General features: G+C 63.2%; 98 protein-coding genes and 2 pseudogenes (1 of these 100 only partly in view). 30 read left to right on the top strand and 70 right to left on the bottom strand.

Going from position 1 to position 115343, the window contains the following annotated elements:
* The 10 genes from LDB05_RS01480 to LDB05_RS01435 all read right to left on the bottom strand — a co-directional run.
* Positions 1–905, bottom strand: the 5' portion of a protein-coding gene (locus LDB05_RS01480) for a glycosyltransferase family 39 protein (protein WP_226006159.1). 883 nt of this gene lie to the left of the window's left edge; the window shows 905 of its 1788 coding nt (coding positions 1–905); the start codon lies at positions 903–905; its stop codon lies off the left edge, out of view.
* A gap of 542 nt (positions 906–1447) precedes the next feature.
* Positions 1448–2431 (bottom strand): SDR family NAD(P)-dependent oxidoreductase, encoded by a 984-nt coding sequence (locus LDB05_RS01475; protein WP_226007855.1) that lies wholly within the window; start codon positions 2429–2431, stop codon positions 1448–1450.
* Between the two features lie 1523 nt (positions 2432–3954).
* Positions 3955–5196, bottom strand: coding sequence for an acyl-CoA dehydrogenase family protein (locus LDB05_RS01470; RefSeq protein WP_226006158.1), 1242 nt, complete (start codon positions 5194–5196; stop codon positions 3955–3957).
* A 129-nt stretch (positions 5197–5325) separates the two neighbouring features.
* Positions 5326–6093: an SDR family NAD(P)-dependent oxidoreductase gene (locus LDB05_RS01465; RefSeq protein WP_226006157.1), complete on the bottom strand. Its 768-nt coding sequence runs from the start codon at positions 6091–6093 to the stop codon at positions 5326–5328.
* On the bottom strand, positions 6090–7760 hold the full coding sequence (locus LDB05_RS01460) for a long-chain fatty acid--CoA ligase (protein ID WP_226006156.1): 1671 nt from the start codon (positions 7758–7760) through the stop codon (positions 6090–6092). Before LDB05_RS01460 ends, LDB05_RS01465 begins: the two co-directional genes overlap by 4 nt.
* Position 7761: 1 nt before the next feature.
* On the bottom strand, positions 7762–8478 hold the full coding sequence (locus tag LDB05_RS01455; protein WP_226006155.1) for an ABC transporter ATP-binding protein: 717 nt from the start codon (positions 8476–8478) through the stop codon (positions 7762–7764).
* The gene (locus tag LDB05_RS01450) at positions 8475–9242 is read right to left on the bottom strand and encodes an ABC transporter ATP-binding protein (RefSeq protein WP_226006154.1); all 768 of its coding nucleotides are present in this window, start codon (positions 9240–9242) and stop codon (positions 8475–8477) included. Before LDB05_RS01450 ends, LDB05_RS01455 begins: the two co-directional genes overlap by 4 nt.
* Positions 9239–10429 (bottom strand): branched-chain amino acid ABC transporter permease, encoded by a 1191-nt coding sequence (locus LDB05_RS01445; RefSeq protein WP_226006153.1) that lies wholly within the window; start codon positions 10427–10429, stop codon positions 9239–9241. The genes LDB05_RS01450 and LDB05_RS01445 overlap by 4 nt, the downstream gene beginning before the upstream one ends.
* On the bottom strand, positions 10426–11319 hold the full coding sequence (locus LDB05_RS01440) for a branched-chain amino acid ABC transporter permease (protein ID WP_226006152.1): 894 nt from the start codon (positions 11317–11319) through the stop codon (positions 10426–10428). The genes LDB05_RS01445 and LDB05_RS01440 overlap by 4 nt, the downstream gene beginning before the upstream one ends.
* Positions 11320–11342: 23 nt before the next feature.
* Entirely contained in the window at positions 11343–12668 is a 1326-nt protein-coding gene (locus LDB05_RS01435) for an ABC transporter substrate-binding protein (RefSeq protein ID WP_425498586.1), read from the bottom strand.
* A gap of 336 nt (positions 12669–13004) precedes the next feature.
* Here LDB05_RS01435 and LDB05_RS01430 point away from each other — a divergent pair, with 336 nt between their 5' ends.
* Genes LDB05_RS01430 through LDB05_RS01400 form a run of 7 tightly spaced genes read left to right on the top strand, consistent with a single transcriptional unit; the run spans position 13005 to position 21786 of the window.
* Complete coding sequence (locus LDB05_RS01430) at positions 13005–16832, top strand: ATPase, T2SS/T4P/T4SS family (protein ID WP_226006150.1); 3828 nt, start codon at positions 13005–13007, stop codon at positions 16830–16832.
* Positions 16829–18892, top strand: a complete 2064-nt coding sequence (locus LDB05_RS01425) for a type II secretion system F family protein (protein ID WP_226006149.1) — start codon at positions 16829–16831, stop codon at positions 18890–18892. The genes LDB05_RS01430 and LDB05_RS01425 overlap by 4 nt, the downstream gene beginning before the upstream one ends.
* Position 18893: 1 nt before the next feature.
* Entirely contained in the window at positions 18894–19445 is a 552-nt protein-coding gene (locus LDB05_RS01420; protein ID WP_226006148.1) for a DUF7287 family protein, read from the top strand.
* Between the two features lie 4 nt (positions 19446–19449).
* Positions 19450–20070, top strand: a complete 621-nt coding sequence (locus tag LDB05_RS01415; protein ID WP_226006147.1) for a DUF7288 family protein — start codon at positions 19450–19452, stop codon at positions 20068–20070.
* A complete protein-coding gene (locus LDB05_RS01410; protein ID WP_425498585.1) occupies positions 20064–20504 on the top strand; it encodes a hypothetical protein in 441 nt (146 codons plus the stop codon). The genes LDB05_RS01415 and LDB05_RS01410 overlap by 7 nt, the downstream gene beginning before the upstream one ends.
* A gap of 2 nt (positions 20505–20506) precedes the next feature.
* The gene (locus tag LDB05_RS01405; protein WP_226007854.1) at positions 20507–20995 is read left to right on the top strand and encodes a DUF7266 family protein; all 489 of its coding nucleotides are present in this window, start codon (positions 20507–20509) and stop codon (positions 20993–20995) included.
* The gene (locus tag LDB05_RS01400) at positions 20992–21786 is read left to right on the top strand and encodes a DUF7289 family protein (RefSeq protein WP_226006145.1); all 795 of its coding nucleotides are present in this window, start codon (positions 20992–20994) and stop codon (positions 21784–21786) included. Before LDB05_RS01405 ends, LDB05_RS01400 begins: the two co-directional genes overlap by 4 nt.
* 24 nt (positions 21787–21810) lie before the next feature.
* Here LDB05_RS01400 and LDB05_RS01395 read toward each other — a convergent pair whose 3' ends face one another.
* The 9 genes from LDB05_RS01395 to LDB05_RS01355 form a co-directional block, all read right to left on the bottom strand.
* Entirely contained in the window at positions 21811–23112 is a 1302-nt protein-coding gene (locus LDB05_RS01395) for a hypothetical protein (protein ID WP_226006144.1), read from the bottom strand.
* A gap of 141 nt (positions 23113–23253) precedes the next feature.
* Positions 23254–24168: a CheR family methyltransferase gene (locus tag LDB05_RS01390; RefSeq protein ID WP_226006143.1), complete on the bottom strand. Its 915-nt coding sequence runs from the start codon at positions 24166–24168 to the stop codon at positions 23254–23256.
* The gene (locus LDB05_RS01385) at positions 24165–24680 is read right to left on the bottom strand and encodes a chemotaxis protein CheD (protein WP_226006142.1); all 516 of its coding nucleotides are present in this window, start codon (positions 24678–24680) and stop codon (positions 24165–24167) included. The genes LDB05_RS01390 and LDB05_RS01385 overlap by 4 nt, the downstream gene beginning before the upstream one ends.
* A complete protein-coding gene (locus tag LDB05_RS01380) occupies positions 24677–25945 on the bottom strand; it encodes a chemotaxis protein CheC (protein WP_226006141.1) in 1269 nt (422 codons plus the stop codon). Before LDB05_RS01380 ends, LDB05_RS01385 begins: the two co-directional genes overlap by 4 nt.
* A complete protein-coding gene (locus tag LDB05_RS01375; RefSeq protein ID WP_226006140.1) occupies positions 25942–26547 on the bottom strand; it encodes a chemotaxis protein CheC in 606 nt (201 codons plus the stop codon). Before LDB05_RS01375 ends, LDB05_RS01380 begins: the two co-directional genes overlap by 4 nt.
* Positions 26548–26581: 34 nt before the next feature.
* Positions 26582–30355: an Hpt domain-containing protein gene (locus tag LDB05_RS01370; RefSeq protein WP_226006139.1), complete on the bottom strand. Its 3774-nt coding sequence runs from the start codon at positions 30353–30355 to the stop codon at positions 26582–26584.
* A complete protein-coding gene (gene cheB, locus LDB05_RS01365; protein ID WP_226006138.1) occupies positions 30348–31556 on the bottom strand; it encodes a chemotaxis-specific protein-glutamate methyltransferase CheB in 1209 nt (402 codons plus the stop codon). The genes LDB05_RS01370 and cheB overlap by 8 nt, the downstream gene beginning before the upstream one ends.
* Positions 31553–31915, bottom strand: a complete 363-nt coding sequence (gene cheY, locus LDB05_RS01360) for a chemotaxis protein CheY (RefSeq protein ID WP_006181855.1) — start codon at positions 31913–31915, stop codon at positions 31553–31555. Before cheY ends, cheB begins: the two co-directional genes overlap by 4 nt.
* 136 nt (positions 31916–32051) lie before the next feature.
* Positions 32052–32849, bottom strand: coding sequence for a chemotaxis protein CheW (locus tag LDB05_RS01355; protein WP_226006137.1), 798 nt, complete (start codon positions 32847–32849; stop codon positions 32052–32054).
* A gap of 349 nt (positions 32850–33198) precedes the next feature.
* Here LDB05_RS01355 and LDB05_RS01350 point away from each other — a divergent pair, with 349 nt between their 5' ends.
* Positions 33199–33657 carry a chemotaxis protein CheW gene (locus LDB05_RS01350; protein ID WP_226006136.1) on the top strand — a complete coding sequence of 153 codons (459 nt, stop codon included), beginning with the start codon at positions 33199–33201 and terminating at the stop codon, positions 33655–33657.
* Positions 33658–33703: 46 nt separating this feature from the next.
* On the opposite strand, the gene LDB05_RS01345 is transcribed toward LDB05_RS01350, so the two are convergent.
* From LDB05_RS01345 to LDB05_RS01330, 4 genes are all read right to left on the bottom strand, one after another.
* Positions 33704–34474: a DUF5803 family protein gene (locus LDB05_RS01345; protein ID WP_226006135.1), complete on the bottom strand. Its 771-nt coding sequence runs from the start codon at positions 34472–34474 to the stop codon at positions 33704–33706.
* A gap of 1 nt (position 34475) precedes the next feature.
* Positions 34476–35171 carry a DUF2110 family protein gene (locus LDB05_RS01340; RefSeq protein ID WP_226006134.1) on the bottom strand — a complete coding sequence of 232 codons (696 nt, stop codon included), beginning with the start codon at positions 35169–35171 and terminating at the stop codon, positions 34476–34478.
* Positions 35171–35695, bottom strand: coding sequence for a transcription factor E (tfe, locus tag LDB05_RS01335; protein WP_226006133.1), 525 nt, complete (start codon positions 35693–35695; stop codon positions 35171–35173). Before tfe ends, LDB05_RS01340 begins: the two co-directional genes overlap by 1 nt.
* Positions 35696–36152: 457 nt before the next feature.
* The gene (locus tag LDB05_RS01330; RefSeq protein WP_226006132.1) at positions 36153–36323 is read right to left on the bottom strand and encodes a hypothetical protein; all 171 of its coding nucleotides are present in this window, start codon (positions 36321–36323) and stop codon (positions 36153–36155) included.
* A 156-nt stretch (positions 36324–36479) separates the two neighbouring features.
* On the opposite strand from LDB05_RS01330, the gene LDB05_RS01325 reads away from it, so the two are divergent.
* The gene (locus tag LDB05_RS01325; protein WP_226006131.1) at positions 36480–37493 is read left to right on the top strand and encodes an MBL fold metallo-hydrolase; all 1014 of its coding nucleotides are present in this window, start codon (positions 36480–36482) and stop codon (positions 37491–37493) included.
* Positions 37494–38155: 662 nt separating this feature from the next.
* Here the strand turns inward: LDB05_RS01325 and LDB05_RS01320 are convergent.
* Entirely contained in the window at positions 38156–38431 is a 276-nt protein-coding gene (locus tag LDB05_RS01320) for a hypothetical protein (RefSeq protein ID WP_226006130.1), read from the bottom strand.
* Positions 38432–38630: 199 nt separating this feature from the next.
* Between LDB05_RS01320 and LDB05_RS01315 the strand changes: the two genes are divergently transcribed.
* Together LDB05_RS01315 and LDB05_RS01310 are read left to right on the top strand one after the other, a co-directional pair.
* Positions 38631–39020 (top strand): cupin domain-containing protein, encoded by a 390-nt coding sequence (locus LDB05_RS01315; protein WP_226006129.1) that lies wholly within the window; start codon positions 38631–38633, stop codon positions 39018–39020.
* A gap of 2 nt (positions 39021–39022) precedes the next feature.
* The gene (locus LDB05_RS01310; protein WP_226006128.1) at positions 39023–39205 is read left to right on the top strand and encodes a hypothetical protein; all 183 of its coding nucleotides are present in this window, start codon (positions 39023–39025) and stop codon (positions 39203–39205) included.
* 64 nt (positions 39206–39269) lie between these two features.
* Here LDB05_RS01310 and LDB05_RS01305 read toward each other — a convergent pair whose 3' ends face one another.
* A complete protein-coding gene (locus tag LDB05_RS01305) occupies positions 39270–40844 on the bottom strand; it encodes a class I adenylate-forming enzyme family protein (RefSeq protein WP_226006127.1) in 1575 nt (524 codons plus the stop codon).
* A gap of 126 nt (positions 40845–40970) precedes the next feature.
* On the opposite strand from LDB05_RS01305, the gene LDB05_RS01300 reads away from it, so the two are divergent.
* Both LDB05_RS01300 and LDB05_RS01295 read left to right on the top strand, forming a co-directional pair.
* Positions 40971–41624, top strand: a complete 654-nt coding sequence (locus tag LDB05_RS01300) for a hypothetical protein (protein WP_226006126.1) — start codon at positions 40971–40973, stop codon at positions 41622–41624.
* Positions 41625–41708: 84 nt separating this feature from the next.
* Positions 41709–42311, top strand: a complete 603-nt coding sequence (locus tag LDB05_RS01295; protein ID WP_226006125.1) for a hypothetical protein — start codon at positions 41709–41711, stop codon at positions 42309–42311.
* Between the two features lie 6 nt (positions 42312–42317).
* Here the strand turns inward: LDB05_RS01295 and LDB05_RS01290 are convergent, their stop codons facing one another.
* Complete coding sequence (locus LDB05_RS01290; RefSeq protein WP_226006124.1) at positions 42318–42887, bottom strand: tRNA (cytidine(56)-2'-O)-methyltransferase; 570 nt, start codon at positions 42885–42887, stop codon at positions 42318–42320.
* Positions 42888–43093: 206 nt separating this feature from the next.
* Here LDB05_RS01290 and LDB05_RS01285 point away from each other — a divergent pair, with 206 nt between their 5' ends.
* From LDB05_RS01285 to LDB05_RS01275, 3 genes and pseudogenes are all read left to right on the top strand, one after another.
* Positions 43094–43570 carry a cupin domain-containing protein gene (locus tag LDB05_RS01285; RefSeq protein WP_226006123.1) on the top strand — a complete coding sequence of 159 codons (477 nt, stop codon included), beginning with the start codon at positions 43094–43096 and terminating at the stop codon, positions 43568–43570.
* 204 nt (positions 43571–43774) lie between these two features.
* Positions 43775–43987, top strand: a pseudogene (locus LDB05_RS01280) (cupin domain-containing protein); the annotation flags it as partial.
* Positions 43988–44079: 92 nt separating this feature from the next.
* Positions 44080–44298 carry a DUF8119 family protein gene (locus tag LDB05_RS01275; RefSeq protein ID WP_226006121.1) on the top strand — a complete coding sequence of 73 codons (219 nt, stop codon included), beginning with the start codon at positions 44080–44082 and terminating at the stop codon, positions 44296–44298.
* 125 nt (positions 44299–44423) lie between these two features.
* On the opposite strand, the gene LDB05_RS01270 is transcribed toward LDB05_RS01275, so the two are convergent.
* The 32 genes from LDB05_RS01270 to LDB05_RS01115 form a co-directional block, all read right to left on the bottom strand.
* Positions 44424–44879 (bottom strand): universal stress protein, encoded by a 456-nt coding sequence (locus tag LDB05_RS01270; RefSeq protein ID WP_226006120.1) that lies wholly within the window; start codon positions 44877–44879, stop codon positions 44424–44426.
* A 2-nt stretch (positions 44880–44881) separates the two neighbouring features.
* The gene (locus LDB05_RS01265; RefSeq protein WP_226006119.1) at positions 44882–46567 is read right to left on the bottom strand and encodes a sodium:solute symporter family transporter; all 1686 of its coding nucleotides are present in this window, start codon (positions 46565–46567) and stop codon (positions 44882–44884) included.
* Complete coding sequence (locus LDB05_RS01260) at positions 46564–47028, bottom strand: DUF4212 domain-containing protein (RefSeq protein ID WP_226006118.1); 465 nt, start codon at positions 47026–47028, stop codon at positions 46564–46566. The genes LDB05_RS01265 and LDB05_RS01260 overlap by 4 nt, the downstream gene beginning before the upstream one ends.
* Before the next feature lie 58 nt (positions 47029–47086).
* Positions 47087–49066 carry an acetate--CoA ligase gene (gene acs / locus LDB05_RS01255; RefSeq protein WP_226006117.1) on the bottom strand — a complete coding sequence of 660 codons (1980 nt, stop codon included), beginning with the start codon at positions 49064–49066 and terminating at the stop codon, positions 47087–47089.
* A 267-nt stretch (positions 49067–49333) separates the two neighbouring features.
* A complete protein-coding gene (locus LDB05_RS01250) occupies positions 49334–51553 on the bottom strand; it encodes a bacterio-opsin activator domain-containing protein (RefSeq protein WP_226006116.1) in 2220 nt (739 codons plus the stop codon).
* A 132-nt stretch (positions 51554–51685) separates the two neighbouring features.
* Positions 51686–53686, bottom strand: a complete 2001-nt coding sequence (gene acs / locus LDB05_RS01245) for an acetate--CoA ligase (protein WP_226006115.1) — start codon at positions 53684–53686, stop codon at positions 51686–51688.
* A gap of 142 nt (positions 53687–53828) precedes the next feature.
* Positions 53829–54329, bottom strand: coding sequence for a universal stress protein (locus LDB05_RS01240; RefSeq protein ID WP_226006114.1), 501 nt, complete (start codon positions 54327–54329; stop codon positions 53829–53831).
* Between the two features lie 98 nt (positions 54330–54427).
* On the bottom strand, positions 54428–54850 hold the full coding sequence (locus LDB05_RS01235; RefSeq protein ID WP_226006113.1) for a universal stress protein: 423 nt from the start codon (positions 54848–54850) through the stop codon (positions 54428–54430).
* 342 nt (positions 54851–55192) lie between these two features.
* Positions 55193–55927 (bottom strand): TOBE domain-containing protein, encoded by a 735-nt coding sequence (locus LDB05_RS01230; protein ID WP_226006112.1) that lies wholly within the window; start codon positions 55925–55927, stop codon positions 55193–55195.
* Between the two features lie 18 nt (positions 55928–55945).
* The gene (locus tag LDB05_RS01225) at positions 55946–56749 is read right to left on the bottom strand and encodes an amino acid ABC transporter ATP-binding protein (protein WP_226006111.1); all 804 of its coding nucleotides are present in this window, start codon (positions 56747–56749) and stop codon (positions 55946–55948) included.
* A 34-nt stretch (positions 56750–56783) separates the two neighbouring features.
* Positions 56784–57455: an ABC transporter permease gene (locus LDB05_RS01220; protein WP_226006110.1), complete on the bottom strand. Its 672-nt coding sequence runs from the start codon at positions 57453–57455 to the stop codon at positions 56784–56786.
* 39 nt (positions 57456–57494) lie between these two features.
* Complete coding sequence (locus LDB05_RS01215; protein ID WP_226006109.1) at positions 57495–58418, bottom strand: ABC transporter substrate-binding protein; 924 nt, start codon at positions 58416–58418, stop codon at positions 57495–57497.
* 146 nt (positions 58419–58564) lie between these two features.
* Entirely contained in the window at positions 58565–59029 is a 465-nt protein-coding gene (locus tag LDB05_RS01210; RefSeq protein ID WP_226006108.1) for a hypothetical protein, read from the bottom strand.
* A gap of 99 nt (positions 59030–59128) precedes the next feature.
* Positions 59129–59995: a hypothetical protein gene (locus LDB05_RS01205; protein WP_226006107.1), complete on the bottom strand. Its 867-nt coding sequence runs from the start codon at positions 59993–59995 to the stop codon at positions 59129–59131.
* 78 nt (positions 59996–60073) lie between these two features.
* Positions 60074–60967, bottom strand: coding sequence for a putative sodium/potassium/calcium exchanger (locus LDB05_RS01200; RefSeq protein WP_226006106.1), 894 nt, complete (start codon positions 60965–60967; stop codon positions 60074–60076).
* A gap of 60 nt (positions 60968–61027) precedes the next feature.
* Positions 61028–61561 carry a hypothetical protein gene (locus LDB05_RS01195; RefSeq protein ID WP_226006105.1) on the bottom strand — a complete coding sequence of 178 codons (534 nt, stop codon included), beginning with the start codon at positions 61559–61561 and terminating at the stop codon, positions 61028–61030.
* Positions 61562–61563: 2 nt separating this feature from the next.
* Complete coding sequence (locus tag LDB05_RS01190) at positions 61564–62739, bottom strand: DNA primase (RefSeq protein WP_226006104.1); 1176 nt, start codon at positions 62737–62739, stop codon at positions 61564–61566.
* Positions 62740–62846: 107 nt separating this feature from the next.
* Entirely contained in the window at positions 62847–64142 is a 1296-nt protein-coding gene (locus LDB05_RS01185; RefSeq protein ID WP_226006103.1) for an outer membrane protein assembly factor BamB family protein, read from the bottom strand.
* A 2-nt stretch (positions 64143–64144) separates the two neighbouring features.
* Positions 64145–64516 (bottom strand): DUF3209 family protein, encoded by a 372-nt coding sequence (locus LDB05_RS01180; RefSeq protein ID WP_226006102.1) that lies wholly within the window; start codon positions 64514–64516, stop codon positions 64145–64147.
* Positions 64517–64604: 88 nt separating this feature from the next.
* Positions 64605–64988: a hypothetical protein gene (locus LDB05_RS01175; RefSeq protein WP_226006101.1), complete on the bottom strand. Its 384-nt coding sequence runs from the start codon at positions 64986–64988 to the stop codon at positions 64605–64607.
* 42 nt (positions 64989–65030) lie between these two features.
* Positions 65031–66263 (bottom strand): CbiX/SirB N-terminal domain-containing protein, encoded by a 1233-nt coding sequence (locus LDB05_RS01170; protein ID WP_226006100.1) that lies wholly within the window; start codon positions 66261–66263, stop codon positions 65031–65033.
* 30 nt (positions 66264–66293) lie between these two features.
* Positions 66294–66995 (bottom strand): cobalamin biosynthesis protein, encoded by a 702-nt coding sequence (locus LDB05_RS01165; RefSeq protein WP_226006099.1) that lies wholly within the window; start codon positions 66993–66995, stop codon positions 66294–66296.
* Positions 66992–67258: a ferredoxin gene (locus tag LDB05_RS01160; protein WP_207270271.1), complete on the bottom strand. Its 267-nt coding sequence runs from the start codon at positions 67256–67258 to the stop codon at positions 66992–66994. The genes LDB05_RS01165 and LDB05_RS01160 overlap by 4 nt, the downstream gene beginning before the upstream one ends.
* Positions 67259–67281: 23 nt before the next feature.
* Positions 67282–68325, bottom strand: coding sequence for a precorrin-3B C(17)-methyltransferase (cobJ, locus tag LDB05_RS01155; protein ID WP_226006098.1), 1044 nt, complete (start codon positions 68323–68325; stop codon positions 67282–67284).
* Positions 68326–68343: 18 nt separating this feature from the next.
* The gene (locus tag LDB05_RS01150) at positions 68344–69237 is read right to left on the bottom strand and encodes a precorrin-3B C(17)-methyltransferase (protein WP_226006097.1); all 894 of its coding nucleotides are present in this window, start codon (positions 69235–69237) and stop codon (positions 68344–68346) included.
* Positions 69234–70232 carry a cobalt-precorrin 5A hydrolase gene (cbiG, locus tag LDB05_RS01145; RefSeq protein WP_226006096.1) on the bottom strand — a complete coding sequence of 333 codons (999 nt, stop codon included), beginning with the start codon at positions 70230–70232 and terminating at the stop codon, positions 69234–69236. The genes LDB05_RS01150 and cbiG overlap by 4 nt, the downstream gene beginning before the upstream one ends.
* Positions 70233–70358: 126 nt before the next feature.
* Positions 70359–71258 carry a cobalt-precorrin-4/precorrin-4 C(11)-methyltransferase gene (locus LDB05_RS01140; protein WP_226006095.1) on the bottom strand — a complete coding sequence of 300 codons (900 nt, stop codon included), beginning with the start codon at positions 71256–71258 and terminating at the stop codon, positions 70359–70361.
* On the bottom strand, positions 71255–72085 hold the full coding sequence (locus LDB05_RS01135; protein ID WP_226006094.1) for a cobalt-factor II C(20)-methyltransferase: 831 nt from the start codon (positions 72083–72085) through the stop codon (positions 71255–71257). The genes LDB05_RS01140 and LDB05_RS01135 overlap by 4 nt, the downstream gene beginning before the upstream one ends.
* Positions 72082–72696: a precorrin-6Y C5,15-methyltransferase (decarboxylating) subunit CbiT gene (gene cbiT, locus LDB05_RS01130; protein ID WP_226006093.1), complete on the bottom strand. Its 615-nt coding sequence runs from the start codon at positions 72694–72696 to the stop codon at positions 72082–72084. Before cbiT ends, LDB05_RS01135 begins: the two co-directional genes overlap by 4 nt.
* A 256-nt stretch (positions 72697–72952) precedes the next feature.
* A complete protein-coding gene (locus LDB05_RS01125; RefSeq protein ID WP_226006092.1) occupies positions 72953–74329 on the bottom strand; it encodes an RDD family protein in 1377 nt (458 codons plus the stop codon).
* A 148-nt stretch (positions 74330–74477) separates the two neighbouring features.
* A complete protein-coding gene (locus tag LDB05_RS01120) occupies positions 74478–75785 on the bottom strand; it encodes a cobyrinic acid a,c-diamide synthase (RefSeq protein WP_226006091.1) in 1308 nt (435 codons plus the stop codon).
* 145 nt (positions 75786–75930) lie between these two features.
* Positions 75931–77157 (bottom strand): Zn-dependent hydrolase, encoded by a 1227-nt coding sequence (locus tag LDB05_RS01115; protein WP_226006090.1) that lies wholly within the window; start codon positions 77155–77157, stop codon positions 75931–75933.
* Between the two features lie 116 nt (positions 77158–77273).
* Between LDB05_RS01115 and LDB05_RS01110 the strand changes: the two genes are divergently transcribed.
* Both LDB05_RS01110 and LDB05_RS01105 read left to right on the top strand, forming a co-directional pair.
* Positions 77274–77828, top strand: a complete 555-nt coding sequence (locus LDB05_RS01110; protein WP_226006089.1) for a DUF1802 family protein — start codon at positions 77274–77276, stop codon at positions 77826–77828.
* 60 nt (positions 77829–77888) lie between these two features.
* Complete coding sequence (locus tag LDB05_RS01105) at positions 77889–78056, top strand: hypothetical protein (protein WP_226006088.1); 168 nt, start codon at positions 77889–77891, stop codon at positions 78054–78056.
* Positions 78057–78085: 29 nt separating this feature from the next.
* Here the strand turns inward: LDB05_RS01105 and LDB05_RS01100 are convergent, their stop codons facing one another.
* The 4 genes from LDB05_RS01100 to cobN form a co-directional block, all read right to left on the bottom strand.
* Positions 78086–78670, bottom strand: coding sequence for a methyltransferase family protein (locus tag LDB05_RS01100; protein ID WP_226006087.1), 585 nt, complete (start codon positions 78668–78670; stop codon positions 78086–78088).
* Between the two features lie 123 nt (positions 78671–78793).
* A complete protein-coding gene (locus LDB05_RS01095) occupies positions 78794–79588 on the bottom strand; it encodes a cobalt-precorrin-7 (C(5))-methyltransferase (protein WP_226006086.1) in 795 nt (264 codons plus the stop codon).
* Positions 79585–80337, bottom strand: coding sequence for a precorrin-8X methylmutase (locus LDB05_RS01090; protein WP_226006085.1), 753 nt, complete (start codon positions 80335–80337; stop codon positions 79585–79587). The genes LDB05_RS01095 and LDB05_RS01090 overlap by 4 nt, the downstream gene beginning before the upstream one ends.
* Before the next feature lie 60 nt (positions 80338–80397).
* A complete protein-coding gene (gene cobN, locus LDB05_RS01085) occupies positions 80398–84294 on the bottom strand; it encodes a cobaltochelatase subunit CobN (protein WP_226006084.1) in 3897 nt (1298 codons plus the stop codon).
* Between the two features lie 34 nt (positions 84295–84328).
* Between cobN and LDB05_RS01080 the strand changes: the two genes are divergently transcribed.
* From LDB05_RS01080 to LDB05_RS01055, 6 genes are all read left to right on the top strand, one after another.
* Positions 84329–86566 carry a VWA domain-containing protein gene (locus LDB05_RS01080; RefSeq protein ID WP_226006083.1) on the top strand — a complete coding sequence of 746 codons (2238 nt, stop codon included), beginning with the start codon at positions 84329–84331 and terminating at the stop codon, positions 86564–86566.
* Positions 86567–86702: 136 nt separating this feature from the next.
* Positions 86703–88289, top strand: a complete 1587-nt coding sequence (locus tag LDB05_RS01075; RefSeq protein ID WP_226006082.1) for a uracil-xanthine permease family protein — start codon at positions 86703–86705, stop codon at positions 88287–88289.
* 102 nt (positions 88290–88391) lie between these two features.
* On the top strand, positions 88392–89219 hold the full coding sequence (locus tag LDB05_RS01070) for an alpha/beta fold hydrolase (protein WP_226006081.1): 828 nt from the start codon (positions 88392–88394) through the stop codon (positions 89217–89219).
* A gap of 282 nt (positions 89220–89501) precedes the next feature.
* Positions 89502–90152 (top strand): MaoC family dehydratase, encoded by a 651-nt coding sequence (locus LDB05_RS01065; protein WP_226006080.1) that lies wholly within the window; start codon positions 89502–89504, stop codon positions 90150–90152.
* A gap of 133 nt (positions 90153–90285) precedes the next feature.
* The gene (locus LDB05_RS01060; protein WP_226006079.1) at positions 90286–91626 is read left to right on the top strand and encodes an outer membrane protein assembly factor BamB family protein; all 1341 of its coding nucleotides are present in this window, start codon (positions 90286–90288) and stop codon (positions 91624–91626) included.
* A gap of 276 nt (positions 91627–91902) precedes the next feature.
* Positions 91903–92232: a hypothetical protein gene (locus LDB05_RS01055; protein ID WP_226006078.1), complete on the top strand. Its 330-nt coding sequence runs from the start codon at positions 91903–91905 to the stop codon at positions 92230–92232.
* 356 nt (positions 92233–92588) lie between these two features.
* Here the strand turns inward: LDB05_RS01055 and fdhF are convergent, their stop codons facing one another.
* The 3 genes and pseudogenes from fdhF to LDB05_RS01035 form a co-directional block, all read right to left on the bottom strand.
* Positions 92589–95930, bottom strand: coding sequence for a formate dehydrogenase subunit alpha (fdhF, locus tag LDB05_RS01050; RefSeq protein ID WP_226006077.1), 3342 nt, complete (start codon positions 95928–95930; stop codon positions 92589–92591).
* Positions 95927–97439, bottom strand: a pseudogene (locus LDB05_RS01045) (NADH-ubiquinone oxidoreductase-F iron-sulfur binding region domain-containing protein). Before LDB05_RS01045 ends, fdhF begins: the two are co-directional and overlap by 4 nt.
* Positions 97440–97633: 194 nt before the next feature.
* Positions 97634–98923 carry an L-lactate MFS transporter gene (locus tag LDB05_RS01035; protein ID WP_226006075.1) on the bottom strand — a complete coding sequence of 430 codons (1290 nt, stop codon included), beginning with the start codon at positions 98921–98923 and terminating at the stop codon, positions 97634–97636.
* 206 nt (positions 98924–99129) lie between these two features.
* Between LDB05_RS01035 and LDB05_RS01030 the strand changes: the two genes are divergently transcribed.
* From LDB05_RS01030 to LDB05_RS01020, 3 genes are all read left to right on the top strand, one after another.
* The gene (locus tag LDB05_RS01030; protein ID WP_226006074.1) at positions 99130–99402 is read left to right on the top strand and encodes a DUF8113 family protein; all 273 of its coding nucleotides are present in this window, start codon (positions 99130–99132) and stop codon (positions 99400–99402) included.
* Between the two features lie 83 nt (positions 99403–99485).
* Complete coding sequence (gene yqeC, locus LDB05_RS01025) at positions 99486–100205, top strand: selenium cofactor biosynthesis protein YqeC (RefSeq protein WP_226006073.1); 720 nt, start codon at positions 99486–99488, stop codon at positions 100203–100205.
* Between the two features lie 176 nt (positions 100206–100381).
* Positions 100382–102175 (top strand): aldehyde ferredoxin oxidoreductase family protein, encoded by a 1794-nt coding sequence (locus LDB05_RS01020; protein ID WP_226006072.1) that lies wholly within the window; start codon positions 100382–100384, stop codon positions 102173–102175.
* A gap of 230 nt (positions 102176–102405) precedes the next feature.
* Here LDB05_RS01020 and LDB05_RS01015 read toward each other — a convergent pair whose 3' ends face one another.
* The 5 genes from LDB05_RS01015 to LDB05_RS00995 all read right to left on the bottom strand — a co-directional run bounded on the left by LDB05_RS01015 (position 102406) and on the right by LDB05_RS00995 (position 109290).
* A complete protein-coding gene (locus tag LDB05_RS01015; protein ID WP_226006071.1) occupies positions 102406–102558 on the bottom strand; it encodes a hypothetical protein in 153 nt (50 codons plus the stop codon).
* A gap of 718 nt (positions 102559–103276) precedes the next feature.
* A complete protein-coding gene (locus tag LDB05_RS01010) occupies positions 103277–104371 on the bottom strand; it encodes a hypothetical protein (protein ID WP_226006070.1) in 1095 nt (364 codons plus the stop codon).
* Positions 104372–104378: 7 nt separating this feature from the next.
* The gene (locus tag LDB05_RS01005) at positions 104379–106922 is read right to left on the bottom strand and encodes an ORC-CDC6 family AAA ATPase (protein WP_226006069.1); all 2544 of its coding nucleotides are present in this window, start codon (positions 106920–106922) and stop codon (positions 104379–104381) included.
* 1 nt (position 106923) lies between these two features.
* Positions 106924–107934 (bottom strand): DNA methyltransferase, encoded by a 1011-nt coding sequence (locus tag LDB05_RS01000; RefSeq protein ID WP_226006068.1) that lies wholly within the window; start codon positions 107932–107934, stop codon positions 106924–106926.
* Positions 107935–108570: 636 nt separating this feature from the next.
* A complete protein-coding gene (locus tag LDB05_RS00995; protein WP_226006067.1) occupies positions 108571–109290 on the bottom strand; it encodes a hypothetical protein in 720 nt (239 codons plus the stop codon).
* A gap of 227 nt (positions 109291–109517) precedes the next feature.
* Here LDB05_RS00995 and LDB05_RS00990 point away from each other — a divergent pair, with 227 nt between their 5' ends.
* The 3 genes from LDB05_RS00990 to LDB05_RS00980 all read left to right on the top strand — a co-directional run bounded on the left by LDB05_RS00990 (position 109518) and on the right by LDB05_RS00980 (position 115014).
* Entirely contained in the window at positions 109518–111473 is a 1956-nt protein-coding gene (locus LDB05_RS00990; protein ID WP_226006066.1) for an ATP-binding protein, read from the top strand.
* A gap of 411 nt (positions 111474–111884) precedes the next feature.
* Positions 111885–112898: a tyrosine-type recombinase/integrase gene (locus tag LDB05_RS00985; RefSeq protein WP_226006065.1), complete on the top strand. Its 1014-nt coding sequence runs from the start codon at positions 111885–111887 to the stop codon at positions 112896–112898.
* 79 nt (positions 112899–112977) lie between these two features.
* Complete coding sequence (locus tag LDB05_RS00980; protein ID WP_226006064.1) at positions 112978–115014, top strand: ATP-binding protein; 2037 nt, start codon at positions 112978–112980, stop codon at positions 115012–115014.
* The last annotated feature ends 329 nt before the right edge of the window (positions 115015–115343 follow it).

The raw sequence follows: 115343 nt of genomic DNA, 5'->3' as shown, positions 1-115343 counted from the left end.
CTCACGAAGGCCCCGAATACGAGTTCAACCACAACGAGAAGCACGAGCGTGCCCATGAGAAAGCCACCCGCTGTACGACGCGTGAATTGCCGATCGAGGCTGCCTCTAATGGCAAGGTACACGACGGTAATCGGAGGGAGAACGTACCCAATCCGATGGGTCAGCATGGCGCCCGCACTGACACCGGCCAGTGTGACACCGGTCCTGACATCGTCGAACCACGTCCGGCCAACGTCGAGGAGCAACACGATCGAGAGCGTATAGAGGAGTTGAAACAGCTGGTACATTCTGGCCTGGCGGCTCCAGGCGAGCTCCCACGTTGCGAAGGTCAGCAGTGTGGCTGCCAGGAGTCCAACCCGCGCTCCGCCGGTCTTCTTGCCGAGCCAGTACGTTGCGGCGATGGTGATCACACCAGCGACGACCGACGGGAGCCGCGCGGCCGCCTCGCCACTGCCCAGGAGTGCCATCGACGCGGCCACCATAAGAGTGTGGGGAAGCGCTCGCCAGTAGGTGTAGCCCGACGGAAACGTCGGCTGGCCCGTCTCCAGGATCGCGATGGCGGCGTTCGCCGATATCGCCTCGTCGAACCAGAAGCTCTGGACGCCGAGCGCGTACCCCCGGAGCACACCGCCGACAAGCAACAACCCGAGCAGCCCCACCACGATCCCGGGTGACCGTGGGGGTCGCGCCGACCGCGTTATCGCCACAGAAGTAGGCTCGGCTGCGGAGCCGTAGTGGCGCATCACCGTCACGACAATGAACGCCCCACACACGGCCAGCGTCATCCAGCCCAGTGGCACAGGAGGTGTGCTGTCTCCAACGGCCGCAAACGCGAGTCCCCCTACTGTCACGGCGAGTAAATAGTGCGCAACAGTTCTGCCCACCGATTGGTACTCCAAGCCCATCACTCCCTCTTCCACGGCGAGCCTTTAGACCTTACCCGGTACCCGTCGCTCCTGTACGTCCCGGTTGTGAGACTAGGAAGTGGGAGGGCTTATCACTGGTCGCACCATATACTGCTGACGAGCCGAACGTGGTCTGCCAAGTCGGGACAGGCCACTGCCACCAGTCATGGGACTGGCTGGCCGAGAGTGAGTAATCATGCCGATCTCGGGCGACCCATCACACCCGGCCTTGGGGCCGGTTCCTAGTACACAGGGTATATACGGCTGTCAGTAGAAGTCATGCCAAGCGACGGCGTTCCTCGCGCGAGATGGCCAGCCGCAGGGGTTAATCCGTCTCACTGAGCCGCCAGCCGACGGCTGCCATCGCGAGTGATCGCCCACTCAGGACTCACGTCGACACACGAGGATGGGTGAGCGATATCGATCGGGGCCTGGCGGCTGAGTACAGTGAGGCGGTTGTTCGCCACCAGAAACAGTGAGTGCGAGCGCGAACTCACCGCTAGCACTGCCCGCTTCGTGTCCGCGGTCGGGGTTCGACGCAATCAGGACTGCCTGACGAGGGGTTCATACCACTCGCGGTTCCGTCGATACCAGTCGACGAACGACGAGACACCCTCTCGAATCGATACCGACGGATCGTAATCGATCACCGCCCTGGCCTTCGATACGTCAGCATGGGTATGGCGGGCGTCCGCAGCCACCGGTTCGGTGTATTCGAGGGCAAATTCGCTGTCCGTCACCTTGGCGATGTGTTCGGCAAGTTCGACGATCGTAATATTGTCGCTCGAGCCGATATTCAGCACCTCACCGTCGGCCGCATCCGTCTCAAGCAGTGCGAGGTTAGCGTCAACGACGTCGTCGATGTGAGTGAAATCGCGGCTCTGTCGTCCATCACCGTATATTTCCATTGGCTCGCCCTCGAGACACTTAGCAGTGAAATTCGTAATCGCCATGTTCGGTCGCATCCGCGGGCCGTACACGGTGAAGTACCGCAAACTCACCGTCGGAACGTCGTAGATATCATGCCAGACGCGGCAGTAGTGTTCTCCTGTCAGCTTCGTGACGGCGTACGGGCTTCGGGGGCGGAGCCGTTCGTCTTCCTTGTAAGGAAGACTGGAGGCGTCGCCGTACACGGAGGACGATGAGGCATTGATGAGACGGTCAACACCATGGTCGGCTGCAGCCTGCAACACCGTCACTAGGCCGGTCGTGTTGATTCGGTGGGCCTTGTGTGGGTTTTTGACACTCGCACGGACACCAGCCTGTGCGGCCTTATGATAGATTACGTCCACATCGTGATGGGTTATGGTTTCGCGGATCGTCTGCTCGTCAGTGATTGACCCCTCGACGAAGGCGAATCGCTCACCACCTGCGTCGGAACACCGTTGTACGTTGTGTCGCTTGATCGCCGGATCGTAGTACGAATCAAGGACATCGAGCGTAACGACGTGATGTCCCTGCTCAAGCAACCGGTCGGCTATGTGCGAGCCGATAAACCCCGCCCCGCCGGTGACGAGTACGTTCATGGCTGTTTGACCCGTGGCCCGGCGGATACGTCGGCCATCATTTGGGTGCTGGTGAGTGACACCTGTGGGGAGGGCAGCGCTGGCTGTCTCCGTCGTCCGTGTTCGGATGTTCCATCTCGTCGATCGTAGTTGATCATACGCTGAATCCCACACCAACGACCCATATGATGCTTCCATACGTCCACAATACGCACTTACAGCCAGCGTGACCAGTAGTAGACGCCTTGCTTCGGTGACTACCATTTATAAACAAAACATACACGCGGAGAGGGTATCTGAGCAGGCGACAGCACAGTCCCTAGTCTGACGGGAAACACTCGCAGTTGGTGGCGTCCCACATTTGTGACCGCGCCACCTGCGATCGAGTGCACTCAGGCAATCGACGCAGTAGTCACGGCCGACGGTGGTTACGTATGTTTTGGACATCATCTGTGGGTTCGAGTTCGCTGCAGATACTCAACTAACTGGTCATCAATCTTGACACCGGCAACGCCTACAGCTACAACACCGCGATCGAGTTACTCACCGACGCGCTCGACATCAACCTGTACCCCATCATTCAGTACACCGATGCCAACATAACGGCTTCATCTCCTGAGTCGACAAGGAGAACCAAACATAATTTGTCTCACATTTTTCATCGTACTCTTGATCTCAACGGTAGGCAACACCTCACCGCCCAGTGGGCCAGCCATGGTCGTGTCGGCAGAGTGAGTTACCACACACCTGGTCTTCCCTTACGACTGAGTCCAGCGGTGTCGTTGTCTGGCCAGTCAGCAGCGGATTCAGCGTTAGCTGTGACCTCAAGTACTGGTCCAATTAGCGTTTGATGATCGACCACGTCGCAAGTGGCATGGCTTCGTTGATGATTGTCCACTTAAGGAGCACACTCACGAATGTCACGTCCAGAACCATACTCCCTCCTTACACTCTGCACCCATTCGTCACGTCCGCGATCACATAGACGGTGCCGAGTCGACCACGAATTCCACTGTCAACTTCCAGAAACCGATTATCTGATATCGCCAACTTGGATCCACTGTTGCCCCGGTAGAGGTCCAATATATGAGACATGCTATCGCGATTTACGGAAGCGGCGAGGTAGAAATCCCATCAGCGTAAAATGCTTATTCGAAGTCTAACCTACATTATCAATATATTTAAAATTATCAAATCTACTATTCCAGTATCGATTCACATAGGTGGGGGATGAGTTTATTCCGTCCCCACCAAGTGAAACCGTTCCATTGGGAACGAAAGCCCGCCACGCCCGTTCTGCGACGAACGGACGCGAGGAGCGAACGGGCACCGGGATTCGAATGAGAGAACGGCGAGCGGAGCGAGCCGTTCACGTAGTTCGAACCCCGCCGCACCCGGTATCGCGTTCCACTCGAGCAACAACCAGCGACGAGTCTCGAGGATGCCGACCCATCGCGATCTAGACGACTGACCCAAACGAATAATCGGTTCTGATCGGAGACGACACCGACTGACGAGGGAACGGAACGACCGCGGACGCCTCGTCAGTGCCCGCTACTCCGTTCTCGGTTGGGGTCGCCAAAGCGAGTCAGCGGCTCGAGTTCCTCCTCCGGGACGTCTTCGAAAGCTGCACGGGCGATGACGCGGCGGTGGACTTCGTCGGCGCCGTCGACGATGCGGAACTGCCGGACGGATTCGTAGAAGTCGGACAGCGGGAGGTCCTTTCCGATGCCGTTCGCACCGCAACACTGGACGGCGAGATCGATGGCGTCCTGAGTGACGTTCGCGGTGAACACTTTGCACATCGAGACGGGGACGCGGGCCTCGTCGCCGGCGGCGATCCGGTCGGCGGCGTCGCGGATTCCGGTCCGGGCCATGTGGAGTTTCGTCTCGGCGTCGGCGATCCGGTGGCGAAGGGACTGCTTGTCCGAGAGGGTGGAATCGAACCCGCGGCGTTCGCTCGTGTAGGCCTTCGCGATGTCGAGCGAGCGCTGGGCCATGCCGGAATAGCGCATGCAGTGGGTCAGCCGCGCCGGGCCGAGGCGTTCCTGGGCGTGGACGAACCCCTGATTCAGCTCGCCGAGCAGGTGTTCGTCGGGCACGCGAACGTTTTCGTACCGGATTTCGGCGTGGGAGACGCCGTGACCGCCGCCGCCCATGTGGGGAACGTCGCGGATGACGTCGACGCCGTCGGCGTCCGCCGGCACGAGAAAGAGCGAACACCCCTCGTAGGGGTGGGCGTCCGGATCGGTCCGCGCGAGGACGATCAGCACGTCGGCCTCGACGCCCTGCGTGGTCCACCACTTGTGGCCGTCGATGACCCACTCGTCGCCGTCTTTCTCCGCTGTGGTCTGGATCATCTTCGGATCCGAGCCGGCACCCTGCATCGGCTCGGTCATCGAGAAGCCGGACTTGATGTCGCCCGCGACGAGGGGCTCGAGGTACGTTTCCTTCTGTAAATCGTCCCCGGCCAGCTCGAGGAGGTGCATGTTGCCCTCGTCGGGGGCGTCGACGCGCATCGCGACCTGGCCGAGAAGACTGCGGCCCGCTTCCTCGAACGCGGGCAGCGAATCGCGGAAGCTCAGTCCCATGCCACCGTACTCCTCGGGGATCTGTGGTGCGTAGACGTCGTACTCGCGGGCGGCCTCGCGGAGCTCCGCGACGGTGCCGCTCGAGACGGCCATCCCGCCGGCTCGCTCGCGTTCGATCGGGAGGACGACCTCTTCCATCAAGTCGTTGGCACGCTCGGCGACCTCGCGTGCACGGTCACTGTCATTGTATCGCATACCGGAGATAGCCCCGGTCGAAGGCTAAACGTTCGGAGAACTACCAGACGGTCGCAACTACCCCCGTGATTTTTAGTCGAAAACGATATCGGCCGAACGTGATCGGTTCGAATGCGCAGGAGACGGCCCCTATCGCGCCGTCCAGCCGCCGTCGGCCGCGAGCACGGAGCCGGTCACGTAGCTCCCAGCGTCGCTCGCGAGGAAAACGACCGGGCCGGCGATCTCCTCGGGGTCGGCGAACCGATCGAGCGGGGTGCGGTCGATGATCGACTGTCGGAGCTGTTCGTTCCCCTCGAGTTCCTCGGTCAGCTCCGTCGAGACGTAGCCCGGCGCGACGGCGTTGACCCGGACCTCGGGGGCCCAGTCCAGAGACATGCTCTTCGTGAGGCCGACCAGCCCGTGTTTCGAGGCGACGTAGGGGTGCTGGCGCGGGAGCCCGACCAGTCCGCCGACGCTGGCGACGTTGATGACGGAGCCGCCATCGCTCTCGAGGAGGTGGTCCGCCGCCGCGTGCGTGACCTCGTAGGCACCGTTCAGGTTGACGTCGAGCACGCGGTCGAGGCTCTCGGTCTCGACGTTTTCCGGCCGGCCGAGCGCGTCGTCCGGATTGAAGCCGGCGTTGTTGACGACGATGTCGACGCCGCCGAACTCGTCAGCGGCTCGGTCGATGACCGTTCGGACGGCGTCGGGGTCCGTCACGTCCGCGGGGACGGCGACTGCGTCACCGCCCGCGTCTTCGATTTCCGCGGCGACGGCCTCGATTTCGTCGGTCGAGCGGGCGCTCGGGACCACCGCGGCCCCTGCGTTCGCCAGCTCGACGGCGATGGCGCGGCCGATGCCGCGGCCGCCGCCCGTTACCACTGCGACCCGCCCGCCGAGATCGAATAACTCGCTCATCGGTCCTCCGTTTCGGCGGCGTCTACGTCAAGCTTTTCGCGCAGCCCTTGCTTGTCGAACTTCCCGGTCGCCGTCTTGGGAATCCGCTCGAGGACGCGGATCTCGTCGGGGAGCCACCAGTCGGGCTGCTCGAGCGTTTCCCGCAAGTGATCCTGGAGTTCCTCCTCGTCGGGATCGGCGTCCTCGGCGGTGACGACGGTCGCGAGCGGCCGTTCCTGCCACTTCTCGTGGGGAACGCCGACCACCGCCGCCTCGACGACGTCCGGATTGGCCATCAGCGCGCTCTCGAGCGCGATCGAGGAGATCCACTCGCCGCCGCTCTTGATGACGTCCTTCGCACGGTCGACGACCTCGATGTAGCCATCCTCGTCGACAGAGACGATGTCGCCGGTCTTCAACCACTTTCCGGAGGACGAGACGTCCTCCGACGTCCCGCTCGCATCGCTCGCGGGACCGCCGTCGAAATCCTCTTCGTTCGCTTCCGGACGGTTGTAGTACTCCGTGATGACTGTGGGTCCCCGGACGAGGAGTTCTCCCGCGGACTCGCCATCCCACGGGACCTCCTCGCCGGCGTCGTTGACGACGCGCATCTCGAGGCCGGGCGAGAGCAGCCCCTGTTTCCGACGCTTCTCGTACTTCCGGCTCGGATCCCAGTCGGCCATGCGGGACTTGGGTCGGGAGACCGAGCCGATGCTCATCGTCTCGGTCATCCCCCAGGCGTGTTCGACGGTGACGTCGAACTCCTCGTCGTAGCGGCGCATCATCTCCTCGGGAGCGGCGCTGCCACCCACGACGATCCGCTCGAGGCTCGAGAGGTCGCCGCCGTGTTCGTCGACGTGCTCGAGCAGATCGATCCAGACCGTCGGGACGCCGGCGGTCATGGTGACGCCCTCGCGCTCGATCAGCTCGAGCAGGTCGGCCGCGCTCGGCGACGGGCCGGGATAGACCTGCGTCGCGCCGGCCATCGTCGCGGCGTAGGGGAACTCCCAGGAGTTGACGTGGAACATCGGGACGACGGGCATGACGACGTCGCTCTCCTCGATGCCGAGGCCGGCGGGGGTCATCACCATCATCGCGTGGGCGTAGATCATTTTGTGGGTGTACTCCACGCCCTTCGGCCGGCCGGTCGTGCCGGAGGTGTAACACATGCCGGCAGGGTACTCCTCCTCGAGCTCGGGCATCTCGTCGTCCGCGATCGGCTCGTACTCCGAGATCAGGTCCTCGTAGGCGACGGCGTCGACGTCGGTTTCCGGAACCGTCTCTCCCATCACGACGACGTGCTCGACGGAGAGCTCCGACCACAGTCGCTCGATCGTCTCGAACGGCTCGCCCGGATCGACGAACAGGACGTCGTCGTCGGCGTCTTCGACGATGTAGACGATATCGTCGTCGCCGAGCTGGACGTTGATCGTGTGCAACTGCGCGCCCGAGAGGGGTGCCGCGTAGTACGTCTCGAGGTGGCGGTGGTGGTTCCACCCGAACGTTCCGATCCGGTCGCCGGGACCGAAGCCGCGATCCGCCAGCGCGGCCAGCAGTGACCTGACGCGTTCGCCGAACTCCCCGTAGGACGTATCGACGGTCCCGTCGTGCGTCCGAGAGACGAGTCGCGTCTCCGGAAAGAGGTTCGTCGGCCGCCAAAAGAACGGGCGGATCGTCAGGTCGGTCACCTCAGGCCACCTCCTCCGGAGAGACGGCGAGGTACTTCTCGAGCAGGTCGTCACGTTCGCGGATCTCCTCGATGGAGCCCTCGTAGACGATCGACCCGGTGTCGATGACGTACCCCCGCGTCGCGAGGTCGAACGCAAAATTAACGTTCTGTTCGGAGAGCAGGACGGTCACGTCCTGCTCGACGACGTCCTGAAGCATGTTCCGCAGGTCGTCGACGATGACGGGGGCCAGCCCTTCGGTCGGCTCGTCGAGTAACAGCGTCGACGGCCGCTGAACCAGTGCTCGAGCGACGGCGAGCATCTGCTGTTCGCCGCCGCTCAGGTTCTGGCCGTTGTTCGACCGCAGGTCGTCGAGGATCGGGAACAGCTCGTACATCTCCTCGACGGGTCGGGGATCGTCCGCGAGCTTGTGCGCGAGGACGATGTTCTCGTGGACGGTCAGCGTCGGGAAGACCCGCCGATCCTCGGGAACGAGATTGATCCCGAGTTCGTTGATCTCGTCCGGCGATTTCCCCACGATCTCCTCGCCGCGGTATCTGATACTGCCGCGTCGCGGCGGGGTGGCGCCCATGATCGAGCGCATCGTCGTCGTCTTCCCGGCACCATTCCGGCCGAGCAGTGCGACGACTTCCCCCTCCGCGAGGTCCAGCGAGACGTCGTGGAGGATGTGGCTATTTCCGTAGTAGGTGTCGATGTCGTCGATTTCGAGAACGGTCATACGGTCTCACTTCCGAGGTAGGCTTCTGTCACTCGTTCGTCGCTCAGTACCGCCTCCGGCTCGCCGTCGGCCAACACTGCACCCTCGGCGAGGACGACGATCCGATCGGAGATGTCGGTGACGACGTCCATGTCGTGTTCGGTGACGATGAACGTCGCGTCGATGTCCCGATTCAGTTCCCGAATCAGCGAGACGATCTCCTCCGTCTCGGTCGGGTTCATTCCCGCGGTCGGCTCGTCCAGGAGGAACACCGACGGTTCGATGGCCAGCGCCAGCGCGATCTCGACGTTGCGCTTCTCGCCGTGACTCAGCGTATCGCACTTCGTCTCGGCGATCTCCGTCAGGTTGGTGAGCTCCATCAGCTCGTCGATCTCCTCGTTGAGCTCCTCGTCGGCGTCCGGACGCGAGCGCATGTCGAACGTCCGTCCCTCGTGGGCGATCCGTGCGACCTGCAGGTTCTCGCGGACCGTCAGCCCCTCGAAGATATTCGTGATCTGGTAGGACCTCGAGAGACCGCTGCGTGCGACCTCGTGTGGTTCCGCGTCGGTGATCTCGGTCATGTCGCCGTCCTTCCGGAGCCAGATCTCGCCGCTGGTCGGCTGCAATACCCCCGTGAGGAGGTTGTAGAACGTCGTCTTCCCGGCCCCGTTGGGACCGATGATACTGGTGACGTGCTGGTCGTCGAACTCGAGGCTGACATCGTCGGTCGCGACCAGGTCACCGAACTGCTTGCGGAGTTCCTCGGTTCGGAGGACAGTCGTCATCGGTCAGTACCCCCGTCGTCGGATTGTCCGGTGGTGGATCGTGACATCATACTTCCGAGTTTCTCGCCGATCGATTCACGAACGAACGCCGTCGCGGCGTTCGCACCGCCGCGGTCGTACGCCGCCTGCACGTCCTGGAGCCACGTACCGACCATGGCCAGTCCGCCGGCCGCCCCCTGCTTGAAGTAGAGGACGACGACGATGAGCATGATTCCGAAGAACAGCTCCCAGTAGGCCTCGAGCGCCGGGAATCGGCTGATCCCCCAGCGAACGTAGTGATAGAGGAACGCGCCGACGATCGGTCCGCCGAAGTAGCTCGCACCGCCGATGACGGTCGCGACGACGGGCGTCGCGCTCATCGACCAGTGGGCTTCGTTGGGCGTCGCGACGCTCGAGAAGCCGGCGATCAACACGCCGGCGATGCTGACGAACAGCGCCGAGACGATGAACGTCATCCAGCGGTGGACGCTGACGTTGATGCCGAGGGCCGCGGCTCGATCGGGGCTCTCTCGGAGCGCCTTACAGATCGTCCCGAACGGCGAGTTGACGATCCGCCAGATGGCGTAAATCGAGATCGTCACGACCGTCGCCGTGATGTAGTAGTAGATCCGGCGTCCGGCGAGTCTGAACTGCGTTCCGCCGAGTTCGACCCCACCGAGTGCCACGAAGATGCCGTCGGAGCCGTTGGTGAGCCCGTAGGGGTCCTGGAGGAGCAGCGAGTAGAACAACATCCCGAAGGCGAGCGTGATCAGCGCGAAGTAGATCTCCTCGAGGCGGACGCTGAGGTAGCCGACGGGGATGGCGAGCAGGAGCGCCAGAGCGACGCCGGCGATCCCGCCGACGACGAAGGTTGCAAGCGGCGCGAGTCCGGTGCCGACGATCTCGGCGATCGCCGACTGGTAGTCGCGTAGTACGATCGCGAGCCCGTACGCGCCCGCGCCGAAGAACATCGCGTGACCGAACGAGAGCAACCCGGTGTAGCCGTACAGGAGGTTAAAGGCGACGGCGAACAGCGCGATGATCAGGAACTCGGTGAAGAGGTAGATCTGGAACTGCGGGCCAACGGAGACGACGACGAGGGCGAGGAGGCCGAGCAGCGCGAAGCGCTCGGTCGTCCAGCCGTTGCCGATCGCCTGGCGTCCGACGTTCCCGATTCGGTCGACGAGACCGTCGTTTTGCGTACTCATTCACCGATCCCTCCGAACAGTCCTTCCGGTTTGAGGAGTAATACGATGACCATAGCGAGGAACGGCACTGCGATACTGCCGGCATCGAAGAACTGGGGGACGATGCTCTGCATCATGCCGACGAACATCGCGCCGACGAACGCGCCCGAGAGCGACCCGAGGCCGCCGATGACGACGATGATGAACGCGTCGATGATGACCGCCTCGCCCAGATTCGGGCCGATCGATTGCATCGGAGCGGCGAGGGCCCCACCGAGTCCCGCGAGGAAGCTTCCCGCGAAGAACACTGCGGTGTATAACCGCGGCACGTCGACGCCGAGCATCGACGCCATCTCCCGGTCAGACGAGGTTCCGCGGACCAGCGAGCCGAAGTACGTTCGTTTGATGAACAGCCAGAGGCCGACCATCACCAGCGCCGCTGCGATGATGACGAACAACCGATAGGCGGTGAACTGACTGCCCCCGATCGACATGGTGAAGTTGAGCGCGTCCGGCATCGGCGTCGAGTACGGCTGTGATCCCCAGATGAACCGAACGGCCTCGTGTGTGATGAGAACGAAACCGAACGTGACGATCAACTGATCGAGATCGCTCTCGGCGCGTTCGTACAGCGGCCGGATCGTTACAACCTCGATCGCGGCCCCGACGATTCCGACTGCGATCGCGCCGACGACGATCGCCAGCCAGAAGTTGCCCACCACGTTCGTCACGACGCTCAGTGCGAAGTACGCACCGAGCATGTATAGCGCACCGTGTGCGAAGTTGAGTACGCCGAGCACGCCGAAGATCAGGCTCAGCCCCACGGCGATCAGGAACAGCCGACTCCCGAGGCTCAGACCGATAACGACGTCTCCGACCCCGATGAGTGGAAATATGTTTACAGGATTCATGGCAATAATGATGGCGATCGGGTTTACAGGCCCGGAGGCAGATCCGATCCTTCGAGTGCGCCCCGGACATCGGCCGGTGCGGCCTCGTACCGTTCGACCGGCTCGAGTACGTTACTCTCGTATTCGTCCGAGTACGTGACCTCGCCCCAGATGGACGCGACCGACGCCTGGTTCGTCTCGGTGAATTCGTACTCGCCGACCGGACCAGTGTGCTGCATCCCGCTGAACTGATCGACGAGGTCGCCGGCGTTCGTGCTGCCACCCTCCTCGATGGCCTTCTTGTACAGATACACTGCTCGGTACGCACCTTCGGCGTTGTACGTCGGCAGAGTGTCGTACTCCTCCATGTAGGCTTCGAGGAACGTGTTGTTCTCTTCGGTGTCGGGAACGAAGGGATCGTAGCGGGTAGACGCCCACTCGCCCTCGGGAAGCGGACTCCCGTCGGAGGGGAGATCCGTCCCCATCCCGACGCTGAACAGCGTGTGGTCGATCTGTTCGAACCATCCGGAGTCTTCGGCCTGTCCGAGGAACGTCGTCAGGTCGGAGCCCCACAGGGGCGTAATGACGGCGTCCGGATCCGCGTCGAGGATGGAACTGATATACGCGGAGTAGTCGCTCGTCGCGAGGGGAGGATACTGCTCGGTCGTGAAATTGGCGTCGACGCCCATCCCTTCCGCGAACGCCTGGAAGTAGGCCCAGGTGTCGTACCCGAACGCGTAGTCGGGACCGATCGTCGCCCAGTCGGTCGCGTCGAGTTCCGACGCGACCTGCGCGGCACCGTACATGTCGTGGGCGACAGTGTTCGAACACCGGAAGACGTAGTCGTTACCCACCGAATCTTCCGACTCACCTTCCGGGGAAGTGACGTACGGCGTCGCCGCGTGCGTAATCATCAGCGGCATCTGGCTCTGCTTGATCTGCGGGGCGATATTCTGTGCGACACCGCTACTGTCGAGCCCCATCAGACCGTCGACGCCGTCCTCCTCGATCAGACTCGTCATCTGCTGGGTCGCCGTGCCGGAGTCCGCCTCCGTGTCACGTACGATTACCTCGACGTCGTTCCCGTCGATACCACCGTTATTGTTGATCTCCTCGACGGCGAGGTCGTACCCGCGCTCGGCTTCTTCGCCGTACAACGAAGCGAAGCCGGACAGGATGTTCATCGCACCCAGCGTGACGCTACCGCTTCCACCGCTGCCGCCGCCGAGACAACCGGCGATCGACGCGAGTCCCGCGCCAGCCGTTGCCGTTTTCAAAAACGTTCGCCGATCATACCCGGTCCGACTGATCGATGACTCGATACCGTCCGCCCCATCTGTAATGTTATTGTCAACCACTGTCAACCACATCAGACCGTGAGCAAGGAATATATATAAACATGATGTATATATTCCCACACTTGTAGATCTGAGTTACCCGATTTTCATGCAAATTTCTCGCCGCCGTCTTCGACTTTACAATTTTCTAATATCCTTTGACACACATATTACATATAATTGGCTCCACATGTGCTATAGAACAATTTAATAGAAGATCTACACAATAATAATATGATAATAACCTTTGGCTAATGTATTAATTCCGCCATGTGGCTCGAGAGACCCTCGAAATTCGGCGTGTTCAAGATTATCAAACCTGGTAATCGGCGGATGAGTTTTTTGAGGGGTGAAGGTTAGTTGAGCGCAATGGCTATTGACGAGGCCGACCAATCGGATGCCGGGGACTTTTCTGAGGGGGACCCATCCGACCCTGCGTCGGAGGACCAGCGGTCTTCTGCCGCTGACTCACCGTCGAGTTCGGGAGTCAGCGTCGGCGAATACACCTGGGAAGAGTTCATGACCGAATACGGGTACGGCGACGACGTATCAACACTGTATTCGGACGCGGGACAGACCGAGTCCAGGGGACTCGGATTGAGTACGAACGCTGACGTCGAGTCGACAGTCCCCAGCGGGGACGACTGGAACCGGATCGAGTTCGATCCGGAATCGTATCTCGGCCACCATCCCGACGATCTCGCGGATCACGTGCTGCCGTCGGCCGGCGACCACGCGGCGACGCTCCAAGAAATCTTCCTCGACCACGTCGATCCGGAAACGACACCGGTCGTCAAGGATACCTGGTCCTGGGAGCACTACAAGTGGGAGTACTACTACGAAGATGACGGAAGTCGACCCCGCGACAGTAACGGCGAAATCGTTCCTCACGACGAGGAGGATGCCCTCGGGTTCGATCCAGACACGTTAGAACAGCGGCTCGCAGCCGCCAACGATACCGCACTGGAGCTCGACGATACTGTCGACGAACGGACCGTCAACGTCCAGGAAGATTTCGACGAAGACGAGTTCTTTTCGACGGCCGCGGGCAACACGACCGTCGTCAACCGCTACGACCTCGAGAAGGCCGTTCCCTTCGAAAAGAAGACCCACTTCCGCGAGGTCGAGCGCTACTGGGTGAATAAACCCTACGCCTGCGTCGTGATCTTCCACTCGGAGAAGGAAAACGAAAAGAAGTACTACATGATCGAGCCCTACCGGAACGAGATCGAGCTGGAACTCCAGGAGTTCCTCTCGGGCAAACTCCGGAAGGCGATCAAGTACTCCGAGGACGGGATCAAAGAGAAAGCGACCGAAGACGGCCGCCGAGACGTCATCGAAGACGAGACTCGGCGTCTGTTGAAGCGGTACGACCTCTTCGAGGCGACCTCCGGAAAGGCGTCGAAGAGCATGCTCGAGACGCTTCGCGGCCTCCTCGACGATCCGGAGGACGTCGAGGTCGAAGACGTCGGCCCGAGCCAACTCGAGGGGATCGAAGTCCGACCCGAACCGGCCGTCCTCGCGGACGATCCGGACACGTTAAACGAGTATCAGGTCGAGAAGCTACTGTACCTGCTCAAGCGCGATTTCATCGGCTACGAGCGCATCGACGGCATCAAACACGACATCAACGTCGAGGACATCTCCGTCGACGGGTACAACTCGCCCGTGTTCGTCTACCACTCCGAGTACGAACAGATTATCACGAACATCTACCACGGCGAGGACGAGCTCGACGACTTCGTCGTCAAACTCGCCCAGCGCTCCGGGAAAGGGATCAGCAAGCGACTTCCGCAGGTCGACGCCACGCTCCCGGACGGCTCGCGTGCGCAACTAACACTCGGCAAAGAAGTGTCCGACCACGGGACCAACTACACCATCCGTCAGTTCAAAGACGTTCCGTTCACCCCAGTCGACCTCATCAACTGGAACACCTTCTCGCTGGACGAGATGGCGTTCCTCTGGCTCGCAATCGAGAATCACAAGAGCCTGATCTTCGCCGGCGGTACCGCGTCCGGGAAGACCACCTCGCTGAACGCCGTCTCGCTGTTTATCCCCTCGAGCGCGAAGATCGTCTCCATCGAGGACACCCGCGAGGTCGAACTCCCACAGCGTAACTGGATCGCCAGCGTCACCCGCCCCTCGTTCTCCGACGACGAGCAGGGAGACGTCGACGAGTTCGACCTGCTCGAGGCCGCACTGCGCCAGCGACCCGACTACATCGTGATGGGCGAGATCCGTGGCGAGGAGGGTCGGACGCTGTTCCAGGTCATGTCGACCGGGCACACCACCTACACCACGTTCCACGCCGACTCCGTCGACGAAGTGCTCAAGCGGTTCACGACGGACCCGATCAACGTCTCGAAGACGATGTTCACCGCACTCGATCTGGTCTCGATCCAGACCCAGACCCGGGTGCAGGGCCAGAAGGTCCGCCGGAACAAGTCGCTGACAGAGATCAACCACTACGAGGCCGAACACGACGAGATCAACGTTCAGGACGTCTACCAGTGGCAGGCGGAGACCGACGAGTACCTCAAGATGGGGGACTCGAACACGTTAGAGGAGATTCAGTTCGACCGCGGGTGGAGCAAAGAGAAACTCGAGGAAGAGCTGTTTAAACGCGAGGTCATCCTCGCCTACCTCATCAAAAACGAACTGAACACGTACGCGCAGGTCGCCGCGACGGTTCAGGCCTTCATCAACGATCCCGATACCATCCTCACGCTCATCGCGAACGGGCAACTCGAGGACAGTCTCGAGGACCTGCGCGAGATGGAGAGCGTTCTGATCGACGTCGATCCGGAGAAAGAGGAGCTCGTTCCCCGTCCCGAGTCGACCAGCGAGACGTACAATCTCTCGATGGACATCCTCGAACGAGCCGAAGAGTCGATGTTCGAGCAGTACCGAGGGGAGGTTCCGAGCGGACTCGCGAGCGCGCTCGGTGACGTCGAGGAAGAAACCACGATCGACGTCGACCGCGCCGATACCGACGAGTTCGAGTTCGGCGGCGATGTCGACGACACCGTCGACGAGAGCGACTGGGAGCTCGGCGACAGCTCGACGGCGTTCACCGCCGAAGGCGCTGCGGCCGACGCCGGCGGTGAGCCGGCGTGGCTCAGCGAAGACACCGGGTTCGACGTCGATAGCGGCGGTAGTGACACTGCGGGGGCCGTCGAAGCGGCGGATACTGACGCGGTCGCCGGCGAACTCGAGGCCGGCAGCGCCGGTGGCGCACCAGACTCGAGCAGCGGTCCGCAGGACGGCGCTGCAACCGAGACCGCGGAATCGACGGCGGAGCTCGATGCCGATGTTCCGGCCGGTCCGAACGACGATACCGTCGACCGCACCACGGCGGGTGGAGCGGTCGACGCTGGCGCTACTGAGTCAGGTGGACCGACGAACGAATCGACGGTACTTCCCTCCGACGACGCCGACGACGGTGACCTCGGTGGGCTGTTCAACGATATGGGAGAGACGATCGAGAAGATCGACGATGCCGACGCGGGGCAGGCAGCCGCGACCGATGACGCGGCGGCCACCAGCGACACCGACACCGATACCGCCGGGTTCGACTCGATGTTCCCGGAAGACGATCTCGATTCGATCTTCGATCCGAACGCAACGGACGACGAGCCGTCGGATAGTCTCGGTGAGCAACTCGAGACAGGGGAGGAATCCACCTCGGGAGCACGGGCGGGCGATGGGACGTCCTCGAATGACTCTTCGAGCGACGAGCGGGAGCCACCGACGATCGACATCGATACCGAAGCGGCGGAGCAAGGGTCGGACGAACACACTGGTGACTCGTCCGCGGCAGGCACCGTCGGTGATGACGACGCAGGAGACAGTGCCGGCGGCGGGGACACTACTGGTGCCGACCGCAAACCGCCGACGATCGATATCGACGATGGTACTGGTGACCCGCCGGACGGCTCGGACGCCGAAAACGAGGACGACGCCCTCGACGACTCGACATCGGCTGAGGATGGCGATGATTCGATCTTCGGCGACGAATCAGACTCGATCTTCTCCGATGACGACGGATCGGACGCGGCCGACGACGAGGGCTCGCTGTTCGACGGGAGCGAGTCGGACGAGGAATCGATCTTCAGAGACGACGATTCGGGGGAATCGACGGAGAGTGAGGGCAGTATCTTCGACGACGACGGAAGTGGTGAGGAAACCGACTCATGAGTCTCCAGACCGACGACAGTGGCGGGTCGGGAATGTCGGCCAGCTCCGACGCCCTCGGCGATCGGTTCTATCCGATGTACGACCGGTTGTTCGGTGAGGACAGCGAGTTCGTGGCCGACGTCGAGACGAAACTCGCACAGGCACGGATGACGGATACGGTCGAACTGTACCTCTCTCGAGCGCTGGGAATCGGCTTTATCAGCGGTTTCAGCCTCTGGATGATCGGGTTGATGCTCGGCTATGCGGTCTTCGCCGTCGGCCTCCTTTCGAACGAGCCCATTCTCGGCATCCCGGTCGGTACCGGGCTCCTCCTCGATATCATCGAGCTCCTCCGCGTCCCGGCCGTCGTCCTCTTTACCGGACTGGTACTCGGTTCGATCGGATTCGGGATCGGGTTCGGCTCGATGGTCGCGATCCCCTACTCGCGCGCCTCCGCCCGCAAGCGCGAGATCAATATGCTGTTGACCGACGCGGTCTCGTTCATGTACGCCCTGTCGGTCGGGGGGCTAAACCAACTCGAGATCATCGAGGCGATGGCGCAGGCCGACGACACCTACGGCGAGGTCGCAAACGAGTTCCAGAGCATCGTCAAAGAAACCGAGTACTTCGATATCGACTACCGGACGGCAATCCGGAAACAGGCCCTCGAAACTCCCAGCGACGATCTCTCGCAGTTCCTGACCGACATGCTCTCGATCGTCAACAGCGGTGGCGACATGGAGAGCTTCCTCGAGGACAAGAAGGAAAAGCACATGCGCACCGCGAAACAGGAACAGGAACTCACCCTCGAGACGCTCGAGTTGTTCGGGGAGATGTACATGACGCTGTCACTGTTCCCGCTCCTGTTGATCATCATCATGGTCATCATGCAGATGATCCCGAACGCGGACGTCTCGAACAATATGCTCTACATGACCGTCTACGGACTAATCCCGATGATCGGGATCGGCTTCATCGTCCTCGTCTCGACGGTCAAACACGACGAGCCCGGCGACGGCTACCTCTCGATGGGGAACACTGAGCAGCGAACCGAAACCGGCCAAAACGACGGACTGCTGAGTCTCGGCCTGGTCGAGCAGTTCACCGGGAATCACAGCGTTTTCGACCGGATCAAGAACCGCGAAGGGACCTACGAAACGCTCGAGGTCCTTCGCAAGCCACATCTCTTCTTCCGGGACAACCCGCTGGTCACGCTCGCGCTAACCGTCCCCCTGACGCTCGTGATCGTCGTAACCGCCATGGTGAATGGGGCAACACCGATGTCGTGGGACGACCTCCTGGACAGACCGATCTGGGGGACCTTCATTTACCTGTATCTGCCGCTGTATATCACGGCAGTGCCGCTCGCGATTTTCCGCGAGTGGAACGTGCGCCACCGAAACGCCGTCGTCAACCAGCTGTCGGAGGACCTCCGTAAGCTCTCGAGTTCCAACGACACCGGGCTGACGCTGCTCGAGTCGCTCAAGGCAGTCGCGGATACGACGAGTGGTAAGCTGGCTCGCGAATTCGAGATGATGCACACGAAGGTCAACTACGGAATGAGCCTGAAGGAGGCACTCATCGAGTTCAATAACAAGTATCACATTCCGCGACTCGCTCGGATCACGCGACTGGTCACCGAGGCACAGGAAGCGTCGAACCAGATCTCCGACGTCCTTCGGACGGCTGCGCGTGCGAGCGAGAACCACGACGACATCGAACGCGAGCGGAAATCCCGAACCCGGATGCAGATCGTGATCATCATCATGACGTTCATGACGGTGCTCGCGGTGATCGCGATCCTCAAAACGCAGTTCATCGATACGATGGCCGGTCTTGAAACCGCCGATAGCGGTGGCGGTGGCGGCGGTGGTGGAGGAGGCCCCGCCCAGGGAGCAAACCTCAGCGAGAACATTAACGTCGATATGCTGTCGGTATTGTTCTTCCACGCAGTGACGTTGCAGGCGATCATCTCCGGGTTCATCTGCGGGTACATCCGAGACGCGGACCTGATCAGCGGGTTGAAATATGCGATCGGACTGTCCGCGGTTGCGCTCATCGGTTGGACGCTGGTGGCCTAACATGAGTGGAAAACGCACGCGGGACTCCAGTCGGGCGGAAGCCAGGCGACCGCGGACGGTCTCGATTTCGCTGGGCGATCGGGGACAGACCACGCAGGACTTCGCCGTCGGTATCGGCGTCTTCCTGCTGGCGATCGCGTTCGTGTTTTCGTTTCTCCCGTCGGTCGTGACGCCGTACGACTCCTCGGTCGGCGGTGCGGAGACGGCACAGGCGGACCGAATCGCCGATCTGATCGTCCACGACGTCTCGACGGAGACGCCAAACGAGATCGACGGAAGCGAGTTCGACGGTCGATACACGGATGAGAACCTGACGGCCGAGCTCGGGCTTCGGGCGAGCGACAGCGACGACGTCGTCTTCGATCGGGTGAACGTCAGCGTAGAGACGTTCGGCGGAGCCGCCGTCGACACGTCCGAACTGTCCGGTGGAGATGTGTACGATGACCAGTCTGCGGCGAGTTCCGCACGTATCGTTACGCTCGACGGGGACGGAATTTCCGCCGGCAGCGGTGACTGTGACCCGGCCTGTCGGCTCGTCGTGAGGGTCTGGTGATAGTATGTCGGATGATATTAACCACACCGAACGCGGGCAGGCGTATACTCTCGAGGGGTTCATCGGAGCCATGGTCGTCCTGCTGGCCGTCCTCTTCGCGCTACAGTCAGTCGTGATCACGCCGACGACGGGCGGACTGGCCGATCGAACGGTCCAGGAACAGGTCCAGCAGGAGGCACGAGATATGATGGTCGTTTCGAACCAGGACGGAAACCTCTCGAACACGACCCGATACTGGGACGGGACCGGCGGATTCAACAATACAGATCAGCCGCCTGCGCCCGGCGAAACGAATCGAACCTACTCCGTCGACCGGTTCGCGAACGAATCCGACCTCGGTCGCCTGCTGAAGGATCGATTCAGCGAGACCGGGTGGAGTTACAACGTCGAACTCCACACCGAAACCAGCAATCGGACGATCGTCTATCAGGGAAACCCACCGGCCAGTGCCCTGACGGCGAGCTATACCGTTACGACATATAATGACCAGAACATTACGTGGGACGGTGATGACCGCACTCTGGAAGAAGCAGCGGCCGACGGGGACGAATCGATCCCACAACGGAATCCAGGTGACGAGACGGCCATCTACAACGTCGTGGAAGTGCGGGTGATACTATGGTGAGCCACACGCGCGATCGCGCCCAACTGATCCTCATCGGCGCGATCACGCTCGCGTTCATCATTCTGGGTATCGTCGTCGTCTTCAACGGCGCTCTCTACACAGAAACCCTGTCATCGGGGGGCACAACTCAAAGTGCAGGCAACGCTGACATGGTCGAATACGAGGTTGAACAGGGCGTCGGCTGTGTGCTTGCGGAACTCGATGACGATCTGGCTGGTAGCTTGACGACGGATCACGTGAAAGAGAACGTGTCAGATTTCGACCAAGCCTATCAGAATACGACAGCCAAGTCGACACCTGTAGCCGTGAACATCAGCGTCGATAACACGTTTTTCAGCCCATTAGAACTGGATGTGACCATCACGTACGATTCGAACAGCCTCAGTTACGAACAGGAAAAGACCATCGAGCCGGACGATTGCCCGACTGAATGACCATGATCGAACGATACACAGACCGAGACCGTGCCGTTTCGATTACGGTCACGCACGTCCTGACGATCGGGATCACGACGATCCTCATCGCCGGCCTCCTGACGAGTGCCGGAACCATGCTCGAGACGGAAACGGAACGCAGTACCGAGGCTTCGCTCGAGACGATCGGCGAACAGATGGCCAACGAAATCGGAAACGTCGATCGGATCGCCGCAACGAGCGGCGACGACGTGACCATCACGGCCGACCATCCGCGGACGGTCGCGAACTCTCGATACACCGTCGAGTTGGGCGAAGACTGCGAGGCCCCGTTGCTCGATGGGTCTACCGATTGTCTGATACTGTCGGCATCGAACACCAACGTCGTCGTCCACGTCCCGATCAAGACCGAGGAAAATATCGATTACGGGAGTTCGGCACGCGGCGGGACGATCGAAATCGTCTACGACGGGTCAGCCGATGAGATCTCGATCAGGAGTTGGTCACAATGAAGCCGAAAGGCACGATAACGATTGGACGAGACCCGGCGGATACCCGTGCGGTTTCCGACGTGCTCGCGTTCATTCTCGTCTTCGGGATTATCCTCAGCTCCGTCGCGCTGTTGTCCACGATGGGAATGCAGACCATGACGGATTATCAGGAGAACGAACAGCTTCGGAACGCCGAACGCGGAATGGAGGCGCTGACGGTCAACTTTAACGACGTCCTGCGCTACGGCGGAATCGAGAAACGGTACGGCGAACTGTCGCTTCGAGAGGGGAGGGCCAGTACCGGTGCTAGCGGAACGAAACTCAACATCTCGATCGACGACAACGATCCGATTCACGACTCCGATTCGCGGTTTGACGACTACGGAAGCGGGGAAACCGCTGATCTGGGCGAATTCGCGTACACGTCGGACGGAACGCGGATCGTATACGAAGGCGGCGGCCTCGTCCGCCAGGAGGAGTCGGGAACCTGGAGTCACGTCCTCAAACGACCACAGCTTCGCTGTGGAAGCGACACCGCAGTCGTCTCTCTGGTGACCGTTTCGGCAGATGAAGGGTCGATACAGACCAGCGGTGGACTCGGATTCACCATGTCCGTGGAAAATCGGAGCAGCAAGGTCTACACCGAGAGAGATCGTGTGAACGTTTCCGTCGTGGACACGGAATATGACGCCGCCTGGAATTCGACGCTCGAGGGCGGCGACTGGGAGCGAACCGGGACCACGGGCACGTGCGAGTTCGACGACTCCGGCCGAATAGTCGTTACCATCGTCGACGTCGACGTCGAGTATTGATCCGGTCGCCGATTTTCGACTCGTTCATTCGGCTTCCCAGTCCCCGGACAGCATCGCTCGCAGTCCCGCGCGAGCGGCCAGGGCCTCGATGCGGGCAGCGTGGTCGTCGACATCGCCTGCAGTGGCGAGATAGAGTCCGTTCGAGAGCTGCGTCGACGCACTCATCGGCGTCCCGTCGGCGTGGGTCGGGTCTGCGTTCAGGACCGTGTCGTCGGCATCGTCCGGACTCCAGGGGACTGTGACACCCGAAAGCCCGCGGTCGAAGAGATATTCGGCTGTACCAACGAGTGCCCCCTCCGGCGTCGAGTGGCCGATCGCTCCGATCGAGCCGCGTTCGTTGAAAAAGCGGACGACGTATTCGCCGTCCCCTGTTCCGTCTGTCCCTCCGTCTTCGGTACCCGCTTGCGCGTCCGTCTCGGCGTCAGTGTCTCGAGCAGTGGCTCCCGCTCGGTCGTCCGACTCGGGTCCAGCGGTGTCGTCGGTGTCCCACTCGAAGCCGGCGTCCTCGCTCGAGTCGGGAGTGCGTTCCCAACTGGGCTGGGTCGTGTTCGGCCCGGCTTCGGCAGTGCCGTCGCCGGTCGGTTCGTCAGCGGTCGTTTCGGACGCTGCGTCGGGATCGGTATTCGTCGTCTCGTCGTCGGTGATCGCCGACTCACTGAATCGAATCGAGACGTCCGTTGTCGTCTCCTGATCGTCCGGGCCGTCGTCGGCAAACGCGACGACGAGTTGGTCGAGAAATCGCCCGGTAGCGGACTCGAGCTCGCCGGCGTACACGTCTCCCTGACGGGTGGCCGCCAGCAGCTGATCGACGATCGCATCGACGAGCCGCGGTCGTTCGATGGCGAGCTGTCTGGCGACGTGGGTCCGGGAGTGGTGCTCGAGGCGCTGCCCGACGGTGGCTCTCGAGTACTCCCCGACTGCGGAGTCGTTGTCCGCGAGTTCGGAGAGTGTGAAAGCGTGGGAGTCGGCGTCGGTCGATCCGGATAGCAAGAGGTACTCCCGGCCGTTCGTGTAGATCGCGCGATCGACGCCCGTCCAGGCCATGACCGTCTGTAGCGCGTTCGCCCGGGACTTCTCGAGTGACTCGTCGTACGCCTCGATGGCGACCACCAGCGCGGGAACGCCGTCGACCGTCGGGACGTACGCGAGTCGCGTCTCGTCGACGGTCCGGTCCGTCACGCACGAGTCGGCACGGAGGTCCCAGCCGAGCGTCTCGAGGAACGGCTCGACGAGCCAGGTCCGGGTTTCCTGACGGGATTGCGGCGGGGACGAATCGACCAGCGCCGCGCTGCGAGCGACGAACGAACGGAGGCCGAGCGAAGGCATTCGTCGGATATACTCGGCGAACCGCCATGTAATAACTGGTTGTCTTCCAGCGGCCGAACCCGGCGTAGCGAGATCGAGGACACAGCTCTCCGCGATGGTCGTTTCAGAAGCGATCCGGCGTCCCTATCCGCGCGGGCTGCGTTACGAGTCCGAACGGCGATCGGTCGTCTCGCCGTCCGTTCCAGGCGGTTCACGCTGGTAGATTCGGAGGCGGGCTTCGCGGACGGCGAACGTCGACTGGAGGGTCGGCGGAATCGTTTCGGCCTTGCCGATGACGAGGTAGCCGTCCGTCCGGAGCGACCGGGCGATCGTCGCGAGCATCGGCTCCTTGTACTCGTTGTCGATATAAATGAACAGGTTCCGACAGGTGACGAGATCGAACCCGGACTTCGGCTCGTCGTTGATCAGGTCGTGGCGCTGGAAGCGGACGTTTCGCTTGATTTCGTCATTGATTCGATAGGTCCGACCGTCCACGGCGACGTACTCTCGGTAGTCGTCGAGAAAGGAGAGTTGATCGTCGAGATCGATCGTTCGCGATTCCTCGTACACGCCCGCTCGAGCGGTTTCGAGCGCGGGGGAACTGATGTCGGTTCCGAGGACGTAGACCTTGGACTCGTCGATCTGAGGGTCGGCGTGGGCGAGCATCGCGAGGGAGTACGGCTCCCGACCGTCGGCACAGGCAGCGCTCCAGACGCGGACGGTGGTGTTGTTCGCGGACAGCGTGCGGAGGATCGTCCGGATCCCCTCCCAGACGTCGGGATTTCGAAAGAAGCCCGTGACGTTGATGCTCAGCGCCTCGAGCAGCGCTTCCTGTTCCGCCGGATCCGTGCGCAGCTTCTCGAAATAGGCGTCGTAGGTCTCGCTCTGTGTGCGCCGCATCCGCGAGGAGACGCGTCGGTCGAGGTAGCTGTCGTTGTAGTGACTGGTCGCGAAGGCCAGTTCGTCCTCGACGAACGCGAGTAGGTCGGAGAAGGCATCGTTACCGTCGGTCGCACCGTCACTGTCGGTACCGGTATCGGGATCAGTGCCGGCGGCGCCAGCACCGTCGCCGCTCACAACTCCGTCACTCCGTTGTCGCCGTCGGCTGTTTTCACGGTGAGCATCCCCGTCCCGGGGGTGAACTCCACGGTTCGGCCGTGTTCGCCACCGACGTCTTCCCCTTCGAGCGGGACGCCGAGTTTCTCCAGCTCCGTCTTCGCAGCGGCGATGTTTCGCTGCCCGACGCCGTCGCCGAAGCTCTCGAATTCGAACATGTCGCTGCCGCCGGCGATCTTCGCTTCGACGGCGGTGTAGTTGGCTCCCTGCTCGACCATTCGCCGGAGCAGTGCGCGGATCGCCGTGTCCGCGTACTTTCCGGGTTTGCGGTCGCTGTTGTCCGCAGCGTCACCGTCGGGCAACATGACGTGTGCCAGCCCCCCGATTTCGGAGTTCGGATCGTACAGCGCGATGGCGAGACACGAACCGAGTCCGTAGGACTTGAGCGTATCGTCGCCGTCGCTGACGACCAGTTCCGAGATGCCGACCTGGACCGGCGTCGGTGCGCCTGGTTCGGTGCCGTACGTTTTCATGTGTTATCGACTTCCTGAAACTCCGCCGTCGTCGGCGCCTCTTCGATCCGATCGACGTCGAGGTTGTTCAGCGCCCGCTCGAGATCCGACTCGTCGGGGATCGCGTAGACTTCGCAGTCGAACTCACGACCGTCGGCCACGACGACCGTGTCGAAGACGAACGCGTAGTCCTGATTCTCCCCGAGCTGGATGATTACCGGATCGACCGCCGCAGCGCCGATGTCGTGGATGAACTCCGGCGTCGAGTGATCGATCGTCGTATCGAGGACGTTCGCCCACCCGTCGAGGAACCCGCTGGCCATGATGTTGCCGAGTTCCTTGATCGCGCTGGTTCCCATCTCGCCGAAGCCCTCCTCGTCGACCTCCATGGGAACCATCGCATCGACGATCTCGTGGGCCGACTCCTCGTCGAACAGGAAGAGGAGGTACCCGCTCGGCATTCCGTCGAACTCGAAGGCGACCCCGACGAGTTTCTCGTCGGCCACCTGTTCCGGAATCGCCTCGAGCGAAACGAAGTTCAGCCGCCGAATGTCGACGCTGGTGTCGATTCCGGTCAGGGTCGTCGCCGTCTTGGCGACTTCCTCGGCGCCGCGTTCGGCCATCCGGTCGAAGCCGTCGAGTTTGTCGTACTCGATGCCCTCGCTGGTGCGCAGTCGCTCCAAGAGCTTCGACATCGACTCGCGTTTCGGGAAGAGGTAATGGTTGAACCCGACCTCCGTGCCGACGGTTTCGATCCGGCTCTGGAAGAGCAAGGCGAGGTCGTCTTCGACCGGCGCCTCGTCGATGTCGCCGAAGAACGGCTCGGCGGTTTTGCCCTCCACGAACTCGGGCGTCGAGACGTCGATGACCGTCTCGAGAACGTCGGCCCAGCCGTCGATGAACCCGCTGTTCATGATGTGACCGACCTCGGTGGCTGCGCTCTCGGTCATCTCGTCGAACCCGTCGAGGTCGCTGACGCCGGTGTCGACGTCCGCGTCGGGGCCGGCTTCGGCGAGCAAGGTTTCGACGATGCGGAGCGCGTTCTCGCGCTCGAAGACGACCACCGAGTAGCCCTCGATGCCGCCGGTCAGCTTGACCCGCACGCCGACCTTCTCCGTCGAATCCTCGAATTCGCGGCGGATTTCCTGCCCACGCATGAAGTTGAGCTTGGTCACGCCGACTTTCGTTTCGACGTCCAGCATGTGGGTCAGTCGGCCCGCCGCTATTCCGGCTCCCTCTCGCGCCATCCGGTAGAACGTGCCGAGCGCGTTGACGTCGAGTTTCATGCGGGTTGGACTTCGATGCCGTTGACCATTTCGACGAACTCTTCTAAGTCCGGGAAGGCGTAGATCTCGGCCTCGATCTGGTAACTGGGTACCGACAGGTCCGAATCGAAGAACAGCGCGAGGTCGTCGCCACCCAGACTCGCCGTCCGGGTCACGATGTCTTCCGTCGGTGCGTAGACGAGCTGCGGCGCGGCGATGTCGATCGCCCGGCCGAGCACGTCGGCCCAGCCGTCGATGAACCCGCTCGCCATCATGTTGCCCATCTCCTCGACTGCGCTTCGGGCCATCTTGCCGGAGACGTCTCCCATGTCATCGACGACGTCGCGAAGCATGATCGCCGTGATCTTCTTCGCGCTCGCCTCGGGGAAGAGGATGAGGATGTGCCCGTGTGGGGGATCCAACAGTCGGACGCGGACGCCGACCCGCTTTCCGCCGTCGAGCTGTGACTCGATGTCCTCGACGTCGATGAAGTTGGTCTTGGTCACCTCCATGTGGGCGTCCTCGCCGGTCAGTTTACTCATGTTGTCGGCGACGCCGTTCGTCCCGACTTTCGCCATCTCGTTTATGAAGCTCAGCTTGCGTATATCGACCATCATCGTCATGGATTCCTCCGTTGGTGTGGGTGTTCGCGTTTATTCATAGTGTTGACACATCTAGGATGTTGACTACTTCCCCTCGGCCCCGCACCGTCGCACCACTGAGCCCCGGAATGCCGCCCATAACGCCCTCGAACGGCTTGACGACGACCTCCTGTTGGCCCTCTACGTGATCGCAGTGCAGCGCTACCTCGCGGACGTCGTCGCGGATGCGGACGACCATCCCGTTGCCGTTTCCACCTGGCGCCGGCGTCTCGAGGACGTCGGCCAGTTGGATGACGGGATACTCGCCGTCTTCGCCGGCGAGGACGGACTCGTTTCCGATCGTCTCGATCGCGGTAGCGGGTTCGATATCCTGGACGGCCTTGGTCGGGATGCCGAACTCCTCGCCGCCGCTCTCGATGAACAGGATCTCGTCGATTGCGACCGTCACCGGGAGCGTCATCGTGACCGTGGTCCCCTCGTTCTCGTCGCTGTCGACCGAGACGGTGCCGTCCAGATCCTCGATCGTCCGTTTGACGACGTCCATCCCGACGCCGCGGCCGCTGACGTCCGTTACTTCGTCGGCCGTCGAGAGGCCGGGATGGAAGATCAACTCGTAGGCGTCCCCGTCGGGCATGGACTCCGCTTCCGCCGCGTCGAGAACCCCGGCCTCGATGGCTTCGGACCGCAACCGGCTGGGATCGAGTCCGCTACCGTCGTCCTCGACCGTGATCGTGACCTGGTCGCGCGCCCGTTCCGCACGGACTTCGACCACACCTTCGCGGGGTTTGCCGGCCTCCTCGCGCTGTGCGGGCGGTTCGATCCCGTGATCGACGGCGTTGCGAACCAGGTGAATCAGCGGATCGCCGATCCGGTCGAGAATACTCCGGTCGAGTTCGACGTCTTCGCCGGTCATCTCGAAGGCGACTTCCTTGTCCTGATCGCGGGCGATGTCACGGACGACCCGCGGCAGCCGGTTGGTCACCGTCTGCAACGGGACGAGTCGGATGTCCATCACCGTCTCCTGGAGATCCGTCGTCAGATCCGACAGCGCGTCGAGTTCTTTGTCGAGTGCCGTCCCCCCGTCGCTTTCGTCCGCCGCGTGCCGGAGTCGGACCCGGCTCGTCACCAGTCCCTCGACGAGCGTGAGCAGGGAGTCGATCTGCTCGACGTCGACCCGGACCGATTGGATCTCGCCGGCCTCGGACTCGGTGTCCGGTCGATCGGACGTCTCCGGAAGGGAGATATCGGGGATCTCCATCTCCGGCTCCTCGACGGTTCGCACTACGTCTTCGTCGTCGTCCGAATCGGCCGCATCGTCGCCGAACGACGAGGTGGTTTCCAGACTCGTGTCGACGGCCGTTTCGGGATCCGCCGACGGCGAATCGAAGCCGGAGTCAGCGGTGTCGAACTCCTCGGTTCCGGTGAACGCCTCGTCGTCGGGCTGCTCCTCGAGCGGGTCGTCGAATGCGCCGTCATCGGGGTCCGAGAAGCCGACATCCTCGAAGTCGTCATCCGAGTCCGAGAAACCGGCGTCCTCGAACGGATCCGAGTCGTCCTCGGCCGACTCGAGGTCGTCGTCGAACGTCGCCGTCGGTTCGAATTCGCTTTCGACAGCGTCGCCGAACGATTCGCTTGTCGACTCATCGACGGTCTCGGCTTCCACGGCGTCGTCCGGCTCGTCGGACGTCGCAGTCTCGTCGGTTTCGAGGTCGGCCGTTGCAGTCTCGTCGGTTTCGTGGTCGGCCGTTGCAGTCTCGTCGGTTTCGAGGTCGGCCGTTGCAGTCTCGTCGGTTTCGTGGTCGGCCGTCGCGGGTTCGTCACCGGGTTCGGTGCTCTCCTCGGCCGACGGAGACGTGGCCATCTCGTCCGAATCGAACGCGGTCGCGTCGTCTGTATCCTCGTTCTCATCGTCCGTATCGGTACCCGACGGCATCTCCTCCGCGGGATTCTCGTCAGCAGGAGGCGACGCTATCGGGTCTTCGATACCAACCGTATCGGATGGATCTTCGTCAGCACCTGCATCGTCCGAGTCATCGTCAGCGATGTCCGCGTCCACGACAGCGCCACTGTCGGCCTCGTCGGCCACCGTGTCGTCAGCCACCGTACCGTCAGCGACCGGTTCGTCTGTCGTCGTCTCCGCACCACCCTCTTCGTCACTCCTCGCGTCAACAACGGCGTCCTCCTCGGTTGGTACGTCGTCGGACGTCTCCGATTCGAAACCAGTCCCGTCAGTCGGCCCGTCGCTTGGCACGGCGGCTTCCGAATCGGCTGGCTGGGAGTTGTCGTCCTCGGCTGACGGTGACGCCTCCAGACCGTCGGCGGTCGATGCGTCCGCCTCGCCCGTCGTCGCCGTCACGTCGTCTTCGGTATCCGTCGCCGCGACGCCATCGTCGTCATCGAACTCGATCGCGTCGGTCGCGTCGGACCCGTTCCCGTTCGCTGGCGACGCCACGTCGGCGTCCGTCGTCACAGTCGTCTCCTCGGTGCCGGCGGCCTCGTCGGACGCGCTCTCACCGTCATCGGCGGGATCCGCATCGACGAGAATGTCGTCGACTTCGTCTTCGGACGGTTCTACGTCCTCGAGGAACGAATCGTCGTCCGCCTCGTCGCCGAGGAGTTCGTCCATATCGACCTCCTCTTCGTCGTCGAACTCGTCGAACTCGAGCTCCTCGAGTTCGTCCTGGAGCTCGTCGAAGCCGACCATCTCGACTTCGTCTTTGAGTTCGTTGAACACCGCGCCGGCGTCCTCGACTTCTTCGTCTTCGGCGTCGTCCGTCGACTCCCCACCGGAGCCAGCCGCGTCGGCTGATGCCGGTTCGGAAGATTTCGCGTCGTCCTCGCGGGAATCGGCCGGCGGTTCGCCCGGTTCGGCGTCGAGTTCGTCGACGTCCGCGTCGTCGAGCAGGTCGTCGAACGAGCCGGCTTCGCCCATGTCCTCGAACGCGTCGAGGTCCTCGTCCTCGACGTCTTCGACCATCTCGTCCAGGTCGTCGAACTCGTCGAACTCGTCGAGCAGGTCGTCAACCGCGAGGTCCATCGCTTCGTCGGACGAAATATCGCTACCAGGTTCGGCCTCCTCGGCCTGCTGTGCTGGCGCCGACTCCTCGTCGAACCCGTCGGTGGCGTCGACGATTTCGAAGTCGTCGACCTCCTCGACCGGCTCGAGTCCGGACGCGATCGCGGCCTCACCGACTGCGGTCGCGAAGACCGCGTCGAAGCTGCCGCCGTATTCCGCAGCCTCGATCGTCTCGCGAGGGGGCTCCGTTCCGATCAGATCGAACGCGTCGATCAGCGCATCGACGACCAGTTTCCCGTTATTGACGCCCGGTTCCTCGGCGATCGCGAGACGGGCCAGATAGACGTCGTGACCCTCGTCTGCTGGGGGGTCGAACCGCGAACAGACGTCTGCGATCTCGTCGGCCGTCGGCCTCGTGATCCCAGCAATCGCGTCGTCCGACTCCGCCAGATGGTCCCGAAGCGCTCGGATCGTCGCCGAGGGATCGGTCTCGATCTCGCCGTCGTCGGCGACCTCGTCCACCATCGTCTCGAGTTCGTCGACGGCGTCGAAGATGCTGTCCATCAGATCGGTCGTCACCGGGATCTCGTCGGCGCGGACGGCGTCGAGCAGATCCTCGATCGCGTGGGCGAGATCGCTGGCCGATTCCAGCCCCATCGCCCCGCAGTTACCCTTGAGGGTGTGTGCGATCCGGAAGATGTTCTCCATCGCCTCCTCGTTATCGGGATCTCGCTCGAGGGTGAGTAAGGCGTTGTTCAGTTCCGTTATCCGTTCTTCGCTTTCCTGAACGAAGTCTGTCAGATAATCAGTCATCGTTCTCACCGTCCGTCGTAAACGCGTCGACGATTGCGCCGACGATGCCGTCAGCGGGCGCAATAGTGTCGACACAGCCCGTTTCGATTGCCTGACAGGGGATGCCAAAGACCGGACTCGTCGCCTCGTCCTGTGCGATCGTCCGACCGCCCGCGGCCTTGATCGCCTCGATTCCGGCCGCCCCGTCTCGTCCCATTCCGGTCAGGACGACGCCACAGAGCCCGTCCGAAACTCGTTCGGCCGCGCTGTTCATCGTCACGTCGATCGCCGGCCGGACGCCGTGGACTCGGTCGCCGTCGTCGATACGCAATCGGAGCGCGTCGCCGACGTCGTTCGCCACCTCGAGATGAAAGTTCCCGGGCGCGACGGCGGCCTCGCCGGGATGGAGCCGATCTCGATCCGCGGCTTCGGTCACGTCGTACGCGCTGCGCGAATCGAGCCGTTCGGCGAACCGCTCCGTGAACCCGGGGGGCATGTGCTGGACGACCAGCACCTTCGCCTCGAGTTCGGGCGGGAGTCGTTCGAACACCCGTTCGACGATCTTCGGCCCGCCGGTCGACGCACCGAGAACGATCGTGGGCGCGACCGTTCGTTCTCCCTCGAGGGCGACCGGGGTCGCATCCTCGTCCGACTTCGATCCGATTCCGGGACCCATCCGGGGTCCGGACGCTCCGCTGTCGCCCCCGAGTGGGACGTCAGTCCCACCGCCGGCGACGGCATTGCGATCGGCCCCTCGGCCTGCGCTGCTGGTTTGCCCGGCCCGGGTCGCATAGGCCGTCGCGGAGGCTCGAGCGAGCGCCACCGACGAGACGTCGGCGTCGGCGAGATCGTCGACTTTCTCGACGACCTCGTCGCTGAGATGAGCGATGTTCCGCGAGCCGGAGCCGTCGGGCTTGTGAAGGAAATCCGCGGCCCCCCGCTCGAGCGCATCGAGCGTGGCCTCCGCCCCGCGTTCAGTGTGAACGCTGAGCATGAGAATCGGGGTCGGATTCGTCGTCATGATTCGCTCGACGGCGTCGATTCCGCCCATTCCGGGCATCTCGACGTCCATCGTTACGACATCGGGGTCGAACGCGGCCACGGCCTCGATGGCTTCGGACCCGTCTGCGGCCGTTTCGACGTCGTAATCTGCCGCTTCGAGCGCGTTGCCGACGACTGTCCGCATAAACTTCGAGTCGTCGACAACGAGTACTCGCGTCATGCAGCGACGACGTCTGAAAGTGCTTTTCTGACGCTGGGCTCTTCGAACGGTTTCGTGACGTAGCCGTCCGCGCCAGCCTTCACGGCGAGTTTCATTTTCTCACGCTGTCCGACGCTCGTACACATGATGACACGTGCGTCCGGATCGATCTTTTTGATCGCCGCGGTCGCTTTGATGCCGTTGCATTTGGGCATCACGATGTCCATCATAACGATGTCGGGATCGTGTTCTTTGTACAGTTTAACGGCTTCAGCGCCGTTTGACGCCTCTCCGAGAATGCGGTAATCCTGCTCTAATATCTGACGCAGTAGATTCCGCATAAAATGAGAGTCGTCTACGATTAGCACCCCTGTCGACATTCAGTAGTACACCAAACTTTCGTAGAGATACAACTACCATAAATGCTTTCTCTCGATTATCAGTCGTGATAAACGTCGAATACGCCCCGAAGACACCACTCAAAAGGCCGTATCAGATCTGGGCCGTTTCCTCGATTCAGTCGGATTGACCGGACGCCAGTAGCAGGCGGTCCACATCGACCAGTGCGGTCGCTTCGACGACGACCTCCTGGATCGATTCCTCGTCCTCGCCGCCGTCGTCCGGTTCTGCGGCTTCCTCGGTCGGTTCGATCTCGAACGCCTCCCCGACGGACTCACCGAGCCCACCGGCCGTTCCGTGGGCTGACGACAGCGCCGCGGAACCACCCGTACCGGACACACCGTTGAGCTCCGTCTCGGGTGCCCCACTCGCAGCGGCGTCGACGGGCCCATCCGACACCGAACCTCCGGCATCGAGGCGTGACTTCCGTTCCTGGGTGACGAGTGCGACGAGTAGGGGATGCTCGAGGACGTCCCCGGAGAATTCGCTTCCCTCGATCGCATCGGCGTGGTGGATGTCGCTCTCTGCGACCGTCTCGACGCCGATAACTTCGTCAACTCGAATCGCGACCGACTGCTGGTCGCTCGTCCGATCGAGCACGAGCAGGCGCTCACGACCCGGGCGGGATTCGGTCACCGGAAAGTGGACCGTCGGATTGATAACGGCAGTAATTTCGCCGCGAAGGTCCATCAGCCCCTCGATGGCAGGGGGCGCACGCGGGACTCGCGTCAAGTCGTCCGACGGTTCAGTGATGGTCCTGACCGCGTCGACCGGCAGCGCGAGGCGGTGTTCACCGATACCGACGAAGATGAACTGGACGAGTCGCTCCTGCTCACCCTCGTCACCATCCGAATCGCGAGTTCGGTCGTCGTCGGTATCCATTCCGAGAAGCTTTTCCGAGAGATCCGGGGCCATAGTCCTGTTCGTGTATCAAGTTCCATCAATAAAACGTTGACTCCACCGTGGTAGTTCAATAATTTGCCATTTTGTGTGGTGTCGGTCTCCGATTCACCAGATCCCTCCAGCTCGCTTCAGCGTCGCTCACGAAGTCGAATCGTTGCCCACCTCAGTGGTGGAAATAACGTTGTTGAACTGACAATGGTGGCTGGACATTTATCGACTCCATATGGTTCGCCACCGAACGCGAGCAACAACACGGCTCTCTCGGACTCCTCTGAATTCGTTCTCTCCTCCGTATATGTATGTATCATTGTATGTGGTCCATCGGAAGGCTTATTCTCACAACGTCCCTCCCTCAGGGAGAATGGGTACGTCCTCGAACGGTAACGGGACCGACACCGGCGTCAGTGTAAAAATTCTTATGTTTGGTCTCGAGGGAACGCAATACTGCGTCAGGGCCGAGTCGACGGCCTCCGTGCTCGAGGTCACGGACGGTACCTCCCTGGCGGACGCCGACGATCCGTGGAACGCGGGGACGATCACCGTCGCCGGCGAACTGGTCAGAGTCGTCGACCTACCCCGGATATTCGGCTCGACGTCCCGGACGTCGGCCCGCGTCGACGACCCGAAACTGCTCGTCTTTTCGGTCACCGACGACGACGGCCGCTACTACGGGTGGCTGGTCGACGACGTCGACGTGACCAGAACGGTTCGAACTGCGTCGCTCGAGGCCCCGAGACTGGACACGTCCCACGTCAAGGGCCGACTCGATATCGACGGTGAAGAAGTCCTCTGGCTCGATCAGCGGGCGATCCACGCCTGAGGGCGATTTCGTCTCGGAGCCAGTACGGCGTCTCGGCGGCGATCGATCACGGAAAGCCGGGCGGTCCGCCGTCCGAGTCGTCACCGGCATCCACGTCGAGGCCGAACTCCTCTCGCTCCTCGCGGAGCCGTATGACCTGCCGGTAGTAGTAGGCGATTCCGATCCCGCCGAACAGGACGACGACTCCCACGAGGCCGAGGAACAGCGTGATATCCCGCGCGAGATAGTATCGAAGCGAGATCGTGGTGTCGACGCTCTCCCAGTAGAGACGCTCGCGATCGTCGACGACCTCGCGCTCGTAGCCGTTCGGCGCGACGTCTCCGAACAGGAAGTTCGACGTCCGATGGCCCTCGGGGACCGTGACCTCGTAGGAGCCCTCGACGTACGCCGGCAACTGGAACGTTTTCCGTCCAGCCTCGCCCGAGAACGCGAGCGTCCCGTTCTCGTCGGGTACCTGGACGGTCGTCTCCGATTGCCCTTGCTCGACCTCGAGCTCCGAGCCCGTTAGCTCGGTACCGTTAGGGTACCAGTAGCGGACGCTGTTGATCTCTAACGGTTCGTCGCGGTAGAGCGACGATCGGTACAGCGACAGTTCCCCCGTACCGTTGAGGTCGTAGACCGCCCGGAACTCGCCGTCTTCGATCAGGCTGCCGTCCTCGAGATCGATGGCGACGTCGGCATCGCTGTCGCGGAGGTCGCTGTAGTTCCCCTCTCGATCGAGTTGCTCGTCGGATATCCCGCCGGACAGCGCCGAACACCCCGCTAACCCTGCGAGCAGTGCGACCGCGACCGCCGCGAGAACGAGCCGTCGATTCATGCTAGGGAACGACACAGCGGAGTTCGGCCGGGAGGTACTCACCGACGCTCGCGAGCAGCCCCGGCGGATCGGTGTTTTCGGTGCAGATGACGCTCTGCTCGAGCAGGCCGAGGCGCTCCACGGTCACGTAGTCCTGTGCGTGGCCCGCCCGGTTGAGCGTGGCCCGTACCTCGGCTCGGGTCGCGCTGTTGACGTTGAGCCGACCGTCGCCGCGGGTCCACTCGTAGAGGCGGTCCTGCTCGGCGTCGGCGAGCCGGGACGGCTCGCTATCTGCGTCGTCGCTATCGCCGCCGTAGACGAACTGGAGGGGCAAATGCTGGACCAGCCCATAGCGGTCGCGGATCTGCGTCGCCGATCCCGGGCCGAGACCGAGTTCGTCGGTCGGAATCCGCACGCCCTCGCCCTGTCCCGCGTCGAGGACGAACCCGTCCTCGTCCCAGGACTCGAGCGTCCCGATGTAGGTCTCGCCGGCCTCGAGATCGGGGACGATCTCGCCGAACTCCTCGCGGAGGACGTTCCGCGCGACGGTGGCGTCCTCGCCCTCGATCGTCACCGACGGGAAATCGTCGTGACGAACGCCGATCTCGAACTCCACGTCGAGTTCGCCGATCTCGTTGGTCACGAGCGAGCGCAGCGAATCGAGGGACCGCTCGCGGGCGTCTCCGTCGACGTACAGTTTGGTTGCGAGTACGACCATCAGGCGTCCGCGTCGATGTTGAGTTCGTCCTCGAGGTCGTCGAGGCGGTCGTCCATCGCAGTGACCAGTCTATTGTTATCCATCGATTCCAGCGGCGAGCCGCATTCGGGGCACTCGAAGTTGAAGTCCATCGCCTCGCCGAACTCGAAACGGATGGAACAGATCTCGCAGAGGTAGAACTCGTGGTTGCGCTCGTACTCTCGGCGCTCGTCGAGCGCCTCGCGGAGCCGGTACATCTCCTCCTCGAGGTTCTCCGGAATGTTGTCGTACTCGAAGGTCCAGAGGTAGGTCAGCCACCCCGAGTCCTCGTCGCGCAGCCGCCGATACGTGGCGAGATCGTTCTCATACAAGATGAACAGCGCGCGCCGCACGTCGTTCAACTCGAGGTCCAGTTCCTCCGCGAGCTCCTCGTCAGTCACCTCGCCGTCCGGGGGCGCCGCCGCGACGGGCATCCCCTTGGGACCGACCAGCTCGTGCAAATATTTCTGGATTACCGGGTCCTCGAGCAGGTCCTCAAAAGCCATTACCTCTATGTAACGGCATGGAGCCATTAAAGCTTGTCAAGTCACCCCGCCCGCGATGGCGCGCGATCCGGCATCCTCAGGACTGAACCCTGAGCAACCACTGACCGAACACCATGAACCACGGACCGGTCAGTCGGTGTCCGGTGGTGCGCGCTGTCGGTCGGCCGAGTGTCGCGAGGTGCGAACGTAGTGAGCGCCTCGGAAAGCGAGCGGTGGCCGAAGGGTACCGCGAGCACAGCGAGGCCGGCCGACGACACTGTGCGAGGGATGAGCGAGGGAACGGAGTGACCGAGCGTTAGCGCGGAACCGTAGGTTCCGCGAACCGTGCGAACGGACGCTGCGCGCCCGTGAGCAGAAATCGGCTGGGGAGGGCGTGGCGATTCCGTGTTGCCAGAATAGCAGGACGGTTATCGTGGTCATTGATTCAGAAACAGCTGTCAGAGAACGGTTCTCTATACTAGTATACGCCAAACACCTGCCAGAGAATCACGGGAGAGATGAGAACGAACAAAATTAGACCGGCGGCCAAAAGCTCCGGTGGAAGTACCGAAAAAAGCAGTACGAAAAGGAGACTACACAGGAGGACGATGATGATATTGAGCCGGAACAGTATCGATTCGTCAGCCATTATCTCAATACTATTTCCAAACTCAGTAAAGACTTTCCAACGGTAACGGTACCGCTTGCACGTATCGTTCAGCGAAGAAATCACTGCAACGATTTCGGAACCCGTCGGCACCCTCGAGCGCGACGCTTATACCGCTGGATCGACCTGTTCGAGACAATGACTCCCGACGCTTCGTGCCGTGCCGTTCGCGACGACGCCGTCCACTCGCGGATCCACCGCCTCGAGTTCGACGTTCCCTGGCCGCCAAAACACGTCGCCGCCTACCTGCTCGAGGGGCCGGAACCGATCCTGATCGACGCGGGTGCGCCCGACGAAACCGGCGGGTCCGAACACGAGGGCGAATCGGAACTGCGCGAGGGACTCGCCGAATACGACTACGAACCGGCCGACGTCGACCACGTCGTCGTGACCCACATCCACAGCGATCACATCGGACAGCTCCCCGCGCTGCGGGCCGCCGGCGCGACGGTTCACGCACCGAAGGCGGGGATCGAACGACTCGAGGGCGACCTGGACGCCGTCCAGTCCGGGCTTCGAGAGACGGCGACCTCGGCCGGGTACAGCGGCGACGCCCTCGAGACGGTGATCGAAGAGGAACTCGACTCCCGCCGTCGGGACCGGCGACTGGTCGAGCGCGAAACCGCCCAGCCGATCGACCCCTCCGAACCCCTCTCCATCGGCGATCGCGAATTCACAGTCTTCGAAACGCCGGGTCACGAGATCGACCACCTCTGTTTCGAGACGACGATAGGAGGGACGGACGTGCTCTTCGCGGGTGACGCGCTCATCGAACCGTTTCGCGCCGGGGCCTTCCAGGTCGGCTTCCATCCCGGTGCCTACGACGCCGTCGAGGCCTACTACGAGGCCATGGATCGGCTGACCGAAACGACCGCAACGCACGTCTTCCCCGGCCACGGCCCCGTCTTCGAGGACCCTCAGCGCGTCGTCGAGACCACGCGGGAACGACTGGATACGCTGCTCGAGGAGACGGCGTCGGCGCTCGCGGAAATCGAACCCGCCACGCCGCTGTCGGTCGCCGAGGAGCGCGTCGGGAACGTCCGTTATCACGCGCCGGTGCTCGATACGCTGGGGGCGCTCGGGACGCTCGAGAAGCAGGGGACCGTCTCCTACGAGGTCGACGACGGCGTTCGGTACTACGAGACGCAGTGACCGCTCGAGTGGGTTGTCGCTGCCGACAGTGATTCGGAGACCCGTCGGTGTCTCGAGCGCTCGACTACGACCCGGCCGTTAGTCTCGATCAGAATCACTCGGAGAACGCGCTGCGAACCAATCGACAATCCGTACTCCCAGGAATTTGTCAGTGAACTCATACATGAGATGCGACATGAATATCACTGTGAGGGGGCCGAGGGGGATCCAGAAGACCCAGCCGCCGTCTATAGAGAACGTGAATTTGATAGCGACCAGGAAAAAACCGGCAACTGGTATTTCTGGATGGAGTGGATGTCCTCGTATCATCGTATCCTATATTTAATTTTAATAAAATAAATACTGTCGTTTCGTGATGGAGAGCTGTGTAGTACCGAAATAATATTCGTTCGAAAAGCCAGTGGAGACATCGTCGAAGTCGAAAACAGGGTTCTGGAGATCACACAGTGAAACCGATAGTACAGATGACGGCTGTTCGCGGAAATCGAACCCGCGACGCCGCTGTCGATCGCAGCGGAGCGCGTCGGGAACGTCCGCTATCACGCGCGGTGCTCGATACGCTGGGGGCGGTGAGGACGTTCGAGAAGCGAGGCAACGCGTCCTACGAAGTCACGAGGCGTCCGATACTACGAGACGGAGTGACCGCTCGGTTGGGGTAACGTTCAGTCGGCGGCGGACTCGAGGGACACCTCGCAGTGTTTACACTGGTCTCGGTCGGGTTCGTTGGGTGCGCCACACTCCGAACAGTTGATCCGGGCCGGCGGCTCGCCGTCCGATTTCAACGAATCGACTGCGAGTGCGACGAGGAGGAGGAAGATCCCGAGTATCAAGAATCCGAACGGGTTCACCGCCAACAGGACGACCATAACGTACCCGAGGATTGCGAGTATCGGAATACCGACGATCACGTAGAGTATCTCTCGTGACATTTCGTACATGACTTCAACTCTCAAGTTTGTGGGCAAAAGCGTTTTGGTGGGAGTGCGTGACAGTAGATCCGTTTTTTCGGCAGTGTGTCCTGGCAATCGATGGTCTCGGTCATCGGCTGCAGACTGGTCAGCGGCTGACTGACCGTCACGAGGTGCCTACTTACGCTACTCCCCCGTAACGCTACGTGACGAATTCGAGTTGAATACGATGAACCAATCCAAAGAAGAGCTAGCAGTAGTCATGGAAACGCCGGATGCAGTGGTCCAACATCAAGCGGGCTTCGGTGGGGCAACCGAAGACGACGAGATGGCCGCAGAACACTTCCAGATCAGCGCCGGAACCGATCTCACGCCCCTCCTGGAGGGACTGCACGACGATACGTGTCAGTGCCCACACTGGGGGTACGTGATCGATGGCGAAATTACGGTCCAGTATTCCGACGGCTCCGAGGAGGTAGACGAGGCCGGCGATCTCGTGTACTGGCCGCCGGGCCACACCCTCTGGGTCGGCGACGACGACGCGGAGTTCGTCCTCTTTAGCCCGCACGAGGAGCACATGGACGTCTTCGACCACATGGCGACCAGGATGGAGGACTAACGATGGCGACGACTCCGAAGCGGGAGCTGGCTGCCGTGTCTTGTCCCTACTGCGAGCGAGAAACGGCCGTCTCGATTCCGACTCCGGACGCCGAACTGGAAGTCAGACGGTCCGTCGCGCTCTTCGGCGACCATACCACAGTCGCGTGTCCGGACGGCCATTCGTTCTGGGTGTACTTCTGTTGACGAGTAGGGCGTTCCAATCTGCACGATCCGTTCGTCGAACGAACACACTGACGGGGTCGCCGACCTACTCCTCCTCTTCGAGTTTGTACTTTTGCACCTTCCCGCTGGTCGTCCGCGGGAGTTCATCGATGAACTCGACCTCGCGGGGGTGTTTGTACTCGGCGACTTCCTCGAGACAGAACTGTTTGATCTCCTCACTCGTCATGTCGCTGCCGGGTTCGACACCCGGGACGGGGATGACGAACGCCTTCGGCACTTCGTTGCGCCGCTCGTCCGGGATCCCGACGACGGCGGCGTCCGCGACGGCCTCGTGCTCGAGCAGGAGGCCCTCGAGCTCGCTGGGGTAGACGTTGTAGCCGGCGGAGACGATGACGTGTTTCTTCCGGTCGACGATCTCGTAGTAGTTGTTGCCGTCACGGCGGGCGACGTCGCCGGTCCGGAAGTAGCCGTTCTCGGTGAAGGCGGCGTCCGTGGCCGCTGGCAGGTTGTGATAGCCCGTCATCACCTGCGGGCCGCGAACGAGGAGTTCGCCCTCCTCCCCGGGGCCGACCTCCTCGCCCGAATCGTCGACGATCTTGCAGTCGGTCATCCGCAGGGGCTGGCCGATCGTGCCGTGTTGTAGGCCGAACGTCGAACCGCTCTGGGTGTGGGTCGCCCCGTGGGTCTCGGTGAGCCCGTACCCCTCCGAGATGTCCACGCCGGCGGTTTTCTCGAACCGCTCCTGAACCGCAGCCGAGAGCTTCGCGCCGCCCTCCGACGCCGACTCGAGGCTGGTGAGATCGTACTCGCCGAAATCCTCTGCTTCGACCATGTCCGCGTACATCGTCGTCACGCCGACGAAGTGCGTGATCCCCTCGTCCTCGATCAGTTGCATGCACTCTTGGGCGTCCCACTCGAGCGCGCTGCGGAAGTAAAGCCGGCCGCCGCCGACTAGCGGCTGGAGCGCGGTGTGGGTGAAGCCGGTGATGTGGTACAGCGGGAGCCAGGTGAGGCTGCGGACGTCTTCGGGTTCGACGTCGACGTTGGAGGCGGTCAGCGGCCACACGAGCTGTGCTCGCGTGTTGGCGTGGGTGAGCTGGACGCCCTTCGGATCGCCGGTCGTCCCGGACGTGTAGGGCAGCAGCGCGACGTCGTCGTCCGCGCGGTCGACTAAGGTGGGTTCGCCCCGAAGTTCTTCGAACGCGTGATCGTCCGGGTCCCGGGGCCAGTCCTCGCTTTGGATCGTGATGATTTCGAGGTCCGTGTCGGCGTCCTCGGTCGCCTCGTCGACCACCTCCCGTAGCGCCGGGTGGGTGACGATTGCTTTCGCGTCCGTATCCTCGAGCTGGTAGGCCACCTCGCGGCGCTTGTACTGCGGGTTGACCGGCGAGATCACGACGCCGGCTTTGAACGCACCGATCGAGGCGATGAGGTACTGCGGACAGTTCGGCAGGAAGAGAAGCATTCGGTCGCCGGGTTCGAGGCCGATATCGTGAAGCCCGCCGGCCAGTTCCGCGGTCCAGACACGTACCTCGTCGTGGGTCCAGCGCCGACCGTGGTGTTCCATCGCCTGCGCATCTCCGTGATGGGCCGCGGTCTGGTCGAACAGTTTCGCGACGTTGCCGTTCAGTGCGGAGTCATCGACTGCGTCCAGGTTCATGTATCGTGATACCGAGAGTCACGATAAAAGGTTTTCCTCGCTTACATCTAGCGGGCGTACCGATCGACAGCTCATCGATCGTGCGAACGATACGCTTAGTAGCCATCATGTTGAACCACCAATAGGATGATCCGCGAGTCGCTCGGCCGGTTTCGCGACCGGGTCGATCTGTCCGATATCGTCGTTTCCGCTGGCGTCGCTGGCGTGCTCCTCCGGCTCGGAGTAGACGCGAGCCTGGTCGGAACCATCCTCGGGGCCGCAGTCGTGACGCCGCTTGCCGAACCGCTCCTCGAGCGCTTCGATATCGGTCCGGGTATCGCCGGAATCGCCTTCGGTGGGTTCGCCGTCGCTGCTGGCATCGTTCAACTCCGGGACGGCGGTCGCCTGTTCGGCGGGTCGTTGCTCGCCATCGGGTTCTGGATCTGCCTCGATGGGCTGTACACGTGGCGTACCGGGGACGAAACTACGCGTGACGAGGACGACATGACGAAAGACGAGGTCCTCCTCGTCAGCGAGCACAACCGCTGGCTGCTCGAGGAACTCCGCGCGGCCGACCGGCCGCTCGCGAAAGCAGAGATATGTGACCGCACCGGACTTCTGGACGGGGATTTCGAACGCTTGCTCGAGATCCACGGCGATTCGGGACCGATCGAGCGAGTCGGGAACGGATACGCGATCGACGAGGACGAGATGGGTGGGATCGCGTTCGTCCGAAATATCGCAAGAAAAGCCGTCAGTCGACTTCTTCGGCCGTTCCGTCTGTTTCGGCCGGCGGGCTGATCACTCGAAATTTGTACCGGACAGGTTCCGGTTCAGGCGGATTTATTCGGACCGAATATGTGGCGGAAGATATTTAGAACCGATATGGGACGAGCCTTCGTCTGCGAGATATGGTCCGAACTGGCCGACGACTGGTCGGTAATCGTATTCTGGGTCGGTCTCGTCTCACTGTCCGCGTTCACCGGAATCGGATGGCCGTCACTCCCTGCTGTCGCCGGTGGTATGATCGCGGTCCGGACGATCGAGGCTGTGCAATCGGCCGCCGGCGTCCCGGAGTACGTTTCGGGGATCGTCATCGGAGTCGGTGTCGCGGGCTACGGCGCGTGGTTTCTCAACACTTCGTTCTCGTTGGTATACGTCTCGTTTTGCTGCATCGGCGTGTGGTTCGTCTTCGACGCCTGCTACGAGTGGCGACGTGGGATCACCCCTCCCGACAGTCCGGCGGAAGAACTGATCGCCACGACGCTTCACGAATCGGCGACACCACTTGCAGCCGAAACGATCGCCACCCGGACGGGACTCTCCGTCGAGGCGGTCAAGCGGACACTTGAGGAGCGAGGCGGCGGCCCCATCCGACAGGTCGACAACCGCTATACCGTCCGCGACCCATCGACGGGATCGATCGACCGCCTCTGGAACGAGATTCCTCGGCCGTTACGGCTGTTTTCGGGAGAGTCCTGGCGATAGACGTCTTCACTCGTCGGCGCTGTGCTCCTCGTCGCCGTCGACCGGCTCGACCCGCTTGCCGGTCTCTTTCGGGATCACGTGCCGGTCTGCGTCGTCCCACTCCTGCTCGAGTTCGCGCCCCTCGAACAGCCGGTCGAGGAAGACGGCCAGTCCGGCCACTTCGGAGTGAGGCTGGTTGGTGACGCCGACGTTCCAGTCGGCCGCCTCGTAGACGTCGAAGGGAACCTTCTCGGAGCCGACGACGAGCAGGAGCGGTTCTCCCTCGGTCGCGTGTGCCGCTCGGATATCCGCCTCGACATCCTGAACGCGCTCGCCGTACATCGTGAGGTGGACGACCCGACCCTCCCAGTTGTTGATGACTCCCTGCGGTGACCCGGTGAGTTCGGCTTCGAAGGGACCGCCGAACCGGTCGGTGATGTCCGTCACGGTCTCGAGCGACTGGCCGGCGTTGTCGGGAAAGAGGACGCGGTCGGCTCCCAGCGCCCGGGCTGTCAGGCCGACGTGGGTCGTCATCCGGTCGTCCCGGCCGGGACGGTGGCCGAGCCGGAGGACGGCGACCTCGCTATCGTCGTGCATGGTCACATCCACTCTCGGCGGCGGTTAGGGGGTTTCGTTTTCCGCCCGCTGCTGCCCGATCGGATTCGGCTCACGATGGATCGGGTTGGGAACTTACCGTCATGCCTCGAGACGAGTGCCGGAACCGCGGTGACGCACTGGCAGTAGACCTATGAACTGAGACTACGACACAAAACCATACGTAATTGATGTGAATGAAGTACGGTATGCGAAAGACGAACCAATCCGACGTCAAGTGGGACGAGTACGACCACGGGGAAGCCACCTTCCGGCGGAAGGAACTCTCGAACGCCGTCGACGCGTCCGACCTCGGCTGTAGCCTCTACGAGCTCCCCGCCGGAAGTCGGTCGTGGCCGTACCACTACCACACGGCCAACGAGGAAGCGATCTACGTGCTGGCGGGCGAGGGGAAACTCGAGACGCCGGACGGTCTCGAGCCCCTGACGGCCGGCGACTACGCGACGTTCCCGGCGAACGAGCAGGGCGGCCACAGAGTCGTCAACGACGGCGACGAACCGCTCCGGTATCTCGCTATCTCGACGATGAACGAGCCGGACGTGACGGTCTACCCGGAGATGGACAAGTTCGGCGTCTACGTCGGCTCGCCGCCGGGCGGCCGCGAGGAACGCTCGCTCGAGGGCTACTACCGCATCGACGACGAGACGGACTACTGGGAGGAGTGACGACGCGGCGGATCGGCAGAATAGTTATGACAGGAAAGATGTATTTTAACCCTATTAGATCCGTGAACAAATCCGACGTGCCGGCACTGAGTCGAGACGACGGGCTCGTTTCTCACATCCTGCACCCCCGGCAAGACGCCGCGGAAACCGACCTGACGATCACCTGGGTCGACGTCGAACCGGGCACGGCAGGTCCGTCACGAACACGATTCCGAGCAGGTGTACGTCATCGTCGCCGGCAAGGGCGTGATGACCGTCGGCGACGACGAGCGTGCGGTCCAGGCCGGCGATCTGGTTCACATCCCGGCGAACACCGAACACGGCCTCGAGAACACCGGCGATACCACCCTCGAGTACGTCTCCGCGGCGACGCCGGCCTTTCCCGAGAGCGACGTCGACGAGTTCTACGACGAGTGACCCGGCGCGGTCGTCGAGACGTCGATAGGCTTTTTCGGCCCCCTGCGAAACACTCACGTGATGACTCAGTCCGAGAGCGCGGTGATCGGCCGATGACGGACGTTCGCGAGTGGATAGCGACCGCCCGCGAAGAACGCTGGGGGATACTGACCGATCTCGCGTTCGCGGTCGTCTGGGTGACGCTGGTCGAGCTCATTAACTACTTCCTCGAGCCCCCGACCACGGTGTACTATCTGCTCATGCTCGCCGGAATCGTCGCGTACTTCGGCTTCCTCTGGAACTTCGACCTAGCGACCAGCCAGCAACAGTAGCGTCACCGAGTCTGGCTTCGCAATCCACCACTGATCCTGCTGGCGGTACCGCTTGCCGATCGGTCTCGATACTGCCGCCGCTAGCCAGTGAGTGTCGCAAAAAACGAGCTGCGGATCGGTTGTCGCTACTCCTCTGCGTCGACGACCAGAACCGGCGTGTGCGTCGACCGGAGCGTCCGTTCGGTGACGCTACCGAGCAGCGCCCGTCGGATGCCCGACCGCCCGTGGGATCCCATCACGACGAGGTCGATGCCGTTGTCCTCGACGTAGTCGGCGATGAGCGAGTGGGGTTTCCCGGCCGAGACGTGCTCGACGGTCTCGAGGCCGCGCTCTCGAGCACGGTCGGCGACGTAGCCGGTGGCTTTTTCGGCCCGCTCTCGCACTTCGGTCATTTCGCCGTACTGGCCCTGTTCGATGCGATCGAGCTGTTCGGCGCCGAGGCTCAGACTCATCGAGTCGGTGTCGATCACGTACAGCGCGTGGAGTCCGGCTTCGTACTTCTCGGCGAGGTCGACCGCGTGTTCGACGGCCGCCTTCGAGGTCGTACTGCCGTCCGTCGGAACGAGTATTTTCTCGTACATTGTTAGTCGTCTGCTGGCGTTTCGCCACCATCAGTGACGACGTCTTCCGCCGTCTGCTGTTGGGTCATCGGTTCGGGGCTGTGACACTGGCGCACGACCCGTTTCGTTTCCATCGGCGGTTCGTCGGTTGCCGCCGAGACAGCGATAGTGATTGCGAAGACGATCGGCACTGCGATCAGCGCGGAGCCGATTGCGGGCACCCACTGTGACAGCGCTGCGGAGAACGGCCCTTCGACGCCACCGAGATAGTTGGGAACGACCTCGTTGATCATCGGGATGAACCAGATGACGAGGCCAGTGGTCATACCGGCGAGCGCTCCCTGACGGTTCGTGTTCTCCCACCACATACCGAGGAAGAACATCGGGAACAGCACCGAGCCGGCGAGCGAGAACGCGTAGGACACCAGCGCGGCGATGGGTGCCGCGGGGTCCAATGCAGCGAGCGTCGTCAGCACGCCCAGCGCGATAATGCTCAGGCGGCCGACGAGGATCTGCTGGCGCTGCGTGGCGTCGGGGTTGATGATGTTCGTGTAGATGTCGTGGGAGATGGCCGACGAGCCGGCGATGAACAGTCCGGCGACCGTCGCGATCGCCGCAGCGATACCGCCTGCCGCGATGAGCCCGACGAACCACTGCGGCAGTTCCGCCAGCTGGGCCGCGAGCACGACGATGACGTCACCTGCAGCACTACTCATGCCGGGATCACCGTACACTTCACCGACGTTCGCGCCGTAGAGGTCGGTCCCGAAGGCCGCGAACGCGGGGGCGCTCCAGTACAGCAGGCAGATGAAGAACAGGCCCCACACCGTCGACCAGCGAGCGGTGCGCTCGCTTTCGACCGTGTAGAACCGCACGAGCACGTGCGGTAGCCCGCAGGTCCCGACGATCAACGAGAAACACGTGGCTATCCATAAGTAGTAGCTCCCGCTCACGAAGGGTTCGCTGAACTCGCTACCGAGTTCGCTGATCAGCATCCCGTACTCGATCTGGGGGAGCACCGTGGAGTACCCGCCCGTGAAACCGACGACGTAGAGGCCGGCGATGAACGCGATGATGAGGATGGTGTACTGGACGGCCATGTTCTTGGTCGCGCCCAGCATCCCCGAGAGCGTCAGGTAGCCGACCGTGATGGCCATCATGAAGACGACCATCGACTGGTAGCCGGAGAGTCCCGGGAGGCCGATGTCACCGAAGATGTACAGACCGACGAGGCCCATGCCGCGGGCCTGGCCGATCGCGTAGACGAACCCGATGAGGAACGTCGTGATGGCCGCGATCGCGCGTGCGGCGTCGGAGTTGAAGCGGTCTCCGACGAAGTCCGGCGCGGTGTACTTCCCAAACCGGCGCAGCTGTGCGGCCATGAAGATCAGCAGGATGAAGTAGCCCGTCGTCCAGCCGACGACGAACGCCAGGCCGTAGAAGCCCGACAGTGCGATCAGCGCTGCCATCCCGAGATACGAAGCGGCCGACATCCAGTTGGCACCGATCGCCATCCCGTTCTCGACGTTCCCGATGGATCGTCCCGCGACCCACATGTTCTCGGTGTCGGCCACGCGGAAGACGAAGCCGATCGCGAGGAACAGGAGCAACATCGAGAGGACCAGGATGGCCGGAACGAGCTTGAACGAGACGTTCAGGCCCTCCGGAAGGAGGCCACTCTGGAGAACGACGTTCGCAGCGCCCGTCATTCGTCGACACCTCCGTCGGTGCGCTCACCGCCGTCGGTCGCCGCGGCGTCCCCGCCGCTGCGACCGGTTTCTTCGGTGGTCTGATGATCGATGCCGTACTTCGCGTCGAGCGCGTCGCGCTTGCGGGAGTACCAGAACGAGAGGATCAACGCACCGGTCGGCGCGACGGTCGCAACCAGGAAGTAGTGCAGCGGGAACCCGATGACGGGAAGCTGCGTCGTCATTACGCCGGGTGCGAGCCGCGTCAGCGTTACCGGTCCGAAGACAATGACGAACCAGATCACGAAGCCCGTCCAGACGATACGAAGGTGGTCGCGCATGAACGGCGTGCTCGGGTTCAGCAAGTTCACCTCCGCACTGAGATAGTCGGTATCTCGGTGGGATTGACCGGGTTGTCCGGCCACCCCCCCGTCCGTTGCGGTCCGGTTGTCAGTCGAATCGTGGCTGTTATTATCTGTCATATGTTTGCGAATCGTATTCTCGTGTCGTCTGTCATTCTCGAAAATCGAATTGGTAGTGCTAGTCGCTCGAGACCTGTTCCGCGATGTCGTCGACGACCTCGGGGTTGCGCAGCGTCGAGGTGTTCCCGAGCTCATTCCCGCTCGCGATGTCCTCGAGCAGGCGGCGCATGATCTTGCCCGAGCGCGTCTTGGGCAGTTCGTGCGTGAAGACGATCTCCTCGGGCTTGGCGATCGGGCCGATCGAGTCGAGGACGGCCTGCATGGCCTTCTCCTCGAGTTCGGCGTGGCGGTCTTCGTAGCCGTCCTCTGGGATGGCGTAGACGTAGACGGCCTCGCCTTTGACCTCGTGGTCGCCGCCGACGACGGCGGCTTCGGCGATCCCCTCGACGCCGACGACGGCCGACTCGATCTCCATCGTGCCCAGCCGGTGGCCGGAGACGTTGATCACGTCGTCGACGCGGCCGAGGATGGTGATGTAGTCGTCCTCGTCGATCTTCGCGCCGTCCTCGGGGAAGTAGACCCACTCGTCGGCGTCCTCGTCAGAGTATTCGCTCCAGTACTCCTGGATGAACCGCTCGTCGTTGTTGTACAGCGTGCGGAGCATGCCGGGCCACGGGTTGTTGACCGTGACGTAGCCGGCCTGCCCGGCCTCGACTTCCTCACCCTGTGCGTCGACGACGCGGGCGTCGATGCCCGGCAGCGGTGGTCCCGCGGAGCCGGGTTTCATGGTGTTGATCCCCGGCAGTGTCGTGATCATCATTCCCCCGGTCTCGGTCTGCCACCAGGTGTCGACGATCGGGCACTCCTCGTTGCCGATGTGCTTGTAGTACCACTTCCACGCCCGCGGGTTGATGGGCTCTCCGACGGTGCCGAGCAAGCGCAGCGAGGAGAGATCGTGGTTCTGCGTGTACTCCTCGCCCCACTTCATGAACGCGCGAATCGCCGTCGGCGCGGTGTAGAAGATGTCGACCTCGTTCTTCTCGACGATCTCCCACAGCCGGTCCTTGTCGGGGTAGTCCGGTGTTCCCTCGTACATCACCGACGTCGTGCCCAGCGCGAGTGGGCCGTAGACGATGTAGGAGTGGCCGGTAATCCAGCCGATGTCCGCCGAACACCAGTAGGTGTCGTCGGCTTCGATGTCCAACACGGCGTGGCTCGTCCAGGCGGAGTACGCGAGGTACCCGCCCGTCGTGTGCTTGACGCCCTTCGGCTTCCCGGTGGTCCCCGAGGTGTACATCAGGAACAGCATGTCCTCAGCGTCCCGCGGAACCGGCTCCACCGTCGACCCCTCGTGGTCGGCTACCAGCTCGTCGTAATCGTGCTGGTTGTCCGCGAGGTCGTGCTCTAAGTCGTGGCCCAGTCGGTCGACGACCACGACGTCGGAGACCTCGTGCTCGACGCCCTCGAGTCCCTCGTTGGTCTTCGAGATGTGATCGAGCGGGTCCCCGCGCCGGTAGTAGCCGTCGCAGGTGACGAGGTACTCGCTGTCGGCCGAGTTCATCCGCGTCGCCAGCGCGTCGGCCGAGAAGCCGGCGAAGACGACGCTGTGGGGTGCGCCGATGCGGGCACACGCCAGCATGGCGATCGGCAGCTCCGGAACCATCGGCATGTACAGCGTGACGACGTCGTCCTCTTCGACGCCGAGGTCTCGCAGCGTCGCGGCGAAGTCCTCGACCTCGTCGAGGAGCTCGTCGTAGGTGTAGGTGCGCGTCTCGCCGAGTTCTCCCTCCCACTCGATCGCGACGCTGTCCCCGCGACCCTCCTCTACGTGTCGGTCGAGGCAGTTGTACGACGCGTTGAGTTCGCCGCCGGTGAACCACTCGTAGAACGGTGCGTCTCCGTCCTCGAGGACGGTATCGTACTCTTCGTCCCACGAGAGCAGCTCGGCTGCGCGCTCCCAACACTCTGGCCAGTTCTCCTCGAACTCGTCGTAGATCCCCGGATCGGTGACGTTTGCCTGCTCGACGAACGACTCGGGGGGCTCGAACGCCTCCTGCTCTTCGAGTCGTGCCTCGAGATTGGCATCCTCCTGTGACATGGTACACCCACTCAATGGATAACCCACTTAGTAAAGACGGCCTCTAGTTGTGCAAAATCGACCCGATAGTGAGAGGAGAATCTAGCATATAATGACTATATTAGGGTGTGATAATCGATCGGCGGACCGGTCACACCCCGGTTCGTCGCCGGCGCGACGGGTTGGGTCCTCGTCGACTCGGCCGAGAGCAACATCAGATTGACACTACAGGCCGGCACGTCTAGAGACTTAGTTCACCGCCAGTGGCAGGCGTCGATACGCGATCGGTCAGCCGCCCGGTTCATCGAAGAACGTTCGGAGTAACTCGTGTTGGCCTTTCCGCAGGTGGTTGTGCAGGGTCGGCGAGGAGACCCCCATCGCGTCGGCGACTTCCTCGGCCGTGCTCTCCCGGGGCCAGTCGTAGTAGCCGCCGAAGTACGCCGCCCGGAGCGCGGCCTCCTGACGGTCCGTCAACCGGTCTTCGAGGCCCTCGCGGAACTCGCGGGCCGTCTGGACGGCCCGTTCGGCTTCCCGTTTTCCGAGGAGTTCCGAGTCGGGGAACGCGGAGCGAAGCCCGTCGACGATCGTCCGGAGGTCGGCGTCGGCCGCGCAATCGCCGGTGATCGTCGCCGATCCGCCCTCGAAGACCGCCTCGTGGACGGTGACGCCGTATTCGGTCAACGTGAGAACCGGGGACGATCCCTGAACGACGAACTCGACGCGCCACCCGTCCTCGTCGGTCTCGACCAGCCGACAGTCCTCGATCCAGGGTGCGTCGTCGGCGAGCTCGAAGACGTCGGCCGGCGACGCCCCCTCGAGTCGGACGTAGGAGAGCTGGGTCGACTCCCCGATCGGGACCAGCGAGTCGAGTTCGAACCGGCAGTCGAGCCGGCGCGAGGCGTCGACGAAGAACGATCCATCGTCCCGGCAGGCGATCTCGAGTTCGACGACGCGGTCCGAGAGCAGGAGGTTCCGTCGGCGGATGGCGGCGATGGCGTACCCGACCTGCCGGCCGATCGTCGCGAGCCACGTCCGCTCGTCGTCCTCGAACGCACCGTCGCGTTCGGTCGCGACCGAGAGCGTCCCGTAGACGGTGTCGCCGTAGGCGAGGGAGACTCTCGCGACGGTTCCATCGAACGAGGTGTCGCCGTCGAGGGTCGCCGTGACGTCGTCCGCGACGCTCACCTGCCCGTCCGACCCCGACCCGCCGTCGTCTCCCGGGGGCGAGCGATCGAGTGACACCGTCGACCCGTCGTCGCGCCACGCATCGGGAACGACCCGGTCGACCGAACCGGGGTCGATGCCGCTGGCCGCACGCCACTCCCGGCGGCGATCCGAGATCGTCGCCCGGTCGATCCAGGCGAACTCGTAGGCCCGGCCGTCGGTGAGTGCGGCACAGGTCGCGGTTTCGACCTCCTCGTGGTCGGTCGATTCGAGCAGCGCCCGGGTTACCGCGCGGTGACGCCGGGCGACCGCGTACAGGCCGTCGAGTTCGTCCCTCCGGTCGCGAACGGCTTCGAGTTCCTCGTGGGCGGCGGTCCCGTCACGGACGAAGACGGCGAAGCCGTGATGCGTTCCCTGGTCGTCCCGCAGGGGCGAGACGACTTCGGTCGCGTGGAACTGCGAGCCGTCCTCGTGAACCCGCCATCCGTCGGTTTCGACGCCCGATTCCTCGAGCGCCCTCGAGAGCGTCCGATCGGGAACGCCGGCGTCGACGGCCTCGTCGGTGTAGAACGTCGAGACGTGCGTGCCGACGATTTCGCTCGCCCGATACCCGAACAGCGCGGCCGCGCTGCGGTTCCAGCGCTCGACGTAGCCGTCGGCGTCGAGGCGAACGAGCGCGTACCGGTCGCTGGCCGCCAGTAACAGTCTGACGACGCTGTCGTCGCCCACCGCCCGACCGGGTTGGGGGTCGCCCGAGCGAGGGCTCGACGGCCCCTCGACGGCGTCGAAGGCGTCGACGATCTCGGCGTCCGCCGGCTCGGGGAGGTACGACTCGAGGGCTTCAAAGCTCTGCCAGCCGCCCGTAGCCTTGACGACGCGCGGATTGACGTCGTGGTCGACCAGTGCGGTGTGAGCGAAGTACTGCCGGAGGTCGCTGGTAGAGGCGTCGGCGAGCTCGGGTTCGTCGAACAGATCGCTCGCACGAGTGGCGACGTCCGAAACCAGCATCTGGAGCCGGCGTGGCGTGACGGTAAATATCCGGTCGTCGGTCGAGAGGTCGTTGCTGCGGGCGTACCGCCGGAGTTCGCGCTCGACGCGGGTCGGCAGGTACGCGGTGCGGGTTCCCCGGTCGTCGTCGGTCGGGACCCGCATCAGGTACCGCGGCGGATCGATCCGCACCTGCTCGATGTCGTCGATCGTGAGCCGCGGTAACTCGGCCGGCCGAAGCCCGACGTCCCCACAGAGTCGGATCACCAGCGCCTCGCGGTAGGTTTCGGCCGCGTCGAGCAGCGATTCGTACTCCCGACGTGTGAGCACCGCCCTCCCAGTCCCCTCGAGGCTCATCAGTTCTGGTTCGCACTTTCTAGAGACGCGAACATAATTGTATCGCCTCTCGGCGGTATCTGTCTCGACAGCACGATTCTACTACGGGTCGAGGAAAATAAACGATTTCGCGTGAATTGAATCAGCGAACCCTCATCGGCCGGGCTCGTCTCGGTCGCCGTCCGTCCCGATCTCGGCCTGGATCTCGCCGACGATCTCCGGGTTTCGGAGCGCACTCGTGTCCCCCAGCTCTTCGCCGTTGGCGACGTCCTCGAGCAGTCGGCGCATGATCTTCCCCGAGCGGGTCTTGGGGAGCTCCGGTGTGAATATCACTGCGGCAGGTCGGGCGATCGGGCCGATCGCGGACTCGATGTTGTCGAGGATCGCCCGCCGAATCTCGGCGTCGGAATCGTAGCCGCTCTCGGTGCTCACGTACGCGTAGATCTCGGTGTCACCGGTTTCGCTCGAGCGGCCGACGACGGCGGCTTCGGCGACCCCGTCCACGTCGGCGATCGCGTGTTCGACCTCCATCGTCCCGAGGCGGTGGCCGGAGACGGTGATTACGTCGTCGATCCGGCCGAGGACGGTGATGTAGCCGTCGTCGTCGATCCGGGCGGTATCCCCGCTGAAGTAGCGCCACTCGTCCTCGGCGGGCTCGGAGAACCGCTGCCAGTACTCCGCGACGAACCGCTCGTCGTTGTCGTAGAGCGTTCGGGCCATCCCCGGCCACGGGCGACCGATCGTGAGGTAGCCGGTCTCGCCTGGATCGACGTCCTCGCCCGCCTCGTCGACGATGCGCGCATCGATTCCGGGTAGCGGCGGGCCGGCGGAGCCCGGTTTCATGTCGTCGATTCCCGGCAGCGTCGAAATCGTGACCGCGCCGGTTTCGGTCTGCCACCAGGTGTCCACGACTGGACACTCGCCGCCGCCGATGTGTTCGCGATACCACTTCCAGGGCCGGGGACTGATCGGCTCCCCGACGGTGCCGAGCAGGCGCAGCGAGGACAGGTCGTGTCGTGCGGGGTAATCCGAGCCCCACTTCATGAACGCGCGAATGGCCGTCGGGGCCGTGTAGAAGACGTCCACGGCGTTCCGGTCGACGATCTCCCAGAGCCGATCCCGGTCGGGATAGTCCGGTGTCCCCTCGTACATGACGGTCGTCGTCCCCAGCGCGAGCGGGCCGTAGACGATGTAGGAGTGGCCGGTAATCCAGCCGATATCGGCGGCACACCAGTAGGTGTCCTCGGGTTTGACGTCGAGGACGGCGTGGCTCGTCCACGCGACGTGGGCGAGGTAACCCCCCGTCGAGTGAACGACGCCCTTCGGCTCGCCGGTCGTCCCCGAGGTGTACATCAGGAACAGCATGTCCTCGGCGTCCCGCGAGACCGGTTCGACGGTTTCGCCCGCGAACTCCTCGCGAAGGGCGTGGTAATCCCACTCGTTCTCGCCGAGGACGTGTGGCAGGTCGTCGCCGAGGCGATCGACCACGACCGTTCGGACGTCCTGCTCGAGATCGATGCGGGCGTTGTCGGCCTTGCTCTTCTGATTGAAGGCATCACCCCGCCGGTAGTAGCCGTCACAGGTGACCAGATACTCGCTCTCCGCGGCGTCCATCCGCGTCGCGAGCGCGTCCGCCGAGAGCCCGGCGAAGACGACGCTGTGAGGCGCGCCGATGCGGGCACAGGCCAGCATCGCGATCGGCAGTTCCGGGATCATCGGCAAGTAAATCGTCACGACGTCGTCTTCCTCGACGCCGCGATCCCGCAGCGCCGCCGCGAACTCGTTGACCTCGACGTAGAGGTCCCGATAGGTGTAGGTCCGGCGCTCACCTTGCTTGCCCTCCCAGCGGATGGCCGCGTGGTTCTTTCGCCCCGACTCGAGGTGCCTGTCCAGACAGTTGTACGAGGCGTTGAGGCGTCCGTTCGCGAACCAGCGGTAGAAGGGCGCGTCCTCGTCCTCGAGGACGGTATCGTACGCCTCCTCCCACGAGAGGAGGGCGGCTGCACGCTCCCAGCAGTCGGGCCACTCCGCTTCGAACTCGTCGTGGATCCCCGGATCGGCGACGTTCGCCTGCTCGACGAACGACTCGGGCGGGGTGTAGGTGGGGCCGGTGGACTCGGACGCGTCTCGATCCCACCCGTTCCGATCGACCATATCTCGTCCGAACCGTGGTCACTCAGGGGAATAAACGTTCCTCCGAATCGCAAGCCGGTGGGCGGGGGCGAGCACGGCCACCCGGCGCATCCGCGAACGCCGCTCGATCGGCCAACGCGGTCGAGACCCGAACGCAGACCGTCTAGAGATCGTCCGTCGTCGAGTCGATATCGGCGACGTCCTCGGCGTCGGCCCCGACGTCCGGGTGGCGAACGACGTAGACGTCGTATCGCTGGTCGTTCGCGACCGGGCTACCGACGCTCGACTGCGGTGCGATGACCGACCCCGCGTTCTCCGAGCCGATGAAGACGACCGACGCCTCCACCTCGCCCGCGACGCGGCGGATCTCCCGAACGACGTTCGTCGTCGACGTCGCCGTCGGCTCGTCGGAGCTGACTCGTTCTATCCGGACCGTCGCTTCCGGGGCGACCTCGAGCGCCCGAGTCTGCATTCCCTCGGCGATCGCCTCCGCATCGAACGGCTCGCCCTGCGTAATCCACCCTCGTTCCTGAGCGTACTCGGGGTCGTCCGGGATCACCGTCAGGACGACGACGTCCTCGTCGAGCAGGTCGCCGAAGGTCGAGGCACGCTCGAGCGCTTTCGTCGCCAGTATCGAGCCGTCGAAGGGGACGAGCAGTGACATACGGGTAGTTCACACGACAGCGGAGGTAAATGTTCTCCCTCCACTACCCGTTCGCTTCGACCCCTGGCGGACGACCGACCGCTGGGTCGGACTCCACGTTAGCCGACGACCAGCACGGGACGGTCCGCCGTCCTGACGACCCTGTCGACGGTACTGCCGAGCAGCGCGCCCTTGAACGACGAGCGGCCCCGGGAGCCGAGCACGACCGCATCCGCATCGCGCTCGGCCGCGTAGTCGAGAATTTCCTCGTGGGGAACGCCCGATCGAACCGTCGTTTCGACGGACACGTCACCGTCCGTCGCCGTCGTCTCGAGGTCCGCGAGCCAGCCCGCCGCGCGCTCCTCGAGGTGTCGCCGGGCCTCCTCGGGATCGACGATACCCGTATCGTACTCGGTCCGTTCGTCGACGACGGCGATCCCGTACAGCGGCGCGTCGAAGCGCTGTGCGAGCGCGATCGCGTGATCGATCGCCGTCGCCGCGGCCTCGCTGCCGTCGGTTGCCACCAGAATGGAATCGTACATGGGCGGGGATACGACCCCCCTCGAGAAAGGGTTGGGGCTCGACGAAATTGTGGAACCCTCTCTGCGGTGGCGCGTGCTGTCGGCCGACCGAACGCTAGTGAGGGCGGCCGAGCGAGCCGTGAGAGGTCTTCGCGAACTTCGTGAGCGAAGGCTTGGAAGACGTACCGCGTCTTCCAGTGGATGAGCGAGGGAAGAAAGACCGAGCGAATCGGATGGGGAGGGCGTGGTGTCTCAGTGTTGCCAGCGCGAGCGGAACTGTCGATTCGTCGTCGACACAAGGTCCACTCGTCCCAGAAACAGCAGTTCTCGAACGGTCGAATACGTGACCCCGACGACGGGTCTTTAGTCGCTATCGCCGTTCCGTCTCCGCTTCTCCGTCGCGACACCGCGCGCCGCCGTCGCCTTCACCGATGCGACGATCGACCGACCCGGCTCGAGCCCCAGCGCCTCGACGCTCCGGCGGGTGACCAGCGCCACGAGTTCGGTGTCGACGGATCCGTCGCCGCTCTCGTCGCTGGCGAGTTCGACCCCCACCCGAACGACGGCATCGCCGGCCTCGAGCCACGAGACGGTCCCCGGAAACCGGTTTCGGACGCTCGTCCCCTCGGCCCGGGGCACGTCGTCGGGTGCGTGCAGACTGACAGCGTCCGATCGGATCGTCACGGACGCACTCACGGCGTCGGCCGGGACGACAGCCAGAATCTCCCCGACGCCGGTCTCGACGGTCGCGAGTTCGCCGTCGCGATCGACGAGCGCCCCCTCGAGTACCGTCTCGTCGACGCGGGCGACGCCCTCGTAGGCCGCGACCAGCCGGTCGAAGCGCGCCAGCAGGTCTCGCGCCGTCGCCGTCAGGGAACTACCGCCGCCGTCGGCCCCGCCGCGGGTGCGCTCGACCAGCGGGCCGATCGCGTCCTCGAGTTCGACGACCCGCTGCTGGAGGCGTGGATACGACCGCTCGAGCGACTCGGCTGCGCCCGACAGCGACCCGCGGTCGTCGATCGCGCGCAGCATCTCGACGTCGCTCCGATCGACGGTGACGTCGTCGATCCGGAGGTAGGGGTCGAACTCCTTTTCCATTCGACTCGCCGTTCGTCGTCAGGCCAGAAGTTCGTTGTCATCGTACAACAGATCGCCGCGGACGAACCGGGCAGTCCGCTCGTCGCGCGGGTTCTCGAAGACCCGCTCGGCCGGCCCGGTCTCGACCAGCTCACCATCGAGCAGGAAGGCGATCCGGTCAGAGATCCGCTCGGCCTGGTGCATGTCGTGGGTCGCGAGCAAGACGCCGTGGCCCCGCTCGCGCGCCCGATCGATCGCCTGCTCGAGGATCGCCGTGTTCCGCGGGTCGAGATCGGAGGTCGGCTCGTCGAGGACGAGCAGGTCCGGCCGGGTCGCGAGCGCGCGGGCGAACGACACCCGCTGGGCCTCGCCGCCGGACAACGCTGCAGCGTCGCGATCCCACGTGTCCCCGAGCCCGACCAGTTCGAGGGCCTCGAGGACCCGGTCGTCGACGCTCGGCTCGTCTCGAAGCACCCGGTCCGCGAGGCGGCGTCCGAACCCGCGCAGGCGCTGGGGCCAGGACCGACGGATCCGTCGTCCGATATCGACGTTGCGGGCTACCGAGGTCTCGAAGAGGCTCGCACGCTGGAACACCATCCCGATCCGCCGCCGGACCGCGAGGCGGTCCTCGCGAGATAGCGCCCACGGATCGGTTCCGTCACAGCGGAGTACGCCGCCGGTCGGCCGTTCGAACAGCGCCGCCAGCCGCAACAGGGTCGTCTTGCCGGCCCCCGAGGGCCCGATGACCGTCACTACCTCGCCCGAGCCGACCGACAGCGAGACGTCGGACAGGATCGCCGTTCCGTCGACGCCGTAGGAGACGTCGTCGAGGTCGAGATTCACGACGCGGTCACCTCCGTCGCGGTCGGTCGCACAATTATCGCCCTCCGAGTCGCATGACGACTCCGTTGACGAGCAAGACGAGCGCCAGCAGGACCGCACCGAGTACCAGCGCAGTCTCGAACTCGCCCCGCCTCGTCTCGAGCGTGATCGCGGTCGTGATCGTGCGGGTTTTCGACGTCCCGTCGGCGTAGGCGATGTTGCCCCCGACGATGAGGACGGACCCGACCTCGCTGATCGCACGGCCGAAGCCGGCGAGAATGCCAGTGATGACCCCGTACCGCGCTTCCTTGAGGGTGATCAGGGCGACATCGGCGCGAGTCCCACCGACGCCGTAGGCCGCGTCCCGAACGGCGTCGTCGACGCTCTCGACCGCCGACAGCGCGACGCCGGTGATCACCGGTGCGGCGAGCACGCACTGCGAGAGGATCATCGCCTCGGGCGTGTAGACGAGTTCCAGCGATCCGAGCGGCCCGCTGCTCGAGAGCGCCATCAGAACGAGCAGTCCGACGACGACGCTCGGAAAGCCCATCCCGGTGTTGATGACGGCCGTGATCAGCCGCTTGCCCCGGAACTCCGCGAACCCGACGGCGAACGCGATCGGCAGACTGAGGAGGGTACTCAAGAGGACGGCTGTCAGGCTGACCGTCAGTGAAACCCGGCCGATACTCCGGAGATACGTGGGATCGGCGATGGACTCGAATGACATTGGTAGTGGGTCGTTCCGTTCTGAAAGTGGGCCTGACGATCACTCGCTATCGGCCTCCGACTGCCACCCCTCCGGGACGTACTGCTGGAAGTTCGGATCCTCCGATAGCGCCTCGGGGTAGAACAGCTGTTGCCCGTCCGCGGTGTAGTTCGAGATCACGTCCTGTCCCGCCGGACTCGTGGCGAACCCGATGTACGCCATCGCCAGCTGGTAGTTGACGTTCGAGTGGATCTCGGGATTGACCGCCATGATCCCGTATGGGTTCGCCAGCAGTTCCGGGCCGCCCTCGATCGGTCCCTGCAGCAGGATCTCGAGGTCGACGTTGTCCTGCATCGAGAGATAGGTCCCGCGATCTGCGAGCGTATACGACTCCGACTCGCTCGCGTTGTTCAGCGTGTTTCCCATCCCCTGACCGAGTTCCTGGTACCACTCGCCGCCGGGCTCGACGCCGGCCGCGTCCCAGATCGCCAGCTCCTTGGTGTGCGTTCCTGAGTCGTCTCCGCGCGAGACGAACGGAGCTTGCGCGTTCGCGATGGCCTCGAAGGCAGCCGTCGCCTGCTCGGTATCGCCGACGCCCGCCGGGTCGTCGCTCGGACCGACGATCACGAAGTCGTTGAACATCAGGTCGCGCCGGTTGACCCCATAGCCGTCTCGCATGAACTCGTCCTCCTGCGAGCGAGCGTGGACCAGAATGACGTCCGCGTTGCCGTTGCGCGCCGACTCGATCGCGGCACCCGTTCCCTGTGCGTTCGGCGCGACCCGCGTTCCGAACCGCTCCTGAAACGCGGCGTTGATCTCGTCGAGCAGCCCCGTATCGTACGTGCTGGTCGTCGTCGCGAGCGCCAACTCCTCGCCCGCGACCCCCACTTCGTCGCCCTCACTGCCCGACCCGACACACCCTGCGACAGCCGCAGCGATCCCCGCGGCGCTCGCACCCAGTACTTCCCGGCGACGATATTCCATACTGGGAATAACGATGGAATACAATCCCATAAACGTACTGCTCGAAGAACCCGCGAACGGTTACGGGCCGCTCTCGATCGACCGTTCTGGGTAAAACAGTAACTGCTTCCGGTTACGATAGTCGAAACGGTCGAACCGCTATTGTATCACTCGGCGGCCGCCACCGCTACCACGACGTTCTGGACGTACCGCATACTCGTCGCAATAGCCATGATCCCGTCCATCAGCGCCTGCTGGGAAGCACCGTCGGGATAGACTCGATACTCGACCTGCACCGTCTCCGCCTCCCGCAACTGACAGGAGACGCCGTCCTCGTCGAGAAACGTGTAAAAGCCCGGCGTCGCCGCCAGCATCGGCCCGACGTACTCGAGTAACTCGCCGCGCCGCTGATCGTCTCGGAGCAGATTTCTGGCCCGTTCGGTGTCGAATCCGCTGCGGCCGACGATCCGAACCGAGCCGAACTCGTCTTCCTTGATGACGTGAACCGGCAATTGCGAGAGTTCGACCTGAAAGTTGAATTCGGTGTCTTCGTCCGTGTGGGACGTCACGTTCCGAATGGCCGTGTCGTCCAACCAGTGGTGGACCTGTGTCTCGCTGATGTGTCTCGTCATAGGTGACCGTCCACAAGTACCAGAATAAGGCTTCAGCGGGAAATAGCCGACACTGTCCCGGTCCGTCACTGTCAAGCGCTGTAGTGAAAACGAACCGCGCTATCGGTGCTTGGCCGGCATCGTCGAGTGCCGAACAGGGCCGCGCATGTCCGCTCGTTGGGACGGCGGCGGTGCCATCGTGGAGTGGCGGCTGGGACCGCCGGATACCGTCCCGCGATCCCCACCGCCGCCGAGCCCCGAGCCGAGTGGCCCTTCGTCGACCTCCTCCGGCTCGTCGTCGGTTTCCGCTTCCTCGCCTGTGACTTCGTCCGCTCCCTCGGCGTCGGCGGTCGCTCCGTCCGCATCGTCCGCCGTCTCGCTGCTGGCGGAACCGGCATTCGCCGACTCGAGCCGGTCCTTGAGCTGCTGGATCTCGTCGCCGAACTGCTCGAAGGAGGACCGGAGACGGTCTCCGAGGTCGTCGCTCGTCTCGTCACTGGCGGTTGCGTCTTCGTCTGCACTCACTGATTCGGTCCCCTCGTCCGCGTCCTCCGTCGACGTAGCGGCCCCTTCCTCCCGGTCGGTCTCCGCCTCGTCGGCAGTTGCGGCTGCCCGTTCGTCGATGGCTTCTCGGAGGTCACCAACGGCTCCGTCGAGACCGTCCTCGTCCGCGCGGTGGGCGAGTTTCGCGAGGTGGAGCAATCGCTGGAGGTCCTCGAGGTTCTCCTGGTCACCACGAGCGATGGCCGCCGGAATCGAGTCCGGTTCCGTTCCGTCCTCGAGGGTGTCCAGGCCGACCGCTGCGAGCAACTCGTCGGGCTCGGTCGACTCGAGGATGTCGCTCGCCTCCGTTGCCGTCTCGAGAAGATCCGTCTCGGCCGACTCGTTCGCATGCTCGGAGTCGGACCCGCCGATCATGGATCCGCTCGAGGCGTCGGCGTCGTTCAGTACGTCGTCCACTCGGTCGCGTAGTTGCGATTCGCTCATAGGTGGGTCCCCGATATCACCGCGGCGCTGGTTGCGTCGTTCGCCCCCGGCCGAAGCAGGGGTGATGCGTTCGATCTCTCACTCGGCTTCCGCCTCCTGCTCGGACTCGGAGTCCGAGTCGTCGTCCGACCCTTCCTCCGTCACGGTTGCGATGATTTCGTTGGTCATCTTCTCACGGCTGAGGTTCGCTTTCACGCCGACGTCCTTGGCGACCGACTGGAGGTCGCTGTAGGACATCACCCCCAGGAAGTCCTCGAGCGTGTCCTTCCTGAGATCCTCGAGGTCCTCCATGGACGGTTCCGACTCGTCTTCGTCGGACGCTTCGGCTTCGTAGTCGGCTTCGGCGTCCGTCTCCTCGCCGGCTTCCGACTCCTCGTCACTTCCTGCGATCGTTTCTTTGGCCTTCCCGGCAGCTCCTTCGACCGATTCTTTGGCGCTGCCCGCGGCTTCCGTGACCGACTCTTTGGCTCCCGTTTCGCCGTTTTCGGCGCTCTCGTCGTCCCCCTCTCCCGCTTCGTCCGCCCGTTCCTCGTCTTTGGATTCCGTCTGCTCCTCGCTCTCCGACTCGTCTTCGGTGGGTTCCTCGCTCTCGTCGCCGCCGAGACCGTCCACAAGCCCCTCGACGCCGCTCCCCTCGGTGACGTCCTGGGCCAGCGACTGGACCGATTCCGTTGCCTCGTTTTCATCGATTGACTCTCGGAAGCCGTTCCGGATCGCGGTCACGAGGTCCGACTGTATCTCCTTGCGGTCTTTCCCCTCTTCGATTCCTTTCGCGATCGATTCGTGGATTCCGCGGCCGATGGCCGCGCCCAGTTCGCGACCGAAGCGTTCACCGAACTCGCGACCGACCGCTGCGCCGACCTCGCCGCCGTCGATGCTGTCCTCGATGTCTCCGTCGCCGAGCATGTCGGCGACGTCGAGCTGGTTGCTCACTTCCTGCGTCACGAGTTCCTTCAGCCCGCTCTCACTCACGGCGCTCACCTCGAGCGGGGATCGGCGGTCCGGTGTCGAGCCCCTGATTCCGTTCCATGGTTAGTCCTCCTCGGCTTCGACTTCGGCCGGGTCCTCGTCCTCCGCTTCGTCCGTCCCCTCGTCGGCGTCTTCATCACTGGACGCCGCTTCGTCGTCCGCCTGTTCCCCACTCTCCTCGTCCGCTGCCTCGGATTCTTCCTCAGCTTCGTCTTCCTCGTCTTCCGCCCCTTCCTCGGCTTCTTCTTCCTCGTCCTCACCCTCTTCTTCCTCGTCTTCCGCCCCTTCCTCGGCTTCTTCTTCCCCGTCCTCACCCTCTTCTTCCTCGTCTTCCGCCCCTTCCTCGGCTTCCTCCTCGTCGGACCCGAACAGTTCGTCGATGACCATATCACCGATCGTCCGGCCGATGGATTCGCCGATCTTTCGACCGATTAGCGCACCGACCTGGGCGCCGAGGGCCTCTCCGAGGGGCTGGTCCTCGTCGATCTCGTCTTCCCACTGGGTGCCCTCGATTAGATCGTTCACGTCGATGTTTTCTGTGATTTTCTCGAAGTCGATGCGCTGACTCAGTGACTGGGTTTCGGATTCTTCGCTCATGATTAGGCTGCCTCCTGTGACGCTGCTTCGGGCTGGTCACTCGCCTCGTCCTCCTGCTCAGCTTCCGGTTCCAGCTGCTCGATCAGTTGTTCGATCACCTGACTGACGACCATCGCCACGAGTTCCTCGACGGGGAAACTGGGAACGAGTCCGGCGAGTTTCTCCTTCAGCCAGCTGCCGGCAGCGGAGATCCGGCCGGGCGATTCCGCTTCTTCTTCCTCTTCGTCCGCCCCTTCTGCGTCCGCTTCCGCCGGTTCGGGTTCGTCCCCTTCGCCGGTCGCTTCTTCGGACGCCTCCTCGTCGCCTTCCGCGGGCTCACCGCCGAACAGCCCGCGGAGCCACTCCACGGGTTTGCCGAGGATTCCTTTCAGCTTGCTGAATAGATTTCCGAGTGACTCCTTCGACTTGCTCGCCAATCCGCTGAGGAACTCCTTTGGCCGTTCCAGAAGTCCACTGAGGAACTCTTTCGGCCGCTCTAAGAGCCCACTGAGGAACTCCTTCGCCTTCCCCGGGACCTTCTTCAGCAGCTCCACCGGTTTGCTCAGGAGCGACTTCACCTTGTCGAGCAGGGCACCGGGACCGTCCAGTAACCCCGTCACTGCAGACAGCAAGTTCCCGAGCAGATTGTTTCCGCCCGGCCGCGCCGAAACGTCGAGCTGAACCGGGTTCAGGTTCACCTCGAGGCCGAGGACGTCGAGGAAGAGACCGTCGAGATCGAGGTGGAGCACGCCGGACGCGTCGTCGCCCTCGTAGACCGCTTCGGCGTCTTCGGCGTGACCTTCCTCGCGATCGTCCTCAACGAGGTTCCCGGTGCCTTCTCGCTCTTCTTCCTCGGATTCTCCCTCTTTAGCTTCCTCTTCTTCTGTCTCCGATTGCTCTTCTTCGCCTTCTCCCTCAGCCTCCTCCTCTTCCGGTTCTTCGTCTTCCCCTTCTTCTTGCTCGGCTTCCTCTTCTTCCGAATCTTCCTCTTCGCCTTCTTCCTGCTCGGCTTCCTGACCGTCGGGCGTCTCCTCAGTGGCCTCTTCCGGTTCTTCCATCTCCGCCTGTCCGCCGTCGGTCATCACCCGGCGCGAGGGGCCGATCGTGCGTTCGGCATCGTCGGGACGGCTCGAGGAGCGTTCGACCCGCTCGGGATCCGAACGGCCCTCGCGGCCGTCACGTGGAGAATTCTCGCTCATTATACGGACGAACGGACGCCAGTGAGCGTTGTGGGGATTGGCCTTGCGTGTGCGACTAGCCGACACTCTCGCAGAATTGCACCAGAGAAAACGATCGATCGACGGCGCTACTCGAGCGAGCCGACGCGAAGCGCGTACTCGCCGCGCGTCTGGCCCTCGTCGTGGTACTCGACGGGTTCCTCGATGGCAGCAACCGTTCCCTCTTCGACGGCGGCCGCCGTCGCGATCCCGTCGAGGCGCTCGCACCCGCTCGCGCCTGACTCGAGGTCGAACCAGCGGACGGCGTGAGTATCCGGATCACGGACCCGGAAGTTCTGGGCGCAGGGCGCGACGAGTCGCCCGCCGTCGGCGGCGAGGCCGTGAACGAAGCCCCGAACCTCGTCGTCCCAGATGAGGTCACCGTCCGCATCGAACGCGGCGACCCGGTGTTCGTTCGGGTGTCGGCTCTCGGTCTCGCGGCTCTCTACCGCGTAGGTGTTGCCGGTCACGAACGCCACGCGACTGTCGTTCGTGTAGACGTGGTTCGGATAGGCGTACAGGGTCTCGTCATCGATTTCGGTCTCGACTGCGAGGTCGACGCGCCAGCGCTCGGCACCACCGGGGCCGAGCAGGTACCCGCGCTTGTCCCCGTGACTCGAGACGGCGATCGACTCACCGTCGAAGGAGACGTCGCCGACGCGGCGATCTCCCTCCGTGCCGGGATCCCAGCTCCACAGTCGGTCGCCCGACTCGGCCTCGAGCACCACGAGGCCGGTGTCGTGGTCGCCCATACAGCGGTTGTAGCCGACCGCGAGGCGCTCGCCGTCGGCGTCGAGATCGATCGCGATCGGCGAGGCGTCGGTCTCGTCGGTCCAGCGGACCGATCCGTCGGGGTCGAACGCGTAGACGGTGCTGTGCCACTGGCGGTGGTCGCCGTCGCGTTCGTACCGTCGTGCGGCGGCGTAGAGTCGTTCGGTACCGTCCGCGTCGGTGCCCGTCTCGAGCGCGACCACGTAGGGCAGGTAGAAGACGGTGTCCTTGACCGCCTCGCCCACGTCGTCGACGGTGTCGTACCGCCAGCGCCGGTCGCCCGTCTCGGCGTCGTAGGCCGCGATCGTTCCGGTTTCGCCGCGTCCGGCGACGACGACCGTCTCGTCGCTGCCGTCTTCACCGTCGTTCGAGAGCGACGTGATTCCGACCGCGTGGTCCGGGTGATCGACCGTCCACCGCGTCTCGAGCGAGTCGGCGTCGCGGGCGGTGACCGTCCCGTCCCACTGGCCGGTCACGACGAGGTCGCCAGAGTCGGCCACGCTGACCGCGGATCGGGTCCACATGTGACGACTCCGGGCCGTCTCGATCTCGCCGAGCGGGACCGATCGGAACTCGAGGGGCAGGTCGCGTTCGGTATCGGCAGTGTCGGCCATGATTACTCCTCTACCGGAAAGGTCTCGTGGAGGGTGTCGTGCGCGTCGCCGAGCCCGTCCACGATGCTCTCGCCCTGCACGCTCAGTCGCTGGACCGCTCGCTCGGCATCGCGGACCGCCAGTAGTCGTCCCCGCGTGTAATCGTACTCGGGGTCGTCGCTGTCCATTGCGGCGACTTCCTCCTCGAGATCGACCAGCGCCGCATCGAGGTGGCGCTCGATCTCCGCGAGGCTGTCGGCCTCCGCGAGGCCCTGGATGGGGCCCTCGAGATGGCCCTCGAGTTCTTTCTCCGCGTGATCGCGGGTGCTGTCGTCCCCGACGCCGAGGACGTTCATCAGTCCGAGTCGTAGCGCTTCGATTTCGTAACAGCTCATACGTGTCGATAACGTGTTCTATTGTTTCGTTCGATCGATATCGGTGCAACCCCGTCGTGAGAAGTCGCCGGGGGAGTCGGTGCTGCGTCTACTCCCTCGTCCGATGGGCGAGTGAACGGTAGCCGTCGGTCCCACGATGTCGGGCGACCAGGTACGTGCCGAGCAGGACAGGGAGGGAAAGTACCGCAATGATTTCGACGACGGTCCCGTACACCTCGGAAGCCAAGAGGTAGTTCTGCAGAATCCAGACGCCGACCGACGCAATGATGCCGAACGCGTACAGTGCACCGATTCCCGGGCGCAGTTCGCGAACCGATCCGTCGATCAGCGCGACCCCGACGATACCGAGAGCGGCGATCGCAACGAGGACGTTGAGCATGCCCGTCGGATCCGGGACCAGCATCATCGCACCGAACACGACGAGGATGGCGTAGTATGCCGCAAGCGACGCCGTCGATTTGTTTCCATCCATTACTGCGGGTGGATTTACGACCGCGAGAGAAATGCCTGCCGATCATAACGTTTGGTCGACGAGCTCGCTCACGATGCGATCCCGATCCAGATGGTCGCCCACGATCCGGTCGGCGTCGTCGTCCTCGACGCCGCCGTACCAGATTCCGTCGGGGTAGACCGCGACCATCGGCCCGTCGCCACAGCGTCCCAGACACGACGTCCGCGTGATGCGGGCGTCGCAGTGCTCCGAGTCCCGCACCTCTTGACGCAGGCGCTCGAGGACCGCCGGCGATCCCATCTTGGCGCAGGTCTGGTTGGTACAGACCGCGACGTGCTTTTCGGGCGCGTCGTGGCTGTCGGGTTCCTCGTCGATATCGTCACGGTCGGCGTGAGCCTCCTGGTGGGCCAGCGCGCGAAGCATGGCTCGAGCGCCGCCGACGTCCTCCTCGTAGCCCTCGAGGTCGACCTTGTACTTGCACGTGTCACAGGACATCTCGACGCTTTCGGTGCGGGCTTCCTCCCAGCGGTCGGCGAAGACGTCGAGCAGTCGGGAATCGGTTCCGAGCGGGTCCCCGGCCAGCGCGTCGACGTACGGATAGTCCTCGTCGAATTCCGCTGTCCAGTCCCGCACTCGCTGCGTGAGGACGCCGTCGCCGAGCATGTACGGCAACACGACGACCGCGTCGGGGCGGTGCTTCGAGAGCCCGTGGAGGGTGTCCTCGAGCGTCGGCTCCGTGACGCCGATGAACGAGGCCTCGACGCGGTCGAACTCGCGGCCCTCGTACAGCAACCGGGCCAGCTTGTGGACGTCGCCGTTGGCGTCGGGATCGCTCGAGCCCCGTCCGCAGACGACGACCGCGACGTCGTCGTCCTCGCGGTCGACGCCCAGTTCGCGCTCGACGGCGGCGGCGCGGTCGTCCAGCAGGTCGAGGATAGCCGGATGGACCCCGAGATGCGCGCCGTTGTTGATCTCGAGGTCGTGCTCGGCCCGGGCCTGCTCGATCGCGAGCGGCACGTCGTTCTTGACGTGGCTCGCCGCGAACAGCGAACAGTGGACGACCGTCACCTGCGACGTGACTGGCGCGAGCTCGGCGAACGCCTCGTCGATCGCCGGTTCCGCGAGCTCGAGGAACGCGGCATCGACCGGGATTCCCAGCCGCGACTCGAGGTCTGCGGCCAGTTCGCGGACCTGTTCGTTGGACTTCTCGCGCCGGGAGCCGTGGCCGATCAGGAGGACGGCCTCGTCGTCGAACCCGGCTGCGGGTGCGTGTGTGGTCTGGTCGGGTGTGCTCATCGGTATCGAATGTCTCGATCGTTCAGCTGGCTACTCGCCGTCGTACGCCTCGGCCTGCTCGAGGCTCCGCTCGAGCTTGCGGCGCCGACTCGGCGCGAACAGGCCCGTCTCCTCGCAGTTCTCGTACAACCACGTCCCGAACTCGGGCGCGGCGTCGTCGTCGACGCCGAACCAGTAGCCGCCCGAGGACGTTTCCGAGAGGTCGCCCATCGGAGCATCAATTGGGCAGTCCGCTATCAAATCCTGTGCGAACTCGAGCAACTCCCGATCGTCGTGGACGAAGGAGATGCCGACGGTGCCGCTCGAGGACTTGAAGCAGATAGTTCCACAGCCCTCGAGCAGCCCGCGGAGCAGTTCTCGGTCGTAGTTCGAGAACGCGCCGAAGCGGTAGTTGCCGCGCCCGTCGACGGGAAGCCCGAGCGCGCCGCTGCGGCCCAACAGGCCGGCATCGTCGCCGTCCTCACTGCCGATCGAGAGCGTGTACTCCTCCTCGGTTCGCGTAATGGACGTGTCGTGAGCGTAGTCGCGGGTGGTCGTCTCGTGCTCGAGGTCGCCGCCGGCGATCGCGGCGAGCACCTGTGCCGACTCCTCATCGTTGGTGACGACCTCGATGCTACCGTCCGAGACGTCCCCGCTGCCGGCGACGTGGCCCCAGAAGTACGCCGTCGCGGCGTGGCCGGCGAGCGGATCGGACGGCACCTCGATCTCGGTCGCGGAGTCCGCGTCGCTCATTCGCCCACCTCCTCGACGACGATCGCGTCCGTCGGGCACGCCGCGGCGGCCTGCTGGGCTTCGTCGATGCGGTCGTCGTCGAACGTCGCGACGACCCGGTCTTCGGTGTCAGTGACTTCGCCCTCGCAGTCGTAGACCGGGTCCGCGCCGGGGTCGATCGTCGCGAGGCCGTCCTCGCCCTCGACGAATCGCGGGTCGCGGGTCAGACAGGCGAAGATGCCGTCGCAGGCGTCCTTCTCGATGGTAACTTCGTATCGTGACATTGTTGATGTGCTCCGAATTCCGCTCAGTAGTCGTACTTCGTCTCGTAGCCCCGCGGCGTGACCATCCGGTCGTCCCAGACGTAGGTTTCCTCGTTGCCGACGACGATCGTCGTCGTCATGTCGATGATCTCGCTCTCCCCGAGCTCCTCGAGTTCGCCGAGTTCGGTGATCATCACCTGCTCGTCGTCGCGGCCGGCGCCGTGGACGATGCCGACGGGCGTGTCCGCGTCGCGGTGGGCCAGCAGGATCTCGCAGGCCTTCTCGAAGTTCTCCCGGCGCTTGCGGCTCCAGGGGTTGTAGATCGTGATCGTGAAGGACTCCTTTGCCGCGGAGTGGAGTCGGGACTCGATCTCGGGCATCGGGACGAGATGGTCCGACAGCGAGATCGAGACGGTGTCGTTGACGAGCGGTGCGCCCAGCCGGGCCGCACAGGACTGGGCCGCCGGGACGCCCGGCACGGCCTCGAAGTCGACCATCGACGCCGTCGCGCCCTTTGACTCGAGGATCTCGAGTGCGAGGCCGCCCAGCGCGTAGACGTTGGGGTCGCCGCTGCCGACGATGGCGACGTCGTTGCCCGCCAGCGCGCGGTCGATGGCTTCCTCGGTGCGGGAGACTTCGCCACACATCGGCGTGTCGTACAGCTCGTCGGCTTCCTCCGTGATCTCGTCCGGAATGAGGTCGATGTAGGTCGTGTAACCGACGATGTGGTCGGCCTCGAGCAGCGCCGTCTTTGCGCGGTCGGTTATCCCCTCCGGATGGCCGGGACCGAGGCCGACGGCGCTCAGTTTGCCCGGTTCGGCGTCGAAGTCGTCGACGGTGGAGCCGACCTCCTTCTCGTTAGAGCCGCTGTCGTCGGAACTCGAGGCACCACAGCTACTCGAGGACGACGAGGAGCTCGAGGAGGCTCCGCACTTGGAGCCGCTCGAGTCCTCGGTGCTGCTCGATGCGCCGCACTTCGAGCTCGAGGTGTCGGTACTCGCCTCGTTGGTGCTGCTCTCCGTGCTCGAGGAGGCTCCGCATTTGGAAGTCGATTCGGCGTCGGCGTCCGCGTTGGTATCCGTACTCATGGTTGTGTATCGTCTGTATCAGAAGTCGTCGACGTCACGCCCGCCGCGCGGGGTGACGAGGTACGTTCGGTCGTCGTTGCGCCAGGTTTCGGTCTCGTGGTTGCCGATGATCAGCGAGGTGCCCATCCCCGACACCTTGTCGTCGTGGTCGGCGGCCTCGCCGAGGGTTGTGATGAACTGGCTCTCGCCGTTTCGGCCGGCGTCCGCGCGGCCGGCGTCGTTGACGATGGCCACGTAGGCGTCGTCGGTCCGCTCCTCGCGGACGATGTCGACCGCCTTCTCGTAGTTGCGCCAGCAGTTGTAGAGGACGATCACGAAGTCGCTGATCGCCGCCGCCCGCAGCTTCTCCTCGATCTCGTCCCAGCCGCGCCACTTGTCCGACAGCGAGACCGTACAGAAGTCGTTGCACAGCGGCGCGCCGACGTTGGCCGACCCGCCGAGCGCCGCCGTCAGGCCGGGAACGATCTCGATCGGAACGTCCGTGGCGTCCTCCTCCTCGGCCATTTTGAAGATGAGATCGGACTTGCCGTAGACCGAGGGATCGCCGCCGGAAACGTGAGCCACGTCCTTCCCTTCGCGGACGTATTCGAACGCCGCGCGGGCGAGTTCGATCTGCCGGCCCATCGTCGAGCGGACGATCTCCTGCTCGAAGCCGTCGTCTCGAACGGCGATGCCGTCCTCGTCCGTCTCCGCTTCCGGCAACAGGGTGCCGTCGTCGCGCAGGAACTCCTGGTAGAGGCTCGAGGCGATGACGACCTCCGAGGACTCGATGACCTCCTTGGCCCGCTTGGTCATGTGCTCCGGCAGGCCGGGGCCGATGCCGACGACGTAGAGGGTTCCGTGGTCGTCGGGGGTGCCGCCGGCGGCGTCCGCGGTCGCGTCCATCTCGGTGGCCTCGGCGTCCGAACTCATCGACCGATCGCCACCGTGACTTCGTTCTCGTAACTGATCTTCTCGAGGACCAGTTCCCGTTCGGCACCGCCCGCGATCGCGGAGGCCTCGGAGACGCCGGGCCAGCCGATCAGCTCCTTCGACTTCGAGGGCGTCGGCCCCTCGTGTTCGAGCAGCGTCTCCTTGTCGAAGGCGACCACGCCGAGGTCGAGTTCCTGGGCGGCCTCGAGCAGCCCCTCCTCGTCCTCTTTCCGGGTCGCGGTCCCGACGAACTCGACGTCGTCGACGTCGTAATCGGTCTGCTCGAGGGCTTCTTCCCAGGCCGCGAGGAAGGCCTCTTTGCTCGCACCGGAGACGCTACCGGTGCCGAGGACGATCCCGTCGTCCTTGTTGCGCTTGAGAACCGTCACGTCGTCGCCGACGAGGACGGCTTTCGGCCCGTCGAGCCGGGCCACGGGACCGAGGTTCTCGTCGAGGACGGCGAGGTTCGTCTTGACCGTCGAGTCGCCGTTGACGACGTGGGTGTCCATCGCCTTCGCGCGGGACTCGACGCCCTGCTTGCCCGCCGCCTCGCTGGCGGTGGTCATCGCCGGGACGGCCCCCATCGTCGCAAGATCCTGTGCGACCTGGTTCGCACCGTGGTGGCCGCCCGTGATCGGGATGGCCCACGTCAGTTCCTCGTCGACGACGCAGATCGCGGGATCCTCCCACTTGTCGTCGAGCAGGTGGGCCGTCTTCCGCATCGCGATCCCGGAGGCCATCAGGCCGATGAAGCAGTCGTACTCGCCCCAATGCTCCTCGAAGACGTCGCCGTGGTACTCGATGATGTCGATCGCCTCGTAGCGATCGCCGATCTCGGCTTTGATCTCCTCGGCGGTGTCCATCTTCCGGCCGAAGGAGATGATCGCGATCTCCTCGGCGACTTCGCCGTCCGAATCCGCCGTCGAACAGTGGCCGCCGCCGGAGTCCGATCCCGATTCGTCCGTCGTGTCCGCGTTCTCAGTTCCTGAACTCATTGGTTGATTGCTGTCGTACCGAAATTGTCCGTTCCACGTTCGATCGACCCGTCCAGTCCACCGCTCGGGTGGGATTGAAAGGGCTGGGGGCTTTCACCGTGTTCGCGGTAGCGACTTCGAGCCATCTCAGTCATCACTCGCCTCCGTCTCGCCGGACTCTCCCGACGATCCCCGATTGGCCCAGTCGCCGTAGAGGAACGAGCGCTCGTAGCCCGCGCCGGTCACGGCATCACCGATGACGACCAGCGCCGAGGCGCGGTAGCCCGCCTCCTCGACCTTGTCCGCGATGTCGCCGATCGAGCCGATGATCACGTCCTCGTCCGGCCACGAGGCGTGGTAGATCACCGCGACCGGCGTCTCGGGGTCGTGGTCGTCCTCGAGCAACCGATCCATCGTGTCCCGAACCGCGTGGGTCCCGAGATAGATGCAGGTCGTCACGTCGCCCATCTCCACGAAGTCGGAGATGTGGTCCTCCTCGGGCGTCAGGGTCTTGCCCTGCGGTCGGGTGAAGGCGACGTGATTCGAGACCTCGTTGAGCGTCAGTTGGGTCCGCAGCGTCGCGCTGGCCGCGAACGCCGAGGTGACGCCGGGAACGAAGTGGGTCGGCACGCCCTCGTGCTCCAGCGCGTCCATCTGCTCGAGTGCTGCGCCGTAAATCGCGGGATCGCCGCTGTGCAGGCGGACGACGTTGTCGCCGTCCTCGTAGGCGTCCCGCATCAGCGGGATCAGTTCCTCGAGGTCCTTCCCGACGGAGTTCACCAGTTCGGCGTGGCTGCAGTACTCGTCCAGCAGTTCGCTGTTGACCAGCGAGCCCGCGTGAACGACGAGGTCGGCCTCCTCGAGCAGTTCCTTCCCCGCCACGGTCAGCAGGCGCGGGTTGCCGGGGCCGGCGCCGACGAAGGGAATGCCCTCCTGTTCGTCCCCGGCGCTGTGCTCGAAGATCCGGTCGTCCAGTTCCTCGCGGCGAGCTTCGCCCTGGGAGTCGATCGCGTCCTGCGGGTCGTTGGGTGTCTCGTCGTCAGTCATCGGTGTCCTCCGCGGTGTCCGCCACAGTCGCCGCCCTCGCAACCTTCAGCGTGCTCGAGGTCGACTCGCTTCCCTCCGTCGGTCACCGGCTCACCGTTCGCCGTCGAGTCGTCCTCGCCCGACGTTTCGGAATCGCTGCCGTCGGTTTCGAAGGCCGCCGTCGCCTGCTCGACCTCGAGGTCTTCCTTCTCGGCGTACGCGAGCGTGTAGTAATCGCGCTCGTCGATCTCCTCGGGGTCGTCGGTGACGATCGTCTCGCCCTGTTCCATGAACAGCCGGCGGCCGTAGGTCACGTCGTAGCCGGCCTCGACGAGGCCCTCGTGGGTCGCCGGTGCGTCGGTGACCTTGAATAGGATCATCCGGTCCGGGCCGGTCGGGCTGTGGCCGGACGCGGCCTCCCGCAAGGAGAGCCCCGCGCCGGCTTCGATCTCGACCCCCATCGCGGTCGCGAAGGCCGTCACCGCGCTCACGCCGGGAACGATCTCCAGTTCGACGTCCGAATGAAAGGCGTCGATCGTCCGTCGGAGGTGACCGAACGTCGAGTAGACGTTCGGATCGCCCAGCGTGACGAAGGCGACGTCGCCGTCGCGTGCGTTCGGGGCAATCTCTGCGGCCGCCTCCTTCCACGCCGTTCGCAGCTTCTCCTCGTCTTTCGTCATGGGGAAGTCTAGATCCCCGATTTTCGACTCGTCGACGTGTTTCAACGCGACCGTCCGGGAGAGGCGGCCCGGCGAGTAGACCACGTCTGCGTTCTCGAGGACCTCCTTCCCGCGTACCGTGACGAGGTCGGCCTCGCCGGGGCCGAGGCCGACGCCGTAGAGCGTCATTGGGCGGCGCTCCCCCCGTCCGCGGCGACTCGCTCGCCGTCGTCTTCCGCAGTCTCCTCGTCGGGCGTCGCGCTCCCGACCAGCATGTACACCGGGTTGTCCGAGTTGAAACTCGTCGCCCCGGCGAGCTCGTAGCCGTGGCTCACCTGGAACTGGACGACCTCCTCGAGCAAGTCCCGCTCGCGGAAGGCCTCCGTCGCCTTCCCGGCGACCTCGAGCCGCGAGACGTTCATGATCACGCGGTCGATTTCGGTCTCGACGGCGTGATCGAGTACCGCCTCGAAGTTCCGGCTTCCGCCCAGGAAGAGCGCGTCGGCGTCGTCGGGCAGCCCCTCGGGTGCTTCCGCGTTTCGCAGTTCGACGTCGGCCCGTACCGACTCCTCGTTCGCGGCGAGGTTCCGCTCCGTCGTCTCGAGTCGCTCGGGTTTCCGCTCGAGAGCGGTCACCCGTCCGGCCCGCTGTGCGGCCTCGATCGTGATGGCTCCGGTACAGGAGCCGACCTCCGCGAAGTGGTCGTCCGGCTCGAGCGCGAGCTTCGAGCGGACGACGGCGCGGACCTCCGACTTGGTCGGTCCGGCCTTCGCATCGTGTGGAAGCGCGATGGGTGGCATCATCCGTTGGAACAGAGCCCGGCCCTAAAACAATTTTGTTTGGTGTAGAACAACTGCGATTGCCCATGTAGAGTTGGAGTAGGACAACGAGAGTTGCCGAACCTGAACGGACTGTTCGGTTAAGACGGACCCATGATCGAAATTATAAATGTAATCACGCGACCCACGCCGGACAAAATCCGGTGATGAGACGGAGTTGGTCGGCCAGCGGTCGTCGCTTCAGGGGTGGAAGTCGCTGCACGGCCGGAACAATCAATCACCGGTCGGTCGTCCGGGGTCGAACCGAATCGTCAGCGTCCACTCTGGGAACACCGGGGTTCGGACTCCGGTTCTCGTCGTCGACTGTCGAGGCCTCGGGTACTTTTTCGGTTTTCACCACGGTCGTTCCAGCAACGAGGTCGCCGAGTCGCTGTCCGTGGTCAGTCGTGGCGACAACGATCGCGCCGAGGACATAGCCGATCGGGAGGAAATCGAGGGGGTGCAACACCGTCCGGATAATCGCGTCACCCGGCGTACTCGGTGAGCCGTCGATCCGGACCACGGTCAGATCGAGAAGTGACTTCCCGAGGGTCTGCCCGTACTTCGCTTCACCGACGACAAAGTACGCCGGCGGCGACAGGAGACACCAGAGCAGAATGAGGCCTCCCAGAAGTGCGTCACTGCCGAGCGGATATGCACTGTCGGTCGCGACGAGAACCACGGGGAACGCGACCGCGATGACGGCGATTACGAGCCAGTCGATACCCGTTGCTCCGGCCCGTCGAAAGAGGACGCTTCCAGCCGTTTCCATATCGGGGCGAACGTCGGTTCCGTCGGACTCGAGAACCGCTTCGGGATCGAGCATCTGCCCCGTCGCACGGAACGCCGGTTTGAAGACGTCCACCGTCGTCAGCCCGTGAGCGGAGGCTCGTTCGACCATCCCCGGGACGTGGTTGTATCCCGTCGCGAGACAGATCCGCTCGTAGTCGTTTGCCGCCGCCAGCGTCGCGACGTCCTCGAGCATCACCTCGTTTCGCGCCTCGAGCGTAATCTTGACGAGACCGAGTCCCGCAATCAGGAAGGTCAAAGCGACGAGACCGCCCATCATGTCGTTCATAAAGGGGTCGACGATCAGCAGCCAGTATGCTAACGCGGTCAGCACTACAGCCGCCGCGACCGTCGGGAGCCGGATCCCGTACAGGGCACGAACCGTTACTACTACCAGCAAACCGATGGCGAGTCCAGTTGCAACGAGCGTCTCGGTCGGCAACCAGACGGCGAGCGCGGCGAACGCGAGCCAGTTGCCGACGATCCATCCGTGACTCCGCTCCGACAGGATCCCGAGCGGATGGCGATCAACCCGGTGGATCGGTCGGCCCTGTGCGACCTCACGGACGGCGATTTGCTCGACGGACCGCAAGTCGCGGTTGAACAGCGCGAGCAACGGTATTTGTACGAAGACGAACAGTAGCTGTAGTCCGATGAAAAAGAACGGATACCGGAGGACGAGCCCGACTGCCGAGCGGGGCGTCTCCCCCAGTTGAGGCTGTTCGACCGCGATCGCGTCCGCTCCCTCCGAGAACTCCCGAAGATCGTCTTCGACAACGCTCCGAGTATTGAAATGAACCGACCCGAATATCCTGAGTTTGGTCATCGGCACTCAGTTTAGATATAGTACAGTTATACTTTCAGCATTTCGTTCGGAACGAAACACGATTAGCTATCTGGTCACCGAGACGGGTCCACACGAGGGACGTCCGCGAAACCCACAGCGACTGTCCTGAGATCAAGGTACTGAACCGTCACTGTTCGAGACGCTCGAGGAACCGATCGAACGCCCCGCTTTCCGCGTGAACGTGGACGTACGTGCCGAGCGACTCGTGTTCAGTCAGACCGTCGTGCTCCCCGTCGATGCCGTCGCCCCGGACCGTCTCGAAGGCGAAGCGGGCGTCGCCGTCGACGTCGGCGCTCGAGTAGTGGAACTCGTGACCCCGAATCGTCTCGCCGGCGTCGGCGGTCAGCGTTCCCTCGGCGGCCTCGAGCTCGACGTGATCGAGCGCCTGATAGCGGTCGTGCATCGTGACATCGGCGGGGAGAATTCCGGCCATCTCGCTGCGGTCGCCCTCGGCGGTCGTCAGCGATCGACTCATGGCCATCAGGCCGCCGCACTCCCCAAGGACCGGCAGTCCCTCGGCGGCCCGCTCGCCGAGTTCGGTGAGCGTACCGGCCGACTCGAGTTCCTCGGCGTGGAGTTCGGGGTAGCCGCCGGGCAGGTAGACGCCGTCGGCGTCCGGGACGGGGTCGCCCGCGACCGGCGAGAACGTGACCAGGTCGGCCCGCTCGCGGAACCGTTCGATCGTCGCCGGATACCGGAAGCAAAAGGCGGCGTCGCTGGCGACGGCGATCGTGGCGTCGACCGACTCCGCAGGTTCGATCGGCGTTTCGGGGGCGGGCGGTTCGCTCGCGACTGCAGCCAGCCGATCGGCCGCGAGCGACTCGGCGGCCTCCCGCAGGGCGTCTTTCGGCAGGGCCGCTTCCGCGCCCATCTCGAGCCCGAGGTGTCGATCGGGGATCTCGAGGTCGTCGTTCGGCGGGATTCGACCGAAGAACGCGAGATCGTCGGGGAGGGCGTCCCGAATCCCCTGCTCGTGGCGGCCGCCGTGGGCGCGCTGCGCGATGACTCCGGCGACCTCGATATCGCGCCCGATGGTGGCGGCGTATTCGCGAAACCCGAGGGCGGTCGCCGCGACGCTCTCCATACCCGCCTTCGCGTCTACCACGAGGACGACGGGGAGGTCGAGGGCCTCCGCGACCATGGCGGTGCTCGAGCCGTCCCCGTCGTAGAGCCCCATCACGCCCTCGACGACGCAGATATCCCCCTCGCCGCGCCGGTAGTTCCGGCGGAGGCCGTCTTCCCCTTCGAGCCAGCTATCGAGGGTGCGGGAGGGGCGGCCCGCGACCGCCTCGTGGTGACTCGGATCGATGAAGTCCGGACCCGCCTTGGCCGGCTGGACCTCGTGGCCGGCGTCCGCGAGCGCCTGAATAATCGACAGCGTCGTGACCGTCTTTCCGACACCGGAACTGACGCCCCCGAGGACGAATCCCTTCATCGGTCTTCTCCCGGGGTTCGATCGAATCCGTTTGCCTTACGGACCGCGTCCGTCATCTCGTCAACAGTCATTGTCGTTGGGTAACGACAGGAGGACTTCAACCCGTCGGTGAATCAGGAGACCGTCGGCTGCGTTCTCGCTGCGGTCAGTCGCGGGCGAGGGCGAGAGCCGCGTTGGCGTAGACGTTTGCCCCGGCGACGCAGTCCTCCCACGCGGTGTATTCGGATTCGGTGTGAGTCCGCCCCTCGACCGACGGCACGAAGAGCATCGCAGTCGGCGCAATGTCGCTGACGTACTTCGCGTCGTGGCCCGCGCCACTGACGAGGCGTTCGTAGTCGACACCGACGGTTTCCGCAGCCGAAGCGAGGACATCGCAGACGCTCGCATCGAACTCGGTACGAGGGATCCGCCACACGTCCTCGACGTCGGCGCTCGTCCCGTGGCGGTCGCAGGCCGCCTCGATCTCGCGCTTCGTTCGGTCGACGGCCCGATCGACGACGTCGTCGTCCGCGGACCGGAGGTCGACGGAAAATTCCGCCTGGTTCGGTATCACGTTGATCGAGTCCGGTTCGAGGTCGAACTCGCCCACGGTCGCCACCGCGTCCGCGGAGAGGCGCGTCGGGAGCCCGTTGATCGCGCTGACGGCGTCGGCTGCGGCCGCCATCGCGTCGCGCCGAGCGTGCATCGGCGTCGGTCCGGCGTGATCGGACTCGCCGCGTATCGTCACGTCCAACCAGGAGATCCCGTAGACCCCCTCGACGACACCGACGGCGTTTCCGTGGGCCGCCAGCGTCGGTCCCTGTTCGATGTGGAGTTCGACGTGGCCGTGAACGTCGCCGAGGTCGACCGGGTGGTCGCCGTCGTAGCCGATGCGCTCGAGTTCGTCGCCGAGCCGGACGCCGTCGTCGTCGGTCATGTCCAGCGCGGTCTCGAGATCCGTTTCTCCGGTGACCACCGCACTGCCGAGCATCGCGTGCTGGAAGCGGGAGCCCTCCTCGTTCGTCCAGTTGACGATCTCGATCGGGCGCTCCGTCTCGATTCCCTGATCCGCCAGAGTTCGGAGCGCTTCCAGTGCCGAGAGGACGCCGAGCTGGCCGTCGAACCGGCCGCCTGACGGCTGGGAGTCGAGATGGGATCCGATCAGGACCGGATCCGCATCCGGATCCGTTCCCTCGCGACGCCCGAAGACGTTCCCAATCTCGTCGATTCGAACCTCCAGCCCGAGCGCGTTCAGATCGTCGACGAATCGGTTTCGAGCCCGCCTGTCCTCGTCCGTCAGGGCGAGACGGTCGAGTCCGCCCGCGTCGGTCGCACCGATTTCGGAGTAGGTCTCGAAGCTCTCGCGGAATCGCTCCTCGTCGATCGATAGCATGCCCGAATCCGTACCGCGGATACCCTTAGCTTCTTGGACGCCGATAGGACACCCGTCGGGAGACCGGAGAGTCGAAACCGGGTTAGTGCGTGCCGCCGTTGGCTCGCCCGACAGCTATGTCCGACGCTTCGACCGCCGCCATCGCTGCGCTGAAAGAACGCGCCGGCGTGGTCAACGCCTTGATCGACGGCGACCAGACGGTACTCGTGCGCCACCCGACGCTCGATCCGGGAACGATCGACGACCGTTTCGTTCTCTATCCGGCCTACACCCATCAGGAACCGGATCGATACCAGCCCCGGTACGAGGACTATTACCACCGGGCGAGCGCCAAACCCGAGGACGGAGTACCGATCCGCGCCGTCGCCGAGGTTCGCGAGGAGTACACGGTCCCGAGCGACGATCTCGAGGCCCTCGCGCGCCACTACGTCTACACCCCCGACGGCCTGCGCGACAAGCACGATCCGGACGACGACCTGCGGGTGCTGTTGCTCCGGGTTTCGGCACTCGAGTCGCCGCGGCTCATCGAGGAGCGGGGCAGCTACCGGGGCTGTCGCGCCTGGATCGAACTGACTGACGCGGTCGATGTCGATCTCGAGTCGACCACGCCGGTGCTGGACGAACCGACCTTCGCGGAACGCCGGGCCGCGGTCCGGGACGCCCTCGAGTGAGGGACCCACACCACCGACGAACTTAACCGCTCGAGTCGGTTACGACCCGTCGCTCGAACTATGACCGACGAAAACGGGTCCGACACCGAACGACACCTCAGGGAGGCGCTCCGACATCTGGGCCAGGCACAGGACGACGACGACCTCAGGAAGACCAACGCCGTCGCGCTCGAAGAAGTGTCGAACACCGTCTCGTCGGTGCTGCGGGAATACGAAGGCGACGAGTGAGGGTATCGCCGTTTCGCGGCAGATGATCGTTACCAGAGGCCCGGAATGAGCCGATAGGGCGTCCGTTTCGCGTAGGCTTCGTAGGAATCACCTAGCGTTTCTCGGAGGACTTGCTCTTCAACACGGATGCGATACCCGTAGCCGAGTAGGCCGGCGAGCGTCACGAATCCGAGACTCAGCCAGTTGCCGATCGCGACCCCAACCCCGATCACCGTCGCCAGCTCGCCGGTGTACGATGGATGGCGAACCCATCGATAGGGCCCCGATTTGACAACGGTGTCTGTCTCCTCGACCGACACTTCGAGCGAAAAGTACTCGCTAAGCGTCCGAACAGCGTATTGACGGAGCAGTACACCGAACACCACGAGTCCAATCCCGATCCAGAACGCGGCCAGGCGACGCGGGAGTTCCGGAGCGGGCATCACTTTGGGAAGGAGTGTAGCACCAATAATACCGCCAGATGTGGCGACGGCGATCGCGCGTTTTGATCCCCGATCCTGCGAAGCAGTGTCCCTATTTCGATACCGCAATCCGATGCTCAGGTTGGATACGACCCAGACAGCGATCGCCCCGAAGAAGACGTACAGGTGCGGCCGTTGCAAATCAAATAGCATAGCTGCATGCGCGAAGTGATTTCTGATAAACATTTCTAATTTAACGGCTTCGAACGATTCGATCGTGGGAAGAGAACGGTGAGAGATGTGCCCCTGAAATCGTCCGAAACACGAATACGACGCCTATCCCACGGAGATCGGCTGTCGAACCGCGAGCACGACCAGATCGGAAAACGGTGTGTCCTCTTTCCCGCTCCCGCCGGCGTGCTCGGCCAGTTCCGCGAGCGTAAACCGGTGGATCTGCTCGTCGTCGTGGGTGAGCTTCTCGAGCACCAGCGCCTCGAGATCGGGGTCGGCACCGTGTTCGAGCAGGAAGTCCGCGATATCGCCTGGCATCCGATCGTACGGCCGCGGGAGCACCAGCAGGTGGCGGTCGTCCACGGCGGCAGCGAGCCGATCCATGTCCGACTCGAGGTCGCCGCTCTTGTGGAGCGTGACGAACTCGGTATCTTCCATCGGTGTCCGGGCGCGGCTCGCCGCCATCTGGAGCGACGAGATACCGGGAACGATGCGAACCGGAATTTCGGTATCGTGGCGCTCTACCGTGTCCTGTACCTTCCCGACGAACTGGTATCCCGAGTGGTTTGGATCGCCCATCGCGACAGCAGTCCCCGACTCGCCGGCGGCGACGCGCTCGCCGAATTCCTCGAGCGCTTCGGCCTCGTCCTTGTAGCCGCAGGTCAGCAGGTCGGCGTCCGTCTCGTCCTCGACGAACTCCACGACGGTCGTGAAGCCGATGACGACGTCCGCCTCGCGAATCGCCCGCTCGCCTCGCGGGGTGAGATACTCGGTGTTTCCCGGGCCGACGCCGACGGCGTAGACCGGGTCGTCCGTCGCTTCGTCGATGTCCGGCTCGGCTGCCCCCGCCGCGAACCTGGCCGGATCCGGTCCCGCGTCGAGGTCGTACTCGCCGCTCATCGGTTCCGGCCGTCCGCGGCCCGCGTTTCGGTGTCGAGCTCGAGGTCGATCTCGTCGGTCCGGACGTCCTTCGCGACGTGGATCAGTTCGTTCGTCAGCGCTGCGGCGAGGCCGCTGCCGCCGCGCCGGCCGACGTTCGTGATCGCCGGGACGTCGTACTCCTCGCTGACCTCGCGGATTCGCTGGCGGCTCTCCTCGGCCTTGACGAAGCCGACGGGTGTCGCGACGATCGCGGCCGGCCGAGTGCCGTCCTCGATGCAGTCCGCCAGCGCGAAGGCAGCCGTCGGCGCGTTGCCGATCGTCGCGATCGCGCCGTCGTAGACGCCCTGTTTGTCGAGCTCGAGCACCGAAGCCGCGGTCCGGGTCATCCCCGTCTCTTCGGCCAGCTCCGCGCCGTTGCCGATCGCCTTGCGCTTCTCGCAGTTGTGGCCGCGGCCCGTGATGCCGGCCTTCGACATCGTGATGTCGGTCACGATCGTCGCCTCGTCGAGGACGGCTCGAGCGCCGGCCCGAACCGGAGCGTCCTCGTCGTCCCCGAGTTCGTCGCTCCCGGTGAACTCGATCAGGTGCTGGAACTCGATGTCGCCCATCGAGTGGACCGACTTCTGGCGGACCCGATCGGCCAACGTCTCGTCCGGCACGAACTGCCGGACGATGTCCATGCTCGTCTCGGCGATGTCCATCGCGTTCTGCGTCGTTGCGCCCAGATCCGCGTACTCGTTCTCGAACTCCTGTTGCTGGTCACTCATCGGGAATCACTCTCCGGGCCTCGCATATCGTCCGTCGGCCGAACGCGTTCGCGTTCGTCGTTAGTCATCGGTCGACGCCTCCGCGCCGACGCCCTCGTTGGTCGTCCGCGCCTCGAGATCGCCCTCGACCTCGAGATTGAGATCGCGCAGTCGGTCGATCGTCTCGTCGTCGGCGTCCCAGAGGTCCCGCTCGACCGCCTCGAGCAGGGTGTCCGTGATGGACTCGAGCGCCCACGGATTGACGTCGCGCATCCAGTCCTGCCGATCCTCGTCGAAGGCGAACTTCTCGGCGACCTCCTCCCAGAGGGTGTCGCTCACGACGCCAGTGGTGGCATCCCAGCCCAGCGTCACGTCGACCGTCGTCGAGAGGTCGCCCGCGCCCTTGTAGCCGTGGTCCTCCATGGACTCGAGCCAGTCGGGATTCAGCACGCGCGAGCGCATCGCCTTGCGGACCTTCTCCTCGTTCGTGTAGACGTCGACGTTGTCCGGATCGGAGGAGTCGCCGACGTAGGAGGCGGGTTCTTCGCCCGAGATCTCCGAGACGGCGGAGATGAAGCCGCCGTGGAAGGCGTACCAGTCCGAGGAGTCGAACTCGTCCTGTTCCATCGTGTCCTCGATCTTGACCGTCGCGTCGACGCTCGAAAGCCGACGTTCGAAGGCGTTGTGGGCGTCCGAGACGCGCCCCCTCGACCCCATCGCGTAGCCGCCCCACTGGACGTACACCTCGGCCAGATCGGAGCGGTCGTCCCAGTTGCCCTCGTCGACGGCCTTGTTCGTCCCGGCACCGTAGCCGCCGGGCCGGGTCGTAAAGACGCGGTGTTTCGCCGCTTTTCGTGCATCCGATTCGTCGAGGCCCTCTTCTTCTTCGAGTTCCGCCTGCTCCTCCTCGACGTGTTTCTTCACGTAGTTCATCTCGTGGGGCTCGTCGAGGTCGACGACCGCGTCGACGGCGTCGTGGATGACGCCCGCCGCGGCCGGGAACGCGTCCCGGAAGAGCCCGGAGACGCGCGTCGTCACGTCGATTCGGGGTCGGTCGAGCTCCTCGAGCGGAATCGGTTCGACGTCGTCGATCCGTCCAGCGTCGGTCCACTGCGGTTCGACGCCCATCATCGCGAGCACCTGGGCGATGGTCTCGCCGCGGGTGCGCACGGTCGGCGTCCCCCAGGCGACCACGCCGATCTCCTCGGGGTACTCGTCGTTTTCGCTGTGGTGGCGCTCGAGGACGCCCTCCGCGACCTCGCTGCCGACCTGCCAGGCGGCCTTCGCCGGCACCTTGCGCGGGTCGAGCGTGTAGAAGTTCCGCGCGGTCGGCAGCAGGTCCACCCCGCCGCGGGTCGGCGCGCCGGAGCCGCCCGGCGGCACGTACTCGCCCGAGAGCGCGTCTGCAGTGCGGGGAATCTCGTCCTCCGCGCCCTGTACGCGGGGCTGGGCCTCCTCGCAGATGTAGGCCAGAGCCTCCCGGAGATCGTTGTGCGCGCCGGATTTCGCGCGCCCGTCGCCGATCGTCTCGAGGTCGACCACGAGGAGATTCATGTTCACCTCGTCGTCCGGCCCCGCCTCGCGCTCCGAGACCGGGATGTCGAAGTCGTGCTCGGCGAGCGTCTCGATCAGGTCGACGCTGGTCTCGTAGACGATGTCCGCGGCCTCGGCGTGCGTCATTCCGAGGTCCTCAGCGTACTCGCCGGGCGAGTCGAGCATCGTCTGGTAGTCGACGCCCAACGCGCCGGCCACGCTCTCGCGCAGGCTCGGCGCGCCAGGGTTCTCGAGGCGCGTCAAGGCGACCAGATACTCGGTCAGGCGCTCGCCCTCCGGCGGCTCGGACATGGTGTGCAGCCCGAGCCTGATCTGGGTCGTCTTCACGTCCGTGAGGTACTCGTGGATCCGTTCGACCAGTTCGTCGATATCGACCTCGTCTCCCTCGATATCGCCTTCCGCGAGCGTCGAACCGGCCTCGTCGGGCCCGCGAACGTCGGTCTTCTCGTCGATCGTGCCGGTGATACCTAACTCGACGGCGAGGTCGAGTTCCTCGACTTTCTCCCGCATGAGATCCGCGAGGTGTTCGCCGTCGTCGCTCCGGGCGTCCTCCATTCCGGCCTCGCGGTACTGGTTGGCGAGTTCCTCGAGTTCTGAAAGCTCGTCGTACGTGCCCGCGTTCCGCATGACGGGGGTCAGGTAGTCGACGATCGCCGCATACGAACGGCGCTTGGCCTGCGTTCCTTCGCCGGGGTTGTTGACGATGTAGGGATAGACGTTCGGGATATCGTCGATCAGTTGGTCGGGTGCGCTCTCGCCGTTAAGTCCGACGGTCTTGCCGGGGAGCCACTCGAGGCTGCCGTGGGTTCCGAGGTGGACGACCGCGTTAGTCTCGAACGTGTTCCGGAGCCAGCCGTAGAAGGCGTAGTAGTCGTGTGGCGGCTGCAGGTTCGAATCGTGGTAGACCTTCGAGGGATCCATCCCGAACCCGCGCGGTGGCTGGACCGTCACGAGGACGTTCCCGAACTCGACGCCCGGAATCGCGAACGGGCGGTCCGGTACGTCGCCCCATTCTTCGATGATGTTCTCCTGAAAGCGCTCGTCGGTATCGCTGAACCACTCTTCGTACGTATCCGAGGAGACCACGTCGACCGACAGGTCGCGAACGTCCTCCGGCGCGACCCACCGGTCCTCGAGCGTGAGCTGTGCGGTCAGCTTCTCGACGAGCGACTGCCCGCTGTCGGGCATGCCGTCACCGAGATCGTACCCCCGCTCCTCGAGTTCCTCGAGCAAATTTACCGTCGACTCCGGCGAGTCGAGGCCGAACGCGGTCCCGATCCCGTCGTCGCTCGGCGGGTAGTTGTGGAGGACGACGGCGACCTGTTTCTCCTCGTTCGGCGTGTGCCGAAGTTCGGCCCAGTTGACCGCCAGTCGGGTGGCGTGGTCGATCCGGTCCTCGATGGGGAAGTGGTGTTTCGGCGCGGAGCCGATGCCGGCCTCGTCGTCGGTTCGCTCCTTGCCGGAAATGGGGTGCGTGATCACGTTGCCGTCGAACTCCGGCAGCGCCACGGAGAGGGCGAGTTCGAAGCCCATCACGCCCGTGTCGCTGGATTCGTAGCGCGACCGCGAGCGCATCGTGGTGACCGTCTGCAGAACGGGAACGCCGAGCCGATCGAGGAAGACGTCCTCCGCACCGCTGCCTTCGTCGCTGGCGCTGCGGCCGCGCTCGTCCATCGAGAGAGAGAACATGAACGAGGAGAGCACGGCGTCGACGATCGAATTCCCGCCGTCGTCGATCAACCAGTTGTCCGTCACCCACTCGGCGTCTTCCTGTTCGTCGGTGTCCGTTGCAGGATTACAGAAGAACGGCAGGGCGTTCGCCCCCTGTTCCTCGAGCGCCCGGACCTGCGCGTCCACGTAGCGGGTGTTCTCGTGTGTCCAGTGTGATTCGTAAAACCAGACGGCGACCGTGGGTTTGTCCGGGTCGTGGGTTTCGAGCAGGTCCTCGTACTCGATTCCCGGATGATCGGGGTGGTAGACGCCCTCCGTGGGGAGTTCGGTGGGCTCGTCGTACTCGATATCGCGGCCCTCGTACTCGGCCGCGAGGAACCGACACAGGTTCGCGACGTTGATCGTCCCGCCCTTCTCGAGGTAGTCGTAGACGCGGTCGCGATGCCCGTCCGAAACCGTCGTGTCCTCGAACGCGAAGGCGTCGCCGGTCGCTTTGACGATCAGCGGCACGCCCGCCTCTTCGAGTGCGCCCGTCGCGTAGTCGTAGCCGGGCATGCTGTCTTCGGCCCCGTGCAGCCAGAAGATCGCCGCCGCGGCGTCGTGCAATTCCTCGACGAACTCCTCGACGTCGGCCTCGTCCTCGAGGTCGCTCTCCGAGCGGACCTCGAGTTCGATATCCTCGAGACGCTCGGCGGCCCGGCCGATCGAGCCGAGTTCGTTCTCCGTCGCAGTATAGATCCCAATCGTTGTCATCGAGTTTTTAAACCTCTATTGTATTAGCTCAAGTATGGTTGCAGAGTCCGAGGACAAAAAGCTGTCGTCACTCCCCTTTCCAGCGATCGTCGGACAGGACGAGTTGAAGCGCGTGCTGCTCGCCGTCGCCGTAAACGACGGCCTTGACGGCTCCCTCATCGTCGGCGAGAAGGGGACTGCGAAGTCCACCGCCGTGCGGGCGCTCGTCGATCTCCTCCCCGAGCAGCGGGCCGTCGCGGACTGTCCGTACGGCTGTTCGCCCGACGATGCGAGCCAGCAGTGCGAAGACTGTCGCGACCGCGACCCCGAGGACATGCCGGTCGAGGCGCGTTCCGTCCCGCTCGTCACCCTGCCGCTGGGCGCGACTCGAGATCGAGTGGTCGGCACCCTCTCGGTCGAGGACGCGCTGGCGGGCGAGGCCGATTTCGATCCAGGGTTGCTCGCCCGTGCGAACCGCGGTATTCTCTACGTGGACGAGGTCAACCTGCTGGACGGTCACCTCGTCGACGTGATCCTCGACGCGGCCGCGAGCGGCGTCAACACCGTCGAACGCGACGGGATCAGCGTCTCTCATCCCGCTAATTTCACCCTCATCGGGACGATGAACCCCGAGGAGGGCGACTTGCGTCCCCAGCTTCGGGACCGCTTCGCCCTCCAGGCCAGCGTCGAGGGCTGCCGGGAGATCGACGATCGGGTCGAGATTATCGACCGGGCGCTCGCGGTCAACGGCGACAACGGAACGGACCCGTCGGCGAAGTACAGCGACGAGGTCGAGACCCTTCGCGACGACCTCGCCGCGGCCCGCGACCGCCTCCCGAGCGTCGACCTCCCGGCCGACTTCAAAGCCGAAATCGCCGAGCTCTGTCTCGAGGCCGGCGTCGACGGCCACCGCGGCGACGTGGCGACGGCTCGAACCGCCATGACGCTGGCCGCCCTCGAGGGCCGGGAAACGGTCATCGAGTCCGACATTCACGAGGCCGCGACGTACGCGCTCCCCCACCGCCTCCGGAGTACGCCCTTCGAGGACGAACCGGATCTCGACGACCTGCTCGAGGATCGGTTCGACCAGGAGTCGCCTGAGGAAGGCGAGGGAAACGAGTCCGACGACGGTGACGCAGGTGACGAGGGCGACGGGAACGACGAGGGTGACTCGAGCGCCGACGCCGAGGACGGAAGCCAGCGTGAGGACGGCGATCGGGAGAGCGGCGACGAGGACGGTTCCGACGGGAGCGACGGTGAGGGCGGCGGCGACGGTGGCGACTCGAGCGGCGACGACTCCGAACCCGATGGCGACGATACCGAAGGTGGCCAGCAGCCGGAGGACGGTGACCGACCGGCATCGCCGAATCAGCAGCCCGCTGAAGCCGGTGACGGAGGGTCGGACGGCGATTCGAACGAACAGGACTCCGAGTCGGACGACTCGCCGGACGACGAGGGAGACGACGAAACCACCCAGCCGCTCGTCCCGGGTCAGCAGCGAGCCGGCGTGGGCGACGCGCGGGCACCGGACCTCGAGACGCCGGCCGCTGAACACACTGAGAGCGCGGCCGGAACGGGCTCTCGAGCGAGCACGGCACCGAGCACGGACAACCGAGGCGCTCGCGTCCGCACAGAACCCGCGTCCGGCGACGGGGCGATCGACGCCGCGGCGTCGGTTCGATCGGCCGCGTCCCGCGGCGAATCGCGGGTCGAGGAACGGGACCTGCGACAGTCCGTCCGCACCGGCGACACCTCGGTGACGATCGTCTTCGCCGTCGACGCCAGCGCCTCGATGCGCCCGGCGATGCGGACCGCCAAGGGCGTCGTCCTCGAGCTCCTGCGCGACAGCTACGAACACCGCGATCAGGTCTCCTTCGTCGCCTTCGCCGGCGAGGACGCCGACGTCCTGCTCCCGCCGACCGACAGCGTCTCGCTGGCCGCCCGCCACCTCAAGGACCTGCCCTCCGGCGACCGGACGCCGTTACCGGCCGGCCTCGAAACCTCGCGGCGGGTCCTCGAGCGTGCCGACACCGACGCGTCGGTCGTCGTTCTCGTCACCGACGGCCGCGCGAACGTCGCCGACGGGAGTCCGACCGAGGCGACGCGAACCGCGGCTCGAGCGCTCGCCGCGAGCGACACTCGCGTGATCGTCGTCGATGCCGGCGACGACTCCCGGGCGGGGCTTTCGGAACTGGTCGCGAGCGAAACCGACGGCGAACTGGTGGACCTCTCGTCCCTGTCGGTCGAAACGGTTCGAACTGCGGCCGAGACCGCGGCGACGGAACGACAGTAATAGGCTCGTCGGAGCCGCCGTCGGCCTCGAGGCGGAGCTCGCGTTTCTCGATTCGCGAGTCCGAGCATCCGACGGGAACGGAGAAACCGGATCAACATCTCTTTGAACGCCCCTCGTCGTTATCCGACGAGAATCGATGACGGGGGACGAGCCAGTCGCTGACGAATCCGTCGGTGACGGTATCGAATACGGAATCGACGAACAGCCGCCGCTGGGCGAATCGATGGTGCTCGGGATTCAGCACTACCTGACGATGGTCGGCGCGAACATCGCGGTCCCGCTGATACTGGCCGGGGCGATGGAGATGCCCCCCGGTGTGACCGCCCGGTTCGTCGGGACGTTCTTCGTCGTCTCCGGGATCGCGACGCTCGCCCAGACGACGTTCGGCAACCGGTACCCGATCGTGCAGGGCGCGCCGTTCTCCATGCTCGCGCCCGCGCTCGCCATCGTCGGCGTCGTCAGCGCCGGCGGCGTCTCGGGGCAACCGAGCTGGGAAGCCGCACTGCTGCAGTTACAGGGGGCGATCATCGTCGCCTCGATCGCCGAAGTCGCGATGGGCTACTTCGGACTGGTCGGCCGGCTCCGACGGTACCTCTCGCCCGTCGTTATCGCACCGACGATCGCGCTGATCGGCTTGTCGCTGTTCGGCGCACCGCAGATCACCGCGGCGAACCAGAGCTGGTGGCTGCTCGGCCTCACGCTCGGGCTCATCCTGCTGTTCTCGCAGTATCTCGACGTCAAACACAGGGCGTTCCGACTCTACCCGGTCATCCTAGCGCTGATCATCGCCTGGGCCGTCGCGGCCGCACTGTCAGTCTCCGGCGTGATCGCCAGCGGCCATCCGGGGTTCGTCGATCTCGGACGGGTCGCCGACACCCAGCCCCTGCTGCCGATCTATCCCTTCCAGTGGGGAATCCCACAGGTGACGACCGCGTTCGTCATCGGGATGTTCGCCGGCGTGCTCGCCTCGATCGTCGAGAGCATCGGCGACTACTACGCGGTGGCCAACATCACCGGCTCGGGGGCTCCGAGCGGCAAACGGATCAACCACGGCATCGGGATGGAGGGACTGATGAACGTCTTCTCGGGCGTGATGGGCACCGCCGGCTCGACCTCTTACTCCGAGAATATCGGCGCGATCGGCCTGACCGGCGTCGCGTCGCGGTACGTCGTCCAGATCGGCGCGGTCATCATGCTGTTCGTCGGCTTCGTCGGCTACTTCGGGCAACTGATCGCCACGATCCCGGATCCGATCGTCGGCGGCCTGTTCATCGCCATGTTCGGCCAGATCGTCGCCGTCGGGATCTCCAATCTCCGCCACGTCGACCTCGACTCCTCGCGCAACACCTTCGTCGTCGGCTTCGCCCTCTTCGTCGGCCTCGCGATTCCGGCGTACATGGGCAACTTCGAGAGCACGATCGCCTTCCGCGACGCCGTCGGTCTCGAGCCGGCCATCGACTCGCTGGTCGGCGCCCTCGGCGTCGTGGCGGGAACCGGCGTCCTGATCGAAGCCATCGGGCAGGCCGTCGTCGACACGATCTACATCATCGGCTCGACCGGCATGGCCGTCGGCGGGCTCGCCGCACTCGTCCTCGACAACACGATTCCGGGCTCGCGAGCGGAACGCGGCCTCGCGGCGTGGGACCGCATCACCGAAGACGAAGCCGAGTTCGACTCGTTCTGGGACCGCTGGATCCGGACGGAGACGCGAAGCGACGACTGACTCCCGTTTCTGAACTGTCGGTCCGAAATATCGTTTCGCTCCCGTTTCACCCCCCGCTAGCGCAACCACGCGCCTAATAGTGAGCAAGCCATTACTCGCGGTATGGCAGAACTCGAACTCGAGGACGGGACTATTTATTACGAGACGAGCGGTGACGGTCCGCCGCTGGTGTTCGTCCACGGCGGCTGGATGGACGGCACGGCCTGGGAGCCACAGATCGACCACTTCGCCGACGACTATCGGGTCGTCACGATCGACGTTCGGGGACACGGCAAGACCGGTGTGACGGCTCCGGACAGCTACTCGATCGGTCTCTTCACCGACGATCTGGAGGCCCTCTTCTCGACGCTCGAGATCGAACGGCCGATCCTCTGTGGGCTCTCGCTGGGATCGATGGTCGTCCAGGAGTACCTCGATCGCCATCCGACCGACGCGGCGGGTGCGATCCTGGGTGGTGCAGTGCGGTCGATGCCGCCAGTGGACATGCCGACCGAACTGAAATCGTTCTGGTCGCCGCTCCCGGCCCTGTCGGCCTCGCTGTCGCTCTCGGGCTCGGAGGGAACGTTCCGATCGATGCTGTACTCGATTCAGGCGACGACCGGCGAGCGGTGGCTGTCGGTCGACCCCGAGGTCAGGAACGCGGCGATCGAGCAGGTCGGCAACGTCTCCTCGAGCGAATTCAGAAAAATCTTCGGCGCGCTCTACCGGTACGATCCGCCCGAGCTCACGGGCGTCGAAACGCCGACGCTCGTCGTCCACGGCGATCAGGAAGCGCCGCTCGTCAAGCGACAGGGGCGAGAGATCGCCTCGGAAGTCGCCCACGGCGACCAGCTGGAACTGGCCGATTCGGGCCACCTCGTCAATCAGGATCGGCCGCGCGCGTTCAACAGGGCGACGACCGACTTCCTCGAGGAGCTTCCCGCAGCGTGACTCCGTGAGCGGTGCCAGTCACGAACGCCGTCGCCGGACGATGACAGCCCCGTAGTGGGAGTCCGTCCGGGATATCCGTCGCTCTCATCGGGAGTGTGGACCCGGGATCGGAATCCCATCCCCACCCCGAACTGTTCGGCGCTATCTCGTCTAGGTACCCGTCACATTTCGTGACAGTCAGCGAACGGGCTCCAATATAATTTGGCGATACGACGAAGGTGGCAACCACAGTAATTGCTACTTGGAATCACACCTTCCGTCAAATGGTACCTATCAACACCTATGAGTAGTCAATGTCCGGACACCGACGATGTCACCGCCACAGCCTCGACCGAGCAGTGGTCCAGCATCTCGAAACACGTGTTCAATAGCTACCTCGAAGCCAACAACGCCTTCCTCGCAGCGATGGGGTTCAGTTCCTCGGACGAGGACTCACCGACTCGGCCGGAGACGGATACGACGACGACGTCCGCCGCCGAGGTCGCGTTCGGTGACGAGAACTGGGTCATGGAGCGGTCGACGGACGACTACGATTCGCTCGGCGTCGGCGACTACGTTCGCTTTCGCAAGCCGATCGCCGAGACCGACGTCACCGCGTTCGCACAGGTCTCCGGCGACACCAACCGGCTCCACCTCGAGCCCGAGTTCGCCGAGCTGACCCTGTTCGACGGCCAGATCGTCCACGGGACGCTCGTCGCGGGGACGATCAGCGCCGCACTGGCTCGGTTCCCCGGCGTTACGGTCTACCTCTCTCAGGACCTCGAGTTCGTGAGTCCGGTTCGGATCGGCGAAACGGTCACGGCCGACTGCGAGATCGTCGAGTCGCTGGGTGACGATCGCTACCGGCTGCACACGACGGTCGTCGGAGAGGACGGCGACTCCGTCATCGACGGGGAGGCCGTCGTCGTCATCAACGAGTCACCAGACGCGTAACGGGAGAGCGTCGGCGCGAGGACTGTCCGAACCGCCGACGCAGTACGTCGATTCTGCGACCAGCGGTTACTGACGGTCAGTAGCTCTTCGAACAACACAAAACACGTCCCCCTCGAGCGAGTGCCTCGTGACGATGGCAGACGATTCACATCCAACTGCGGGGGCGCTCGAAACCGCCCACAGTCGACGCCGAGTTCTCACGGCGGCCGCCGGCGCGGTCACCGCGACCGCCGGACTGGCCGGCTGTCTCGGGCGAGCCGAGCGCGAACCGATTCCGCGGGTCGAGACCGGACTCGAGCAAACGGTTCCGGACGGCGTCGCCCAGTTCAGGCGGTCGCTCGAGCGATGGGGCTACTACCCCGACGTCACGGTTCCGGACGACGTGACCCGGGAGTGGCGCCTCGACCGGCTCAATACGGGCTCGCACACCGCCGCGAAGGCGAGCGCCGTTCCCCTGCCGGACGGCGGCGTCGTCTTCCCGGGCGACACCGGCTATCTGGTCGCTCTCGACCCGGACGGCGAGGAGCGCTGGCGGACCGGAACGAATACCGGTGATCGCGGGATTCACGGCACGCCCGCCGTCGCCGACGGCCGGGTGTACGTCGGCGCGTACGACGGGGTACTCTACGCCGTCGACGCCGAGACGGGCGATATCGATTGGCAGACGAAACTCGGCGGCGCCATCGGGTCGAGTCCGCTCTACCACGACGGCCGGCTCGTGATGGCAGTCGAGTACCCCGACCCCGAGGGGAGCACGTTCGTCATCGACGCGAACGACGGCTCCGTCGTCTGGGAGGACCCGGAGCACCGGCCGACCGACCACCCCCACTCGACGCCGGCGATCGATCTCGAGGTCGGACGGCTCGTCTGCGGGTCGAACGACGGAAAGCTCTACGGGTGGTCCTACCCGGACCTGGAGTTCGCCTGGTCGTTCGATACCCGGGGCAGCGACGCCAACGACGGCGAAATAAAGGGGCCGATCGCGACCTACGACGGCGGCGCTTACTTCGGGTCGTGGGACGGCTACGTTTACCGGGTCGACCTCGAGGACGGCACCGAAGACTGGTCGTTCCAGACGGGCGATCTGGTGATGTCGGGTCCGGCGCTCGATCCCGAATTGGACACGGTGTTTATCGGCAGCCACGACACCAACCTGTACGCGCTCGACGCCCAGTCCGGCGAGCGACACTGGTCGTTCGAAGCGGACGACTGGTTCTTCGGGTGTCCGATCGTCTGCGACGAGCGGGTCGTGGCCGGCTCCCGGGACGGCGGCGTCTACGCGCTCGAGAAGCGAACCGGCGACGAAGTCTGGCGGGTCGACAACGAGGGGCACGTCTCGAGCACGCCACGCGTGGTCGACGGGGCGATCTACTACGCCGAGCGCGCGCCGAATCCGCCGGAGGGAGACGAGGAGCGATCTGACGATGGGATCGACACCGACGGGGGCGGTTACAAACTGGTCGGGACCGACTGAACTCCGGGCCGCGAGGGTCACCGACCTCCGGACGGTCGTGGAGGTCCGCCGTTCTCCGGCGACAGCTCGATCGATGACGTGATGGAGGATGTCTTCCGAAACAGGTGAACGCAACAGAGACGCGTTCGAGGCGGAAGCCGAAACCGTCGGGTCGGACGGCAGCAGACGACGGAACTGAGAGTTCGCGAGGTCGCTTCGATTTCGGGGGCCGGATCCGGTGTGCTCCGGGGACTATCATCAAACCTATAACGACCACGCCGAATCCAGCGGTCGAGAATGCCACACCGGCCGCCATCCCCGCCCTCCCCGACGACCGGCCCCACGACTATCGATAGCAGCCTCGAGGACCGCGTCATCGCGACGACGGCCCAGCTCACCACCGCGATCGAGGACGCGCTGGGCTGTCGCGTGAACGAGTCCGTCCTCGAGGACCTCCTGCTCGAGCTGGACCGCCGCGACTACGTCGACTGGGTGACCGTCACCCGGACCGGCGACTACCTCTGGGACCTCTCCGACGCCCCCGACCGCATCGGCGAGGCGATCGCAGAGGCTGTCGTGGATCGACTCGAATCGTGGCTTCGAGGGAGCACGGATCGCGACGAGTAACGGAGACACTGGAGACCCGACGACTCGGGAGCTCGGCCGACGGTACCGGATCGAACAGTTTCGAGTTCTGCGAGCGGTCCGGCGGTAGTCCATACCACGACGACGGTATCGTGACCCCGCAGAAGCAAACGGCGAGAAAATCGCCTTGCGGGCGACTCGTCGCCGCTGAACTCCGCGGTGACCTATTCGAACAGCGCCTGCATCTCCGCTGGCACGCTCGGAAACGCGTATGCGGCCTCGAGCAGAGACGGTTGCCGTCCACGCGGCGGCCACGGCAACGTCCTTTTGGTTTCCGTCTTCCACTCTCGAGCGCGGAGAACGCTACCGGGCTCGAGCGCAGCGACGAGCCGTCGGACTCAGTCGTCGCTGGCGATGTGCGGCCCGCTGCTCGAGACGACGTCCGGCGTCTGCAACACCGTTTCGTCGGTGTCAGCACCGAGCGCCTCGAGCCGGACGCTGGAGATTTTGTACTCCGGAATGCCGGCCTGCGGGTCGAACGATTCCTGCGTGAGTTTGTTGACCGCACCGGTCGCGAAGTGCATGGGGATGAACAGCGTCCCCTCGCCGACGCGCTCGGTGACCTGGGCCTTCACGACGATCTCGCCGCGCCGGGATTCGACGCGGACGTACTCGCCGTCTTCGACGCCGAGGTCGGCGGCCGTCGCAGGGTGGATCTCGACGAAGCTCTCGCCGACGTGGCTCATCAGCCCCTCGACGCGGCGGGTGATCTGGCCCGTGTGCCAGTGGTAGAGCACGCGCCCGGAGGTGAGCGTGAGCGGGTACTCCTCGTCGGGAAGCTCTCCGGGATGACCGCCGTCTGCGGGCACGAACCGCGCTTTCCCGTCGTCGAAGTTGAAGTTCCCTTCCTCGTAGTCGTAGAGGTAGGGGGTTCCGGGGTGGTCCTCGTCGGGGACCGGCCACTGGAGGCCGTGTTCCTCGCCCTCCTCGAGGCGATCGTAGCTCACGCCGCCGTAGATGGGAGCGAGATCGGCGATCTCGTCCATGATCTCGCTCGGGTGGTCGTAGTCCCAGTCGTAGCCGAGTCGGTTCGCCAGCGCCTGGGTGATCTCCCAGTCCTGCTTTGCCTTCCCCGGCGGCTCCGTACTCGGACGGACCCGCTGGATGCGGCGCTCGGTGTTGGTGAACGTGCCGTGTTTCTCCGGCGAGGTCGCCGCCGGCAGGATCACGTCGGCGTGCTCGGCGGTCTCGGTCATGAAGATGTCCTGCACGACGAGGAACTCGAGACCCGCGAGCGCTTCGCCCGCGTGATCGATGTCGGGCTCCGAGAGCGCGGGGTTCTCGCCGACGATGTACATGCCCTCGAGGTTGCCCTCGTGGGCCTCCGCGAGCATCTCCGGCACTTTGAGACCGGGTTCTTCCGGCGGGCGCTCGCCCCACACGTCTGCGAACTTCTCGCCGACGTCGTCGTCGGCCGGATCCTGATAGCCGGGGAGACTGCCGGGGAGCGTTCCCATGTCCCCGCCGCCGCCCTGGACGTTGTTCTGGCCGCGGAACGGCGAGAGGCCGGCGCCGGGTTTGCCGAGCTGGCCCAGCACGAGCGCGAGATCGGCCATCGCCAGCAGGTTGTCCGTCCCGGTGCTCTGCTGGGTCATGCCCATCGCCCAGCCGAACACGACGGAGTCGGCCTCGGCGAGCGTCTCGGCGGCCGATGCCAGCTCCTCGGGGGGGACGCCGGCGAGTTCTTCGACTTTTTCCGGGGTGAAGGCCTGGACCTTCTCCTTCAGCTCGTCGAAGTTCTTCGTGTTGCGTTCGATGAAGTCCTCGTCGTGGAGGTCGTGTTCGATGATGTACCGGATCAGCCCGTTGAGCCACGTCACGTCGTAGCCGGGGGTGGTCCGGGTGTACTGGTCGGCGTGCTCGGCGATGCCGACCTTCCGCGGATCGAAGACGACGAGGTCGGCCCCGTCCCTGACGTTCTGCTTGATGCGAGTCGCCAGTACCGGGTGGGATTCCGTGGTGTTCGAGCCGCTGATGAGGTAGGCGTCGGCCTCGCCGACGTCCTCGTTGATACGGTTGGTCATCGCGCCGAACCCGACCGTCTGCTGGAGCGCCGCCACCGTCGACGAGTGACAGAGTCGCGCGCAGTTGTCGATGTTCTTGGAGCCCAGAACTTGCCGGGCGAACTTCTGGACGAGGTAGGCCTCCTCGTTGCTTCCCTTCGAGGACGCGAGACTGCCGACCGCGTCGATCCCGTGTTCCTCTTGAATCTCGGTGAGTCGTTCGGCGACGAGATCCAGCGCCTCGTCCCACGTGGCTTCCTCGAGGTCGCCGTTCTCGTTGCGGACGAGCGGGGTCGTGAGTCGGTTCTCGCTGTTGGCGAACTCGTGGCCGAACTTCCCTTTCACGCAGGTCGAGAAGTTGTTCGCGGGCGCGTCGTCGGGGTCGTCGACGGGGACGACACCGAGCGACTCGTCGTCCGTCCCCCACATCTCGAAGCGACAGCCGACGGCGCAGAACCCGCAGGTCGTCTCCGCCTTGTCGATTTTGCTCAGCCGGTAGTCGCTGACCGCGTCGGCGATGTCGAACAGGTACCCCTCGGGAAGCGTATTGGCCGCGATCGATTCCGCGGTGTGCTCGCCGGCGAGGAACGCCTTCCGTCCGTAGTCGCTGGCCGCTTTCCCGAATTTTCGTTTCGCTTGCTCCATGAATCCCGCGACGCCGCGCTGCCCGCCGTTCATGGTCGCGCCGGTACCGACCGTGAGGTCGCCGCCCGGCCCTGACGATCGGTTAGGTGACGTCCGATCGTCGAGGGTCTCCGCGTCTTCGTGTTCGATCACGTTCCCGATCGAGTTGCGCTGAGTGAAGCCGGGCAGCGGCAGTGTCGCGGCACCGCCGATCCCCTTTTCGGTCAATGCGCCGGTCGGACAGACCGTCGCGCAGTGGCCACAGGAGACGCAGTCGGAGTCGGCCATCGTCTCGGCGTCGGACTGGAAGCCGATGCGGGTGTCCTCGCCGTGACCTTCGATGCGAAGGACGCCCTCGGCCTGCACGTCGTTGCAGCCGTCGACGCACCGATTACAGAGGATGCACTTGTTGCGGTCGATCTGGATGAACGACGACGTGTCGTCGAGCGGTTCGTACCGGTCGCGCTCGTCGAAGACGCCGTAGCGCGGGTGATCGACGTCTTCGCTGATCGCCGCGCTCTGGAGTTCACACCGGCCGTTGCCGTTGCAAGTCGTACACCGGAGGTTGTGGTTCGAGAGGACGAGGTCGAGGTTGACGCTGCGACTCTCCTCGGCGTCGGGCGTGTCCGTCTCGACGGTGAGCCCGTCCTCCGCCGGGAACGAACACGACGGAACGAGTCCGTGTTCCTCGGTTTCGACCATGCAGGTCCGACACTCGCTGCGCGGCCCGATCTCGTCGCTACAGTCGCCGTCGCGGTCGTAGTAACAGAGCGCGGGCACGTCGGCGTCGTCCTCGACGGCGTCCGCGCCGGGATCGACGCTGACGACGTCGTCGTCGAGCGACTGCATCGCGTCGATGATCGTCGACCCCGGCGGGACGGTCACCGGCTCACCGTCGACCGTTACGGTCGTCGGCTCGGCGTTGCGAGTGCCGACGTCCGGATCGTTCGCGGTCCCGGTCTCGAATTCGGCCGTGACCGGCGTCTCTTCTTGCGGATCAGTGAGGTCTGGAACGCCTGGAAGCGTCTCGTTCGCGTTCGTGTTCGTACTCATAGTTTCTCAGTACAGGTGCCGCTGGGACAGCGGCCGTCGGCGTGCGCGCGGAACTCGGGTTCGAACTCGTCCATCGCCGTCATCACCGGACGCGGCGCATTCGCGCCGATCCGGCAGTTGCTCGTCCGCTCCATCGTCCGGCCCAGTTCGCGGATCTTCGCGAGATCGAACGAGCCCTGATAGACGTCGCGCAGGAGTTCGGTGAGCTGTTTCGTCCCCTCGCGCCCGGGGACGCAGCGACCGCTGTTCTCGGTGGCGGCGAACCGCGCACGCTCGCCGGCGGTCGCAACCGCACACCGGTCGTCGTTCAGCAACTCGATCACGCCCTCCGTCCCGAGATCGGCCGCGCTCAGCGCGCGCCGCGTCGCGTCCACGTCGAGCGTCCGGGTGATCCCACCGAAGACGTCGCCCACGGCGGCCATCTTGAGCGACCCCTCGAGGTCGACGGCCTCGAGAACGGACTCGAGCGTGTCGCCATCGGCGAGTTCGACGGTCGCCGGTGCCGCCACGTCGCCGGTGACGGTGAACAGGCGGGTGCCGGGGTCGGCGCCGGTCGCATCGTCCCGCAGCGCCCGTCGGACCTGCAGCACCGTTCGGACGGAGTGGACCGCCGTCGGCCGGCCGTACAGGCCGTGGACCGCCGGCGACGGCGGTTGGATTCGCGGCTCGACTCGGTCGTTTCCTTCGAGCGCCTCGAGCGCCGCGGTCGGCGCGCCGGCGCGGTACTCGTCCGGACCGGCGACCAGCTGCGGAACGACCGGGAGGTCGTCGGCGGCCGCGTCGACAGCCGCGCCGAGGTGGCGGTGGAGCGCCGTCTCGGTCTCGTTGACGTAGATCACTGCGTCCGCTGCGCCGACGTGGTCGGCGATCGCCGCGATTCCGTCGAGGACGGCAATCGGGGCGCTTTCAAGGAGCAGTCGGTCGATCCCCTGTCTGTCGTCAGTGTCGTTGGCGTTGACGACGACGACCGGCTCGCCGTCCGTCTCGCGGATCTCGGCCCAGGTTTCTCCGACCTCCTCGTCGGCGGCCGCGTCCCCGCGGCCCGCGTCCGAGCAACCCGATATCGCGGACGCCGCTCGCGTCGCGCTCGGGCGAGACGAGGTCGTAGTCATCGGTGGCCAGCGGGTTGACCCATCCGCACGGCCCGAGAACGTCGCGTCGGCCGGCGGCCAACGGACCGGTTTCGGGGACGGGGAGCGAACGCGTCTCCGGCTCGTGTTCGACGACCGCAGCGGCGTCGTCGGGTGATAACTCGCCCTCCTCGAGCGCACTGACGATCTCGGCGATCGCCTCGTGGTCCGGATCGGGGTGGACGGCCGTTCGGCCGTCGACGGTAGCGAGTACCAGCGGATCGTACGCGGTGATTCCGGTCGGTCCCGTCCGAACGACAGGGACCGAATCGGCTGTGCGACGCGCCGTTTCGTACGCGGTTTCGCGGCCCGTGGTCGTCGGATCGGTCGCGACCCTGAGGATCGGCGACCGCCCGACCGCGGGCGTGGTATCAGTCATCGATGCCATCTTGTATTCAATGTATTTCAGTGGTGGGTATCTGCTGACTGCAGCGAGGTCGCCGGCTCGCAGTGCCGGCGGTGTCTGGTGCGGCCTGGTAACTTGCCGCGTTTCAGGGCTGGGAGTTCGTCTCGACGATCGACGCACGCGAGTCGGAACGGATCCTGACGTCACGAGCGGTCGATCGTCGTCTCTCAGTCCAGTGTCGGCTGTCCGCTCGTGCTCTGGTTGTCCGCTTTGATGCCGTTGATATCGAAGCGCAGGAGCGCCATGGACGCGAGGCCGACGAGGAGCGTGGCGGCGACGATGTAGAACGACAGCGAGTAGCTCCCGGTCTGCTCGACGATCTTCGAGACGAGCGTCGGGCCGGCGACGCCGGCGAGCGCCCACGCGGTAAGCGAGTAGCCGTGAATGGCGCCGAGTTCCTTCGTTCCGAACAGGTCACCGAGGTACGCGGGCAGGCAGGCGAAGCCGCCACCGTAGCAGGTGACGATCGCGAACATGAACGCGGCGAAGACCCAGACGTTGGAGATGTTGGGCATCAGTGCGAACGCCACGACCTGAATGCCGAAGAACGTCGCGTAGGTCGCCGTTCGGCCGAGGTAATCCGAGGCGCTCGCCCAGACGATTCGGCCGGCGCCGTTGAACACGCCGATGACCCCGACGATCGAGGCGGCGAGGGCAGCCGACGCACCGGTGATCTCCTGGGTCATGTTGGAGGCGACCGACAGGAGCATGATACCGGCCGAGACGTTGATGAACAGCGCCAGCCAGACGAGCCAGAACCGCTTGGTCTTGATCGCCTCGTTGGCGGTAAGCTGAGACAGATCAGTCGACACGGTGACGCCCTTGCTGTTGGTGTCCTCGAGTTCGTCGGGGTCCATTCCCTCGGGGATCCAGCCGGCCGGCGGCTTCTGGATGTAGCTCGCGCCGAGTGCCATCGCCAGGAAATAGGCTGCACCGAGGATGTAGAAGTTCATGGGAATACTCAGCGACGTCATCAGGCCCTGTGCAACCGGACCGGTGATGAGCGCGCCGGCACCGAAGCCCATGACCGCCATCCCGGTCGCCATGCCGCGGCGGTCCGGGAACCACTCGACGAGCGTGGAGACGGGTGCGATATAGCCGAGACCGAGTCCGGCACCACCGAGTACCCCGTAGGTGACGAGGAAGCCGATGTAGCTCCCGGCCTGTATCGCGGCGCCTGCGAGCATCGTCCCGCCGCCGAACATCACTGCCGCGGCGAGTCCGGCCTTCCGCGGGCCGTACTTCTCGACGTACTTCCCGAGGAACGCCGCCGAGATGCCGAGGACGAAGATCGCGACGGTAAACGCGAACGTCACGTCGGAGATGCTCCATCCGTTGAGATCCTGCAGCGGGTTCTGATAGACACTGTACGCGTAAATCGACCCGATCGAGAGATGAATTGCGACGGCGGAAAGCGCAATGAGCCATCGATTCTTGTCCGTGTCTGCCTCTGACATACACCGCTCTCGTGCAAGTCCCTCCTTTTAATATTTTTTAACTGTCCGGCCTAACGTGTTAGATTATAACACGATACAACTTCAAATAGGTTTTCGAGAGTTTATAGACTGGGACTACTGTCGATACGACATCATATTTTGGCCGCCATCGGGCGGTTTTCGGCGTGGACCACACCCGTTTAGTCGCTCGGGCGCGGCGGTCGGATATGGCGAACCCACAATTCGAGGAAGTGAAGACGGAAGCCGCTGCAGCGATCACCGAGGACGACCTCCGCTCGGTGTACACCGGTCTCGTCCACGAGGACGGCCGTCACGAGTATTATTTGGGCAACGACACCGAGGAGGCGGCCGAACTCCGCGAGGCCGCGGCGATCCAGCTCGGGATGTTGACGCGCGTCCTCGCGGATCGCTCCGATAGCACCGTCGAGGAGATCTCCGAGCTCGCCGTCGAACGCGCCGACGAGATGGAACTGCGGTGAATCAGTATCGACGGGGCGGTCGCCCCTCGCCGGGCTCGTGACCGGAGGTAAACCGTTATCACCGGCGATCCGTTGCCAACAGTATGGACGTCGTCGAGGCCCTCGAGGCCCAGCGCGGAACGACCTGCGTCGTCGGGGCGGGCGGCAAGAAAACGACGATGGCGACGCTCGCGGCGGCGCTCGAGCGCGCGGTCGTCACCGCCACCGTTCGCATTCCCATTTTCGACGACTGGGTCGAGCAGGTCGTGGTCACGCCGGATCCGGTGAAGGCCGTCGAAACGGCCGGCGGCTGGCCGCTCGGTCTCGTCCCGGAACGGGAACGGGAGGACCGCTACCTCGGGTACGACCGTGCGACGGTCGACGAACTCGCGGCCCTCGACGTGCCCGTGCTCGTGAAAGCGGATGGCGCACGAATGCGCCGGTTCAAGGCCCCGAACGATCGGGAACCACAGCTTCCCGAACGTGCAACGACGGTGGTTCCGATCGCGAGCGCCCACGTGGTCGGCCAGCCGCTCACCGAGGATCGCGTTCATCGGATCGAGCGAGTTGCCGCGCTGACCGGCCTGGAACCCGGCGACGAGATCCGACCGGCCGACGTCGCGACCGTCCTGGCCAGCGACCGGGGCGGCTGCAAGGACGTGCCGGACGGGGCGACGGTGATTCCCCTGCTCAACATGGTGGACGACGATGAGCTCGAGGAAACTGCGCGTCAGATCGCCGCTGAGATCCACGAACAGGCGGACGTGCCGCGGGTCGTCCTCGCGGAGATGCGCGCCGAACGGCCGCTCGTGGCCGTCGTGTAGGACTGGCCTTCGCCCATCTCGGTTTACCGTGCGGTCGAGATGTCGGGCGCGGCCAGTCGGGGTCGGTCCGTCCTCGCAGGGATCAGAAGTGCGGTGCTATATTTCGTCACATGTCGACAGACAGCCGACAGGTGCTGTAATAACCCTTTTTCCCGTCGACGGCGTCCCCTGGTGTAGTGACACTCGCTACACCCGACCGCCTCCTTCGCGTCGATCTCTCGACGCGATCGGTCGAGAGCGTCCCGGTCCCGGTGGCGTGGCTTCGGCGGTACGTCGGCGGGAAGGGGCTGGGCGCTCGCTATCTCTCTGACGAACTCGAGGCCGGTACCGATCCGCTCGGTCCGGAGAACGCGCTTCTGTTCATGCTCGGTCCGCTCTCGGGGTATCTACCCGGAGAGTCGCGGTACGCTGCCATAACGAAATCGCCGTTGACCGGCGGCTTTCTCGACTCCTACGCCGGCGGTGCGTTTCCGGACGCGCTCGCAGGCTCGCTCGGGCCCCATATCGGAGTGCTCGTCACCGGCAGGGCGACGGAACCCGTTCGTCTCGTCGTCGAGGACGGCACGGTGTCCGTCGAGCCGACCGACGCGTGGGGCGAGGACACGGTCGAGACGGCCACGAGCTACCCCGACGCGTCGGTCGCCTGTATCGGACCGGCGGGCGAACGGCAGGTGGCGTACGCGACGATCGCGTCCGACGAGGGAGATCACCACGCGGGCAGGGGCGGTGCCGGTGCCGTCATGGGGTCGAAACGGCTGAAGGCCGTCGTCGCGAGGGGGGAGCCGCCCGCGGGATTAGCGGCCCTGCGCGACGCCTACGCCGAGCGATACCGCGAGGGCGAGACCGGGCAGTGGATGGAAGCGAGCGAGACGATCGAAACCGTCGACTTCGCGAACGAGGTCGGCGCGCTCTCGACCCGCGGCTGGGCGGAGGGCACGTTCGAGGGAACCGACTCGATCGGGGCCGCCGCGGTCAAGGAACTGACGAGCGAGCGAGAGTACGACGGCGGCGACGGCACCGACGCCGACTCGGGCGGGTTCCGGGTCGAGACGGCCGACGGCGACTACGTCCCGCGCGGGGCCGCGTCGATGACGCTGGGGGCCGGCCTCGGTATCGACGACTTCGACGCCGTCGCGGAGCTGGGCCAGACCTGCGACAGGCTCGGGATGGACCTCATCAGCGCCGGCAGTGCGGTCGCGTGGGCGGTCAACGCCGCTGACGCCGGCCTCCTCGATCGCTCGCTCGCGTTCGGGGATTCCGACGGGGCTCGCCGCGTGCTCGAGGAGATCGCCGCCCGAGACGGGCCCCTCGGCGACGCGCTTGCGGACGGCGTCGCCGCGGCGGCGGCCCGGTTCGGCGGTACCGATCTCGTCCCGACGGTCAAGGCGATGGAGCTCCCGGCGTACGACCCGCGGGGCGCGCGGAGCATGGCACTCGCGTACGCGACCAGCGACCGCGGGGCCTGTCACCGCCGCGCCCGGCCGATCGAGCGAGAGGTGTTCGACGAGCGGTGGAGCCCCGACCGCACCGCTCGAGTCGTCGTCGCGGAACAGAACCGGCGGTCGGTCCTCTGGTGTCTCATCGTCGACGACTTCGTGGGCGACGCGTTCGACGACCTCGGGGCGGAGTGGCTCGAGGCCGTCCGGCTCGAGACGGCCGGCGACCTGCGGACCGTCGGCGAGCGGGTCTGGACCCTGACGCGGCTGTTCAACGTCCGCGAGGGAATGGCACGGGCGGACGACGAACTGCCGGCGGCCCTGCGAGAGCCCCTCGAGTCGGGACCGAACGCCGGACAGTCAGTCGACGAGGAATGGTTCGAGACGACCCTCGACCGGTACTACCGGGCGCGGGGCTGGGGGCCCGACGGGCGGCCGACTCGAGCGACCGTCGAGCGCCTCGGGTTGACCGACGCGGTCGACGGCGACTCGCTGCTCGCGGATCAGGAGCACTGCTCGAGCGAGGGGCGGTAGCTCGGATCGAGACAGTGAGTTCTCGGTCGCCGGTGCTCGAGCGTCGGTTTCGAGAGGAAAAATGAGCGCGCTCGAGCCGAGATCACGGGCCGGGAGCCGACCGCGGCCGTGGGTGGTGTGTCGAGACGGGTGGTTTCGATCGACCGCCGTCGACGGCCCGACTGTCCGCCGCGGCTCGAGCGGTGCCACCTGCAACGCACCGATTGCGCGGTGGTCGTGCGATCGGGCGGTCAGCGCTCGAATCCCGTCGCGAGCAGCCCGGGTGCGATCTCGCAGCCACACGGGGAGACGTACGCCTCCGTCGGCCCGACGACCGAGATCGCGGTCACCGGCCGCCCGCAGTGGGGACAGTCCGGCGGCTGGTCCTCGGAGTGGTTAGGCATGGTGGCCTCCGCTCGAGGGTGCTATGGCTGCTCGAGGCGATGCGTCCTGTCGGCGTGCGGGACGTTTATATCCCGCTAGGATATACGGAATCATGCTTGCAAATCCCCGTCCGGGGTTTGGAAGCAACGTCTCGGGTGTCTCCAGCACCCGGGGCATTTGCGCGCAGCCCCCTGCGACACTTGGAGTGTGGCTTCCATCCCGATTGTTGACTCGTTGCAACTTATATCTATTGATTATTGGATGGAATAAGGCAGCATAGACGATGGACGCTTGATTATACAGGGATACTACTGTCCCAGCCTATCTATACTGATTTCCAGTACTGTCGGGCACACATGTCATAGTATTATGGTTTGTCCAAATCTCCTCTAGCCATTTTCAAGGCCAAAATACCTAATTTCTCTAACCCACCTTTGGAAGTTTTAGACGACTGCTTTATCACCGAATCGTCTAAATAGATACGAACTTGAACTCCATCATCGCGTACCGCATCCCGATACAATGGTGCGGCCCGCCGCCGACCGCGGTAGTCTCAACCGTTTCGCGAAAGATGACGTACGCGAGCGGGTACAGCCGGAGGGTCTCTTCGACAACCTGTTTGGAGTTTGTCAGTTCTAAAAGCACCGAGACGACAGCGAGCTGTCGCTGGTAGCCCTCCCCCAAGACGTCATCGCTTGTCCAGATACTCAGCCCACTCAATCATAAATAGAAATCAGATTATGTATCTTTCACTGAGTCATTAATATCCTCAATCTTGGACCGTAGTTCGGAAATTTTCTGCTGATATTCTTCTCCATCAGTGACAATTTTATCGTCAATGTTTCCTAATTCGATCCCCCATGTAGCTTTCCAACCCTGTGAATAGGTTTCTGAGAATTCTCTTGTCACCGGGTAAACTATTTGTGTATCTTGGTGCTGCCGTCTAAATATGAGGCAACCAACAGTCTGTAATTTACTACCGGTTGGAGCCAGGATCATCCGATACTTGTCACCGTATTCATTGTAGATATTATTCAACAATCTTGTGGTGCTTCCGTAATCAAAGGTACTTGTTTCGCGCCAATCGACATGGATGTGGGACTCCACTCCCTCGTTGAGTTCCCGAATACTTTCTTTCCGCCAGTAATCTTCTTTCCTATTAGGTATTCCTTCAATAGAAACCAGTTGAGTAGGGGAAAGTTCGCTAGCTAATGCCATAAGCTCTTGATGATTGAATGTTGGGAAAGCTACTACAATCATCGGCTGATCACTTCCTAATGCCGAAGAGAGACCTCTACTGGTTACAATATCGTAGATACCATGAGTAAGGAATGCTGGAGTCCTATCAGAATCATCTCTGGACTGGAGAGTGTCAGTGTACTCATCCTTAGTAGGGGTGTACACTTTTGCTTCAGCGTAGAATATTGTTACAGAATAATCTTTCTCAGCGAGAATATCCAATGTAACCATAATCAGCAACTTCGACATGCCAGAAATATCCAAAAGGATGTGTTCCTCGGAGATTGACTCCAAGAATGCCTCAAAAATGGGTTCGAAGGAATCGGGATCATGTCGATCGAAAACTAGGCTTTCGGTCGAATCATCAGATAATCCGATTGAGGCCATCCCGTTCTTCATTCCTTCTACGTCGTTTCGTTCGTTGAAGGGCTTGTAACGGATTCCTGCTCCGGTTTGAATGGCATCTGCGTCATCACGAGAAGCCAATTCTTCAAATATCGCTTTCGCCCTGTCCTCAAAACCTGCTACAGTAACAACTGATGTCGGGGCATCAATTTTGACTTCTTCAAACTTTGTGATCTCTGGGAAATCCATATTGAACTCACTCCGATTTCTCGTCTGAATCATCGATGAACCTGGAGAGACTTTCTGTTTCCGATCGCTCAAAGTCTGAAGCGTCATAGCCTTCAGGATTCGACAACAAATACATGAATTCGGCAGGCTCTAGAGAGACGTTGTCGCGCTGGCTTGGGGTGAGATTGAATTTTGGAAGTAGGAGTCTCCGCAGATAAAGGCGAGGAACCGCTCCGCCGCGAATACTCTTTCCACGAGTGTCTAAGAGGAATATTCCGTATTGGAGTAAATCGTTATAAATAGATTCTGCTTCCTCTGAGATGTCCTGTTTTTCGGGACGGCGCGAGGTATTCCTACGTAGGACTCTAAGTACTTCGTTAACGTGTTCATCCGAGTCAAATGAGAATGAGTCGCGTATCTCAATCCGGAAGGCTTGAAGTGGAGGGTTACCAGTCTCATTTTTACTGGTCTTCTCCATGAGCAATTGATTCGCATGTTGTCCGAATGCTTCAGCGACCTCTCGGAGTCGTTCGCCGCTCTCTGGTATTGATTCTATCTTATTAAGGAAACTCCCCCCGTATCTCTTGATAACTTCATCCTGCTTTTGTGGTGGAATTGGGACTTCAACGCTTCCTTCTTCCCAGTTTTTGTTTTGGCCCACCTCATTAAACATCCCCCGTACTAAGCGAAGCATCTCAGAAATATCGCCTGAGAACATATCTCTCAAGGTTTCAAAACCTGCATAATCAACATCAGAGTCACTTCGAAGCTGTCGAGCTAGGTCATTATATGAGTCATAGGGCCTCTCTCCTAATATCTCATAGATATCCGTGTATTTGGAATGGATTCCACTGGTGGTCTCTAAGCGCGTATTCAGCACTTCTGTTAAGAATTTGTTGCGCTTTTCAGTATTACTAATGAAATGATTCGCTAGATCAACAACCTCAAATTCTCTTGACTCCTCAAGAAGTTTCTCAGACCGGTCATATGGATGGAAGGATGCGATGCTTTCGGTGGATATTTTGAAATATACCTGGTCCCACCGCTCCATCACTAGGTCATTTAGTGTGCTCTGCATACCCTGAGTGATTTTTGGAAGAGAATAATCGTCAACTAAAAAGAATAGGGGTGTGTTTTTAAGCCAATCAACTGAATTAATGAAATTTTTGCAAGTTTTTGGGAGCCTATCGATTCCCATCAGACGAGTTTCATCGCTGTAACCTGATTCACCTCGTCTTAGTGTATCGTCAACCTTTCTTTTCTCTTTCTCAAGAACGGAGGTAAGATGGTCAAGAACATCAGTGCCTGCTGGAGGGCTAGAGTAATCTCGAAGGGTTCTGGAAATATTCTCCTCCAACAGCCTCAAAGAATCCTCAGAGATATTATTTCCAAATTGATCACGGAGTAACCTAACTCGATTTATAAATTTCTTAAGCAGAGAGAGTGATAGATAGTGGATCAATAGATTTTGATTATATGAGCTTGGATCCTTGTCATCCATATAATGAAAGGCAAAATACAAGTCGCGGCATGGATAGAATATACCGAAATAATCAATTTCATCAGCAGATTTTATTTGCCCAGTCTCCAACTGTGTTTCAAGATCCATATTCTTTAAAATAGTTGTCTTGCCACAACCCCTCGGACCAGTGAGAAGTGTATTTGTTCGACTGTGAAGTTGGCCATATCCTGGAAAGTCTCTGGAGTAGAGTTTTTCTATGAGTCTAAACGAATCACCCATCTGCTCGCAGCTCAAGTAATCAAATGGACTTTGTAGTTCAACAGTTGGCTTGTCACCCATCCGTTCTCTCGCCTTCGATTTGTTTTCTTTTAGTTTACCTTGCAATTCCTGCGGCGAGCGGACATACTCGCCTTTGGTAGGATCTTCCTCTACGATATATTTGGCAACGAATTCATCAACTAAGAATTCGTAGCGGTACTCGTCAAGAGTATCTAACTTTGATCGATCGATTTCCGAAAGCAGATCTAGAATTATGTCGCCCAATTGCGCGTAGTCATTTTTGGGCTGCATTGAATTTCGGGACCCCCCAATTCCAAAATCGGTTATCTTGATTTGGGGTTCGTCGCTAATTGTAATATCTGATTTTGATAAAAGGACGTTCCCAGTATGTAGGTCGTTATGATTGATTTCCCTTCGTTCCATTCCATGAAGCACATCAAGAATTGCCTCTGCTACTGAACAGACAAATGATACAGTAATCTGATCTGGTTTATCTTGTATATATTTTAGAAGTGAGGGACCATCAACGAATTCTGATATCACACATGCGTATTCTGTTTTGTCTATTTCAATTCTTGTGTAATCTTTGATACTAACAACATTTGGATGAGTATCCATCATGGTTGCCTTCTCAACTTCTTTTTCCCAACCCTCGGTCAGATCTCCTATTGGCATGAGTTTGCATGCCGAATCCATATCTACCTCTTCAGCGGTGTGTGCCGCACGATAAACAACCCCATTATTACCCGAGTCAATTTCCTCAACAACCTCCCAATTATTTAGTAACGTTTTTCCAATAATGCTCGACTTTGAAGGTTTCTTGACTGTCATATTAGTTTTTAAGTGCTAAAATTGTCTCAGACTTTGTAGACATTGAGTTTATTTCTCTTCTCGGGACTTTATCTTGTATTACTTGCTCCATTTTTAGACCATATTTGTTTTTGTTTACCATCTCAGTAAGAACTTCTGAGGTGTCCACAGCTGCACCTGAGCGCTGTGACTCGCCCATCACGAAAATTAAATTTCCGTCTGGACGTAGTACAGAGATTGCTTCTGTTAGGAACCTATCTAAGAAGTCTCTATATTGTTTTTTGCTTTCTGGACTCCCATCCAACTCTTTATAATCTTCAATTCCCAAAAAGTATAGCCTCAGGCGGTTGTCCCTCCCATAATCAAGTTTGTTCATATATGGTGGACTCGTGATAATGGTGTCGACTGAATTATTTGGGATTTCTTGATTTATAATCTCTTCTGTATCTCCCATATATACTGATCGTGTGAGAGAATCATCAAATTCTGGAAACCTACGGTATGCTCGCTCAATTTTCGAGATTAATCGGGACTCAATCTCCCGATACTCGTATTTTTCCGGGTACTCGTCCCGTGGGAATTTCTTATCTCTCAGATATGGTTTTAAATTGCTAGCAGGATATGACAGGAATCCAGGTCTCTGGTGATGGAGAATTCCTAGCAGACAGGCAAGAAGAAAGTGTTCGTTTTCCTCTCGAAGTAAGGGACTTAGCTGAGCAATTCCGGACAGTGTTTTTGGGTGGAAGAAATCAGCGACCCACTCTGGGATGGATTCAGTTCCTTTCCCTGGGTGTGGCTCAATTTTAGCGAGATATTCTTTAGCCTTCTGCTTGGCCTTCTTCTCTGTTTCTGGAGGGTTTAATTTTGCTTTCGATAACAAAATTGAATATGGGTTTCTATCCACGCCGATTGCTGCTCTTTGCTCAATAGCGGCTTCAAGAGGGACTGTGCCAGATCCAGAAAAAGGATCAAGAATAGTGTCGCCCGGTGATGAGTAGGTCTGAACCAATTCTTTTGCCATGGTGGACTTCATTTTACCCAAAAAAGGCGATAGCTGATGAAGTGTAGATTCACTATGTACGCTTCTGCCTTCCCATGCATCGGGATTGAGACTGGTGCCCATCGGTAGAGATTATTTTATTAATACGGGGGCCTCTTAAATCTGTATTGAAGCACGCAGGTGGTTTCTGTCGTATTGTGCGGACTGCATGAATCTGTTACCAAGCGTAAGCGAAGTGCTACGTGTCATTTGGCAGCTTATTTTCTTAGTTGACACCAACTTAGATGTACACGAATCCTGTTGGAGTCCAATTACTCACTCACGTCGGGTGGCTCGGTCGTAGTGCTTGTCGGGAGTCTCATCCGAAGCGTCGAGTCGATCGGAAACGATGCTGCGCGGGACCCCGTTGTTCCAGTATTTCGTCAGCCTCGTCTTGCGGAGATCGTGGAGTGACCAGCTTTAGGGGGGCACTTGCTTATGTGCGTGTAGTTGAATGGCCTTGCAGGTCTCAGGGTACGGTTGTAGCAGTCATCTAGCTAATCATCCGTCCACAATGTCCCGTTTTCCAATCGGTGAACGAAATCAATATCAGGATTTCGGCCCTCGAATTTGGTTCTCGAACAAATCACTCACTAAAACAGGAGAGATCTGACTTTGAGGGTCTGAAAACTACGTTTCGTCACCGAAAGGCCGCGAATCCGCGAGTTCGAACAGCGGCACGACGTCGGTCGTCGCGTAGTGGGTTAGCATCCGCTCGAGTTCGCGGAACGTCTTCGTCTCGGTCGCACCGGCCTCGAGCAGATCGAGATATCGCTCGCCGGCGACCGGAACGTCACCGCCGACGAAGTGTGGCTTCAGTGCGTCCGTGGTATCCCGATGCTCGTGATAGCGCTCCGTGTCGATGTCGAACTCGGACAGCATCGTTCGCGGCACGTCGACGTCGCAGCGCTCGCAGGTCTCCTCGAATCTCGTATACTCGCCGAAACACTCCCACGACTCCCCTTTCAGGTCGTCGCTCTCGAGCTCGTCCAGCAGCGCCGCCACGCGGTCGACGACGCCCTCGCGCGCTCCCAGCGTCTCGCTGGCGACTCGAGCCCGCCCCTCGAACTGCACGAAGTCGAAGTACTCGCCGTTGTAGGTGATGATCGACTCGCCGGCGCGGGATTCGAACCACTCGATCGCTCGGTCGATCAGGTCCAGCTCCGACGCCGGGCCGCGGCCCTCGCGAAAGAAGACGTCGTAGTCGATCTCGGCCCCGGGTTCGGGTTGCTGTGCACAACACAGCGAGAACAGCTCGAAGTGGTCCGGGTTCTGGAAGTCGGGGCTTCGGCCGGCCTCGAGTTGCGGGTTGATCGTCTCGATATCGAACGCGAACCGTCCGGCGGACATGAGAGTCTCCTACAGGCCAATTTGTGATAAAACACGATGGAGATAGTAGTCGTCTCGAGCGTGATACCGAATTCCATTCGATACTCGACGTGTGAGTCACCGAAACTGAACGTTTGAGAACGAAAACTGAAATATATAGACGTTTGTGTAACCTAGACATCGTTCGATAGTCTATTTTAAAACTCAAACGGAACGCTTTACCTGTCGAACCCGGTAGTAGCGCTAGAATGGACTCGACTCCCGAGGCGGAGCCGGAACTGCGCCGGCGGGTTCGCCAGCAGGAGGTCGTCGCCGAACTCGGGCAGCAGGCGCTCGAGACCGACGATCTCGACGGGTTGATGCGCGACGCCTCGGTCGCAGTCGCGGAGACCCTCGGCAACGAGTACGCGAAAGTCCTGGAACTCCTCCCCGACGGTGACGAGGTGATTCTCCGGCAGGGCGTCGGCTGGCGCGACGGACTCGTCGGCGCGGCGACGGCACCTACCGTTCTGGACTCGCAGGCCGGCTACACCCTGGTCACGGACGAGCCGGTCATCGTCGACGACCTCCGGACCGAGGACCGCTTTTCCGGACCCGAGTTGCTCACCAGCCACGACGTCGTCAGCGGGATCAGCGTCGTCGTCGGATCCGTCGAGAACCCGTGGGGAGTACTGGGAACGCACACGACCGCGTATCGCGAGTTCACGGACCACGATGCGACCTTCGTGAAGAGCGTCGCGAACATCCTCGGAACCGCGATCGAGAACGACCAGACGGAGACCGAGCTCGAGGAGTCCGAGCGCCGTTACCGGACGCTGATCGAACACTTCCCGAACGGTGCCGTCGCCCTCGTCGACGAGAACCTGCGCTACCGGACCGTCGGCGGCGACCCGCTCGAGGTGGCCGGCCGGACGATCGAGGAAGTCGAGGACTCGCGGGTGCAGAGCCTCCCTCCGGAGTTGGCCGACGAACTCGTCCCTCGCTACGAAGCCGCGCTGGAGGGGGAGTCCAGTACGTTCGAGGTCAGAACCGGCGATCGCGTCTACGACATCCGAATCGTCCCGATTCGCGACGACGACGGCGAAATCTCCTCCGCATTGGGGATGTCCCAGGACGTCACCGAACGCGACGAGTACGAACGACAGCTCGAGGAGAGCGAGCGCCGCTACCGAACCCTCGTCGAAAACTTCCCGAACGGGGCGGTCGGTCTGTTCGATTGGGACCTGCGATATACCGCGGTCGGCGGACAGCTCCTGGATACCCTCAGTATCGACCCGGAGAACCGAATCGGAAAAACCATCCTCGAACTCCACCCGGACGACCTCGTCGAAGACATCGAGCCACACTTCCGCGCCGCCCTCGACGGCGAGGCGACCTCGTTCGACGTCGAACTCGGCGATCGACACCTCCACGCACACACCCTACCGGTCGGGAATACCAGAGGCGACGTCTTCGCCGGGATGGTCGTCGTCCAGGACGACACCGAACGCCGGGACTACCAGCGAAAGCTCGAGGCATCCAACGAGCGCCTGGAGCAGTTCGCCTACGCCGCCTCGCACGATCTCCAGGAACCCCTGCGGATGGTCACGAGCTATCTCCAGTTGCTCGAGAGCCGGTACGGTGACTGCTTTGGCGAAGACGGCGAAGCGTTCCTCGAATTCGCCGTCGACGGCGCCGAGCGGATGCGCGCGATGATCGACGCGCTGCTCGAGTATTCCCGAGTCGAGTCTCGAGGCGATCCGTTCGAGCCGGTCGATTTGAACGCGGCGTTCGACGACGCCCTGGCGGATCTGCAGCTCACTGTCGACGAAAGCGACGCCGAGATCACGACCGGGGAATTGCCAGAGGTAGCGGGGGACACCAGCCAACTACGGCAGGTGTTCCAGAACCTGCTCTCGAACGCGATCACGTACAGCGGTGACGACCCGCCGCGCGTCCGCGTCAGTGCCGAACAGCAGGGTGACGAGTGGGTGCTCTCGGTTCGGGACGAGGGGATCGGAATCGATCCGGCGGATCACGACCGCGTCTTCACCGTCTTCAACCGACTGCACAGCCGCGAGGAGTACGAAGGGACGGGGATCGGTCTCGCGCTCTGTCGCCGGATCGTCGAGCGACACGGCGGCGATATCTGGATCGACTCTGCGCCCGGCGACGGGGCAACGGTTTCGTTCACGGTTCCGGCTGAATCCGAGTTAGACGCGTGACCTGTCTATACTGGACAGAGAGTAGGCGATCGGCTGCTCTGACATGACGGAAGCCAGAGAACGACAGTATCTGGACGTCAGTCGACGGCGCATCTCAGAGAAGTGGTACCAGCCCCTTGCCCACGGCAGGGAACGGGACTCGAGAGGGTTGCAAGTAGTCCAGAACCGGGCAGGATGTGGATGAGCGCGACAGGATTTGAACCACGCCGTCGGCTCGCTTCGCTCGCCGCCGTCTATGTCAAATCCTTCGCGATCCGGTATCTGTCGCTCACGAATTTGTTCGCGACAGAAACATGGGCGCTGCAGGCTTGCGGACGCGCCTCGAACGAATCCACTTTCTGAGCGTAGAATCGCCGGGTTACGTCCGGTCACCGCAGGTCTGTTCTCCACCCTGGTTCCGTGTGTCAACCCATGGAGAACTTGGAACCCATCGACCCGGAAACCGCACTGGACCTGTACCTGACCGACCGCGATACCGAGGTCACGCAAGCAACACTGTACTCCCACAGCTCCCGTCTCGGCCATTTCGTGCGCTGGTGCAACGAACAGGGTATCGACAACCTGAACGACTTGACCGGCCGGAAGATGCAGGAATACCGGATGTGGCGCCGCGAAGACGGTGACCTGTCACCGGCCTCCGAGAAGACGCAGATGGATACCGTCCGCGTGTTCGTGAAGTACCTCGAGTCGATCGACGCCGCGGAAGAAGATCTGCACGTCAAGGTCCGATCACCACTGCTGACGGGGAAGGACAACGTCCGTGACGTGATGCTGGAACAGGACCGGGCAGACGAGATCCTGGACTACCTTGAGAAGTACGAGTACGCGTCACGGCCCCACGTCTTGCTGAGCCTGTTGTGGCATACGATGATGCGCGTCGGGGCAGCACACGCGCTCGATGTGGATGACTACGACCCGGACGAGCAACTCTTGGAAATCCATCACCAGCCGGACACGGGCACCCCGATCAAGAACCAAGCGAAGGGTGAGCGGCTGGTCGCAATCTCCGACGACCTCTGTGCACTGCTTGACGACTGGATCGAGACGCGTCGTCCGGATGTCACCGACGAGTACGGCCGCGAACCGTTACTGGCAACACGGCAGGGCCGCGCCCATAAGGGGACGCTGCGCGGTGACTGCTACCGGTTCACTCGACCCTGCATCGTCACCGGGAACTGTCCGCATGACCGCGACCAGGATACCTGTTCGGCGCTCGATCACGAGCATCCGTACGAGTGTCCCTCAAGCGTGAGTCCCCATGCACTGCGGCGTGGCGGGATCACGTACGCGCTTAATCAGGAGTGGCCGACCAAGGCCGTGAGCAACCGGGCGAACGTGTCCGAAGGAGTGATCGACGAACACTATGATCGTCGGACCAAGCGGGAGAAGATGGAGCAGCGACGGCAGTACCTCGACAACATCTGAGATGCCACGGCCGTGGTGATTCCACGGATCCGTGGTCCGCCGCAGTCCGAGTATGCAGATCACTGCCGTACCGCCGGGTATGGCATGGATCGGCAACGACGAGGATACGCCGTCCCGGGAGGAGCTCGCGGAGTTGCGGGAGATGCTGGAACTGGTCGGCCTGTCCGCAGAGAAGATCAAGCAGATCCTTTCGATGGCGGCGATGGATCGGGACGCGCACGACAGCTTTGTGGAGATGTATCGGCCGCAGGTCGAGGAGATCGAGAGCCGGGATACGTACTATGACTGGGAGTACCCGTTCGAGTCGTATGATGGGGATTTCCGGATCGGGACGAACCCGGAGGGGCAGCCGGTCGGGTTGACTCGGGAGCAGTTGAACGAGCACATGCTGATTGTGGGTCGGACCGGTGCGGGGAAGACGACCCTGTTCTACAATCTGATGGACGAGTGCGCCGGGATGGATCTGCCGTTCTTGGTGTTCGATTTCAAGAACGATTACCGGCATCTGGCCGGACACCGTGACCTGCTCGTGGTGAACTGGCGGGATCTCAAATTTAATCCGTTGCAGCCGCCGCCCGATGTCTCTGTGGCGCGGTGGGCGGAGGTCATGGCGGATACGTGGACGCACGCGATGGGATTGTGGAAGGCGTCACGCGGCTACTTCATCCGAAAGCTCCGTGAACTGTACGGGTTCTACGATACTGATGCTGGTGAGTGGCCGTCGCTGTACGAACTCTTAGAGCTGGTACGGGCCGATGAGATCCCGTACGCCTCGCCACGGTACCGGTACAAGGAACGTCTGGATAACCGGTTGACCGGGATGACCGGGTTCTCCGGCGAGGTGTTCGACTGCAGTCAGAGCTATCCGTTTGAGGAGTTTCTCGAGCGGAACGTGGTGGTCGAGTTGCAGGAGCCGATCGAGGACGTGCAGGTGTTCGTGGTGGAAGCGTTGTTGACGTGGATCTTCTATTACCGGGAGGCGCAGGGGCATCGGCAGGGGTTGCGGCACGTTGTCCTGTTCGACGAGGCCAAGCACGTGTTCGACGTGAACCGGGAGCGAGACAGTGATTCGCCGAATCCGCCGATATCCACGTTGATGGGGCAGGTCCGGGAATTCGGTGAGGCATTGATCGTAGCCGATCACGAACCGAGTAAGTTGTCGGACTCGCTGAAAGCGAATACGAACGCGAAGCTGTGGATGTCCCTCGGTTCGGGGAAGGATACGGAGGAGATGCAGCGGACGTTTGGGTTGGATGCGGAGGAGACGGAGTATACGCGGACGTTGGAGAAGGGAGAAGCACTGTTGACCGTGGCGGACCGCGGCCCGGTGCCGGTCGAGTTACCGGATTACCAGCTGGAGAAGTCGGTGACCGAGACAGAGATTAGGGAGCGGATGCGGTCGGAACTCGACAGACTGGACTGTGCAGAGCGGATGCAGCCGTCGCTGTTCCAGAGTGAAGTCGGGGAAGACTCGAGTGGTGACGAACCGATAGAGCAGGACGAAAATGCTGGTGACGGTGACGATGACGGACCGGACGCGGTAGCGGAAGCCCTGCTGATCAGTATCGTGGAGGAGCCGTTCCTGTCCGTCTCAGAGCGGTACGACGTGATCGGTGTCGGGTCGAAGAAAGGGACGGCGGCGAAAGAAGAATTGGTGGCTCTAGACTTGGTAAGTGAGGAGACGGTGCGGAACGGAAAGCGCGGGAAGAATCCGACGCTACTGGAGTTGACCGAGAAGGGCCGTACTGTTCTCGAGGACCGTGGGTACGATGTACCGGAGACTGGGAGGCGTGGGGTCGAGCACCGGTACTGGCAACATCAGATTAAGGAGTTTTACGAATCCGACGGGTTTGACGTGGAGATCGAGCACGCGGTGGGGAGTGAGTCGATCGATGTCTATGTCGAGCGCGGTGTTGTGTCGATAGCGGTCGAGGTCGCACGGTCGGCGTGGCACGAACTGGAGAACATCCGGAAATGTCTCGATTACGGGGTGGACCGAGTGGAGGTGGTGTACCTCGAGGACGGTGTCATGGATCAGATACGATCGGCGGTAGAAGACGAGTTTGGTGGAGTGCCGGACCAGATAGAATTCGTCCCGGCATCCGAGTACGTCTGAACTGACAGTTTAACGTGGAACTGGCCCGGGATCAATTGTTCTCAGGGTGAGAACGAAAAGCGATATCCTGCTGTTCCTGATCCGGGGATAGAGCCCTGAGATTCGCGGAGAATATTTCTAAAATTCTCTGCGGCCGTTGTTCTTTGCTGACCTTATTGTTCTCCTGTCTCACGGCACCAGAATTGACTATCGATCCTCTAATGCTGCCTCGATATTCTTGCAGCATCCAATAAGAAGGAGGTGGAGAGGAATAGGGGGAAAGAAGAAGAGGAGAAGGAATGGGAATGAAAGAATGGAGAGGGGAAGAGGAGAAGGAGGATGATCGGGAC

The sequence above is a fragment of the Natrinema salinisoli genome (assembly GCF_020405205.1).
GTDB classification, from domain to species: Archaea; Halobacteriota; Halobacteria; order Halobacteriales; family Natrialbaceae; genus Natrinema; species Natrinema salinisoli.
This window is presented reverse-complemented; position numbering and strand designations above follow the sequence as displayed.

Coding starts and splice junctions, on each gene's coding strand:
- LDB05_RS01475 (WP_226007855.1), bottom strand. CDS start 2,431: ATGAACGTACTCGTCACCGGCGGGGCGGGGTTTATCGGCTCGCACATA.
- LDB05_RS01470 (WP_226006158.1), bottom strand. CDS start 5,196: ATGCGATACAATGACAGTGACCGTGCACGCGAGGTCGCCGAGCGTGCC.
- LDB05_RS01465 (WP_226006157.1), bottom strand. CDS start 6,093: ATGAGCGAGTTATTCGATCTCGGCGGGCGGGTCGCAGTGGTAACGGGC.
- LDB05_RS01455 (WP_226006155.1), bottom strand. CDS start 8,478: ATGACCGTTCTCGAAATCGACGACATCGACACCTACTACGGAAATAGC.
- LDB05_RS01450 (WP_226006154.1), bottom strand. CDS start 9,242: ATGACGACTGTCCTCCGAACCGAGGAACTCCGCAAGCAGTTCGGTGAC.
- LDB05_RS01445 (WP_226006153.1), bottom strand. CDS start 10,429: ATGAGTACGCAAAACGACGGTCTCGTCGACCGAATCGGGAACGTCGGA.
- LDB05_RS01440 (WP_226006152.1), bottom strand. CDS start 11,319: ATGAATCCTGTAAACATATTTCCACTCATCGGGGTCGGAGACGTCGTT.
- LDB05_RS01435 (WP_425498586.1), bottom strand. CDS start 12,668: ATGTGGTTGACAGTGGTTGACAATAACATTACAGATGGGGCGGACGGT.
- LDB05_RS01430 (WP_226006150.1), top strand. CDS start 13,005: ATGGCTATTGACGAGGCCGACCAATCGGATGCCGGGGACTTTTCTGAG.
- LDB05_RS01425 (WP_226006149.1), top strand. CDS start 16,829: ATGAGTCTCCAGACCGACGACAGTGGCGGGTCGGGAATGTCGGCCAGC.
- LDB05_RS01420 (WP_226006148.1), top strand. CDS start 18,894: ATGAGTGGAAAACGCACGCGGGACTCCAGTCGGGCGGAAGCCAGGCGA.
- LDB05_RS01415 (WP_226006147.1), top strand. CDS start 19,450: ATGTCGGATGATATTAACCACACCGAACGCGGGCAGGCGTATACTCTC.
- LDB05_RS01410 (WP_425498585.1), top strand. CDS start 20,064: ATGGTGAGCCACACGCGCGATCGCGCCCAACTGATCCTCATCGGCGCG.
- LDB05_RS01405 (WP_226007854.1), top strand. CDS start 20,507: ATGATCGAACGATACACAGACCGAGACCGTGCCGTTTCGATTACGGTC.
- LDB05_RS01400 (WP_226006145.1), top strand. CDS start 20,992: ATGAAGCCGAAAGGCACGATAACGATTGGACGAGACCCGGCGGATACC.
- LDB05_RS01395 (WP_226006144.1), bottom strand. CDS start 23,112: ATGCCTTCGCTCGGCCTCCGTTCGTTCGTCGCTCGCAGCGCGGCGCTG.
- LDB05_RS01385 (WP_226006142.1), bottom strand. CDS start 24,680: ATGAAAACGTACGGCACCGAACCAGGCGCACCGACGCCGGTCCAGGTC.
- LDB05_RS01380 (WP_226006141.1), bottom strand. CDS start 25,945: ATGAAACTCGACGTCAACGCGCTCGGCACGTTCTACCGGATGGCGCGA.
- LDB05_RS01375 (WP_226006140.1), bottom strand. CDS start 26,547: ATGACGATGATGGTCGATATACGCAAGCTGAGCTTCATAAACGAGATG.
- LDB05_RS01370 (WP_226006139.1), bottom strand. CDS start 30,355: ATGACTGATTATCTGACAGACTTCGTTCAGGAAAGCGAAGAACGGATA.
- cheB (WP_226006138.1), bottom strand. CDS start 31,556: ATGACGCGAGTACTCGTTGTCGACGACTCGAAGTTTATGCGGACAGTC.
- cheY (WP_006181855.1), bottom strand. CDS start 31,915: ATGTCGACAGGGGTGCTAATCGTAGACGACTCTCATTTTATGCGGAAT.
- LDB05_RS01355 (WP_226006137.1), bottom strand. CDS start 32,849: ATGGCCCCGGATCTCTCGGAAAAGCTTCTCGGAATGGATACCGACGAC.
- LDB05_RS01350 (WP_226006136.1), top strand. CDS start 33,199: ATGGGTACGTCCTCGAACGGTAACGGGACCGACACCGGCGTCAGTGTA.
- LDB05_RS01345 (WP_226006135.1), bottom strand. CDS start 34,474: ATGAATCGACGGCTCGTTCTCGCGGCGGTCGCGGTCGCACTGCTCGCA.
- LDB05_RS01340 (WP_226006134.1), bottom strand. CDS start 35,171: ATGGTCGTACTCGCAACCAAACTGTACGTCGACGGAGACGCCCGCGAG.
- tfe (WP_226006133.1), bottom strand. CDS start 35,695: ATGGCTTTTGAGGACCTGCTCGAGGACCCGGTAATCCAGAAATATTTG.
- LDB05_RS01330 (WP_226006132.1), bottom strand. CDS start 36,323: ATGGCTGACGAATCGATACTGTTCCGGCTCAATATCATCATCGTCCTC.
- LDB05_RS01325 (WP_226006131.1), top strand. CDS start 36,480: ATGACTCCCGACGCTTCGTGCCGTGCCGTTCGCGACGACGCCGTCCAC.
- LDB05_RS01320 (WP_226006130.1), bottom strand. CDS start 38,431: ATGTACGAAATGTCACGAGAGATACTCTACGTGATCGTCGGTATTCCG.
- LDB05_RS01315 (WP_226006129.1), top strand. CDS start 38,631: ATGAACCAATCCAAAGAAGAGCTAGCAGTAGTCATGGAAACGCCGGAT.
- LDB05_RS01310 (WP_226006128.1), top strand. CDS start 39,023: ATGGCGACGACTCCGAAGCGGGAGCTGGCTGCCGTGTCTTGTCCCTAC.
- LDB05_RS01305 (WP_226006127.1), bottom strand. CDS start 40,844: ATGAACCTGGACGCAGTCGATGACTCCGCACTGAACGGCAACGTCGCG.
- LDB05_RS01300 (WP_226006126.1), top strand. CDS start 40,971: ATGATCCGCGAGTCGCTCGGCCGGTTTCGCGACCGGGTCGATCTGTCC.
- LDB05_RS01295 (WP_226006125.1), top strand. CDS start 41,709: ATGGGACGAGCCTTCGTCTGCGAGATATGGTCCGAACTGGCCGACGAC.
- LDB05_RS01290 (WP_226006124.1), bottom strand. CDS start 42,887: ATGCACGACGATAGCGAGGTCGCCGTCCTCCGGCTCGGCCACCGTCCC.
- LDB05_RS01285 (WP_226006123.1), top strand. CDS start 43,094: ATGCGAAAGACGAACCAATCCGACGTCAAGTGGGACGAGTACGACCAC.
- LDB05_RS01275 (WP_226006121.1), top strand. CDS start 44,080: ATGACGGACGTTCGCGAGTGGATAGCGACCGCCCGCGAAGAACGCTGG.
- LDB05_RS01270 (WP_226006120.1), bottom strand. CDS start 44,879: ATGTACGAGAAAATACTCGTTCCGACGGACGGCAGTACGACCTCGAAG.
- LDB05_RS01265 (WP_226006119.1), bottom strand. CDS start 46,567: ATGACGGGCGCTGCGAACGTCGTTCTCCAGAGTGGCCTCCTTCCGGAG.
- LDB05_RS01260 (WP_226006118.1), bottom strand. CDS start 47,028: ATGACAGATAATAACAGCCACGATTCGACTGACAACCGGACCGCAACG.
- acs (WP_226006117.1), bottom strand. CDS start 49,066: ATGTCACAGGAGGATGCCAATCTCGAGGCACGACTCGAAGAGCAGGAG.
- LDB05_RS01250 (WP_226006116.1), bottom strand. CDS start 51,553: ATGAGCCTCGAGGGGACTGGGAGGGCGGTGCTCACACGTCGGGAGTAC.
- acs (WP_226006115.1), bottom strand. CDS start 53,686: ATGGTCGATCGGAACGGGTGGGATCGAGACGCGTCCGAGTCCACCGGC.
- LDB05_RS01240 (WP_226006114.1), bottom strand. CDS start 54,329: ATGTCACTGCTCGTCCCCTTCGACGGCTCGATACTGGCGACGAAAGCG.
- LDB05_RS01235 (WP_226006113.1), bottom strand. CDS start 54,850: ATGTACGATTCCATTCTGGTGGCAACCGACGGCAGCGAGGCCGCGGCG.
- LDB05_RS01230 (WP_226006112.1), bottom strand. CDS start 55,927: ATGGAAAAGGAGTTCGACCCCTACCTCCGGATCGACGACGTCACCGTC.
- LDB05_RS01220 (WP_226006110.1), bottom strand. CDS start 57,455: ATGTCATTCGAGTCCATCGCCGATCCCACGTATCTCCGGAGTATCGGC.
- LDB05_RS01215 (WP_226006109.1), bottom strand. CDS start 58,418: ATGGAATATCGTCGCCGGGAAGTACTGGGTGCGAGCGCCGCGGGGATC.
- LDB05_RS01210 (WP_226006108.1), bottom strand. CDS start 59,029: ATGACGAGACACATCAGCGAGACACAGGTCCACCACTGGTTGGACGAC.
- LDB05_RS01205 (WP_226006107.1), bottom strand. CDS start 59,995: ATGAGCGAATCGCAACTACGCGACCGAGTGGACGACGTACTGAACGAC.
- LDB05_RS01195 (WP_226006105.1), bottom strand. CDS start 61,561: ATGAGCGAAGAATCCGAAACCCAGTCACTGAGTCAGCGCATCGACTTC.
- LDB05_RS01190 (WP_226006104.1), bottom strand. CDS start 62,739: ATGAGCGAGAATTCTCCACGTGACGGCCGCGAGGGCCGTTCGGATCCC.
- LDB05_RS01185 (WP_226006103.1), bottom strand. CDS start 64,142: ATGGCCGACACTGCCGATACCGAACGCGACCTGCCCCTCGAGTTCCGA.
- LDB05_RS01180 (WP_226006102.1), bottom strand. CDS start 64,516: ATGAGCTGTTACGAAATCGAAGCGCTACGACTCGGACTGATGAACGTC.
- LDB05_RS01175 (WP_226006101.1), bottom strand. CDS start 64,988: ATGGATGGAAACAAATCGACGGCGTCGCTTGCGGCATACTACGCCATC.
- LDB05_RS01170 (WP_226006100.1), bottom strand. CDS start 66,263: ATGAGCACACCCGACCAGACCACACACGCACCCGCAGCCGGGTTCGAC.
- LDB05_RS01165 (WP_226006099.1), bottom strand. CDS start 66,995: ATGAGCGACGCGGACTCCGCGACCGAGATCGAGGTGCCGTCCGATCCG.
- LDB05_RS01160 (WP_207270271.1), bottom strand. CDS start 67,258: ATGTCACGATACGAAGTTACCATCGAGAAGGACGCCTGCGACGGCATC.
- cobJ (WP_226006098.1), bottom strand. CDS start 68,325: ATGAGTACGGATACCAACGCGGACGCCGACGCCGAATCGACTTCCAAA.
- LDB05_RS01150 (WP_226006097.1), bottom strand. CDS start 69,237: ATGAGTTCGGACGCCGAGGCCACCGAGATGGACGCGACCGCGGACGCC.
- cbiG (WP_226006096.1), bottom strand. CDS start 70,232: ATGAGTTCAGGAACTGAGAACGCGGACACGACGGACGAATCGGGATCG.
- LDB05_RS01140 (WP_226006095.1), bottom strand. CDS start 71,258: ATGACTGACGACGAGACACCCAACGACCCGCAGGACGCGATCGACTCC.
- LDB05_RS01135 (WP_226006094.1), bottom strand. CDS start 72,085: ATGACGCTCTACGGCGTCGGCCTCGGCCCCGGCGAGGCCGACCTCGTC.
- cbiT (WP_226006093.1), bottom strand. CDS start 72,696: ATGCCACCCATCGCGCTTCCACACGATGCGAAGGCCGGACCGACCAAG.
- LDB05_RS01125 (WP_226006092.1), bottom strand. CDS start 74,329: ATGACCAAACTCAGGATATTCGGGTCGGTTCATTTCAATACTCGGAGC.
- LDB05_RS01120 (WP_226006091.1), bottom strand. CDS start 75,785: ATGAAGGGATTCGTCCTCGGGGGCGTCAGTTCCGGTGTCGGAAAGACG.
- LDB05_RS01115 (WP_226006090.1), bottom strand. CDS start 77,157: ATGCTATCGATCGACGAGGAGCGATTCCGCGAGAGCTTCGAGACCTAC.
- LDB05_RS01110 (WP_226006089.1), top strand. CDS start 77,274: ATGTCCGACGCTTCGACCGCCGCCATCGCTGCGCTGAAAGAACGCGCC.
- LDB05_RS01105 (WP_226006088.1), top strand. CDS start 77,889: ATGACCGACGAAAACGGGTCCGACACCGAACGACACCTCAGGGAGGCG.
- LDB05_RS01100 (WP_226006087.1), bottom strand. CDS start 78,670: ATGCTATTTGATTTGCAACGGCCGCACCTGTACGTCTTCTTCGGGGCG.
- LDB05_RS01095 (WP_226006086.1), bottom strand. CDS start 79,588: ATGAGCGGCGAGTACGACCTCGACGCGGGACCGGATCCGGCCAGGTTC.
- LDB05_RS01090 (WP_226006085.1), bottom strand. CDS start 80,337: ATGAGTGACCAGCAACAGGAGTTCGAGAACGAGTACGCGGATCTGGGC.
- cobN (WP_226006084.1), bottom strand. CDS start 84,294: ATGACAACGATTGGGATCTATACTGCGACGGAGAACGAACTCGGCTCG.
- LDB05_RS01080 (WP_226006083.1), top strand. CDS start 84,329: ATGGTTGCAGAGTCCGAGGACAAAAAGCTGTCGTCACTCCCCTTTCCA.
- LDB05_RS01075 (WP_226006082.1), top strand. CDS start 86,703: ATGACGGGGGACGAGCCAGTCGCTGACGAATCCGTCGGTGACGGTATC.
- LDB05_RS01070 (WP_226006081.1), top strand. CDS start 88,392: ATGGCAGAACTCGAACTCGAGGACGGGACTATTTATTACGAGACGAGC.
- LDB05_RS01065 (WP_226006080.1), top strand. CDS start 89,502: ATGAGTAGTCAATGTCCGGACACCGACGATGTCACCGCCACAGCCTCG.
- LDB05_RS01060 (WP_226006079.1), top strand. CDS start 90,286: ATGGCAGACGATTCACATCCAACTGCGGGGGCGCTCGAAACCGCCCAC.
- LDB05_RS01055 (WP_226006078.1), top strand. CDS start 91,903: ATGCCACACCGGCCGCCATCCCCGCCCTCCCCGACGACCGGCCCCACG.
- fdhF (WP_226006077.1), bottom strand. CDS start 95,930: ATGAGTACGAACACGAACGCGAACGAGACGCTTCCAGGCGTTCCAGAC.
- LDB05_RS01035 (WP_226006075.1), bottom strand. CDS start 98,923: ATGTCAGAGGCAGACACGGACAAGAATCGATGGCTCATTGCGCTTTCC.
- LDB05_RS01030 (WP_226006074.1), top strand. CDS start 99,130: ATGGCGAACCCACAATTCGAGGAAGTGAAGACGGAAGCCGCTGCAGCG.
- yqeC (WP_226006073.1), top strand. CDS start 99,486: ATGGACGTCGTCGAGGCCCTCGAGGCCCAGCGCGGAACGACCTGCGTC.
- LDB05_RS01015 (WP_226006071.1), bottom strand. CDS start 102,558: ATGCCTAACCACTCCGAGGACCAGCCGCCGGACTGTCCCCACTGCGGG.
- LDB05_RS01010 (WP_226006070.1), bottom strand. CDS start 104,371: ATGGATTTCCCAGAGATCACAAAGTTTGAAGAAGTCAAAATTGATGCC.
- LDB05_RS01005 (WP_226006069.1), bottom strand. CDS start 106,922: ATGACAGTCAAGAAACCTTCAAAGTCGAGCATTATTGGAAAAACGTTA.
- LDB05_RS01000 (WP_226006068.1), bottom strand. CDS start 107,934: ATGAAGTCCACCATGGCAAAAGAATTGGTTCAGACCTACTCATCACCG.
- LDB05_RS00995 (WP_226006067.1), bottom strand. CDS start 109,290: ATGTCCGCCGGACGGTTCGCGTTCGATATCGAGACGATCAACCCGCAA.
- LDB05_RS00990 (WP_226006066.1), top strand. CDS start 109,518: ATGGACTCGACTCCCGAGGCGGAGCCGGAACTGCGCCGGCGGGTTCGC.
- LDB05_RS00985 (WP_226006065.1), top strand. CDS start 111,885: ATGGAGAACTTGGAACCCATCGACCCGGAAACCGCACTGGACCTGTAC.
- LDB05_RS00980 (WP_226006064.1), top strand. CDS start 112,978: ATGGCATGGATCGGCAACGACGAGGATACGCCGTCCCGGGAGGAGCTC.